General features: G+C 63.4%; 105 protein-coding genes, 3 rRNA genes and 2 pseudogenes (2 of these 110 cut by a window edge). 63 read left to right on the plus strand and 47 right to left on the minus strand.

Going from position 1 to position 112,804, the window contains the following annotated elements:
- Both P8T11_RS11835 and P8T11_RS11840 read right to left on the minus strand, forming a co-directional pair.
- On the minus strand, positions 1–858 hold the 5' portion of the coding sequence (locus P8T11_RS11835; protein ID WP_268081762.1) for a lipid-transfer protein. The gene continues 327 nt to the left of window position 1, outside the view; the window shows 858 of its 1,185 coding nt (coding positions 1–858); the start codon lies at positions 856–858; the stop codon falls past the left edge of the window.
- Positions 859–945: 87 nt separating this feature from the next.
- The gene (locus P8T11_RS11840) at positions 946–2,010 is read right to left on the minus strand and encodes an AraC family transcriptional regulator (protein ID WP_268081761.1); all 1,065 of its coding nucleotides are present in this window, start codon (positions 2,008–2,010) and stop codon (positions 946–948) included.
- Positions 2,011–2,202: 192 nt separating this feature from the next.
- On the opposite strand from P8T11_RS11840, the gene P8T11_RS11845 reads away from it, so the two are divergent.
- Both P8T11_RS11845 and P8T11_RS11850 read left to right on the plus strand, forming a co-directional pair.
- Entirely contained in the window at positions 2,203–3,372 is a 1,170-nt protein-coding gene (locus P8T11_RS11845; protein ID WP_268081760.1) for a CaiB/BaiF CoA transferase family protein, read from the plus strand.
- Positions 3,373–3,426: 54 nt separating this feature from the next.
- The gene (locus P8T11_RS11850) at positions 3,427–4,434 is read left to right on the plus strand and encodes a tripartite tricarboxylate transporter substrate binding protein (RefSeq protein ID WP_268081759.1); all 1,008 of its coding nucleotides are present in this window, start codon (positions 3,427–3,429) and stop codon (positions 4,432–4,434) included.
- 117 nt (positions 4,435–4,551) lie between these two features.
- Here the strand turns inward: P8T11_RS11850 and P8T11_RS11855 are convergent, their stop codons facing one another.
- The 5 genes from P8T11_RS11855 to P8T11_RS11875 form a co-directional block, all read right to left on the minus strand.
- On the minus strand, positions 4,552–4,926 hold the full coding sequence (locus P8T11_RS11855) for a tautomerase family protein (RefSeq protein ID WP_100856958.1): 375 nt from the start codon (positions 4,924–4,926) through the stop codon (positions 4,552–4,554).
- Between the two features lie 173 nt (positions 4,927–5,099).
- Positions 5,100–6,353: a quaternary amine ABC transporter ATP-binding protein gene (locus tag P8T11_RS11860; protein ID WP_268081758.1), complete on the minus strand. Its 1,254-nt coding sequence runs from the start codon at positions 6,351–6,353 to the stop codon at positions 5,100–5,102.
- Positions 6,350–7,207, minus strand: a complete 858-nt coding sequence (locus P8T11_RS11865; RefSeq protein ID WP_268081757.1) for an ABC transporter permease — start codon at positions 7,205–7,207, stop codon at positions 6,350–6,352. The genes P8T11_RS11860 and P8T11_RS11865 overlap by 4 nt, the downstream gene beginning before the upstream one ends.
- Positions 7,208–7,577: 370 nt before the next feature.
- A complete protein-coding gene (locus P8T11_RS11870) occupies positions 7,578–8,579 on the minus strand; it encodes an ABC transporter substrate-binding protein (RefSeq protein ID WP_050447725.1) in 1,002 nt (333 codons plus the stop codon).
- 510 nt (positions 8,580–9,089) lie between these two features.
- Positions 9,090–10,367 carry a class I SAM-dependent methyltransferase gene (locus tag P8T11_RS11875; RefSeq protein ID WP_268081756.1) on the minus strand — a complete coding sequence of 426 codons (1,278 nt, stop codon included), beginning with the start codon at positions 10,365–10,367 and terminating at the stop codon, positions 9,090–9,092.
- 207 nt (positions 10,368–10,574) lie between these two features.
- On the opposite strand from P8T11_RS11875, the pseudogene P8T11_RS11880 reads away from it, so the two are divergent.
- The 6 genes and pseudogenes from P8T11_RS11880 to P8T11_RS11905 all read left to right on the plus strand — a co-directional run bounded on the left by P8T11_RS11880 (position 10,575) and on the right by P8T11_RS11905 (position 16,543).
- Positions 10,575–11,728, plus strand: a pseudogene (locus P8T11_RS11880) (Bcr/CflA family multidrug efflux MFS transporter).
- A gap of 360 nt (positions 11,729–12,088) precedes the next feature.
- Complete coding sequence (gene rpmB, locus P8T11_RS11885) at positions 12,089–12,325, plus strand: 50S ribosomal protein L28 (protein WP_050447723.1); 237 nt, start codon at positions 12,089–12,091, stop codon at positions 12,323–12,325.
- A gap of 37 nt (positions 12,326–12,362) precedes the next feature.
- Positions 12,363–12,530 (plus strand): 50S ribosomal protein L33, encoded by a 168-nt coding sequence (rpmG, locus tag P8T11_RS11890; protein WP_003810296.1) that lies wholly within the window; start codon positions 12,363–12,365, stop codon positions 12,528–12,530.
- Between the two features lie 151 nt (positions 12,531–12,681).
- A complete protein-coding gene (locus P8T11_RS11895; RefSeq protein WP_268081755.1) occupies positions 12,682–13,911 on the plus strand; it encodes an ABC transporter substrate-binding protein in 1,230 nt (409 codons plus the stop codon).
- Positions 13,911–15,788 carry an ABC transporter permease gene (locus P8T11_RS11900; protein WP_268081754.1) on the plus strand — a complete coding sequence of 626 codons (1,878 nt, stop codon included), beginning with the start codon at positions 13,911–13,913 and terminating at the stop codon, positions 15,786–15,788. The genes P8T11_RS11895 and P8T11_RS11900 overlap by 1 nt, the downstream gene beginning before the upstream one ends.
- Positions 15,785–16,543: an ABC transporter ATP-binding protein gene (locus P8T11_RS11905; protein WP_268081753.1), complete on the plus strand. Its 759-nt coding sequence runs from the start codon at positions 15,785–15,787 to the stop codon at positions 16,541–16,543. Before P8T11_RS11900 ends, P8T11_RS11905 begins: the two co-directional genes overlap by 4 nt.
- A 22-nt stretch (positions 16,544–16,565) precedes the next feature.
- On the opposite strand, the gene P8T11_RS11910 is transcribed toward P8T11_RS11905, so the two are convergent.
- The 3 genes from P8T11_RS11910 to P8T11_RS11920 all read right to left on the minus strand — a co-directional run bounded on the left by P8T11_RS11910 (position 16,566) and on the right by P8T11_RS11920 (position 20,291).
- Entirely contained in the window at positions 16,566–18,389 is a 1,824-nt protein-coding gene (locus P8T11_RS11910) for a SulP family inorganic anion transporter (protein WP_268081752.1), read from the minus strand.
- A gap of 117 nt (positions 18,390–18,506) precedes the next feature.
- Positions 18,507–19,055, minus strand: coding sequence for a hemerythrin domain-containing protein (locus P8T11_RS11915; protein WP_268081751.1), 549 nt, complete (start codon positions 19,053–19,055; stop codon positions 18,507–18,509).
- 75 nt (positions 19,056–19,130) lie between these two features.
- Positions 19,131–20,291, minus strand: coding sequence for a D-alanyl-D-alanine carboxypeptidase family protein (locus tag P8T11_RS11920; RefSeq protein WP_268081750.1), 1,161 nt, complete (start codon positions 20,289–20,291; stop codon positions 19,131–19,133).
- 286 nt (positions 20,292–20,577) lie between these two features.
- Between P8T11_RS11920 and P8T11_RS11925 the strand changes: the two genes are divergently transcribed.
- The 9 genes from P8T11_RS11925 to P8T11_RS11965 all read left to right on the plus strand — a co-directional run bounded on the left by P8T11_RS11925 (position 20,578) and on the right by P8T11_RS11965 (position 30,338).
- Positions 20,578–21,036 (plus strand): HU family DNA-binding protein, encoded by a 459-nt coding sequence (locus tag P8T11_RS11925; protein ID WP_268081749.1) that lies wholly within the window; start codon positions 20,578–20,580, stop codon positions 21,034–21,036.
- 145 nt (positions 21,037–21,181) lie between these two features.
- Positions 21,182–21,700: a MarR family winged helix-turn-helix transcriptional regulator gene (locus P8T11_RS11930; protein WP_268081748.1), complete on the plus strand. Its 519-nt coding sequence runs from the start codon at positions 21,182–21,184 to the stop codon at positions 21,698–21,700.
- A 96-nt stretch (positions 21,701–21,796) separates the two neighbouring features.
- Positions 21,797–23,017 (plus strand): MFS transporter, encoded by a 1,221-nt coding sequence (locus tag P8T11_RS11935; protein WP_268081747.1) that lies wholly within the window; start codon positions 21,797–21,799, stop codon positions 23,015–23,017.
- 100 nt (positions 23,018–23,117) lie between these two features.
- Positions 23,118–25,775: a leucine--tRNA ligase gene (leuS, locus tag P8T11_RS11940; protein WP_268081746.1), complete on the plus strand. Its 2,658-nt coding sequence runs from the start codon at positions 23,118–23,120 to the stop codon at positions 25,773–25,775.
- Between the two features lie 11 nt (positions 25,776–25,786).
- Entirely contained in the window at positions 25,787–26,449 is a 663-nt protein-coding gene (lptE, locus tag P8T11_RS11945) for an LPS assembly lipoprotein LptE (protein ID WP_268081745.1), read from the plus strand.
- 3 nt (positions 26,450–26,452) lie between these two features.
- Positions 26,453–27,508, plus strand: coding sequence for a DNA polymerase III subunit delta (holA, locus tag P8T11_RS11950; protein ID WP_268081744.1), 1,056 nt, complete (start codon positions 26,453–26,455; stop codon positions 27,506–27,508).
- Between the two features lie 184 nt (positions 27,509–27,692).
- Positions 27,693–28,973, plus strand: coding sequence for a glutamate-5-semialdehyde dehydrogenase (locus P8T11_RS11955; protein WP_268081743.1), 1,281 nt, complete (start codon positions 27,693–27,695; stop codon positions 28,971–28,973).
- A 194-nt stretch (positions 28,974–29,167) separates the two neighbouring features.
- On the plus strand, positions 29,168–29,548 hold the full coding sequence (locus P8T11_RS11960) for a hypothetical protein (protein WP_268081742.1): 381 nt from the start codon (positions 29,168–29,170) through the stop codon (positions 29,546–29,548).
- A 4-nt stretch (positions 29,549–29,552) separates the two neighbouring features.
- On the plus strand, positions 29,553–30,338 hold the full coding sequence (locus P8T11_RS11965; RefSeq protein ID WP_268081741.1) for a 2-keto-4-pentenoate hydratase: 786 nt from the start codon (positions 29,553–29,555) through the stop codon (positions 30,336–30,338).
- 102 nt (positions 30,339–30,440) lie between these two features.
- Here the strand turns inward: P8T11_RS11965 and P8T11_RS11970 are convergent, their stop codons facing one another.
- Both P8T11_RS11970 and P8T11_RS11975 read right to left on the minus strand, forming a co-directional pair.
- Positions 30,441–31,850: an amidase family protein gene (locus P8T11_RS11970; RefSeq protein ID WP_268081740.1), complete on the minus strand. Its 1,410-nt coding sequence runs from the start codon at positions 31,848–31,850 to the stop codon at positions 30,441–30,443.
- Between the two features lie 92 nt (positions 31,851–31,942).
- Entirely contained in the window at positions 31,943–32,812 is an 870-nt protein-coding gene (locus P8T11_RS11975) for a LysR family transcriptional regulator (RefSeq protein WP_268081739.1), read from the minus strand.
- A 132-nt stretch (positions 32,813–32,944) separates the two neighbouring features.
- On the opposite strand from P8T11_RS11975, the gene P8T11_RS11980 reads away from it, so the two are divergent.
- The 4 genes from P8T11_RS11980 to P8T11_RS11995 all read left to right on the plus strand — a co-directional run bounded on the left by P8T11_RS11980 (position 32,945) and on the right by P8T11_RS11995 (position 36,164).
- Positions 32,945–34,372: an MFS transporter gene (locus tag P8T11_RS11980; protein ID WP_268081738.1), complete on the plus strand. Its 1,428-nt coding sequence runs from the start codon at positions 32,945–32,947 to the stop codon at positions 34,370–34,372.
- 67 nt (positions 34,373–34,439) lie between these two features.
- Positions 34,440–35,387 (plus strand): 3-hydroxyacyl-CoA dehydrogenase NAD-binding domain-containing protein, encoded by a 948-nt coding sequence (locus P8T11_RS11985; RefSeq protein ID WP_268081737.1) that lies wholly within the window; start codon positions 34,440–34,442, stop codon positions 35,385–35,387.
- 83 nt (positions 35,388–35,470) lie between these two features.
- The gene (locus P8T11_RS11990) at positions 35,471–35,743 is read left to right on the plus strand and encodes a GNAT family N-acetyltransferase (RefSeq protein ID WP_268081736.1); all 273 of its coding nucleotides are present in this window, start codon (positions 35,471–35,473) and stop codon (positions 35,741–35,743) included.
- A gap of 19 nt (positions 35,744–35,762) precedes the next feature.
- Complete coding sequence (locus P8T11_RS11995; protein WP_268081735.1) at positions 35,763–36,164, plus strand: YchJ family protein; 402 nt, start codon at positions 35,763–35,765, stop codon at positions 36,162–36,164.
- A gap of 13 nt (positions 36,165–36,177) precedes the next feature.
- Here the strand turns inward: P8T11_RS11995 and P8T11_RS12000 are convergent, their stop codons facing one another.
- Positions 36,178–37,050: a LysR substrate-binding domain-containing protein gene (locus tag P8T11_RS12000; RefSeq protein WP_268081734.1), complete on the minus strand. Its 873-nt coding sequence runs from the start codon at positions 37,048–37,050 to the stop codon at positions 36,178–36,180.
- Positions 37,051–37,171: 121 nt separating this feature from the next.
- On the opposite strand from P8T11_RS12000, the gene P8T11_RS12005 reads away from it, so the two are divergent.
- The gene (locus P8T11_RS12005; RefSeq protein WP_268081733.1) at positions 37,172–37,885 is read left to right on the plus strand and encodes a haloacid dehalogenase type II; all 714 of its coding nucleotides are present in this window, start codon (positions 37,172–37,174) and stop codon (positions 37,883–37,885) included.
- Positions 37,886–37,955: 70 nt separating this feature from the next.
- Entirely contained in the window at positions 37,956–38,696 is a 741-nt protein-coding gene (locus P8T11_RS12010) for an aldolase (protein ID WP_268081732.1), read from the plus strand.
- 172 nt (positions 38,697–38,868) lie between these two features.
- Here P8T11_RS12010 and rrf read toward each other — a convergent pair.
- From rrf to P8T11_RS12030, 4 genes are all read right to left on the minus strand, one after another.
- Positions 38,869–38,981 (minus strand): 5S ribosomal RNA (gene rrf / locus P8T11_RS12015).
- 202 nt (positions 38,982–39,183) lie between these two features.
- Positions 39,184–42,068: ribosomal RNA gene (locus P8T11_RS12020) — 23S ribosomal RNA — on the minus strand.
- Positions 42,069–42,411: 343 nt separating this feature from the next.
- Positions 42,412–43,942, minus strand: a 16S ribosomal RNA gene (locus P8T11_RS12025).
- The 16S, 23S and 5S rRNA genes sit together here, the layout of an rRNA operon.
- Positions 43,943–45,039: 1,097 nt before the next feature.
- Positions 45,040–45,300 carry an isoleucyl-tRNA synthetase gene (locus tag P8T11_RS12030; protein WP_268081731.1) on the minus strand — a complete coding sequence of 87 codons (261 nt, stop codon included), beginning with the start codon at positions 45,298–45,300 and terminating at the stop codon, positions 45,040–45,042.
- 129 nt (positions 45,301–45,429) lie between these two features.
- On the opposite strand from P8T11_RS12030, the gene P8T11_RS12035 reads away from it, so the two are divergent.
- Positions 45,430–46,362, plus strand: coding sequence for a LysR substrate-binding domain-containing protein (locus tag P8T11_RS12035; protein ID WP_268081730.1), 933 nt, complete (start codon positions 45,430–45,432; stop codon positions 46,360–46,362).
- 7 nt (positions 46,363–46,369) lie between these two features.
- Here the strand turns inward: P8T11_RS12035 and P8T11_RS12040 are convergent, their stop codons facing one another.
- Positions 46,370–47,887 (minus strand): acetyl-CoA hydrolase/transferase family protein, encoded by a 1,518-nt coding sequence (locus P8T11_RS12040; protein ID WP_268081729.1) that lies wholly within the window; start codon positions 47,885–47,887, stop codon positions 46,370–46,372.
- Positions 47,888–48,137: 250 nt separating this feature from the next.
- On the opposite strand from P8T11_RS12040, the gene P8T11_RS12045 reads away from it, so the two are divergent.
- Positions 48,138–49,064, plus strand: coding sequence for a LysR family transcriptional regulator (locus P8T11_RS12045; protein WP_268081727.1), 927 nt, complete (start codon positions 48,138–48,140; stop codon positions 49,062–49,064).
- A gap of 274 nt (positions 49,065–49,338) precedes the next feature.
- Entirely contained in the window at positions 49,339–51,708 is a 2,370-nt protein-coding gene (locus P8T11_RS12050; RefSeq protein WP_268081726.1) for a DUF3772 domain-containing protein, read from the plus strand.
- 18 nt (positions 51,709–51,726) lie between these two features.
- On the opposite strand, the gene P8T11_RS12055 is transcribed toward P8T11_RS12050, so the two are convergent.
- The 3 genes from P8T11_RS12055 to P8T11_RS12065 all read right to left on the minus strand — a co-directional run bounded on the left by P8T11_RS12055 (position 51,727) and on the right by P8T11_RS12065 (position 53,753).
- Complete coding sequence (locus tag P8T11_RS12055; protein WP_268081725.1) at positions 51,727–52,434, minus strand: hypothetical protein; 708 nt, start codon at positions 52,432–52,434, stop codon at positions 51,727–51,729.
- Positions 52,435–52,478: 44 nt separating this feature from the next.
- Complete coding sequence (locus P8T11_RS12060) at positions 52,479–52,955, minus strand: hypothetical protein (RefSeq protein WP_268081724.1); 477 nt, start codon at positions 52,953–52,955, stop codon at positions 52,479–52,481.
- A 381-nt stretch (positions 52,956–53,336) separates the two neighbouring features.
- A complete protein-coding gene (locus P8T11_RS12065; protein ID WP_268081723.1) occupies positions 53,337–53,753 on the minus strand; it encodes a hypothetical protein in 417 nt (138 codons plus the stop codon).
- A gap of 84 nt (positions 53,754–53,837) precedes the next feature.
- Here P8T11_RS12065 and P8T11_RS12070 point away from each other — a divergent pair, with 84 nt between their 5' ends.
- Positions 53,838–54,128 (plus strand): antibiotic biosynthesis monooxygenase family protein, encoded by a 291-nt coding sequence (locus P8T11_RS12070; RefSeq protein ID WP_268081722.1) that lies wholly within the window; start codon positions 53,838–53,840, stop codon positions 54,126–54,128.
- Positions 54,129–54,131: 3 nt separating this feature from the next.
- Here the strand turns inward: P8T11_RS12070 and P8T11_RS12075 are convergent, their stop codons facing one another.
- From P8T11_RS12075 to P8T11_RS12095, 5 genes are all read right to left on the minus strand, one after another.
- Complete coding sequence (locus tag P8T11_RS12075; RefSeq protein WP_268082376.1) at positions 54,132–54,731, minus strand: 3'-5' exonuclease; 600 nt, start codon at positions 54,729–54,731, stop codon at positions 54,132–54,134.
- Positions 54,732–54,768: 37 nt separating this feature from the next.
- Positions 54,769–54,993, minus strand: a complete 225-nt coding sequence (locus P8T11_RS12080; RefSeq protein WP_050448360.1) for a DUF1653 domain-containing protein — start codon at positions 54,991–54,993, stop codon at positions 54,769–54,771.
- A gap of 125 nt (positions 54,994–55,118) precedes the next feature.
- The gene (locus tag P8T11_RS12085; RefSeq protein WP_268081721.1) at positions 55,119–56,600 is read right to left on the minus strand and encodes a methyl-accepting chemotaxis protein; all 1,482 of its coding nucleotides are present in this window, start codon (positions 56,598–56,600) and stop codon (positions 55,119–55,121) included.
- Positions 56,601–57,039: 439 nt separating this feature from the next.
- A complete protein-coding gene (locus tag P8T11_RS12090; RefSeq protein WP_268081720.1) occupies positions 57,040–57,750 on the minus strand; it encodes a glutathione S-transferase family protein in 711 nt (236 codons plus the stop codon).
- Between the two features lie 26 nt (positions 57,751–57,776).
- Positions 57,777–58,859, minus strand: a complete 1,083-nt coding sequence (locus P8T11_RS12095; RefSeq protein WP_268081719.1) for a GlxA family transcriptional regulator — start codon at positions 58,857–58,859, stop codon at positions 57,777–57,779.
- A 153-nt stretch (positions 58,860–59,012) separates the two neighbouring features.
- Here P8T11_RS12095 and P8T11_RS12100 point away from each other — a divergent pair, with 153 nt between their 5' ends.
- The 5 genes from P8T11_RS12100 to P8T11_RS12120 are packed head-to-tail and all read left to right on the plus strand — an operon-like array spanning position 59,013 to position 63,862.
- Positions 59,013–60,065: an ABC transporter substrate-binding protein gene (locus tag P8T11_RS12100; protein WP_268081717.1), complete on the plus strand. Its 1,053-nt coding sequence runs from the start codon at positions 59,013–59,015 to the stop codon at positions 60,063–60,065.
- 13 nt (positions 60,066–60,078) lie between these two features.
- Positions 60,079–61,164 (plus strand): ABC transporter ATP-binding protein, encoded by a 1,086-nt coding sequence (locus P8T11_RS12105; protein WP_268081716.1) that lies wholly within the window; start codon positions 60,079–60,081, stop codon positions 61,162–61,164.
- Complete coding sequence (locus tag P8T11_RS12110) at positions 61,161–62,009, plus strand: ABC transporter permease (RefSeq protein WP_268081715.1); 849 nt, start codon at positions 61,161–61,163, stop codon at positions 62,007–62,009. Before P8T11_RS12105 ends, P8T11_RS12110 begins: the two co-directional genes overlap by 4 nt.
- Positions 62,006–62,797 (plus strand): ABC transporter permease, encoded by a 792-nt coding sequence (locus P8T11_RS12115; RefSeq protein ID WP_268081714.1) that lies wholly within the window; start codon positions 62,006–62,008, stop codon positions 62,795–62,797. The genes P8T11_RS12110 and P8T11_RS12115 overlap by 4 nt, the downstream gene beginning before the upstream one ends.
- Positions 62,798–62,848: 51 nt before the next feature.
- Positions 62,849–63,862, plus strand: coding sequence for a proline racemase family protein (locus P8T11_RS12120; protein ID WP_268081713.1), 1,014 nt, complete (start codon positions 62,849–62,851; stop codon positions 63,860–63,862).
- Between the two features lie 84 nt (positions 63,863–63,946).
- Here P8T11_RS12120 and P8T11_RS12125 read toward each other — a convergent pair whose 3' ends face one another.
- The 4 genes from P8T11_RS12125 to P8T11_RS12140 form a co-directional block, all read right to left on the minus strand.
- Positions 63,947–65,545 (minus strand): GMC family oxidoreductase, encoded by a 1,599-nt coding sequence (locus P8T11_RS12125; RefSeq protein ID WP_268081711.1) that lies wholly within the window; start codon positions 65,543–65,545, stop codon positions 63,947–63,949.
- Between the two features lie 63 nt (positions 65,546–65,608).
- A complete protein-coding gene (locus P8T11_RS12130; protein WP_268081710.1) occupies positions 65,609–66,412 on the minus strand; it encodes a shikimate dehydrogenase family protein in 804 nt (267 codons plus the stop codon).
- A 29-nt stretch (positions 66,413–66,441) separates the two neighbouring features.
- The gene (locus P8T11_RS12135; protein WP_268081709.1) at positions 66,442–67,428 is read right to left on the minus strand and encodes a transketolase family protein; all 987 of its coding nucleotides are present in this window, start codon (positions 67,426–67,428) and stop codon (positions 66,442–66,444) included.
- Complete coding sequence (locus P8T11_RS12140) at positions 67,429–68,286, minus strand: transketolase (RefSeq protein ID WP_268081708.1); 858 nt, start codon at positions 68,284–68,286, stop codon at positions 67,429–67,431.
- Between the two features lie 125 nt (positions 68,287–68,411).
- Between P8T11_RS12140 and P8T11_RS12145 the strand changes: the two genes are divergently transcribed.
- Both P8T11_RS12145 and P8T11_RS12150 read left to right on the plus strand, forming a co-directional pair.
- Positions 68,412–69,116, plus strand: coding sequence for a GntR family transcriptional regulator (locus P8T11_RS12145; protein WP_050448372.1), 705 nt, complete (start codon positions 68,412–68,414; stop codon positions 69,114–69,116).
- A gap of 9 nt (positions 69,117–69,125) precedes the next feature.
- Positions 69,126–70,196: a glycerol dehydrogenase gene (locus tag P8T11_RS12150; protein WP_268081707.1), complete on the plus strand. Its 1,071-nt coding sequence runs from the start codon at positions 69,126–69,128 to the stop codon at positions 70,194–70,196.
- Between the two features lie 38 nt (positions 70,197–70,234).
- On the opposite strand, the gene P8T11_RS12155 is transcribed toward P8T11_RS12150, so the two are convergent.
- From P8T11_RS12155 to P8T11_RS12165, 3 genes are read right to left on the minus strand one after another with little or no spacing between them, the layout of a single operon-like run.
- Positions 70,235–71,170: a 3-keto-5-aminohexanoate cleavage protein gene (locus P8T11_RS12155; protein WP_268081706.1), complete on the minus strand. Its 936-nt coding sequence runs from the start codon at positions 71,168–71,170 to the stop codon at positions 70,235–70,237.
- The gene (locus P8T11_RS12160) at positions 71,163–72,143 is read right to left on the minus strand and encodes a 3-hydroxyacyl-CoA dehydrogenase (RefSeq protein WP_268081704.1); all 981 of its coding nucleotides are present in this window, start codon (positions 72,141–72,143) and stop codon (positions 71,163–71,165) included. Before P8T11_RS12160 ends, P8T11_RS12155 begins: the two co-directional genes overlap by 8 nt.
- Positions 72,143–72,925, minus strand: a complete 783-nt coding sequence (locus tag P8T11_RS12165; protein WP_268081703.1) for an SDR family oxidoreductase — start codon at positions 72,923–72,925, stop codon at positions 72,143–72,145. Before P8T11_RS12165 ends, P8T11_RS12160 begins: the two co-directional genes overlap by 1 nt.
- A gap of 331 nt (positions 72,926–73,256) precedes the next feature.
- Between P8T11_RS12165 and P8T11_RS12170 the strand changes: the two genes are divergently transcribed.
- The 6 genes from P8T11_RS12170 (at position 73,257) to P8T11_RS12195 (ending at position 79,734) form a co-directional block, all read left to right on the plus strand.
- Positions 73,257–74,456, plus strand: a complete 1,200-nt coding sequence (locus tag P8T11_RS12170) for an ABC transporter substrate-binding protein (RefSeq protein WP_268081702.1) — start codon at positions 73,257–73,259, stop codon at positions 74,454–74,456.
- Between the two features lie 121 nt (positions 74,457–74,577).
- Positions 74,578–75,444: a branched-chain amino acid ABC transporter permease gene (locus P8T11_RS12175; protein ID WP_268081701.1), complete on the plus strand. Its 867-nt coding sequence runs from the start codon at positions 74,578–74,580 to the stop codon at positions 75,442–75,444.
- Positions 75,445–75,466: 22 nt separating this feature from the next.
- A complete protein-coding gene (locus P8T11_RS12180; RefSeq protein ID WP_268081700.1) occupies positions 75,467–77,248 on the plus strand; it encodes a branched-chain amino acid ABC transporter ATP-binding protein/permease in 1,782 nt (593 codons plus the stop codon).
- Positions 77,241–77,945, plus strand: a complete 705-nt coding sequence (locus tag P8T11_RS12185) for an ABC transporter ATP-binding protein (RefSeq protein ID WP_268081698.1) — start codon at positions 77,241–77,243, stop codon at positions 77,943–77,945. The genes P8T11_RS12180 and P8T11_RS12185 overlap by 8 nt, the downstream gene beginning before the upstream one ends.
- Before the next feature lie 17 nt (positions 77,946–77,962).
- Positions 77,963–78,958 carry an NAD(P)H-quinone oxidoreductase gene (locus tag P8T11_RS12190; protein ID WP_268081697.1) on the plus strand — a complete coding sequence of 332 codons (996 nt, stop codon included), beginning with the start codon at positions 77,963–77,965 and terminating at the stop codon, positions 78,956–78,958.
- 8 nt (positions 78,959–78,966) lie between these two features.
- Positions 78,967–79,734 carry an SDR family oxidoreductase gene (locus P8T11_RS12195; protein ID WP_268081696.1) on the plus strand — a complete coding sequence of 256 codons (768 nt, stop codon included), beginning with the start codon at positions 78,967–78,969 and terminating at the stop codon, positions 79,732–79,734.
- A 78-nt stretch (positions 79,735–79,812) separates the two neighbouring features.
- Here the strand turns inward: P8T11_RS12195 and P8T11_RS12200 are convergent, their stop codons facing one another.
- Positions 79,813–80,478 (minus strand): thiopurine S-methyltransferase, encoded by a 666-nt coding sequence (locus P8T11_RS12200; protein ID WP_268081694.1) that lies wholly within the window; start codon positions 80,476–80,478, stop codon positions 79,813–79,815.
- Between the two features lie 236 nt (positions 80,479–80,714).
- On the opposite strand from P8T11_RS12200, the gene P8T11_RS12205 reads away from it, so the two are divergent.
- The 5 genes from P8T11_RS12205 to P8T11_RS12225 all read left to right on the plus strand — a co-directional run bounded on the left by P8T11_RS12205 (position 80,715) and on the right by P8T11_RS12225 (position 84,313).
- Positions 80,715–81,260: a sigma-70 family RNA polymerase sigma factor gene (locus P8T11_RS12205; RefSeq protein ID WP_268081692.1), complete on the plus strand. Its 546-nt coding sequence runs from the start codon at positions 80,715–80,717 to the stop codon at positions 81,258–81,260.
- Complete coding sequence (locus tag P8T11_RS12210) at positions 81,257–81,949, plus strand: anti-sigma factor (protein WP_268081691.1); 693 nt, start codon at positions 81,257–81,259, stop codon at positions 81,947–81,949. The genes P8T11_RS12205 and P8T11_RS12210 overlap by 4 nt, the downstream gene beginning before the upstream one ends.
- Positions 81,950–82,035: 86 nt before the next feature.
- On the plus strand, positions 82,036–82,584 hold the full coding sequence (locus P8T11_RS12215; RefSeq protein ID WP_268081690.1) for a fasciclin domain-containing protein: 549 nt from the start codon (positions 82,036–82,038) through the stop codon (positions 82,582–82,584).
- A 183-nt stretch (positions 82,585–82,767) separates the two neighbouring features.
- Positions 82,768–83,502 (plus strand): tetratricopeptide repeat protein, encoded by a 735-nt coding sequence (locus P8T11_RS12220; protein ID WP_268081689.1) that lies wholly within the window; start codon positions 82,768–82,770, stop codon positions 83,500–83,502.
- 13 nt (positions 83,503–83,515) lie between these two features.
- Entirely contained in the window at positions 83,516–84,313 is a 798-nt protein-coding gene (locus P8T11_RS12225; RefSeq protein ID WP_268082375.1) for a hypothetical protein, read from the plus strand.
- A gap of 31 nt (positions 84,314–84,344) precedes the next feature.
- Here P8T11_RS12225 and P8T11_RS12230 read toward each other — a convergent pair.
- From P8T11_RS12230 to P8T11_RS12240, 3 genes and pseudogenes are all read right to left on the minus strand, one after another.
- Positions 84,345–85,082, minus strand: a pseudogene (locus tag P8T11_RS12230) (YoaK family protein); the annotation flags it as partial.
- Positions 85,083–85,226: 144 nt separating this feature from the next.
- Positions 85,227–86,456, minus strand: a complete 1,230-nt coding sequence (locus tag P8T11_RS12235) for an SMI1/KNR4 family protein (protein WP_268081688.1) — start codon at positions 86,454–86,456, stop codon at positions 85,227–85,229.
- A gap of 126 nt (positions 86,457–86,582) precedes the next feature.
- A complete protein-coding gene (locus tag P8T11_RS12240; RefSeq protein ID WP_268081687.1) occupies positions 86,583–87,629 on the minus strand; it encodes an aldo/keto reductase in 1,047 nt (348 codons plus the stop codon).
- A gap of 318 nt (positions 87,630–87,947) precedes the next feature.
- Between P8T11_RS12240 and P8T11_RS12245 the strand changes: the two genes are divergently transcribed.
- From P8T11_RS12245 to P8T11_RS12260, 4 genes are all read left to right on the plus strand, one after another.
- Entirely contained in the window at positions 87,948–88,958 is a 1,011-nt protein-coding gene (locus P8T11_RS12245) for an AraC family transcriptional regulator (RefSeq protein WP_268081686.1), read from the plus strand.
- Between the two features lie 146 nt (positions 88,959–89,104).
- Entirely contained in the window at positions 89,105–89,668 is a 564-nt protein-coding gene (locus tag P8T11_RS12250; RefSeq protein ID WP_268081685.1) for a DUF3455 domain-containing protein, read from the plus strand.
- A gap of 120 nt (positions 89,669–89,788) precedes the next feature.
- Entirely contained in the window at positions 89,789–90,358 is a 570-nt protein-coding gene (locus P8T11_RS12255) for a sigma-70 family RNA polymerase sigma factor (protein ID WP_050448395.1), read from the plus strand.
- On the plus strand, positions 90,355–91,098 hold the full coding sequence (locus tag P8T11_RS12260) for an anti-sigma factor (RefSeq protein ID WP_268081684.1): 744 nt from the start codon (positions 90,355–90,357) through the stop codon (positions 91,096–91,098). The genes P8T11_RS12255 and P8T11_RS12260 overlap by 4 nt, the downstream gene beginning before the upstream one ends.
- Before the next feature lie 13 nt (positions 91,099–91,111).
- Here the strand turns inward: P8T11_RS12260 and P8T11_RS12265 are convergent, their stop codons facing one another.
- Positions 91,112–92,260 (minus strand): sterol desaturase family protein, encoded by a 1,149-nt coding sequence (locus P8T11_RS12265; protein ID WP_268081683.1) that lies wholly within the window; start codon positions 92,258–92,260, stop codon positions 91,112–91,114.
- Positions 92,261–92,512: 252 nt separating this feature from the next.
- Between P8T11_RS12265 and P8T11_RS12270 the strand changes: the two genes are divergently transcribed.
- The gene (locus P8T11_RS12270; RefSeq protein WP_050448397.1) at positions 92,513–92,737 is read left to right on the plus strand and encodes a YdcH family protein; all 225 of its coding nucleotides are present in this window, start codon (positions 92,513–92,515) and stop codon (positions 92,735–92,737) included.
- Between the two features lie 31 nt (positions 92,738–92,768).
- On the opposite strand, the gene P8T11_RS12275 is transcribed toward P8T11_RS12270, so the two are convergent.
- The 3 genes from P8T11_RS12275 to P8T11_RS12285 are packed head-to-tail and all read right to left on the minus strand — an operon-like array spanning position 92,769 to position 96,000.
- On the minus strand, positions 92,769–93,755 hold the full coding sequence (locus tag P8T11_RS12275) for a Bug family tripartite tricarboxylate transporter substrate binding protein (RefSeq protein WP_268081682.1): 987 nt from the start codon (positions 93,753–93,755) through the stop codon (positions 92,769–92,771).
- Positions 93,756–93,785: 30 nt separating this feature from the next.
- Complete coding sequence (locus P8T11_RS12280; RefSeq protein ID WP_268081680.1) at positions 93,786–95,012, minus strand: CaiB/BaiF CoA transferase family protein; 1,227 nt, start codon at positions 95,010–95,012, stop codon at positions 93,786–93,788.
- Between the two features lie 31 nt (positions 95,013–95,043).
- On the minus strand, positions 95,044–96,000 hold the full coding sequence (locus P8T11_RS12285) for a hydroxymethylglutaryl-CoA lyase (RefSeq protein WP_268081679.1): 957 nt from the start codon (positions 95,998–96,000) through the stop codon (positions 95,044–95,046).
- Between the two features lie 131 nt (positions 96,001–96,131).
- On the opposite strand from P8T11_RS12285, the gene P8T11_RS12290 reads away from it, so the two are divergent.
- From P8T11_RS12290 to P8T11_RS12305, 4 genes are all read left to right on the plus strand, one after another.
- Positions 96,132–97,040, plus strand: coding sequence for a LysR family transcriptional regulator (locus tag P8T11_RS12290; RefSeq protein ID WP_268081678.1), 909 nt, complete (start codon positions 96,132–96,134; stop codon positions 97,038–97,040).
- Between the two features lie 127 nt (positions 97,041–97,167).
- Positions 97,168–97,770 (plus strand): LysE/ArgO family amino acid transporter, encoded by a 603-nt coding sequence (locus P8T11_RS12295; protein ID WP_268081677.1) that lies wholly within the window; start codon positions 97,168–97,170, stop codon positions 97,768–97,770.
- Between the two features lie 105 nt (positions 97,771–97,875).
- Complete coding sequence (locus P8T11_RS12300) at positions 97,876–98,784, plus strand: DNA/RNA non-specific endonuclease (protein WP_268081675.1); 909 nt, start codon at positions 97,876–97,878, stop codon at positions 98,782–98,784.
- A 92-nt stretch (positions 98,785–98,876) separates the two neighbouring features.
- A complete protein-coding gene (locus tag P8T11_RS12305) occupies positions 98,877–99,491 on the plus strand; it encodes a DUF4142 domain-containing protein (protein ID WP_268081674.1) in 615 nt (204 codons plus the stop codon).
- Between the two features lie 24 nt (positions 99,492–99,515).
- On the opposite strand, the gene P8T11_RS12310 is transcribed toward P8T11_RS12305, so the two are convergent.
- From P8T11_RS12310 to P8T11_RS12330, 5 genes are all read right to left on the minus strand, one after another.
- Positions 99,516–100,310: a 2-keto-4-pentenoate hydratase gene (locus tag P8T11_RS12310; RefSeq protein ID WP_268081673.1), complete on the minus strand. Its 795-nt coding sequence runs from the start codon at positions 100,308–100,310 to the stop codon at positions 99,516–99,518.
- A gap of 12 nt (positions 100,311–100,322) precedes the next feature.
- Positions 100,323–101,342: a zinc-binding alcohol dehydrogenase family protein gene (locus P8T11_RS12315; RefSeq protein ID WP_268081672.1), complete on the minus strand. Its 1,020-nt coding sequence runs from the start codon at positions 101,340–101,342 to the stop codon at positions 100,323–100,325.
- Between the two features lie 59 nt (positions 101,343–101,401).
- Positions 101,402–102,238 carry a PhzF family phenazine biosynthesis protein gene (locus P8T11_RS12320; RefSeq protein ID WP_268081671.1) on the minus strand — a complete coding sequence of 279 codons (837 nt, stop codon included), beginning with the start codon at positions 102,236–102,238 and terminating at the stop codon, positions 101,402–101,404.
- Between the two features lie 43 nt (positions 102,239–102,281).
- On the minus strand, positions 102,282–102,635 hold the full coding sequence (locus tag P8T11_RS12325) for a RidA family protein (protein WP_268081670.1): 354 nt from the start codon (positions 102,633–102,635) through the stop codon (positions 102,282–102,284).
- A 122-nt stretch (positions 102,636–102,757) separates the two neighbouring features.
- Entirely contained in the window at positions 102,758–103,687 is a 930-nt protein-coding gene (locus tag P8T11_RS12330) for a LysR family transcriptional regulator (RefSeq protein ID WP_268081669.1), read from the minus strand.
- Between the two features lie 161 nt (positions 103,688–103,848).
- Here P8T11_RS12330 and P8T11_RS12335 point away from each other — a divergent pair, with 161 nt between their 5' ends.
- Entirely contained in the window at positions 103,849–104,394 is a 546-nt protein-coding gene (locus P8T11_RS12335; protein WP_268081668.1) for a DUF305 domain-containing protein, read from the plus strand.
- Between the two features lie 21 nt (positions 104,395–104,415).
- Positions 104,416–104,637, plus strand: coding sequence for a hypothetical protein (locus P8T11_RS12340; RefSeq protein ID WP_268081667.1), 222 nt, complete (start codon positions 104,416–104,418; stop codon positions 104,635–104,637).
- Between the two features lie 47 nt (positions 104,638–104,684).
- Here the strand turns inward: P8T11_RS12340 and P8T11_RS12345 are convergent, their stop codons facing one another.
- Positions 104,685–105,521, minus strand: coding sequence for a FadR/GntR family transcriptional regulator (locus P8T11_RS12345; protein ID WP_268081666.1), 837 nt, complete (start codon positions 105,519–105,521; stop codon positions 104,685–104,687).
- Between the two features lie 140 nt (positions 105,522–105,661).
- On the opposite strand from P8T11_RS12345, the gene P8T11_RS12350 reads away from it, so the two are divergent.
- The 7 genes from P8T11_RS12350 to P8T11_RS12380 all read left to right on the plus strand — a co-directional run.
- A complete protein-coding gene (locus P8T11_RS12350; RefSeq protein ID WP_268081665.1) occupies positions 105,662–106,450 on the plus strand; it encodes an SDR family oxidoreductase in 789 nt (262 codons plus the stop codon).
- 174 nt (positions 106,451–106,624) lie between these two features.
- Entirely contained in the window at positions 106,625–107,590 is a 966-nt protein-coding gene (locus P8T11_RS12355; protein ID WP_268081664.1) for a Bug family tripartite tricarboxylate transporter substrate binding protein, read from the plus strand.
- A gap of 61 nt (positions 107,591–107,651) precedes the next feature.
- Positions 107,652–108,284 (plus strand): glutathione S-transferase family protein, encoded by a 633-nt coding sequence (locus tag P8T11_RS12360; protein ID WP_268081663.1) that lies wholly within the window; start codon positions 107,652–107,654, stop codon positions 108,282–108,284.
- Between the two features lie 5 nt (positions 108,285–108,289).
- Entirely contained in the window at positions 108,290–109,840 is a 1,551-nt protein-coding gene (locus tag P8T11_RS12365; RefSeq protein ID WP_268082374.1) for an acetolactate synthase large subunit, read from the plus strand.
- A gap of 37 nt (positions 109,841–109,877) precedes the next feature.
- Positions 109,878–110,984, plus strand: coding sequence for an enolase C-terminal domain-like protein (locus P8T11_RS12370; protein ID WP_100854966.1), 1,107 nt, complete (start codon positions 109,878–109,880; stop codon positions 110,982–110,984).
- 170 nt (positions 110,985–111,154) lie between these two features.
- Complete coding sequence (locus tag P8T11_RS12375; RefSeq protein WP_268081662.1) at positions 111,155–112,051, plus strand: LysR substrate-binding domain-containing protein; 897 nt, start codon at positions 111,155–111,157, stop codon at positions 112,049–112,051.
- A 133-nt stretch (positions 112,052–112,184) separates the two neighbouring features.
- On the plus strand, positions 112,185–112,804 hold the 5' portion of the coding sequence (locus P8T11_RS12380) for a CaiB/BaiF CoA transferase family protein (RefSeq protein ID WP_268081661.1). 574 nt of this gene lie beyond the right edge of the window; 620 of the gene's 1,194 nt are visible here — the first part of the coding sequence; the start codon lies at positions 112,185–112,187; the stop codon falls past the right edge of the window.

A 112,804-nucleotide genomic window follows, 5' to 3' on the forward strand; every position in this document is an offset into this window, starting at 1 on the left:
ATCGGCGGGGTCCACGCCAGCGGCCTCGTAGACCTGGTCGGCGGCGGCCCGGGTCATGTCGTAGCCGACCAGGCAGCGCATGTCGCCCGAGTCGAAAGTGGAAGGGGTGTCGGTGGTCATGGCCTGCGCCGCGATGCTGACGGCGGGGCTCAAACCATGCCGGCGCGCGAAGGCGTCGGAACACAGGATGGCGGCCGCCGCGCCGCAGGTGGGCGGGCAGCATTGCAAGCGTGTCAAGGGTTCGAAGATCATCGGCGCGTCCATCACGTCGGCCAGGGTTACGGTCTGGCGAAAGACGGCATAGGGATTGCGCGCCGCATGCTGGCGCGCCTTGACCGAGATACGCGCGAAGGTGTCGGCGCGGATGTCGTGCTGCTTCATGTAGCTGCGCGCGGCCCCGCCGAAGAACTGCGCGGCGCGAGGCTTGCCGGTGTCATAGCCTTGTGCGTCGGTCATGGCAGAGATGAATCCGGTCAAGGGCGACGGCCGGTCTTCGTAGACGCTTTTCAACGCGCCGGGCACCATTTGTTCAAAGCCCACGGCCAGCGCGCATTCCACCGCGCCGCTTTCCACGGCCTGGCGGGCCAGGAACAGCGCAGACGAGCCGCTGGCGCAGTTGTTGTTGACGTTGAAGACGGGAATGCCGGTCAGGCCCACGCCATACACCACCGCCTGGCCCGATGTGGAATCGCCGTAGACGTAGCCCGCGTAAGCTTGCTGCACGGCGTCGTACGGCACGCCCGCATCTTGCAAGGCTACACGCGCGGCGCGCATGCCCATCACGGAATAAGGCTCGCTTGCACCGGGTTTGCTGAAAGGGATCATGCCGACGCCGGCCACCCAAACTTTTCTGTTCATGCCTGTTTCTCCTCGAGTGCTTGGCGCACCCCGTTGCCTGGCCCATAGCTTCCCGCCGGGCGCGCAACGCGGCAATGGCCGCAGGCATCAAATGGATTGGCGGAAAGTGTCAGCGCCCGGCATCACGCGGCAGGGTCCGGGGTCGGGGACGCATGCCAGTTGGTTGCGGCGGTACTCACCCGGCGACACACCTGTCCATTTCTTGAAGGCGCGATGAAACGTGCTGGGCTCGGAAAAGCCCAGGCGCTCGGCAATCTCCATCAGGGACAAGTCATGCCGGCCCAGGTATTCGACGGCGGCGTCGCGCCGCAAGTCATCCTTCAACACCTGGAAGCCCTGCCCTTCTTCGCGCAGATGGCGCCTGAGTGTTTGCGGCGTCATCGACAACTGCGCGCTGACCTGCGCCAATGACGGGAGCTCGGCGGACAGGTCGTTGCGCAGCAGGCGGCGGATGCGATCGGTCAGCGTGGCGCGGTCTTGATACTTCACCAACAGATCAAACGGGGCGTTGGCCAGAAAAACCTGGAGCGCCTGGGCGTCCTGCACCACGGGCAAAGCCAGCCAACGCGATTCCAGCCACAAGCCCGTGACCGGCTGCCCGTAGCGCACCGGCGCGTGAAAGACCCGTTGCGCGTCCGCGCTGCGCGTGCCCGCGTTGTAGTCCACGCCCAGGATGGGGATGCGGCGGCCCGCCAGCCAGTTGGCCACGCCCAAGGTGAAGAACAGGAAGGTGCGTTCGCCATACCACTGCGTGCAGCCGGGTTCGCCACGGGCGTCCAGCACGATGCGCGCGGTGTCGCCCGCCACACACAGCCGCGCGGTGAAGTCGCGCAGCACGCCGTGGTAGTAGCGAAAGGCCACGCGCAGCGCCTGGCCCACCGTGCTTTCCTGCACCGCCAGGCGGCAGGCCTGGGCAAAGGCGCCCAGCGGCACCGGCCGCTGTCCCATGCCCAGAAAATCGTCGCGCGTGGCGCGCCGCAACATCCGCAGAATTTGCGCGAACTGCGCCTGTGATACGCGCGCCATCGGCGCCTGCAACAAGGCCGGCGGCACGTCCGCGCGCCGCAACACGCGATCAACGTCCACGCCGCGCGTGCGGGCGCCTTGCAGGATCTGGGCGATGTGACCCACGGCAATGGTGTGATGCGTCATGGCGGATTCCTACGGCTGGGGCGTGAACCGTCTGCGTCGATGGTAGCGAAAGGCATGCGGGCACGGAACGCCCGGCGTGAGCATTCCCGCCAAGCCGAATCAGCGATTTCGCCATTGGTTCGCCGCAAAGCCCCGCCTAGACTGGCTTTTGCCTTAGTCCGGCCGCCTCTTCGTATTTACCGGAGTCCCTCTTTGGATACGCCGAACACCGCTCCGCTTGCGGGTATCAAAGTCCTGGATCTGTCGCGCTTGCTGCCCGGCCCGCTGGGCGCGCAGTACCTGGCCGACCTGGGCGCGGACGTCATCAAGATCGAAGACACGCAGGCGGGCGATTACGCGCCCCCAGCGCTGCGCGCCGTGTGCAACCGCAACAAGCGCGGCTTGCGGCTGGACCTGAAACACCCCGACGGGCAGGCCGTGCTGGCGGCGCTGGCGCGCAAGGCAGATGTGCTGATCGAGAGCTTTCGGCCCGGCGTGTCGGCGCGTCTGAAGGCCGACTACCCGACCTTGTCGCGGTACAACCCGCGCTTGGTGGTTTGCAGCATCACCGGCTACGGCCAGGACGGCCCGCTGCGCGATGCCGCCGGCCATGACCTGAATTATTCGGCCTACGCGGGCGTGGCGGACCAGATGGGATGCGGGCCGGATCAGCCCGCGCTTTCAAACCTGCCGGTGGCGGACATCCTGGGTGGTTCGCTGACGGCGGTGATGGGCATCCTGGCGGCGTTGGTGGACGCGCAGCGCACCGGGCAAGGGCGCTATGTGGATATCGCCATCGCCGACGGCCTCCTGGCCGGCGCGGTGGTGCCGCTGGCCACGTTGAACGCACATGGCGACACCCGCGCGGCGGGCGGCGACACGCTGTCGGGCGCGCTGGCCTGCTACGGCCAGTACCGCGCGCAAGACGGGCGCTACCTGGCCGTGGCGGCGCTGGAACCAAAGTTCTGGGACACGCTGTGCCGGCGGATTGAACGGCCCGAGCTGCTGCCGCTGCACCGCGATGGCGACCCCGATCGGCAAGCGTGGCTGCGGTCCGAACTGCAAGCCTTGTTTGCCTCGCGGCCGCTGGCGCATTGGCTGGATCTGCTGGAGGGCGCGGACTGCTGCGTGTCGCCCGTGCTGAAACTGTCTGAAAGCCTGGCGCATCCGCAGTTCACCGCGCGCGGCATGGTGCAGGCGTCGCGGCATCCGGCCTACGGGTTGGCCGCGCAGATCGCCAGCCCCGTGAAGATGTCCGGCTTTCAATTCGCCATCCACCGCCAGGCGCCACTGCCGGGCGAACACACTACCCAGGTCCTGCGTGAAGCCGGCTATGACGACGCCGCCATCGCCAGCCTGGCCGAGCGTGGCATCGCGCTGTAAGGCCTTGGCCCGCCCCCTCTTGCTGTGCCCATAACAATCAGGACGGAGACAACCATGACGGATCATCCTTGCAGCATTGCCTTGCCCCGACGCCGCAGCCTGCTGAAGTTGGGGCTTGGGTTGGGGCTTACCGTGCCAGCCGCGTTGGCGCTCAGCCCCGCCGCGCGCGCCGCCACCTTTCCGGCGCGACCCATCACGTTGATCGTGCCCTTTCCCGCCGGCGGCGCCACCGACACGCAAATGCGCGCGCTGGCGGTGGCGGCCTCGCGCGAACTGGGCCAGAGCGTCGTCATTGCCAACCGGCCAGGCGCGGGCGGCACCCTGGGGCCGGCCGCTATGGCGCATAGCGCCGCGCCGGACGGCTACACGGTGTCGGTGGTGGTGGGCACGCTGTTTCGCTACCCATTCCTGCAACAGGTGAACTACGACCCCGTTCAGGACTTCACGTACATCGCCTGCATGACGGCGTATTCCTACGGCATCGTGGTGCGCCAGGATGCGCCCTGGAAGACGCTGGACGAACTGATCGCCCATACGCGCGCCAACCCCGAGAAGATCAGCTACGGCGCCACGGGCGCGGGCGGGTCGGGGCGCATTGCCATCGAACGCCTGTCCAGGCTGACCGGCACGAGGTTCAATTTCATTCCGTACAAGGGCGCGGCGGAAGAAACCACGGCGCTCTTGGGTGGCCACATCCAGATGGTGGCGGACGCGGGCTGGGGCCCGATGATCGACACGGGACGCGCGCGCCTGTTGGCCATCATCGGCGATGCGCGCGCCAAGCGCGTGCCCGAGGTGCCCACCATGACCGAGCTGGGTTACCCCATCGTGGCGACCAATCCCGTGGGCATCGCCGGCCCCAAGGGCATGGACCCGAAGACGGTGGCCGCGTTGCAAAAAGCCTTTCACCGCGCGGCGCGCGACCCGGAGTACAACCGGGCCCTGGAAACGGCGGACCAGCCGCACATGCTGATGGACAGTGCGGCCTATACGGAATTCGCCGTCAAGCAGGTGGCCGAGGAGAAACGCTTCGTGGCCGAACTGGGGCTGAAGACGCAGTAGCGCGCGGGGGGAGTTGCCGCGCTGCTGCGTTGCTGCGTTGTTGTGTGGCTACGTGGCTGCGTGGCGACGTGGCGACGTGGCGACGTGGCCACGCGCCTATGTGCCTGCGTGCCTGCCTTAGCGGCCGGCTGCCTTGGCGCTGATGCCGTTGGCCACGCCCATGTCCACCTTGGGCACGTCGCGGATCAGCACCCGCACGTCGTCACCCGAGATGTCGATACTGGTGCATACGGCCTGGTTCAGCGCGGCGATCAGCGCGGCCTTCTTGGCTTCGTCGCGCCCCTCGATCAGCGCCACGTCCACCCGCACCATGCGCTTGCCGATCTCGCCGGCCACGATCACGTTTTCGGCGGGCACTTCCTGCAACACGATGCGCACGCTGGGCAGCGGCGCTGCAATGCTTTCAACCACCGCGTTGGACGCGGCCGTAAGCAAGGCGGCCTTCTGGGCGGCCGAGTGGCCTTGCAGGATCTGGACATTCAAAATGGGCATGACGGCTTCCAATTACGCGAATGGGGAATGCCGGACCGATTGACCGGCCAGCCATCATAAAACGACTTTGCCCGCGTGCAAGCGATTGCACGCGGGCAAAGTTCAAACGTCGGACGCCGCAGGAAAGCTCGCAACGCCGTGGGCGGCGCGCCATGAACGGCGCGTCCCGGCGATCAGGCCGCTTCGCCCCGATGCGCCGGCGCGGGTTGGCCTTCCAGTTCGGCGGTGGCCGGTTCCGCCTGCGCGGTTTCCGTCAATGCCGGGGTCACCAGTTCCACGACCTTCTTGCGCGACAGCATGCCCAGGAATTCGTCGTCTTCACCCGTGACAGCCACCGGCTGGTCGCTATGCACCAACTGCGCCAACACTTCGCCCAGGCCCGCCGTGGCCGGCACCGAGGCCAGGTCTTCAACAAAGCGTGACACGTCGCGCACGCCTTCCTGGATGGCCTGCTCGGCCGCCTTCGCGGTCAACACTCCGGCCAGGCGCTTGCCGTCCAGCACCGGCGCATATTGGTAGTCCATGGCGCGCATGCGGTCCAGCGCGTGCGCCGGACGCGAACGCATCGTCAAGGTCAGGCGCGCCGGGTTCACGGCGTGCGTGGCGTTGAGCACCTTGGTGCGGTTCACGTCTTGCAGGAAAGACTGCACGTAGTCGTTGGCCGGGTTCAACAGAATGTCTTCCGGCGTGCCTTCCTGCACCAGTTCGCCGTCCTTCAGGATGGCGATTCGGTTGCCCAGGCGCAGCGCTTCGTCCAGGTCATGCGTGATGAAGACGATGGTCTTGTTCAGCTTGGCCTGCAATTGCAGCAACTGGTCTTGCATTTCGCGGCGGATAAGCGGGTCCAGCGCCGAGAACGCTTCGTCCATCAGCAGGATTTCCGCATCGGTGGCCAGCGCGCGCGCCAGGCCCACGCGCTGCTGCATGCCGCCGGACAGTTGGTGCGGATACTGGTTTTCGAAACCGGCCAGGCCCACTTGTTCCAGCCAGTCCTGCGCCCGCTTTTCACGTTCGGCGCGGCCCACGCCCTGCACGGTCAGGCCGTAGGCGGCGTTGTCAAGCACGGTGCGGTGCGGAAACAGGCCAAAGCGCTGGAACACCATGCTCATCTTCTTCTGACGGAAGACTTCCAGGTCGCGCTTGTTCAGACTGACGACGTCCACGCCGTCGACCAGGATGTGGCCGGCGCTGGGTTCGATCAGGCGGTTGAAATGGCGAATCAAGGTCGACTTGCCCGAGCCCGACAAGCCCATGATGACGTAGATGCTGCCTTCTTCAATCGACAGGCTGATGTCGCGCAGGCCCAGCGTGTGGCCGCTTTCGGCCAGCAGTTGTTCCTTGCTCATGCCGCCCTGGGCGGCTTCCAGCCACTTCTTCGGGTGCGATCCAAAGACCTTGTAGATGTTCTTGACTTCGATCTTGCTCATCGCTGGCCTCCCATGCGCATGCGCTGTCCATACGATTGCGTGATCCGGTCGAACAGCACGGCCAGCACCACGATACCCAGGCCCGCCAACAGGCCACGCCCCACTTCCAGGCGGTTGATGCCCAGCAACACTTCATAGCCCAGGCCGCGCGCGCCGATCATCGAGGCAATCACCACCATGGACAGCGCCATCATCGTGGTCTGGTTGATGCCCGCCATGATGTTGGGCAGCGCCAGCGGCAACTGCACGCCAAAGAGCTGCTGGCGCGGGTTGGCGCCAAAGGCGCGCGAAGCTTCCAGCACTTCGCGGTCAACCAGGCGGATGCCCAGGTCGGTCAGGCGGATCAGCGGCGGCACGGCGTAGATCACGGTAGCGATGATGGCGGGAATCTTGCCCAGGCCAAACAGCATCACGACCGGAATCAGGTACACGAAGCTGGGCATGGTCTGCATCACGTCCAGCACCGGCAGCATGATGGAACGCAGCCAGTTCACGCGGGCCATCAGCACGCCCAGCGGAATGCCGATGACCACCGACAGGCCGGCGGCCATGATCATCAACGCCAGGGTCTGCATGCCGGCGTCCCACAGGCCCAGCACGCCGATCATGCACAGCAGCGCGCCCATGGCCAGGCTCAGGCCGATGCGGCGGCTGACGCCCCAGGCGATCGCGACGGTAACGGCCACCACGGCCCACCAGGGCGAACTGCGCAGCAATTGCTCCAGCCACACCAGCGCGTGCAGAACCGGCTGCGACAGGGTCTCTAGTGTGTCGGCGTAATTGGTGACCAGGTGATCGACGAACCCGTCGATTGCCGCCCTGACCTGACGGGCGGGAATAATTTCAGGAAACATAGTTTCGACTCCATTCTTGGGCGCTTTCCGACGGCGGGGGCCGCCACGCATTCCGGAATCCGGATGGGCATGCAACCAGAGGGCTTTCTTGACGAAAGCAGGCGGCATGCGGTGCAACGCCTGGTGCTGGCGGCCGGGCGCAAGCGCCCTGCCAGCGGCCATCTCACGGGAAAAAACCCTAGGCGTGAAGCTGCCATGAGGCTTTTTCCCTTAAGGGCATTTTCTCTTCTCTTAAGGACTTTTACCTGAAGGACTTTCCCTGAAGGACCTTTCCTGAAGGACCTTTCTGTTCAGCGGCCCGGCCTGCCAGAACTAGCGGCAGACCGGGCCGGCCCGCGCCATGACAGCGCGAGGCCAACTCCTGAACCCGTTACAGCGCGCTTTGGACGCGGCTGGCAACGTCGGCGGGAACCCACTTGGTCCAGACGTCGGACTTGTTCTTCAGGAACCACTTGGCCACGGCGCTGGAATCATCGCCGGACTCTTCCATGTGGGCCAGCGTTTCATTGATGACCGGCAGCGGCACCGACACCTTGGACAGGAACGCGGTCAGCGTCGGCGCTTCTTCCGAGAACTTGGTGTTCACGGCGGTGAAGACGGGGTTGTCGGGGTAGGCGCTGGGCTGGGGGTTGGCGCACTTGGTCGACGTCAGGCACTTGTGCTTTTCGGCGTCGTAGGGCGGCATTTCCAGCTTGACCAGATCCATGGCGCCAACCAGCGGCGTGGGCGACCAGTAGTAGAAGACCACGTCCTGCTTACGCTTGTAGGCCGACATCAACGCGGCTTTCTGCGCGGCGCCGGTGCCAGGCGAATACAGCGTGTAGGTGTCGCCCAGCTTCAAGGCATGGAACAAGTTGTTGCTGGTGACTTCGCAACCCCAGCCCGCCGGGCAGCCATAGAAACGGCCCTTGTTGGGTTCTTCGGGGTCTTTGAACTTGTCCTTGAACTTCGGCAGGTCGGCTGCCGACTTCAGCTCGGGCAGGCGTTCCGCCGTGTAGCGGGGGATGTACCAGCCTTCGGCGCCCATGTAGAGGTCGCCAATGCGCTTGACCTTACCGGTCTTTTGCGCGCGATCCCAGGGGTCGGCCACACTGTTGAGCCAGATCTCGGTATTGATATCCAGGTCACCGCGCTCAAGCGCGGCCAGGGCGGGCAAGGTTTCCGTCGGCAGGGTTTCGGTCTTGCAACCGTAGCCCTTTTCCATGATGAAACGTTCGACATCAACCAGAACCAGGTTGGATTCCCAGTTCATGGCGCCGAAATTGACCGGGCGCTTGATTTCGCATTCAGGAGCGTCGGCGGCTTGGGCCGCACCAGCAAATGCAAACAGGACGGCCGCGGCGGCCAGGGTCTTGACAGGGGTAAAACGCATTGGCTTTTTGCCTCCATAGGTTCAAGGACACACGCCAGGGCTGACCTGGAAGTGCCGTGGAGCTAAGGGGGTTGTGCGGAAGACGGGCAGAACCGCCAATACAAACCGACACTAGCGACAAGAGGAACCGCAAAGGCGCGGTGTCTTGCAAGACAGGAGTTTCAAAAAAGTGATTCTTGAAAACCCACAGAAATTGAACAAACTGAACGAAGAAGGCAGCATCTTAAACGAAATTGCCGCGCCACCCAACCCCAAGGCGGAATAAAACCGATACATTTGGCCTGAAAAACCTCGGGGATTACCCTGAAACATTCGAATGGAACAGGCGAATTCCCCTAGGGAGAATTGGTTTCAAATAGAGGATTCATTTAGTAAATATTTTTATCGTATTAGTACATTCAGGTCGTTTAGAGACAGTCCGAAAGCAGGAAACCACCGAATCGGCGGCAGATTATCTGTTATTTATTCAGCTTATATTCAGATACTGTTCAGCAATAATTCAGCAAGGCATCAACTACGGCTGCCCCGCGAGCCTTCCGCATATATGTAATCCCGCCGCCAGGGATAAGACAGATCGGGCGGATTATCCAGTTCGTCGCCCCGCCCCACGGCAGGCGTCTGGCCCAGAATCTGATGCAAGGCAATCCAGCCGTGCTCAAACGCCATGGCGCAGCCCGCCAGGTACAGGCGATAGGCGCGCAAAGACCGCGCGCCTTGCTCGCCGCTCAACACTTGCGCCGCTTCGGGCAAACGAGCTTCCAGCGCATCGCTCCATGCCCACAGCGTGCGCGCGTAATGCGGCCGCAGGTTTTCAACGTCCACCTCTTCCAGCCCGCCGTTGGTCATGGCTTGCATCACCACGCTGATATGCGTCAATTCGCCGCCGGGAAAGATGTACTTTTCGATGAATTCGCCCATGCCATTGCCCAGCTCGGGGTTGTAGACGCCCGCCGCCGTGATGCCATGGTTCATGATCAGCCCGCCCGGTCTGAGCAGGCGGCGCAGCTTGGCGAAGTAGCCTTCCAATTGCGCCCGGCCCACGTGCTCGAACATGCCCACTGATGCGATCTTGTCGTAGGGCGTGGACTCGTCGAGCTTGCGGTAATCCAGCAATTCCATGCGGACCCGGCCGGCCAGGCCTTTTTCCTGAATCAACTTCGTCACATGTGCGTGCTGGTTGCGCGACAGCGTGATGCCGGTGGCATCCACGCCATAGTGCTCGGCGGCCCAAAGCAGCAGGCCGCCCCAGCCCGCGCCCACATCCAGAAAGCGGTCGCCTTCGCGCAGGCGCAGCTTGCGGCAAATGAGGTCGAGCTTGGCTTCCTGGGCTTGTGCCAGCGTCATGTCCGGCGTGCGGAAATACGCGCAGGAATAGACGCGGCGCGGGTCCAGCCACAGCGCGTAGAAGTCATCGGACAGGTCGTAATGGAATTCGATCTGCTTGGCGTCCCGCTCGATGGAATGACGCCACACCGACATCACGCGGCGTACCAGTTCGGTCAGCCATCCGCCCCGCGCCGCCTCCACCGGGGAGCCTGGCAACAGCGCCGACGCCGCAGCCATTACGTCGCGCATATTGCCTTCGATATCGATGCGCCCCTCCACGTAGTCCTGCCCCAGCACGCCCACGGCGCCTTCGGCCAGATGGACAAGCGCGGCCTTGTCGTGCGTCACGAAGCGCACGCGCGGATCAGGCGGCCCCAGCACCGCACCGTCAGGCAGCACCAGTTGGACGGGCACAGGCAAAGCGCCAAGTTTGCGTTCCACGACAGACAACAAAGGATTCACAGCTTCTCCTCTGAACATGAGCGGGTCGTTCGCGACTTTATCGGATAATTTCCGTCACTTCGCTGTAAGGCGGCCCGTGATACAGTCGCTGGCTTGGCGCACGGCTGGCGGGTAACCGCCGGCGCGCCCTGTCCCCTGCGTTTTACCGCGATCACCATGTCCCCATCATCTGTTTCCCGTGGCGGCCTGCCCGGCTGGCTCATCCTCATGGGCGCGCTGACTGCGATCGGCCCGTTTGCCATCGATATGTATCTGCCCGCCTTCCCGACCATCGCGGCGAATCTGGGCGTGCCCCGAGGCGATGTCGAACGCACCTTGGCCGCCTACCTGATCGGGCTGGCGCTGGCGCAGGTGTTCTACGGGCCGATGGCCGACCGTTTTGGCCGCAAGCCGCCGCTGATGGTGGGCCTGGCGCTTTTCATGGTGGCGTCGCTGGGCTGCGCGTTGTCCAGTTCCGTCGAAGCGCTGACCGGCTGGCGCGTGGTGCAGGCCATGGGCGGCGCGGCGGGCATCGTGATCCCGCGCGCGGTCATCCGCGACCACTACGAAACCCACGAGGCGGCGCGCGCCATGTCGCTGCTGATGCTGATCATGGGCCTGGCCCCGATCCTGGCGCCGTTGGCGGGCGGACAATTGCTGGCCATTGCCTCGTGGCGCAGCCTGTTCTGGATCATGCTTGTCGGCGGCGCCATGCTGATGGTGGCCGTAGCCAAGATCATGAAGGAATCCCTGGCGCCCGAGCGCGTCGTGCCGCTGCGCTGGAGCACCATCCTGCGCAACTACCGCGACCTGTTCGCGCATCGCGGCTTCATGGCGCACAGCCTGGCGGGCGGATTCGGCCAGGCCGGCATGTTCGCCTACATCATTGGTTCGCCACGCGTATTCATCGAACTTTATGGCGTGCCGCCGCAGTATTACGGCCTGCTGTTCGGCACCAACGCGCTGTCGCTCATCATCTGCTCGCAAATCAGCGCCCGCCTGTTGCGCACCTATACCCCCGCCAGTTGCAGCACAAGGCGCTGATTTCGCTGGCCACGGCCAGCCTGGTGGCGGTGGCCCTGACATTGTCCGGTTGGATGACGCTGCCTCTCTTGATGGTGTGCTTGATCGGCTACATGGGCAGCCAGGGCTTCGTGAATCCGAATTCGGCGGCACTGGCGCTATCGGAGCAGGGCAAGCGCCTGGGGGCGGCGTCGGCATTATTGGGGACGCTGCAATTATCCTGCGGCGCGCTGGCCGGATTCGCCGTCAGCGCCTGGCAAACGGATAGCGCCCTGCCCCTGACCACAACGCTGGCGGCCTGCGCCTGTCTGTCCTGGGTTTCTGGGCGTGTCGCGCAAACGCACACCGCGCAAGCTTGACCGCTTGATCTGCCAGCAATTTTCGTATTAGAATCTCGGTCTTCACATGAAGTTTCCCGTGCGGGACTACTATGCTTTGTAGTTCAGCACTCTGACCCCAACCGCGCATTTCGGTATTTTGGTGCATGCCTTGGTAGATACCTCGGTAGACCTCAGTACAAGGCGGATGGCAGGCAGCGGGTATAAGCACGGGGCAGGTTTCACTTGCCCCTCATCCACTAAGACTGGGTGGCCGGCAACGTAGCGCAATACAACGCGCACCAAATGCGCATCACATGCGCACTACACAGCCCGGCGGCTAAAACCCTGTCTACCTCCCCCAAGCGATGCGCGACAAGAACGACATAAAGAGGTGCATCCATGGCACGCGTATGCCAAGTGACCGGCAAAGGCCCGATGGTGGGCAACAATGTTTCGCACGCGAACAACAAGACCAAGCGTCGCTTCCTGCCGAACCTGCAATCGCGCCGGTTCTGGGTTGAAAGCGAAAACCGCTGGGTTCGCCTGCGTGTTTCGGCTAAGGCCATCCGCACGATCGACAAGAATGGCATTGAAGCCGTGTTGGCCGAAATGCGTGCCCGCGGCGAAATGGCCTAATCGGCCTCCCCGCCAATCTACATACTAGGAGCACGACATGGCCAAAGGTATCCGCGAAAAGATCAAGCTCGAGTCGACTGCCGGCACGGGTCATTTCTACACGACCACCAAGAACAAGCGCAACATGCCCGAGAAGATGCTGATCAAGAAATTTGATCCGGTCGCTCGCAAGCACGTTGACTACAAGGAAACCAAGCTGAAGTAATTCAGCCGGTTTCTGGTGAGTCGAAAAAGGCCCTGCCGCAACGCAGGGCCTTTTTCATTGCAGGATCATAAAAGAGCATGTTTCAATTGGCCGCTACCGGCTGCGCCGCGCGCCTGGCCCCGCTTGAAACCCCTACGCCTGCGATACCGCCATGCTCCCCTCCTGCCTTACTTTGCTGCGCCGCGCACTTGCGCCCGCACTCCTGGCCCTGGCGCTGACGCCCGTCGGCGTTGCCGTCGCCAAGGACAAGCAACCGCCGATACGCATTGGCGAAATCAACAGCTACAAGGCCATTCCCGCCTTCCTGGGCCCCTATAAGAAGGGCTGGCAGTTGGCGGTGGAACAGGTCAATGCCGAAGGCGGCGTGCTGGGCAGGAAGCTGGAAGTCATTTCGCGCGACGACAACGGCAACCCGGGCGATTCGGTGCGCGCCGCGCAAGAGCTGATTGCCCGCGAAAAAGTGGAACTGCTGTTCGGCGGTTTCCTCTCCAACACCGGCCTGGCGCTGACCGACTTCGCCAAGCAGCAAAAAGTGTTCTTCCTGGCCGCCGAGCCGCTCACCGACAAGATCACCTGGCAAGAGGGCAACCGGTACACCTACCGCCTGCGCCCCTCCACCTGGATGCACGTGGCGGCATTGGCACCCAAGGCGCTGGCCTTGCGCAAGAAGCGCTGGGCCATCGTCTACCCCAATTACGAATATGGGCAATCCGCCGTGGCCACCTTCAAGGCCATGATGAAGTCATTCCAGTCCGATGTGGAATTCGTGGCCGAGCAGGCCGTGCCGCTGGGCAAGGTGGACGCCGGCGCGGTGGTGCAGGCCTTGGCCGACGCCAAGCCCGACGCCATTTTCAACGTGCTGTTCGCCGCCGACCTGACCCGATTTGTCCGCGAAGGCAATACCCGTGGCCTGTTCGAGAACATGCCCGTCGTGTCCGTGCTGTCGGGCGAACCGGAATACCTGGAACCGCTCGGCGCCGACACCCCTACCGGCTGGATCGTGACCGGCTACCCCTGGTATGCCATCGACACGCCCGCCAACACTACCTTCGTCGAGGCCTACAAGAAGCGCTACAACGAAACGCCCAAAGTGGGATCGGTGGTGGGCTATGCATCGTTGATGTCCATCGCGCAGGGCCTGAAGGCCGCAGGCGCCGTGGACACCGAGAAGCTGGTGGACGCCTTTGCCGGCCTGAAGGTGGACACGCCCTACGGCCCGATCCAATACCGCAAGATCGACCATCAATCGACGATGGGCGTGTACGTGGGCGTAACGGCCCTGGAAGACGGCAAGGGCATCATGAAAGACTTCGCTTATATCGACGGCGCCCGCCTGCAGCCGCCCGATGAGCAAGTGCGCAAGATGCGTCCCGCGCACTGATGAGCCTGTCGGGGCTGCTGTCGCAGCTGCTTAACGGCCTGGCGGACGCCAGCGCCTTGTTCCTGGTGTCCGCGGGCCTGTCGCTGATATTCGGCGTGACCCGCGTGGTGAATTTCGCCCACGGCTCGTTCTACATGCTGGGCGTCTACCTGGCCTGGACGTTTACCACCTGGTTCGGCGATGGCCCCGCGTACTGGGCGGGCCTGTTGCTGGCCGCGCTGGTGACCGGCCTGATCGGCGCCGCGGCCGAATGGCTGGTGCTCAAGCGCCTGTACCGGGCGCCCGAGCTGTTCCAATTGCTGGCCACCTTTGCGCTCGTGCTGATCATCGGCGACGCGGCGCTGGCCATCTGGGGACCCGAGGATTTATTCGCCGCGCGCGCGCCCGGCCTGTCCGGCGCGGTCCAGATCCTGGGCCGCCGCTTTCCGCAGTACGACCTGCTGCTGATCGCCGCCGGGCCCATCGTGTTGGGCCTGTTGTGGCTGCTCTTGATGCGCACGCGCTGGGGCCGCCTGCTGCGCGCCGCCGCGGAAAACCGCAGCATGCTGGCCGCGCTGGGCGTGAACCAGGCCTGGCTGTTCACCTCCGCTTTTACCTTGGGTGCCTTCCTGGCCGGGCTGGGCGGCGCGCTAGCCGCCCCCCGTGTCCCCGCAACCTTGGGGCTGGACCTGGAAATCATCGCCAGCGCGTTTGTGGTGGTGGTGGTGGGCGGCCTGGGGTCCATCCCCGGCGCCTTCCTGGCGGCGCTGCTGATCTGCTGCGTCAAAGCCGTGTTCGTCTTCCTGGGGCAAGTGCATATTGGCCCCTGGGTGTTCAACCTGTCGAAACTGACCCTGCTGGCCGAGTTTGCCGTGATGGCGATCGTGTTGGTGGTGCGCCCCTGGGGCTTGCTGGGCAAGCCGCCGGCCCCAAGCTCCCACGTCAGCGCACCTGAACGCCCCATCGCGCCCGCCGGCCGTCGCCTGCGGCTGGCCTATGGCCTGCTGCTGCTTCTGCTGGCGCTGGTGCCCGTTGCAACGTTGCAGTGGCCGTATCTGGGCATCTTGATGACCGAGATACTCATTGCCGCCCTGTTCGCGGCCAGCCTGCACTTTCTGACGGGTTTGGCGGGCATGACCTCTTTTGGCCACGCCGCGTGGTTTGGCCTGGGCGCATACGGCGCGGCGCTGCTGCTCAAGCTGGTGGCAGTTCCCATGGAAGCCGCCCTGTTGCTAGGCCCCTTTGCCGCCGCAATCGGCGCGCTGCTGTTCGGCTGGTTCTGCGTGCGCCTGTCCGGCGTGTACCTGGCCATGCTGACGCTGGCCGTTGCGCAAATTCTCTGGGCGCTTGCTTACCAATGGGATGACGTCACGGGCGGCAGCAATGGCCTGATCGGGCTGTGGCCCTCGCCGTGGCTGACGCAAGGCCCCTGGTTCTACTACCTGACGCTGGCCGTGTGCGCGGCCGGCATCCTCTGGCTGCGCCGCCTGGCGTTTTCCCCGCTGGGTTATGCGTTGCGCGGCGTACGCGATTCGCCCTTGCGCGCCGAGGCGCTGGGCATGGACACGCGGCGCGTGCAGTGGGCGGGCTTTGTCGCGGCCTCCTTCGCCGCGGGCATGGCCGGTTCGCTCTATGCGTTTTCCAAAGGCAGCATCGCCCCCGACGTGATGGCGGTAAGCCGCTCGGTGGACGGGCTGGTGATGGTCTTGCTGGGTGGTTTACAGACGCTGGCGGGGCCGCTGGTGGGCGCGGCCGCCTACACCTGGCTGCAAGACGCCGCCGCGCGCAGCACCGAGTACTGGCACGCCGTGCTGGGCCTGGCCATCCTGGCGCTGGTCATGGTCTTTCCGGACGGCTTGGCGGGCGCCGCCGCGCGGCTCCGCGGGAGGCGCGCATGACGACTACCGGCGCCCTGCTGCAAGTGGAAGGCTTGCGCAAATCCTTTGGCGGGATCGACGCGCTGGCCGGCGTGTCCTTCACGCTTGAGGCGGGGCGGATGCTGGCCTTGATCGGCCCGAACGGCGCGGGTAAATCCACCTGCTTCAACGTGCTGGGCGGCCAACTACGGCCGGATGCCGGCTCCGTGCGGCTGGATGGGCGCGAACTGGTGGGCCTGTCGGCCGGCAAGATCTGCCGGCTGGGTGTGGGCCGCACCTTTCAGACCGCCGCCACGTTCCGGTCGATGACGGTGCGCGAAAACGTGCAGACCGCACTACTGGCGCGCGACCGCCTGCTGTTTCGCCCCTGGCGCCGCGCCGACCGGCATGCGGCCGACGAAGCCATGGCCTTGTTGTCGCAAGTGCACATGGCGGACAAGGCCGAGTCGCCCTGTGGCACATTGGCTTATGGCGATGTCAAGCGGGTTGAGCTTGCCATGGCGTTGGCGCACCAGCCGCGCCTGCTGTTGATGGACGAGCCCACGGCCGGCATGGCCACCAACGAACGGCACGCGCTGATGCGGCTGACGCGTCAACTGGCCGACACTCAGCGCATTGCCGTGCTGTTCACGGAACACAGCCTGGACGTGGTGTTCAAGCACGCCGACCACATCGCGGTACTGGTGCGCGGCGCGCTGCTGGCCGAAGGCGCCCCCGCCATCATCGCGGCGGACGAACGGGTGCGCGCGGCCTACCTGGGCACCGAGGCGCCCTGAAGCCCCGCGCGGCAATGCGGCTTCAAGCCGCGCTTTGCCCCGTCCGGCCTGAGCCGTGCAGATCAACCTGGTTCTGGGGATTGGGCGGCGGGCATTCCCAGAAGATCCTGGCCTGGCAGCCGGCGCAGATGTCAGGGTCCAGCCGGGCGTAGATCGAGCGCAGCGCCGTTGCCTTATCGGGGTAGATATGGTCGGCGCCCAGCCGATCCAGAAAGCCCGTACGCCGCCACATGTCCAGCACTTCAGGCCGGGGACGGTGGAAATACAGGTCGCCCCCCATCGCGCGCCGCGCGGCCAGTTCGTCTTCCCAGACCTGAGCACCGGCAAGGTCAATGAAGTTCATGCTCTTGGCCATTACCAGCAGGTGGCGGGGCGCGTTCGGCACGGCGCGCAGCTCATGCAGGCGCTGCGCCACATGGGCCGCCGCGCCGAAGTAGATAGACCCTTCCATGCGCAACAGCTTCAGTTGCGGGCATTCAGGCAAGGCGTCGGGCTGGTGCTCAAGCACCACGAAACGCCGGTCCGGTGCGCGCGAATCAAAGCCCATCGTGCGCATCGCCGGGCGTGATGTGCGATGCAGATACGCCATCAGCGACAGCACAGTGCCCAGCAGAATCGCCACTTCCATGCGGATGGTGACAGTGGCGGCCAGCGTGGCAGCGGCAATCGCGCATTCGCCGCGCTGCATGCGAATCAATTGCCGCCAGCGCGGAATATCCAGCAACGTCCATGCCACCAACAACAGCAGCCCGGAAATGGCGGCATTCGGAATCATGGCCAGCAAAGGGGCCGACAAGGCCACCAGCACCACCAGCAGCACGGCGGAAAAAACCGCCGCCAGCGGCGTCCTGGCACCCGCTTCGAAATTGGGAATCGACCGATTCAACGACCCGCAAGACAAGTAGCAGGAAAAGAAGCCGCCCACGATGTTCGACAGCCCCTGCCCCACGAATTCCCGGTTGGCGTCGATGCGCTGGCCCGACCGGGTGGCCACCGCCTTGGCGATGGAAATGGATTGCGCCAAGGCCACGATGGTCAGCGCGAACGCCAGGCTGAGCAAATCGGGCAAGGCGCGCCAATCCACGCTGGGCACATGGAACGGCGGCCACGGCTGCGCGATGGCGCCCACCACCGACACTGGCTCCCCGCCGTGCGAGGCGACCCATGCATTGAATGCGACGGCCGCCAGCGCACCGGCCACCAGACCAAACAGCATGTAGGGTTTGCGCTTATCCAACCGGCGCGCAAGCAAGGCCACGCCCAGGGTAACAAGCGTCACCATCACCGCGCCCGGATGTATCTGGTCCAGATGCGTGCCCACGCTGACCAGCAACGCGCCGGCGCCGTGCGAGTCCGGCGACGGCACGCCCAGCCCGTCCTTCAAGGCATGCACCGCGATCAGGATAGCGGCGCCGCTGGTAAAGCCGAACAGGGCAGATGGCGAAATGAAGTGCGCCAGCGACCCCAGGCGCAGCGCGCCCACCAGCCACTGCATGAGTCCGACCAGCACGGTGACCGCCAGCGCCAGTTCGATGTAGCCAGGGCTGCCGGCAACGGCCAGCGGTGTCAGCACCGCGAACAAGGCCAGTGAATTCGCATTGGTCGGACCCGACATCACATGGCGGCTGGACCCGAACAGCGCCGCGACAATACAGGGAATGATCGCGGAATACAGGCCGTATTCGGCGGGCAGCCCGGCCAGCGTGGCAAAGGCCACGCCCTGCGGCAACACCAGCAAAGCCCCTAACAGGCCCGCGGACAAATCAGCACGCAGGGTCACGCGGCTGACGTCTTCCACCCATGAACCGAATAGGCGGGTCGCCAGTTTGCTTGCCCCTTGCGTCATCTTGTCGCCTGCTCCATCTTGTTGCCCGCGCCGTGTCGTCGTCGGCTTGATGTGTGGAAAGCCGTCTAGCGTAATCCCTCGCGGTGTCACGCGCAACGCAAGCGGGGTGGGGACGGCTCAGGGCGCCCCGCCGCCGCGCCGCGCGCGCATGGCGCTCCCCATGGCGATCAGCGCCTCATCGGGCACCAGGCGCGCCGCCATCGGCAAGAGCTCGTCTTCTTCGCGCTGGATGTGGGCGGCATAGGCCTGCGTGAATTGCTGGACCTGTTCGGCGGGCAAGACCGCCGGCCTGCCGGCAGCCACCTCGGCCAGCGCCATGCGCAACGGCGCCCACAAGCGTTCCAAGCGGCGATGATCGTCCATCAGCCCTTGCACCAGCGCGTGCAGACAGCAGGCATCCGAGCCCGCCATGGATTCAATCAAGGCGGGAAACAGGTCTTGTTCTTCATCCTCGTGATGGTGCGCGGCGGCGGTATCGAAATAACGCGACACGCTGGCGGCGGCCGTTTGCGCGGCATCGTCGCTGCCGTGCAGGCAAAGATGCGCGGCCAGTCGCGTCAGCGTGGCGCACTGGCGCGCGATACGTCCGTGGCAAGCCGACAGCAGCGCCAGCGGGTCATCCGCGCTCGGCGCAGGCGCCGGACCACCAGGAAAGCTCACCACCATCGCCTATCTCCGCGCAAGCACGCCCGCATGACAGGCGCGCCCCATCACAAGCGCACCCGATACCAAGCGCGCCCCTTAACCAGAATGGCCACGCCACCACAATCGGACCGAGTCCCAGGCGCGCCCCGCGAATCCCGCCTCGGCCACGGGTTCCAGCGCCACCACCGGAAACTGCATCGCCGGCTTGCCATCCACCATTACGCGCAAGGCCCCCACCGTTTGCTGGGCCGCGATGGGCGCCACCAGCGGCTGCTGCGGTGTCCACACGGGTTCGACCTTGGCGCCAGCCGGCACGGTCACATAGGCATCCCGCGCGAAGCCCGCCTTCAAGCTGTCGCTTGCGCCTTTCCAGACTTCGGGCGACGCCACCGCCTGGCCACGCGCGTACAGCTTGATGGTATTGAAACCCTGGAAACCCCACTCCAGCAACTGCCGGCTTTCCTGCGTGCGCAGCTTGTCGGACGCCGTGCCCACCACCACCGTGATCAAGCGCCGCTGATCGGCGCCATTGGGACGGCGCGCGCTGGCGATGATGCAATAGCCGGCGGAATCGGTATGCCCCGTCTTCAGGCCGTCCACGCTGGGGTCCAGCCACAGCAGGCGGTTGCGGTTGGGCTGTGTGATCTTGTTGAACGTGAACTGCTTGGCCGAATCGTAGGTCTTGTACAGCTGCGGGAAATCGCGGATGAAGCGCGTCGCCAGGATGGACAGGTCGCTGGCCGTGGAATAGGTACCCGGATCGGGCAGGCCATGCGGGCTGGCAAAGTGCGTGGCGTGCAGGCCCAGCCTTGCCGCCGTGTCGTTCATGCGCGCCACGAAGGCTTCGACGCTGCCGGACACGGCTTCGGCCAACGCAATGGCCGCATCGTTGCCGGACTGGATCATCAAGCCGCGCAGCAGGTCATCCACCGTCACTTTCGAGCCGGGTTCCAGGAACATCTTCGAGCTGCCCGCGGGCACTTTCCAGGCCCGCGTCGAAATAAGCACCGTTTGCTCCGGCGTCAATTCCTTCTTGTTCAATGCCTCGAACACGACGTAGGCCGTCATGATCTTGGTCAGCGATGCCGGTTCAATCCGGGTTGTGGCCGCGTGCGACGCGATTACTTGTCCGCTGGTCTCGTCCAGCAACAGCCAGGCCTTGGCAGACAACACCGGTTCGGGCATCGATTGCGCCATCGCGCTGGACAGGCATGCGGTCGCGACGAGCAAGCTCGCCGCCAGTTTCTTCATCAGCATATGGGTACGTTGAATCCATGCATTTGGTTTTTCGCACGCAATTGGAACACGGCGGGCGCCATTGGTTCAGCGCCGCGCCGCGCCGCAAAAAAAGGGCTTTCTGACGCGGCATTTCCGGCAGAACCCTTGCAGCAAGCACTTTTCTGCGTCGAAAACAACAAACAGTGGCTTAAATCCCGTTGGAAAGCCGCTGGAACGGCGCGTCTTCCGCTATCATCGGGCGCGTAGCGTTAATTGCCGATACCCGGCGCGCGCTGCCCCATGTCCTCAACTACGGATTTTGACCATGGCCACGAAAGCAAAAGCTCCTGCCAAGAAAGTCACCAAGACCGCCGTCAAGGCGCCCGCAAAGAAGGCAACCGCCGCCAAAACCGCTGTGAAGCCCGCAGCAAAGAAGGCCGTCGCCGCCAAGAAGGTCGCTGCTGCACCCAAGGCCATCAAGGCTGCCTTGAACAAGACCCAACTGGTTGCCTACATCGTTGAGCAATCCGGCGTTGAAGCCAAGGCCGTCAAGGCCGTTCTGGCCAGCCTGGAAACCTCGGTGCTGGGTTCCGTGGACAAGAAGGGCGTCGGCGAATTCACGCTGCCCGGCCTGTTCAAGGTTGCCGTGCAGAAGGTTCCCGCCAAGGCCAAGCGCTTCGGCAAGGACCCGTTCACTGGCGTTGAGCGCTGGTTCCCCGCCAAGCCGGCTTCGGTGAAGGTGAAGGTTCGCCCGCTCAAGAAGCTGAAGGACGCCGCGCAGTAATTCGCGCGACCATCCGGTCAAGCCGGAAAGGCCCGCCTCGAAAGAGGCGGGCCTTTCTTTTTTTGCCGGCCATTTTGCGTGGTTCCCAATCGGCGGTTAGAATTTATCTTAATGTTAAGAAACTTCATATCAAAGTATTACTGCCATGCCTACGTCTGACCTTGTCGATCTGGTGATCTCGCAATGGAGCACGGAATGTCCCACGCAGGACTTTGCCGCCATGGCGGTGATCACCCGCGTGTTCCGCTTGAACGCCTTCGCCACCCGCAACGTGAATCGCAGCTTTCGCCGCCACAACCTGCACCAGGGCGAATTCGATGTGCTGGCCACGCTTTACCGCACCGGCGCGCCGCACGCCATGAATCCGCAGAAGCTGGTTGACGCCCTGCTGCTGACCTCGGGCGCCATGACCAATCGGCTGGACCGCCTGGAGCAAGCCGGCTTGCTGGTGCGCAACCCCAATCCGGACGATCGCCGCGGCATCATCGTGTCGCTCACCGCGGAAGGCCTGCGGGTGATCAAGCTGGTGCTGAAGGATTACTTGAAGGACCTGGGCGAACTGCTCGATCCACTATCCGCCACGGAACGCAAGCAACTGGCCGGGCTGTTGAAAAAGCTGTTGCTCAAACATGATCAGGAAACGCCGGGAGGAATCGGCGCCTGACACGCAACACCCATTCGGCCGATTTATTTGCGCCGCCTGACTTACCCGCCTGACTTACCCGCCAGACTCTTACCCGCCTGACTCGCCTTACCCCTTATGACTTCCGCTTCCGCCCCCACCCCGATACCGGTACTGACCGCGCCAATCATCCTGTTGATGTCCGTGGCTACCGGCCTGGCCGTCGCCAGCAACTACTACGCGCAACCTCTGTTGCACACGATCGGCCAGCAATTCGCGCTGTCCAACGCGGCGGCCGGCGCCATCGTCACCACCGCTCAACTCAGCTATGCGCTGGGGCTGATGCTGCTGGTGCCACTGGGCGACCTGTTCGAACGCCGCGGCCTGATCGTGCTGATGACACTATTGTCCGCGGGCGGGCTGCTGATTTCGTCCTTTGCCGACAACATCATTGTGCTGCTGGTGGGCACCGCGCTGACGGGCCTGCTGTCCGTCGTCGCCCAGATCCTGGTGCCCTTCGCCGCGACCCTGGCCGCGCCGCATGAGCGAGGCAAGGCCGTGGGCACCGTCATGAGCGGTCTGTTGCTGGGTATTTTGCTGGCCCGCACCGTTGCCGGCGCGCTGGCCGACTTGGGCAGTTGGCGCACGGTTTACTGGGTGGCCGCCATCCTGATGCTGATCATGTCCGCCGTTCTTTGGCGCGTGCTGCCCCGCTATCAGAGCCCGACGTCGATGAGCTACCCCCGCCTGCTGGGTTCAATCCTGCGCATGTTCGTCGAAGAGCCGCTGTTTCGCGCCCGATCGCTGCTGGGCTTCCTGTTGTTCGCCGCGTTCAGCATGCTGTGGACGCCGCTGACCTTCCTGCTAGCCAGCCCCCCTTACGAGTTCAGCAATACCACCATCGGCCTGTTCGGGTTGGCGGGAGCGGCGGGCGCCTATGCCGCCAACCGGTTTGGCCGACTGGCCGACCAGGGCCTGGGCAACCTGGCTACCCGCGTCGGGCTGCTGTTGTTGCTGGGTTCGTGGGGCCTGTTGGCGTTTGGCCAGATGTCGATGCTCGCGCTGCTGGCAGGCATCGTGGTGCAGGACCTGGCAATCCAGGGCGTCCATGTCACCAATAGCAGTTCGCTGTATCGCCTGCGCCCCGAAGCCCGCAGCCGCCTGACCGCCGGCTACATGACCAGCTACTTCCTCGGCGGCGCCTCCGGTTCACTGGTATCGTCCTGGCTTTACGCCCATTTCGGCTGGCCCGGCGTGGTCATCGCGGGCGCTGTTCTGGGCGTGGTTACATTGGCCTATGGCACCTTGGCGCCAAGTGCGCGCATCCCCGAAACAGCCCCGGCGCCTCGTCGCGTCTAGCACCTCCTATAATCAGGGGTTTTGACCGCCACCGCGTCAGGCCGCCCCCGCGTCCACGCGACGGGGCGGCTCACCCTTTTTTGCCACCGTGCCCGAGCCCATGCAGGAACGTTACCTCCCCACTACCGTCGAAGCGGCCGCCCAACAAGACTGGCAGGCCCGCGACGCCTATCTGGTCCATGAACATGCGAAGAACGCCGACGGCTCCGAAAAGCCGAAGTTCTACGCCTGCTCGATGCTGCCCTATCCCAGCGGCAAGCTGCACATGGGCCACGTGCGCAACTACACCATCAACGACATGATGGCGCGCCAGTTGCGCATGCGTGGCTATAACGTCCTGATGCCCATGGGCTGGGACGCTTTCGGCATGCCGGCGGAAAACGCCGCCATCAAGTCCAAGGTGCCGCCGGCCAAGTGGACCTACGACAACATCGCCTACATGAAGAAGCAGATGAAGGCGATGGGTCTGGCAATCGACTGGTCGCGCGAAATGTGCGCCTGCGATCCCCAGTATTACAAGTGGAACCAGTGGCTGTTCCTGAAAATGCTGGAAAAGGGCGTGGCCTACCGCAAGACCCAGGTGGTGAACTGGGACCCGGTGGACCAGACCGTGCTGGCCAACGAACAAGTCATCGACGGCCGCGGCTGGCGGTCGGGCGCGCTGGTTGAAAAGCGCGAAATCCCGGGCTACTACCTGCGCATCACCGACTACGCCGACGAACTGCTGGGCGCCGTCCAGAACGACCTGCCCGGCTGGCCCGAGCGCGTGCGCCTGATGCAGGAAAACTGGATCGGCAAGTCCGAGGGTCTGCGTTTCGCCTTCCCGCACAAGATCGCCGGCCAGGACGGCCAGTTGATCCAGGACGGCAAGCTGTACGTCTTCACCACCCGCGCCGACACCATCATGGGCGTGACGTTCTGCGCCGTGGCGCCCGAACACCCGCTGGCCACGCACGCCGCGCGCAACAACCCGCAGTTGTCCGCCTTCATTGAACAGTGCAAGTTGGGCGGCACGACCGAGGCCGAAATGGCCACGCGCGAAAAGGAAGGCATGCGCACGGGCCTGACCGTCACGCACCCGATCACCGGCGCGGACGTCGAGGTCTGGGTCGGCAACTACGTGCTGATGACCTACGGCGACGGTGCCGTCATGGGCGTGCCCGCGCATGACGAACGCGATTTTGCCTTCGCCAAGAAATACGACCTGCCCATCGCGCAGGTCGTGGACGTGGCCGGCAAGGAATACTCCACCGACGCCTGGCAGGAATGGTATGGCGACAAGCAGTCCGGCCGCACCATCAATTCCGGCAAGTACGACGGCCTGTCGCACAAGGAAGCCGTGGACGCCATCGCCGCCGACCTGGGCGCGCAAGGCCTGGGCGAAAAGCAGACCACGTGGCGCCTGCGCGACTGGGGCATCTCGCGCCAGCGCTACTGGGGCACCCCGATCCCGATCATCCACTGCGCCGACTGCGGTCCGGTCCCGGTTCCCGAAAAAGACCTGCCCGTCGTCCTGCCCGACGACCTGATTCCCGACGGCAGCGGCAACCCGCTGGCCAAGAACGAAGCCTTCCTGTCCTGCGCCTGCCCCAATTGCGGCAAGCCCGCCCGCCGCGAAACGGACACCATGGACACGTTCGTGGATTCGTCCTGGTACTTCATGCGCTACACCTCGCCGGGCAACGACAATGCCATGGTCGACGCGCGCAATGATTACTGGATGCCGATGGACCAGTACATCGGCGGCATCGAACACGCTGTCCTGCACTTGCTGTATGCGCGTTTCTGGACCAAGGTCATGCGCGACATGGGCCTGCTCAATTTCGACGAGCCCTTCACCAAGCTGCTGTGCCAGGGCATGGTGCTGAACCACATCTATTCGCGCAAGACGCCCCAGGGCGGCGTTGAGTACTTCTGGCCTGAAGACGTCGAAAACGTCTACGACGACCGCGGCGCCATCACCGGCGCCAAGCTCAAGTCGGACGGCTCGGCCATCAACTATGGCGGCGTGGGCACGATGTCCAAGTCCAAGAACAACGGCGTCGATCCGCAATCGCTGATCGACACGTTGGGCGCCGACACGGCACGCCTGTTCGTGATGTTCGCCAGCCCGCCCGAGCAGACCCTTGAATGGTCCGACTCCGGCGTCGAAGGCTCCAACCGCTTCCTGCGCCGCCTGTGGTCCATCAGCCACGCTCGCCGCGACGCGGTTGCGCGTGGCCTGGCCAATGGCGCCGACTGGTCGCAAGCCACCGCCGCCGTCAAGGACCTGCGCCGCGAGGTCTATACGCTGCTCAAGCAGGCCGACTACGACTACCAGCGCATCCAGTACAACACCGTCGTGTCCGCCTGCATGAAAATGCTGAACGCCATCGATGACGCCAAGCTGACCGAAGACGCCGCCGCCGATGCCGCCTATGCCGAAACGCTGGGCGTGCTGCTGCGCGTGCTGTATCCGGTGGTGCCGCACATCACCTGGCACCTGTGGCAAGACCTGGGCTACGCCAAAGAACTGGGTGACTTGCTGGACGCGCCGTGGCCGCATGTGGACGAAGCCGCGCTGATCGCGGACGAAATCGAGCTGATGCTCCAGGTCAACGGCAAGCTGCGCGGCTCGATCCGCGTGGCCGCCGGCGCCGCCAAGGAAGACATCGAAAAGCTCGCCGCCAGCCAGGAAGAGGTCGCCCGCTTCCTGGAAGGCCGTCCGCCCAAGCGCGTCATCGTGGTGCCGGGCAAACTGGTCAACGTCGTAGGCTGATGAGGTCAAGCATGTACATCGCCGGGCAACTCTCGCACTCCCCCCGCCAATCCTGGCTGCTGCGCGGCGCCTGCCTGGCGCTGTTCATGCTGCTCTCCGCCTGCGGCTTCGCGCTGCGCGGCGTCACCCCAATGCCGTTCGACACGATGTACATCGGCATGCCGGACAACACGCAGTTCGGCGCCGACGTGCGCCGCGCGTTGCGGGCGGCCTCGCCCAATACCACCCTGGTGGATACGCCCAAGGAAGCGCAGGCCATCCTGCAGCAAGTGAACGATACCCGCACGCTGCGTGAAGTGTCCTTGAACGCGCAAGGCCGGGTCGAGGAATACGAACTGGGCATCAACTACACGTTCCGCCTGATCGACAACCAGGGCCGCGCGCTGATCCCGGACACCACCTTGTCCATCTACCGCGAAATGCCGTATGACGACCAGGTCGTGCAGGCCAAGCAAGGCCAGATCGACAGCCTGTACAAGGCCATGCAGCGCGACCTGGTGTCGCGTCTGCTGCGCCGCCTGACCGCGCCCGATGTGCATCGCGCCTATGAAGAGGCTGCAGAGCGCGGCGAAAACGGCGAGATCCCGCTGTTCGACCCGAACGCGCCGCAGCAAAGGAGAACGCCCACGCCTTGGCAAACGCCGTCCACCACGGACCCGGCGATCCTGCGCTAGGCCATGGCACAGTCTTTGGACGCGGACCGACTTGCCGAGCACCTGCAGCGGCCCGGCAACCGGCTTGCCCCGCTGTATACGGTGTCTGGCGACGAGCCCTTGCTGGTGACGGAAGCTGTTGACACGTTGCGCGCCTCGGCGCGCAACGCGGGCTATACCGAACGGCTTTCCATGGTGATGGACGCCCGTAGTGACTGGAGCAGCGTCCTTGCCGCCACCCAGAGCGTGTCGCTGTTCGGCGACCGCCGCATTCTTGAAATCAAGATTCCCACCGGCAAGCCCGGCAAGGCCGGCGCCGACACGCTGACCAAGCTGGCCGAGCAAGCCGAAAAGCAGGCCGATGCCGACACCCTGATCCTGATCGCGCTGCCTAGGTTGGACAAGGCCACCCGCGAAAGCCGCTGGGTCCAGGCGCTTTCGCGCGCCGGCATGATGGTCGACATTGCCAACATCGAACGCGGCCGGTTGCCTGCCTGGGTCGGCATGCGGCTGGCGCGCCAGAACCAGCGTGCCGACGGCGCCACCCTGCAATGGATGGCCGACAAGGTCGAAGGCAACCTGCTGGCCGCGCACCAGGAAATCCAGAAGCTGGGCCTGCTGTATCCGGAAGGCCAATTGGCGGCGGAAGACGTGGAACGCGCGGTGCTGAACGTGGCGCGCTACGACGTCTTCGGCCTGCGTGACGCCATGCTGGCCGGCGACATCGCGCGCACCATCCGCATGATCGACGGCCTGCGCGCCGAGGGCGAAGCCCTGCCGCTGGTGTTGTGGGCGGTGGGCGAAGAAATCCGCCTGCTTGCGCGCGTGGCCGAAGCGCGCGCGCTGGGCCAGGATGCCAGTGGCCTGATGCGCCGACTGCGCATCTTTGGTGCGCACGAGCGTCTGGCGCTACAGGCGCTGAACAGGGTGCAGCCCGGCGTCTGGCCCGCCGCGGTGCAGCACGCCCATGACGTCGACCGCCTGATCAAGGGCCTGTCCGTCGCCGGCCGGCTGTCCGACCCCTGGGAAGAAATGACTCGCCTGGCCCTGCGAGTGGCCGCGGCGGGTGGACGACCGTGATGGCGGCACTGCCGCCACCTTCGCCATGCTGTCCCCATGTTTTCCCGTTGCCGTCTCGATGCCTCCGGCCTTGCCGCCGGAGATACACTGAATCCACCGGCCTCCAGGCGATAGACCTAGACCTTAGACTCCAGCCTTTCAGGTGGCCGATACACCGCCGCTTGAAGCCGCCCCGAAACACTCCATGATTGACGCCGCCATGTCCTCGTCCTCCATCGAACACGCCATGCTGACCTTGGGCGAAAACGCCCGGCGCGCCTCGCGCGCCATGATGCGCGCCAATAGCGCCGCAAAAAACAAGGCGCTGCTGGCAATGGCCGACGCCTTGGCCGCCAGCCACGACGAGCTGAAGGCCGCCAACGAGAAAGACGTCTCGGCCGCCCGGGCCAATGGCCTGGAACCGGCGCTGCTTGACCGCCTGACGCTGTCCGACAAAACCCTGGCCCACATGGCCGAAGGCTTGCGCCAGATCGCGGCGCTACCCGACCCCATCGGCAGCATCACCGCCACCACCGTGCGCCCCAACGGCATGCGCGTGGCCCAGATGCGTGTGCCGCTGGGCGTCATCGGCATCATTTACGAATCGCGCCCCAACGTCACGATCGACGCGGCCGCGCTCTGCCTGAAGTCGGGCAATGCCGCCATCTTGCGCGGTGGCAGCGAAGCGCTGCACTCCAACATCGCCTTGGGCCGAGTGGTCCAGACTGGCCTGGCCGCTGCCGGCTTGCCCCCGGAGGCCGTGCAGGTCGTGGCCACCGCGGACCGCGCTGCCGTGGGCAAACTCATCACCATGACGGAGCATATCGACGTCATCGTGCCCCGGGGCGGCAAGGGCCTGATCGCGCGCCTGTCGCAGGAAGCCCGCGTGCCCCTGATCAAGCATCTGGATGGCAATTGCCACGTCTACATCGACGCGGCGGCCGACCCGGACAAAGCGCATTCCATTGCGTTCAACGCCAAGACCTACCGCTATGGCATTTGCGGCGCCATGGAAACGTTGCTGGTCGACGCGGTCGCGGCCGTCTCCATTTTGCCCACGCTTGCGGCGGCCTTCGTCGAGCACGGTGTGGAGCTGCGCGGCTGCCCGCGCACGCTGGCTTTGCTGCCCCACATTACGCCGGCAACCGAAGCAGACTGGGGCACGGAATACCTGGGCCCCACCCTGGCCGTTCGCATCGTGGACACCCTGGATGACGCCATTGAGCACATCGCACGCTGGGGCTCCGGCCACACTGATTCGATCGTCACCGAAGATTTGTCGGCGGCACAACGCTTCCAGCGCGAAGTGGATTCCAGCTCGGTCTATGTCAACCTGCCAACCTGCTTCGCGGACGGCTTCGAATACGGGCTGGGCGCCGAAATTGGTATCTCCACCAACCGCTTGCACGCGCGCGGCCCCGTCGGCCTGGAAGGCTTGACCACCCTGAAGTGGGTGTTGAGCGGCGAAGGCCAGGTGCGCGGCTGAACATCAGTGGCGCGCGGCCAGCCCCGCGCGCCACGGCTGACGCAGCCCTGAACACGCGGCATCGCCAAGCCTTCTACAATACGGCCATAAAATTCTGGGTCAGCGCACTGAGTTTTGATTTCTTAGTCCTGCTTTCTTGGTTCTGCTTTCTTTTCATCCCAACGCGGCGCGCCGCGCAATCTTGAGATCCCCCCATGCATTCACCTGTCATGGCCATGGCCTTCAGCCTATTCGTGCTTTGCTTCATCACTTGTACGCTCAGCGGCATCGTTCTGTTCTTCTTCAAGTGCAAGGAGATCAACGCCCGACTGAAGCATCCGTATTTGCAGCACCGCCCTTGGGCCCAGTACCCCCTGTCGATCCAGGCCGCCATCATGCTGGACTATTTTTTCCGCCTGATGTTTCCGGGCACGCGACTCTGGCTGATCGGCAATGCCAACGACCTGCTGGGCCACGTTGATCCCAAACAGACACCGCTGTCGCTGAAGTGGCCCATTGTCGGCTTCTGGGGTTCGTGCTGGTTGGGGCTGATTGCGATGATCGTCCTGTGGGTCATGCTGTTCCTGGGCCGCTGATCCCATGCAGATCCACATTGAAGACTATCCTGGCAGCGAGGACGCCGCCCGCATCCTGATCGCCGCGCGCGACGCGGGTGTGGCGGGCCCACGCTTGCCCGCTGACTGCCGTCCGCAATCGCTGGGACAGGCCTTTGCCGTTCAGCAGCGCACCGCGCAAGTACTGCACGACATGCGGCAGGACCGCGTCGCGGCCTGGAAGAGCGCGTTGCCGTCCCCCGAGAAGACCGTGGTGGCGCCCATTTACGCATCAGGCACGGCCTACGCTGACGCGGGCCCGGTCGCTACGCGCACCAACGTCGTGCGCGTAGAACCTGAAATTGCGTTCGAGCTTGCCCACGACCTGCCCGCCCGTGACACGCCCTACACCGAAGCCGAGGTGGACGCCGCCGTGGGCAGCGCCCGCTTGGCGCTTGAAGTGCTGGGCTGCCGTTATGCGGCGCCGGAACACGCAAGCCTTCCCGAGCTGCTTGCCGACCATATGTTCAACGACGGCCTGGTGCTGGGCCCGCGCATTGCGTCGCCCGACGCCGCCCCGGCCAGCATGACGCTGACCTTATTGGTCAACGGAAACGAAGTGGAGCAACATCCCGGCTTCCATCCCAACGAACAGCCCAAGGCCGGTCTGTACTGGTTGGCCAACTTCCTGCGGGAGCAAGGGCTGGGCTTGTATGCCGGCCAGCACGTCATCACCGGTTCTTACGCCGGGTTCCTTGACGTGCCTGCCCATCAGGACATCGAGCTGGTCTATGGCGATCTCGGCGTGCTGCGCGTGCGTTTTGGCACCTAGTTGACCCCTTCGCGTGACGTCATCGGGCCTTGCCGCGCCCAGGTGTGCGCGGCAAAGCCCTTGGCGATTCAGTCCTGGTGATTCAGCCTTGGAGAATCAACGTTATTCCGGTTCGGCTATCGTGACGGCGTCGCCGCCGGCTTCAATGATTTCGCCGGCAGCCAGGCATAAGTCCTCGCGATAACGGCCTGCCACGATCTGCACGCCGACCGGGCTTTGCCCGACGCTGCTCATGGCTTGGCCCATCGCCACCGACAAGCCGGGCAAGCCCATGAAGGGCACACCGATCTGTGTCATTTGCGCACGCCACACGCGGGCATAAGCAGCGTCACCTTGCAGATCCAGCTTGTCCGGAAACGGAAGTTCGGCGGATACCGGCAGCAACAGGATGGGGTATTCGGCCAAGAACATTTCCCACATGCGGGTCAACGTTGCCCGGCGCGTCAGCACGGCGGAAAAACTGTTCAGATTGGCATCGGCCGCCTTGTCACGCTGGCCTCGCAACGCTACCAACGCGCCTTGGTCACCCTCTTTTTCCGCCGCCGCCAGCATGGCGTCATAGCCGTCCGCCATCCACATCCGTATCTGAAGATCGGCCGCCTCTTGCATGGGGGGCACGGCATCCAGCGTATCCACCGTCCATCCGGCTTCGGTCAGGCGGCGTGCGGCTTCCTGCAATGCCTTGACGACCGCGGGTTCGGTATCCATGCCATCGGGGTTCACGCACAACGCGGCACGCCGCGGCACATCCGGCCCCACCAGCTGAGCCGGCACCCACCAGGGGTCGCGAGGGTCTGGGGCGGCCAAGACGGCAAGCCCCAGGCGTACGTCTGCAATGGTGCGGCCCAAGGGCCCGGACACCGCCGTAAGTTGTCCGCCAATAGAGCGTTCAGGCAAGGCTGCGTTGTAAGCCGGCACGCGGCCTAGCGAGGGGCGCAAGCCGTGTACGCCGCAGGCGTAGGCAGGGTAGCGGATAGACCCGGCGATGTCGGTGCCATGAGCCAGATGGCCGATGCCTGCCGCCACCGCTGACGCCGCCCCGCCCGACGACCCGCCCGGTGTCAGTGCCGCATTTCGCGGGTTGCGTGTGTCGCCATGCAGCGCATTGCCGGTGAACCAGCGCAAGGAAAACGCCGGGGTATTGGTGCGGCCCAGAATAACGGCACCGGCCCGCAAGAGGTTGTCGACCACAGGGCTGTTCGTGGCGGCGATCAGGTCTTTTTGCAGCTTGACCCCGTTGGTGGTGGCGTGGCCCGCCTGATCGACGTTGACCTTGACGGTAACGGGTACGCCAGCCAAGACGCCGGGATCTTCCCCACGCGCAAGCTGCGCATCCACGTCGGCTGCCCGCGCCATGACCTCGTCAGGACGATGATCCACGACCGCGTTCAGCGCGGGATTCACGGCGTTGAGCCGTTCCAGCGCGCTTTGCGCGGCGTCGACGGCGGACACTTCACGTTTACGGATACGGGAGGCAAGCTCAACTGCGGACAAACGCCAAAGATCAGACACGCGTCACTCCTGAGATCGTGGATTTTTCGGGCCAAGCAAACCTTAGCGCCTGTCGCGCCCGCCCACAAGCCGCTACTCATCGCAGGAGTGCGCTATTTGTCCCCTTCGAACACCTCGACGATCGCGTCCGCCACCGCTCGCACGCGCGCGGTGCGGTTCAGATCACCATGCATGACCAGCCACAAATCGTAAGGCTCGCTACGGCTAGGCCAGATGCGCACCAGGTCTGGATAATCCGGCGCCATATGCGTGGGCAATTCGCCGATTCCCAGCCCCGCTACCACGGCCTCAAGGATCATCAGCCCGGAATTCAGCTCGATGGCGATACGGCCGTTGCCCGTGGGTTCGCCGCAGAATGTATCGGACCACCCCGGCAACACCGCCTGCTGATAGGTCACCAGCGTATGGCCAGCGAACGCGGTGCCCGGGCGCGGCTCGCCATGTGCGGCAAGGTATGCACGCGACGCATACAAGCCGACCTCCTTGCGGGCCAGGTGGCGCTGGATCAGTTCGGGGTTGTCGGGCTTGATATTGCGGATCGCCAGATCCGCCTCGCGCCGCGTCAGGTTGCTGATCTGGATCGATGCCGACAGCGCCACACGAATATCCGGATGCTGGGCTTGCACCCGCCGCACGGCCTCCATGATGAAGTGGCTGGCCACGGTTTCAGACGCCGCCACGCGCACCACGCCGGACAAGCGATGATCCAGGCCCTGCATCTGCCGCTGCAACTGGTCGGCCGCCTGCTCCATGCGTTGCGCCGCCGCAAAAGCCAGTTCGCCCGCCGCGGTGGGAACGTAGCCGCCCGGCGTACGCAAGAACAAGCGCGCGTCGAGCGACGCTTCCAGCGCAGCCAGGCGCCTGCCCGCCGTTGCCTGGTCGATCTGCAACAGGGCCGCCGCGCCGCGCAGCGTGCCGACTCGATAAATGGCCAGGAATATTCTGGCGTTGTCCCAATCCATAGCGGCCTTCCTTTTCATCGACAGCCTTGAATCGTGATGCATTTTTGCATCACGATAAAGCAGTTTCTCGGATTTTTTGCAGCAAGGAAAGGGCCTAAGCTTCATTCCTCGAAAAGCCGCAACCGTTACGCCATGACCTCCGCCTGCCCGCACGCCCCTAGCCCAGAAGTCCCCACCGCCCCAGTCCAGCTTCCCGCCGCTGACGCCAAGCCCCTTACGGGCTGGCTGCCGCTCGTCACCCTGGCCATCGGCTTTGTCATGGCGATGCTGGACGTCACGGTGGTCAATGTCGCGCTGCCCAGCATCGCCCTGCAATTTGTCGTCCCGCTGACGGATCTGGTCTGGATCGTGGACGGCTATACGCTGACCTTCGCCGCCTTGTTGTTGGTGGCCGGCGCGCTGGCTGACCGGTACGGTGCGAAGACCATCTATCTGGCGGGGCTGGCCGTGTTCACCCTGGCCTCGTTGCTATGCGGCCTGGCGCCAGACGCCAACACACTGATCGCCGCCCGCATGCTGCAGGGCCTGGGTGCTGCGTTGTTCATGCCCAGTTCCTTGAGCTTGCTCACGCACGCCTATGACGACGAACAGGTGCGCACCCGGATGCTGGCCGCCTGGTCGGCCATCGTGGCCGTGGCGGGCGCGGCCGGCCCCTTGATCGGCGGCGTACTCATCCATCAATTCGGCTGGCGTGGCATTTTCCTCATCAACATCCCGCTTGGCCTGGCCGGCCTGTGGCTTGCCCGCCGGCGTATCCAGAACGCGCCACGCCGGCCTCGCGCGCTTAACCCCTTGAGCCACCTGCTGGGCGTGGTTGCACTGTCGTCGCTGTGCTTCGTGTTGATCCAAGGCAACGCCTACGGCTGGGCGTCCAGCCGCATAGCCGGCGTCACCGCGCTGTGCGCCGTGGCTGCCGTGCTGCTGGTGCGCCGCGAACGCCGCCATGTCGAACCGATCCTGCCGCGCGTCCTGTTCACCACCGCCCACTTCGCCGCCGCCAATGGCGTGGGGTTCCTGATCAATCTTGCCGCGTACGGCCAACTGTTTCTGCTTAGCCTGTTCCTGCAGCACGCACGTGGAACTGACGCGCTTCAGACCGGCATTCAACTGGTTCCGATGCTGGCGGTGTTCTCGATCGGCAATATGATTTCGGGGCGTGTTTCCGCGCGCTGGAACGTGTCGGCCTCGCTGTTGGGAGGGTTATCGCTGGCTGCGGCCATGAGCGCTGCCGGCATCATTGCGTTCTCGCCCGACATTGCCTATTGGCCTTTTGCGATCATGGTGGCGCTGGGCAACCTGGGCGTGGGTATCGCCGTGCCCGCGATGACCAGCGTCGTCATGCAGGTCTCGGGCAAGCACCACGCCAATAGCGCGGCGGCTGCCTTGAACGCGAACCGTCAGTCCGGCGCGTTGGTGGGCGTGGCCTTGATGGGCACCATCCTGCATGCCCTGCCTGACTGGAACGCCAGCCTGCCCGTGGCCTATGGCGTGATCGCGGCCAGCTACGTGGGCGCGGTGGTGTTGGTCTGGCAGCACCTGCGCCACGCACGCAATGTGTGATTCGCGGTAGGCATGGGCTCGGCGTTTGCTTCACAATGTGGCCAAACCCAATAACCAGGAGAGCCGCATGTCCCGCACCGCCGAGCCCCAGCCGTCCATCCGCCGTATCGCCATCGTGGGCGCCGGCACCATCGGAGCCAGTTGGGCGGCGCTGTTCCTGGCTCGCGGGATGGACGTGGTGGTCAGCGACCCTGCGGGCGATGCCGAAGCGCAAACACGGGCCCGCGTCCAAGCCGCGTGGCCCGTGCTGGCTGAATTGGGGCACGTCACTGAAGGCGCTTCGCCAGAGACCCTACGATTTGAACCGGACTTGGCCCAGGCGCTGGCCGGTGTGGACTTCGTGCAGGAAAACGCGCCCGAACGCGAAGACTTCAAGATCGACCTTTTTGCCCGCATGGATGCGATGCTGCCTGCCCATGTCATCGTCGCGTCCAGTTCGTCGGGCCTCATCATGAGCCGCCTGCAAGCCCGTTGCCGGCATCCCGAGCGCTTTGTCATTGGCCACCCTTTCAACCCGCCGCATCTGATCCCGCTGGTGGAAGTGGTGGGCGGCGACAAGACCTCGGCAGCGGTCATCGAGCAGAGCATCGCGTTCTATAAAGCCATGGGCAAGTATCCCATCCGGCTCAACAAGGAAGTGCCGGGGCATATCGCCAACCGGCTGCAAGCGGCAGTCTGGCGTGAAGCCATCCACCTTGCCGCGGAAAATGTCGCCAGCGTCGCGGATATCGACGCCGCCGTCTCGCAAGGCCCAGGCCTGCGATGGGCATTGTTTGGTCCGCATATGACGTTTAATCTGGGTGGCGGCGCAGGCGGGCTGGAAAACTTCATGAACCACCTTCTGGGCCCCGTGCAAACCTGGTGGGATGACCTGGGCGCACCCGAGGTCACGCCGGCCCTGCAGCGCAAACTGATTGATGGCGTCAACGCCGAGGCGGGCCAACGCAGCATTGCCGATCTGGTGGCAGCGCGCGACGCCCAGCTCACCGCGCTGATCAAGGCATTGCGCCGATAGACGCCGACCTTCAGACACCCCTGGGATTAATCTATCCACTTGCACACCGGACCACGTCCCGGCACATCCAAGGAGCCCTTCGAATGACCGTTGTCACCCAAGACCCCGGACAATCGCGTTTCACCGCCACCGTCGATGGCGTGCTGTGCGTACTGGATTACCAGTTGCAAGGCAACACGATGATCATTGTTCATACCGGCGTCCCCAGCCCGGTCGGCGGGCGCGGCATTGCCGCCGAATTGACCAAATTCGCGCTTGATACCGCTCGCGCCCAGGGTTGGAAAGTGCGCCCGGTGTGCTCGTATGCCGAGGTCTACATGCGCCGCCATCCTGAATACAACGACCTTCGCGCCTGATCCCAACCACCAGCACACCGTGACAAAGAAATCCGTATCTTCGATCGCGCCCTGCCCCTGCGGCGGCGCGGCCTATTCCCGTTGCTGCGGCCGCTGGCATGAAGGCCCGCTCGCCATGCAGGCGCCCACCGCCGAAGCGCTCATGCGGTCGCGCTACAGCGCTTTCGTGCTCGACAAGTTGCCCTATCTTTTGGCCAGTTGGCATCCCACGACCCGGCCAGCAACGCTGGAACCCAATCCGCCCGACTTGAAATGGCTTGGGCTGTCCATCAAACATGCGCGCGATCAGGACGTCGACCATGCCACCGTGGAATTCGTCGCGCGCAGCCGCCAGGCGGGGCGCGCGCATCGCCTGCACGAAGTCAGCCGCTTCGTTCGCGAGGGTGGGCAGTGGTATTACGTAGATGGCGACCTGAACTGAAGGCCGGCTGCCTTCATACGGCTATCGGACTCTGCGTATCGGCCTCCACGGCCTGAGTCACCGCCGCCACCAATTGCCGCTCAAGATCACCAGGCGCGCGCTGATTGCTGACGATCGCCAGCTCGGTCGGGGGTACCGCCGCGTACCCATCTTCGGCACCCAGCACATCGTGCGACGCCAACGTGGCAAACACCGGCAACAGGCTCACGCCGAGTCCTGCAGCCACCGCCGCCTGCACCCCAGCCAGGCTATGGCTGTGATACGCGGCATGCCAGGATCGGCCCGCGCTTTCCAAGGCATAGATCATGCGCTTTCGATAGATGCATCCGTGAGGAAACATCACCAGCGGTACAGACGCGACGCCCTTCAAGTGCTCTTTGCAACCCACCCAGGCCAAGCGCTCCGGCCAGGCAGCAAGACACGGGCCGTCCCCCGGCTCGCGCTTGATCAACGCCACATCCAGATCGCCGGCGTTCAACCGCTCGCGCAACTCGGCGCTCATGCCGCTGGCCGTTTCCAGCCGTACCTCGGGATGGCTGGCCGCGAATCCTGCCAACAGGACCGTCAACCGGACCACGTCGAAGTCCTCCGGAATGCCCAAACGCAATACACGGGCTGCGCGCGGAGCCGTCAGCGCCAGTTCCGCCTCGTCCGCAATAGCCAGCAGGCGGCGGGCGTAGGCCAACATCAACTCGCCGTCCTCGGTCGCCACCACATTGCTGCCCGCGCGATCTCGCAGCAATAGCGTCTTGCCCACGGTCTGCTCAAGCTTGCGCACTTGCTGGCTCACCGTGGACTGCGTGCGATGCACGCGGCTGGCGGCTCGCGTAAAACTGCCTTCGTCGGCAACGCACACCAACGTCTTTAAGAGTTCCAGATCAAGCATGGGCGGTTTGATATTTGACTATCAACTGAGTGGAGTTCAATTATTAATTTTACGACTTTGCTGTGCCGGTTCTAAGCTGATTGTTCAGCCCCGCCGGCTCACTCTCGATAAGGACACCGCAATGCCGCTGAACCAACTCCCTCGCCCGCAATGGCTTACCTTTGACTGCTATGGCACGCTCATCCAATGGGATGAAGGTCTGCACGCAGCAGCTACCCACATCCTGGCCTCCAATCCGCAAAATCGGCCATTGCCCACGCCAGTTGAATTTCTGCATGTCTACGACCAGCACGAGCATCGCCTGGAGCGCACGCCGCCTCATCGCAACTTTGCCGATATCTCTCGCGAAGCGTTGCGCTTGACCATGCAGGATCTCGGCTTGGCATACCGGCCGGAAGACGCCGACATGCTGATAAACAGTATCTCGGCCATGCCTCCTTTCCCCGAAGTCGTGGACACTTTATCCTCGCTGAAACAGGCGGGTTTCCAGTTGTGCATCATCTCGAATACCGACGACCAGATTATTGCGGGCAACGTCGCACAGCTCGGCGGGCATATCGACCGCGTCATCACGGCCGAACAGGCCGGTGCCTATAAGCCGTCCCGAAAGATCTTCTCGCACGCCTACGACAGCTTGGACGTAACCCCTGCCGAAGTCGTGCATATTTGCGCGAGTCCGCATCTGGACCATGCCGCGGCGCGCGATATCGGCTTTCGATGTGTATGGATCGATCGCGGCACAGGACGCCAATGCTTGCCGGACTATCGCCCGGACGCTACCGTACCGACATTGGACCGCGTACTCGATCTCTTCCGCACCGCTGGCTGGCTATGACAGCCGATCCTGGCCCGTTGCAATCAGTACAGGTCGCCCCTTCCACTTGCCCATAAACCTGAAGGTAGACATGAATTCCGACCCCCAATTTGCCAACGCTCTTTTTCACGCGGAACCCGTGGCGGCGCTTCGCGCAGATTTGGCACTTGCACTACGCGCCGCGGCCGCCCATGGTTTGGGAGAAGGGGTCTGCAACCATTTCAGCGTGGCGCTACCTGGCGACCCGGATCATTTCCTGCTGAATCCGCGCGGTCTGATGTGGAATGAGGTCCAGGCTGATGACATCGTCTTGATCGACGCCCATGGCAACAAGCTTGCCGGCCGGCACGCTGTCGAGCCCACGGCCATGTTCATCCACGCCGCTATTCACCGTATCGCCGGCAAAGCCTGCGTCTTGCACACGCACATGCCCTACGCCACGGCATTAACGCTCACCAGCGATCGTGGCCTGGACACCACCCTGTCGCAGAACGCCATGCGCTTCCATGGCCGCCTGACCATCGACGAAAACTACAACGGTCTCGCGTTGGACGTCAGTGAAGGGGAACGCATTGCGCATGCAATGCAAGGCGCCGACATTGTTTTTCTGGGCAATCACGGAGTCGTGGTGTGCGGTGAGCGGCTGGACTACGCCTACGACGATCTCTTTTTCCTGGAACGAGCCTGTTCCGCGCAGGTGCTGGCACAGTCGACTGGCCGCCCGCTCAAGCCGGTAAATACCGATCTTGCTGCCAAAGTCGCAGCACAGATTCAAAGCGAGCGCCTGCAGTCAGAATTGTTCTTCCAGGCCCTGCGCCGCCAAATGCCCTAACGGGAAACACTCAGGCCTTGTCCGATTAGAAACAAAAACGCCTCGCGGTATCAGCCGCGAGGCGTTTTCAATTAATCAGTATCGCGAAGATCAAATCTTGGATCTCAAATCTAAACTCAAAACCCAAAAACAAAACCCCACAGGATCACCTGTGGGGTTTTGCGCAATAAAAGCCTGACGATGACCTACTTTCACAGACGTCCGTCCACTATCATCGGCGCGAAGGCGTTTCACTGTCCTGTTCGGGATGGGAAGGAGTGGTACCACCTTGCTATGGTCGTCAGGCGTAACGGGTTGAGCAGCTGCGGGTTAACGCAACGGCTCCAATCTTGGAAGAAACACAACGTGTGGGTGACCAGAGACTAGCTCGATGATCACGCACAGGGGGGATGTAATTGGTGTTGGCTGGCTGCCGACGGTGCAGCCAGATTTTGTATTGAACGACACTTGGAACGCTATACCACCAGGTCATAACCATCAGTGTTATAGGATCAAGCCTCACGAGCAATTAGTATCGGTTAGCTTAACGCATTACTGCGCTTCCACACCCGACCTATCAACGTCCTGGTCTCGAACGACTCTTTAGGGGGATCAAGTCCCCGGGATACCTAATCTTCAGACGAGTTTCCCGCTTAGATGCCTTCAGCGGTTATCTCTTCCGTACTTAGCTACCCGGCAATGCCATTGGCATGACAACCGGTACACCAGAGGTACGTCCACTCCGGTCCTCTCGTACTAGGAGCAGGCTCCGTCAAGTATCCAACGCCCACGGCAGATAGGGACCAAACTGTCTCACGACGTTTTAAACCCAGCTCACGTACCTCTTTAAATGGCGAACAGCCATACCCTTGGGACCGGCTACAGCCCCAGGATGAGATGAGCCGACATCGAGGTGCCAAACACCGCCGTCGATATGAACTCTTGGGCGGTATCAGCCTGTTATCCCCAGAGTACCTTTTATCCGTTGAGCGATGGCCCTTCCATTCAGAACCACCGGATCACTATGTCCTGCTTTCGCACCTGTTCGACTTGTCAGTCTCACAGTCAAGCACGCTTATGCCATTGCACTATCAGCACGATTTCCGACCGTACCTAGCGTACCTTCGAACTCCTCCGTTACACTTTGGGAGGAGACCGCCCCAGTCAAACTGCCCACCATGCACTGTCCCCGATCCGGATAACGGACCAAGGTTAGAACCGCAAACAAACCAGGGTGGTATTTCAAGGATGGCTCCACGTGATCTAGCGACCACGCTTCAAAGCCTCCCACCTATCCTACACAGGCCGGTTCACAGATCAATGCAAAGCTACAGTAAAGGTTCATGGGGTCTTTCCGTCTAGCCGCGGGTAGATTGCATCATCACAAACACTTCAACTTCGCTGAGTCTCAGGAGGAGACAGTGTGGCCATCGTTACGCCATTCGTGCAGGTCGGAACTTACCCGACAAGGAATTTCGCTACCTTAGGACCGTTATAGTTACGGCCGCCGTTTACCGGGGCTTCGATCAAGAGCTTGCACCCCATCACTTAACCTTCCGGCACCGGGCAGGCGTCACACCCTATACGTCGACTTTCGTCTTTGCAGAGTGCTGTGTTTTTAATAAACAGTCGCAGCCACCGATTCTCTGCGACCCCATCATGCTAAGCGCGCAGGCGCTTCACACTACCGGGGTATACCTTCTCCCGAAGTTACGGTATCAATTTGCCGAGTTCCTTCTCCTGAGTTCTCTCAAGCGCCTTGGAATATTCATCCCGTCCACCTGTGTCGGTTTGCGGTACGGTCTCGTACAGCTGAAGCTTAGAGGCTTTTCTTGGAACCACTTCCAATCACTTCGCAAGCAATGCTCGCTCGTGCCATACCCTTGATTTACGCGCCCGGATTTGCCTAAGCGCCATCTTCGATACAGCAACAGGGACATCCAACACCCTGATGATCTTCCGCGATCCGTCCCCCCATCGCACTGTACGACGGTACTGGAATATTAACCAGTTTCCCATCAGCTACGCATCTCTGCCTCGCCTTAGGGGCCGACTCACCCTGCGCCGATGAACGTTGCGCAGGAAACCTTGGACTTACGGCGAGGGGGCTTTTCACCCCCTTTATCGCTACTCATGTCAGCATTCGCACTTCTGATACCTCCAGCAGCCTTTACAAGCCACCTTCGCAGGCTTACAGAACGCTCTCCTACCGCGTGCACTAAAAGTGCACACCCGCAGCTTCGGTTTATCGCTTAGCCCCGTTACATCTTCCGCGCAGGACGACTCGATCAGTGAGCTATTACGCTTTCTTTAAAGGATGGCTGCTTCTAAGCCAACCTCCTGACTGTCTATGCCTTCCCACTTCGTTTCCCACTTAGCGATAATTCGGGACCTTAGCTGGCGGTCTGGGTTGTTTCCCTCTTGAGTCCGGACGTTAGCACCCGGTGCTCTGTCTCCCAAGCTGTACTTGCGGGTATTCGGAGTTTGCCATAGTTTGGTAAGTCGCCATGACCCCCTAGCTATAACAGTGCTCTACCCCCCGCAGTAATACTTGAGGCACTACCTAAATAGTTTTCGGAGAGAACCAGCTATTTCCAGATTTGTTTAGCCTTTCACCCCTATCCACAGCTCATCCCCTAATTTTTCAACATTAGTGGGTTCGGTCCTCCAGCACGTGTTACCGTGCCTTCAACCTGGCCATGGATAGATCATCTGGTTTCGGGTCTACACCCAGCGACTGAATCGCCCTATTCGGACTCGCTTTCGCTACGGCTTCCCTATTCGGTTAACCTTGCCACTGAATGTAAGTCGCTGACCCATTATACAAAAGGTACGCAGTCACCCCACAAGGAGGCTCCTACTGTTTGTATGCATACGGTTTCAGGATCTATTTCACTCCCCTTCCGGGGTTCTTTTCGCCTTTCCCTCACGGTACTGGTTCACTATCGGTCGATCACGAGTATTTAGCCTTGGAGGATGGTCCCCCCATCTTCAAACAGGATTTCACGTGTCCCGCCCTACTTGTCTTACGCTTAGTTCCACACACAAGATTTCATCTACAGGGCTATCACCTGCTACGGCCGGACTTTCCATTCCGTTCGACTATCTTGCGCGCTAAAACGTAAAGGCTCTTCCGATTTCGCTCGCCACTACTTTCGGAATCTCGGTTGATTTCTTTTCCTCGAGCTACTGAGATGTTTCAGTTCACCCGGTTCGCTTCCACTAGCCTATGTATTCAGCTAGGGATACTGCATTGCTGCAGTGGGTTTCCCCATTCGGACATCTACGGATCAAAGCTTGTTTGCCAGCTCCCCGTAGCTTTTCGCAGGCTACTACGTCCTTCATCGCCTGTGATCGCCAAGGCATCCACCATATGCACTTAGTCGCTTGATCCTATAACACTGTAGGCTATAGGACCTGAGTATTAGCGTTTGTGCCGTTCATAAGTTTCAAAGCAGTCTGAGGTTATTCACCCCAGTCTTGAGAACTTGGAACAAAATAATGCAATCACAACCCGTACTTATCTTCTTCGACTTGCGTCGAGTACTTAATAAGTACATTTCGTTGTGCTTCTTCCAGATTGTTAAAGAACGAATATAGCTGTTGAGTAAAACCCAACGCATAGCGCTGCAAGCAGCGCTATGCGTTAACTTCTACGCCGGGCCAATAACGATTGACCCCAGCTACAAAAAACAACCGATAAGAGTGGACGCTTAACACGAGCACTTAAGCTCTGAAAGGAGGTGATCCAGCCGCACCTTCCGATACGGCTACCTTGTTACGACTTCACCCCAGTCATGAATCCTACCGTGGTAATCGCCCCCCTTACGGTTAGGCTAACTACTTCTGGTAAAACCCACTCCCATGGTGTGACGGGCGGTGTGTACAAGACCCGGGAACGTATTCACCGCGACATGCTGATCCGCGATTACTAGCGATTCCGACTTCACGCAGTCGAGTTGCAGACTGCGATCCGGACTACGATCGGGTTTCTGGGATTGGCTCCCCCTCGCGGGTTGGCGACCCTCTGTCCCGACCATTGTATGACGTGTGAAGCCCTACCCATAAGGGCCATGAGGACTTGACGTCATCCCCACCTTCCTCCGGTTTGTCACCGGCAGTCTCATTAGAGTGCCCTTTCGTAGCAACTAATGACAAGGGTTGCGCTCGTTGCGGGACTTAACCCAACATCTCACGACACGAGCTGACGACAGCCATGCAGCACCTGTGTTCCGGTTCTCTTGCGAGCACTTCCAAATCTCTTCGGAATTCCAGACATGTCAAGGGTAGGTAAGGTTTTTCGCGTTGCATCGAATTAATCCACATCATCCACCGCTTGTGCGGGTCCCCGTCAATTCCTTTGAGTTTTAATCTTGCGACCGTACTCCCCAGGCGGTCAACTTCACGCGTTAGCTGCGCTACCAAGGCCCGAAGGCCCCAACAGCTAGTTGACATCGTTTAGGGCGTGGACTACCAGGGTATCTAATCCTGTTTGCTCCCCACGCTTTCGTGCATGAGCGTCAGTGTTATCCCAGGAGGCTGCCTTCGCCATCGGTGTTCCTCCGCATATCTACGCATTTCACTGCTACACGCGGAATTCCACCTCCCTCTGACACACTCTAGCTCGGTAGTTAAAAATGCAGTTCCAAAGTTAAGCTCTGGGATTTCACATCTTTCTTTCCGAACCGCCTGCGCACGCTTTACGCCCAGTAATTCCGATTAACGCTTGCACCCTACGTATTACCGCGGCTGCTGGCACGTAGTTAGCCGGTGCTTATTCTGCAGGTACCGTCAGTTTCACGGGGTATTAGCCCATGACGTTTCTTTCCTGCCAAAAGTGCTTTACAACCCGAAGGCCTTCATCGCACACGCGGGATGGCTGGATCAGGGTTTCCCCCATTGTCCAAAATTCCCCACTGCTGCCTCCCGTAGGAGTCTGGGCCGTGTCTCAGTCCCAGTGTGGCTGGTCGTCCTCTCAAACCAGCTACGGATCGTCGCCTTGGTGAGCCGTTACCCCACCAACTAGCTAATCCGATATCGGCCGCTCTAATAGTGCAAGGTCTTGCGATCCCCTGCTTTCCCCCGTAGGGCGTATGCGGTATTAGCTACGCTTTCGCGTAGTTATCCCCCGCTACTAGGCACGTTCCGATACATTACTCACCCGTTCGCCACTCGCCACCAGACCGAAGTCCGTGCTGCCGTTCGACTTGCATGTGTAAGGCATCCCGCTAGCGTTCAATCTGAGCCAGGATCAAACTCTTCAGTTTAATCTCTGTATTTGTTTCGTATTCTTGGTCCGAATAAATCCGAACCAGGTCATACGTCGCTACTCAAAGGAAGTGAGGTATGTTCTTAAACTTGACGTCTAAGGTACTTCACTTCTAGTGAGCACTTGATTTCATTGTGCTTGTGAAGCAAGCCAAGGTTTGACCCCAGACCTGAATCACAGTGCATCGCATCAAGCGCCCACACTTATCGGTTGTTTAATTGTTAAAGAGCGGTACTGCTAAATTCTGTACTACCAACTTCTTGCCACTCGCTGAACCCACCAGCTTCGCTGCGGCTTTCGCTTTGCGTCGCTTGCTGTTTTCAGCAGCAGAGAGGCGAGATTATGAAGAAGTTTTTATCGCTTGTCAAGTCAGCTTCGTTCGCTTTCGCGCCACCGCCCTCTTGCTTGCAACCTCTTCAGATCACCCTCTCTTAGCAGCTATCGAAACATCAGAACCCGTTCGGGTTAACCTGAGTTTTCGGCAACTACCAAGCCTGAAACTATAACACAACTTTTGCAGATTATGCAACCGGCTCTTGCCTAATTTGCACCCTATCTTGCAACCCCGCCGCTCGCTTGCGCTTCGCGTTGGCTCTGGAATCCAGAGGCTGGTTACTGAACCAGGTGGCTTGTAATCTTGATCCGGGTAAACCCTGAATCGCCATCACCAGCCAAGCCCAAGACTATAGCACGATTTTTGCAGATTGCGCAACTGGCTTTTGCCTGATTTGCCGCAATCCATGCAATAACCGCTTGGCTCCCGGCGTAGCTATTAACTTAACTACTTGCTGGCTGCTTTGCGGCAGGCTGGGTAGGTTTCCTTGCGGATTGCCTGCCGGACGGCCTGTTGTGCTTGCTTAGCTTCGCGGTTCAAAAACTGCCTGAACTGCGAAGGAGCGAGACTATAGCACAAGTTTTTGGCCTGTCATGGCCGCGAAGCAAAACTCTGGGCCAGGCCGCCTCAACCGCCCTCGTTCGCCCCTCTATGAGCCTCGTTCGCCCCGCCTATATATACAGGAGAGGCTCGTCATTAAAGCGCTGTCTATATATAGAGCGCTTAAGAAACCGAAGAAGGATCAGGGAACTGCGACACTTTTACCAGCGAAGGTAGTCGGCGTTGCGCATGCGCTCCAGGTCTCGCTGAAGCGTGCTTTCATGGACCAGCCACTCTGGCACGCCCATGTCTTTCATGATGTGCGGGTCCATATCAGCGGCGAGATTGCGCAGGCGAGACTGAAGCCGCCATTGGCAGAATGCCGCCCACAACAGGCTGACCAGTCCGACCGGGCTCTGGGCAGGCATGTTTTGGTGCTGGGCGGCTGGGAAGGAATAGATATTGGAAATTTGGGCCGACATGAGCGTCTCCTTTGTGACATTCGACGTTTTGGTAAGCGTAATCGCCCAAAGCCCGCCTGAAAATCCAATTGTTTTCGGCCTATTGGTCAGTTATGCTAACCGAACGTTTTTTGCTCTGGATCGCTCACCATGCGCTTGCCCTTGAATACCTTGCCCGCCTTTCGCGCGGTGGCCGAATTGCAGAATCTGCGCGCCGCCGCTGAGCGGCTGCACTTGACGCACAGCGCGGTCAGCCAGCAGATCAAGGGGCTGGAGGAACAGTTGGGTTTTCCACTGTTCGAGCGCAGCGGACGCGGCATAGTCTTGAACAGCGCTGGCGCGGCGTTGCTGTGCAGCGTGCAGAGCGCGCTGGCGCTGTTGGACGAGGGGGTCATGGCGGCGGCGGCGTCAGCCACGGGCAGTGAGCAACGGCTGCGGGTGTCGGTCTTGCCCTCGTTCGCGCAGCGTTGGTTGTTGCCCCGCATGGCGCGTTGGCGCGCGCGAAACCCGGGACTTTCGCTAGAGATAGAAACGTCTCAGCAAGTGGTCGATCTGGTGCGTGACGGCTTTCACGCCGCCTTGAGGTTTGGACGCGGGCCGTGGGCCGGGGTGGAGTCTGAGCCGCTATTCGACATGCCCTTGCCATTGATCGCTTTGGCGTCGCCGGAAACCGCAGCTTCGCTTGAAGACGATAGTGCCGAAACCCTGGCTCGCCAGCCGCTCTTGGGCGAACGGGAAATGTGGCAGCACTGGTTCAACGCGGCAGGATTGCGCACGCCCGTTACTCCGGTCGCCACGTTCAACGACGCGGGCATGATGTTGCAAGCCGCCGAGCAAGGACTGGGCATTACGCTGGGCCGCGAGCTGCTTGCTGCCGACGCTCTGTGTGCCGGGCGCCTGGTTCGGGTGTCGCCCATGAGCGTGCACTATGAGCAAGCGCAGACTTACCACCTGGTTTACCCGCCGAGCCTGCGGGACTGGGCGCCACTGGTTGCGCTGAAACAGTGGCTGCATGACGAGCTGGAGTTGTCGCGCTGCGCGCTCGTCACGCCGCAGCAGCAACAGCAACAGCCCGCCGACTAAAGCGCGCTCAGGCCGCCTTGCGGACCGTCGGCTTGGCCGGCAGCATGGAATCGGTCTCGTTGAAACGCTGATGCCAGGAGAACGCCTCTTCCAGAAGATGCGGCGTTTGCCCACCACGTTCGCAGGCGCGGTCGAAATAATCTTGCAAGGCGGCTCGGTAAGACGGATGCACGCAATGCTGGATGATGGCGCGCGCGCGCTCGCGGGGCGCCAGCCCGCGCAGGTCAGCCAGACCACATTCGGTGACCAGCACATCCACGTCGTGCTCGGTATGGTCCACATGGGACACCATCGGCACCACGCTGGAAATGTCGCCGTTTTTGGCCATGGACTTGGAAACGAAAATAGCCAGATGGGCGTTGCGCGCAAAATCGCCCGAGCCGCCGATGCCGTTCATCATGTGCGTGCCGCCAACATGCGTGGAATTCACGTTGCCGTAGATATCGAATTCCAACGCCGTATTGATCGCGATAACACCCAGGCGACGGACGACTTCCGGCGCGTTGCTGATTTCCTGCGGACGCAGCACGATGCGTTCGCGATAGTGCTCCATGTTGGCCAGGATCTTGTCGTACACCGGCTTGGATACGGTAATGGACGAGGCCGACGCGAACGCAAGCTTGCCTTGGTCCAGCAGTTCGATGGCGCTGTCTTGCAGCACTTCGGAATACATGGTCAGCGCATCGAAGTCTGACGATTCAAAACCATGCAGCACGGCGTTGGCGATGGTGCCAATGCCTGCCTGCAGCGGCAGCAGCGCATTGGTCAGGCGGCCGGCATCGACTTCGCCGCGCAAGAACGTGTTGATATGGCCGGCGATGGCGCTGGTTTCGTCGTCCGGCGGCAAGGCGTTGGACGGGCTGTCGGGCTCGTGCGTGATGACGATCGCCGCGATCTTGTCAGGGTTGACCTGAATGAAAGGCTGGCCGATACGCTGATCCACCGACGTCAGGCCGATGGGCTGGCGCGCCGGACGCTCGGCCGGCACATAGATGTCGTGCAGCCCTTCGATGGCGGCGGGCACGCCCACGTTCAGTTCGATGATGATCTTGTCGGCCTGTTGCGCGAAAGACGCCGAATTGCCCACCGACATCGTGGGCACAATCGCGCCGGTTTCCGTGATGGCGGCAGCTTCAATGATTGCCACGTTGATCGGTCCGATATGGCCGGCCCGCAATTGCTCCACCGTTTCAGACAGGTGCTGATCAATGAAAGCAATCTCGCCCTGGTTGATCTTGCGTCGCAACGTGGTGTCGACCTGGAACGGCATGCGGCGCGCCAACGCATTCGCCTGGGCCAGCATCTTGTCGGTATCGTGGCCCAGCGACGCGCCGGTGATCAGCGTGATCGACAGCGGCTCGCGTTCCGCGCGACTGGCCAATGCCGCCGGCACGGATTTACAGTCGCCCGCGCGGGTGAATCCGCTCATGCCGACGGTCATGCCGTCCTGAATCAACAATGCCGCCTGGTCGGCGGAAGTGATCTTGGCGAGCAGGCCAGAATGGCGAATACGGTCAAGGTGCATGGAGTCTCCAGATTTAAAGGCCAACGGCTTGCGGCCGGGCGTGGCGATACCGCGCTAGCGCCCGGACACCGTCTGACGCGGCGTTTCCCGATATCCCGCCGCAGACGCATTACGCCCGCGCCGGAAGAATTTTCCGCAGTATAGAAACGCGCGCTTGAATCTCGTAATGACTTAAAATCATCCAATCCAGTCGTTTTTTTCATAGTTTGAATTGCCTTCACGCGCATCGCGCCACAAGGAACCCACTCTCATGGACGTGCGCGCATTGCGGTACTTCGTTGAAACCGTCAGGCATGCCAGCTTCACGCAGGCGGCCAAGACGCTGTTCGTGACGCAGTCCACGGTCAGCAAAATGATTCGCCAATTGGAAGACGAAGCGGGCACGCCGCTGCTGATTCGCGACGGCCACACCGCCCGGCCCACCGACACCGGGCGCGTCATGTACCAGCGCGGGCTGCAAGTGCTGGAGACCATGCGCCAACTGAGCGAAGAAATGCGCCAGACGGCCGACTTGCGCCGCGGGGCGCTGGAAGTCGGCATTCCACCAATGATCAACTTGCTGTTCACCCCCGTGGTGAAGCGCTTTCGCGAACTGCACCCCGGCATTCACCTGACGCTGCGCGAGGGCACCGGCCAAGCGGTGGAAGGCCTGGTCGCCAGCGGCGAACTGGAGGTAGGTGCAACCATCTTGCCCATTGCGCCCGATGGCGGACTGAACGCGCAGCCTTTCGGCAACTACCCCATCTGGGTGATCGGGCCGCCCGACGCGCCGTGGGCCGGCAAAACGTCCCTGCCCTTGAGCGCCTTGCGCGACGCGCGCCTGCTGATTCCCACCGACGACTTCGCCATCACCCGCCGCTTGCGCCAGGCCTTTGCCGACGCGGGCCTTCAACCCAGCATCGCCGCCCAAAGTGCGCACTGGGACTTTCTGGTCGCGATGGCGTCCGCTGGCCTGGGCGTGGCCCTGCTGCCCGAACCCTTGATGCAACGCATGAAGACGCGCGGCTTGAGCACGGCCAAGCTGGCCAAGTCGGGCATGCAATGGGAAGTGGGGCATATCTGGCTGCAATCGGGCTACTTGTCATTCGCCGCGCGGGCGTGGCTGGACGTCTGCGACACGGTGCTGGGCAAGCCGAAAAAGGCAGTGGCACGCGGTGCGCCAACGCGGCTGAGTTGATTCCAAACGTTGGGCTGGTAAATAGGGATTGCGCCCGACAAGCGGTCCAAAGCGCGACTGCATCGCCGAAGCTGATCCGCCCCCGTTTATATCCCTGACGAGGATCCGCCTACCGACTGTCCGACAGTGCTCGGCATACCGGGGACACAGCACTATTTTTGTTGCAATGGGCAAGCCCTTGCCTTGGTATGCTGCCGCCTCGACGCGAGTGACTCGCTCCCGGAATATGACCCACACCGCCCCCCTTCTGTTCTTATGCAAGCGCTCCTGGCGCATGCCCCCTTTCGCGGCGCTTATCGCGGCGATGCTGCTGTCGTTTTGCCTGATGCCCGCCTTTGCGGCGCCGCCCCAGACTCCGGCGGAATTCGAAACGCAACTGGCCGCGGCCCGCAAGCAGATCGACGACATGCGCAAGCGTGTCGCGGACGAAACCGATGACGCCACGCTGGTCAAGCAGCGTGGCGAGGCGCTCGACATCCAGTCCAAGGCCGACGCGGTCAGCGAGGCGTTGACCCCGCAATTGGCCAGCGTGACAGCCCGCTTGAGCGAACTGGGCGTGCCCCCGGAAGGCGCCAAGGAAGCGCCCGACGTGGCGGCCCAGCGCGCACAGTTGGAAAAGAACAGCCGCGCGCTTGACGCTCAGGTCAAGCTGGCCCGGTTGTTGTCGGTGGACGCGGGCCAGACCGCCGAACAGATTTCGGCACAGCGGCGTACGCAATTTCAGGCCCGCCTGGGTGAACGCCGCGATTCCTTCCTATCGGGTCAGTTCTGGACCGAATTCCAGGCCGAACTCCCCCGTGACCTCAAGCGGCTGGAGGCCCTGGGCGATGACTTGACGACCGCCGTCGGCCAAACACCGAAGTGGGGCTGGCTGTTGCTGGCCGGCGCCGCCGCGCTGACCATCGCGCTGCGCATCTGGATCGGCCGGTTGATTCTTAGACTGACCGCCACCCGCGTGCCACCCGGTCGGCTGCGCCGCTCGTTCCTGGCCGTGGCGCAGGTGATGCTGTCGGTGGCGACGCCCGGCATCATCGCCCTGCTGATCCACACCGGCCTCGATTGGGATTCGCAACTGTCCGACAACACGGTCTCGTTGCTGGCAACCTTGGTAGCCACCGTCTGTTTTGGCGGTTATGTCTCTGGGCTTGGCAATGCGCTGCTGTCCCGCAGCCGCCCCTCGTGGCGCTTGCCGCCCATCAGCAATGCCGCGGCTACGCGCTTGCAATGGCTGCCGAACCTGCTGGGTACGCTGGTGGTGATGATCTGGCTGGCTGAACGCCTGCCTGTGTTGCTCAATGCCAGCCTGACCACGACGATCACGCTGACCGGCATCGTCGCCGCCTTGATCATGGCGACCATGAGCGCCGTGCTGGTGATCGGCCGTCGCCTGCGGCAGAAGCTGATTCAGGAAACCGAGGCGCCCGCGCCCTTCTGGATTTCACTGCTGTTGGGCATCCTCTGGACGGTGCTGGTCCTGAGCCTGGCCTGCTTGCTGGCGGGCTATGTGGCGTTCGGCGCATTCCTGGCCAAGCAGGCGCTGTGGGTCTTGATCGTGCTGGCCTCCGCCTATCTGGTGTCGACACTGATCGAGGACGGATTCAGCACGCTGCTGGGCACCACGCACCGCGAGGGCGAACGTGAAGGCGCCAGCCTGCGCGACCAGGCGGCAGTGCTGCTTTCCGGCTTGGGCCGCGTGATGGTCGCTTTGGTGGCCATCATCTTGCTGGTGGCCCCATTTGGCGAAGGGCCGATGGACCTGGTGCAGCGCTTTGACCAACTGCACAAGGGCCTGGCGATCGGCGAAGCGCAGATCCGGCCGGGCGCGGTGCTGCAAGCGTTGGTGGTGTTGGCCTTGTCGCTGCTCAGCGTCAAATTGCTCAAGCGCTGGTTGTCGAACCGCTATCTGCCCACGACGGAACTGGATCCGGGCATGCAGCTATCCGCCGCCACCTTGTTCGGTTATGCGGGTTTCGTCATTGCTTTTGCGCTGTCGTTATCCGCCGCCGGCATCGGCCTGGAGCGCGTGGCGTGGATCGCCAGCGCGCTATCGGTCGGTATCGGTTTCGGCTTGCAAGCCGTGGTGCAGAACTTCGTGTCGGGCCTGATCCTGCTGGCCGAACGGCCGGTCAAGGTGGGCGACTGGGTGTCGTTGGGCGGGGTCGAAGGCGACATCCTGCGCATCAACGTGCGCGCCACCGAAATCCAGATGGGCGACCGCTCCACCGTGATCGTGCCGAACTCTGAGTTCGTGACGAAAACCGTGCGCAACGTGACCCATTCGAACCCGCTTGGGCTGGTGCAGATCAAGCTGCCGATGCCGCTGTCGACCGACGCCGAAGCAGTGCGCGAACTCATCCTGCAAGCCTTCGCCGACCACGAGGACGTGCTGGACACCCCCGCCCCCAACGTGTTCCTGGACGGCATTGAAAACGGGCATCTGATCTTCAACGCCAGGGGTTATGTGTCGTCGCCGCGCGCCGCCTACGGGGTACGCAGCGCCCTGCTGTTCACTGTCCTCAAGCGCTTGCATGACGCCGGGCTGGAAGTCTCGTCGCCGCCGACAATGGTGCTGTCGTCGCCGTCGCCCTCGCCGCTGAGCGGCGAGCAGGAGACCAAGGGAGTGGCGCCGCCGCCCTCGGCGTAGGCGCCGCTCCCCTTCTCTTCAACCGGGCGAATACAAGTCCGCGAACTGCTGGCGTTCAAGCCGTGGGTTGCGCAAGGGCGGCGACGCCAGCGCGGTGGCCTGCGCGGTTTGCACCGGATACGCTTGCATCGCGGCCGTGGCTGCGGGGGGTGCCGCCAGGACCCGGCTCTGCATCGGCGCGGCTGGCACGGTGGCCGCCGTCGAGGTCGGCGCGGCCTGCGCCACGGCCGAGGTGTCGAAGCGGTGGTCCGCCGTCGTCAAGGCTGGATTGGTGCACAGGCCCTGCGCCACCAGCGCGGCCTTGGTGCGGTCGTCCGTCTGGCACAGGATGTCGATGGCCGCCGTTTCCAGGCGTCGCGAACGGTCGGCATCCTTGGTGGAGGCCGCCGCCTGCATGGTGCGTTCGAAATTGCGCCGCAAACTGCACTTCTGGTCTTCGATCGGCACCGCCACGTTCATGCCGAAGCCGATGACCGAGCCGCCACCGCCGGCGGACACCATGCAGCTATCCGACGAAAACGAACCATAAAAACTCTGGCCGCCCACCGGGGGCACCGTCTTCACCGAGCTGGAGCCGTTATTGCTTGAGTTGAACGTAATGCCCTGGTTATTGCCGGCGTTGGTCGACCCCGACGTTGCAGAGGTAGTGGAACTTGAATTGCTCGTCTGCGCCACGGCCGAGCCGGCCACCAGCGACAGCGTAATTGCAAACACGATTTTCTTCATGATGTCCCCTCGACCGGACGGCCGGAGCCGTCCGGATAATTGGGTCAGCGATTGAAGCCGCCAACGTGGCCCATCGGGCCCACCCCACCAATCGCCCCAAACGCGCCGATGTTGGCGGCCTTGAAGGTTCCCGCGGCCGAAGCCACGGTTTCCGTCTGCCCGAACGTGGCGCCGCCGTTGGCGATGCTGTCGCCGACCATGATCGGGGCATTGCCCGACACACTGCCGTAGGTTTCGCTGGTGGCGTACTGGCGCGTGCTGGTCACCACCGTCGTGCCTTCGTGGTTGAACGACCCGCCCACTTGCGCGACGCCGCCCGTTTCGCCGAACGACGTCTGGCTGGAAGAGCCATAGCCGTTGACTTGGGTGGCCACCACCGAACTGCCGTTCGAGATGGATGAGGCCGTGCCATTGATCGTGCCGGCATGGCCGGTGATCGACACGGAAGAGATGTTCGGCCCACTGGCATAAGCCGATGCGGCAAACAACGACAAGGCTGCGACTGCTGCGAGCTTTTTCATTTGAGCTCCTCCTGACCCGCTTCATGCGGATACACAGGCACCGGTGGCCGACCGGCGCGGACCGCTACGTCTTGCCCCAAGCCTGGCAACAACGCTGGGCGTGGGACTTTCGTATTGGTACGGAATGATTGCTCCGTCCTAGGCATGTCGATATCGGCTAAACGGGCGATCGCGTCTTTGTGGACGAGCGCAACGCATGAAGCGAAAAGCAGAAATGACGAGCAGCCCGTCGTCAAACCATGCGTATGGCCGATGAAAGTGGCAGACGATGCCGCCGCGCGCGGACGCGGGTTCAACTCTAAGGATGGCTAAAGGCGCGAACGGATCAGGCAAGGTGCCTAGCGCGCACGCGGGGTGGCCGGGCGTTGATGGCCTATAGGCTTACTGTCGAGTTTGCGAAAGCCGTACAACATGGATGAATTGTGCCGCCTCGCGGCGGGCCAACCCAAGGTCGCCCCCCACCAACAGCAGCAGGAAACCGCACTCCGCCAAGGCCGGGTCGGCCAGCACGTGGTAGCTGGCCAGCAGTGAAATGCCCAACGCGCCCGCTAGCCACGCCGGCCACACAGGCGGCATGCCATGCCCGGCTGGCGGCGTTACGCGGCCAACACAAAGCCATGCCATCAGCGGCAGGCACAACATCGACAAGGGGACGTAAATGGCAATCGCGGACAGCACCACGGCCACACTGAACTGCGTGTGCTGCGAGAGGGCCATGAGCGCAATTGCGCCGATACCCGCGTACCACAACAGGCGAACGGCAACGAGGCGAGTCAGGACGGCGGCTCGGGAATTCATCGGTCAGGCTGATATAAGAAATTTCCGCCATACTACTCCGGCCGGCCAGGACCCACCTGGCCCCAATTCATTGGAGACCCCGTCATGATCCAGGAAATTGCCAGCATCCATGTGCGCGAAGGACAGGAAGCGCTGTTCGAGGCAGGCGTCGCACAAGCCAAGCCCCTGTTCCTGCGTGCCCGTGGCTGCCACGGGATGGAACTGCATCGCAGCATTGAACAGCCGCAGCGTTACACCCTGGTTGTCACCTGGGAAACGGTTGAAAACCACATGGTGGATTTCCGCGAATCGCCCGACTTCCAGGAATGGCGCAAGCTGGTCGGCGGTTTCTTCGTCGAACCGCCCCTGGTGCATCACGAACAGCAAGTGATCTGAGGCCTACGCCGGCGCGGCTTGCCCCAGGGCCAGGCGCGCGTTGGCCGCCAGCGCCACGGCAACCGTGGTGCGCACATCGGCCAGCGCCCTGTGCGTTGGGTTCGATGCGCCCACGTGGCGGGCCAGGATATCCAGCTTGTGCGAAGGCAATTCCGGCCAGGCCCGCCGCGCCAGCGCCAGGGTGCAATTCGTAGGATTCAGGAACGGCAACCCCGTCTGATCCGCCGCCGCCCCCAGGAAACGCCGGTCAAACGACGCGTTGTGAAAGAACACCGGCAAGTCTTCGACAAACGCCAGGAAAGACGAAAACGCCTGCATGACCGGCACTCCATGACGGTCGACTTCGGCCTGCGTGATGCCGGTCAGCCGGGTAATGAAGGACGGCACGGGCGAGGCCGTGCGCACCACCTGCGTGTACTCGCGTGCCAATGTGCCGCACGTCTCGACACGGACCGCCGCAAATTCCAGGATCTCGCACGTGGCGGTGGACAGCCCGGTGGTTTCCAAGTCGGCCACGATGAACGGGCCACGCAAGGCCTGCAAGGCCGAGGTCAGCGCCGCCGACGCTTGGGTGGGCTTGCCCGCCGTGCGTGACGACGCCATGCCCGTGCGCGGACGCCGGTTATAGAACGTCACGGCGTCACTGCCCCGCGCCCAAGGGCGCAAAACGTGGCGAGCCATCGGCCAACTGGCCAAAGAACAGCGACGCGGGCCGCACCCACAGGCCACGTTCGTGCGGCCACAGGTGTTCGTACACCACCATTGACTCTTCGGTTTCGGAATGGCGGGCCGTGCCCACATACAGGTAAAGACCGCCTTTGTAGTGGCGGTGCGAGGCAAGAGCCAGGGCTTCGGATTCAGTCATGGACGGTGGCCGCAAAAATAATCGGCCTGGGCGGTAAAGGTCCGGCCCAGGCCTGGGATTCAAACAGAACCGTCTTTATAGCGCACTCGCGCGGGGCTCAGTAATGCGCTCTCAGCCCCACGGACTCAGTACCGCACATATTCCAGAACCGGCGCGGCGGGCAACGGCGTATTGGCCGCCTGCCTGGCACGCACCGAGTCGGTTACCGGCTTGACCACGGGATGCTGCCGGCCCTGGCGCGCCGCCAGCGCGTCGGCCGCGTCCTGGGTGGCCCGCCATGTCTGTTCAGCTTCAGCGGTCATTTTGGTGATGTCTTCCGTCACGCCCCCCAGCTTGGCCGACTGGGCAAGCGACACGTTCACCACTTCCGCCATGATCTCGGTAACCCGCCGCGACGATGCCACGATATCTTCCATCGTGGCGCCCGCCGACTGGACCTGGCCCGCTCCGCTTTCAATCTGTTCGACCGACGTGGTGATCAGGCCTTTGATTTCCTTGGCGGCCGCGGCGCTGCTTTGCGCCAGGCTGCGCACCTCGGCCGCGACCACGGCAAACCCCTTGCCATGCGCACCGGCTCGCGCCGCTTCCACGGCGGCATTCAGCGCCAGGATATTGGTTTGAAAAGCAACGCCGTCCATCACGCCGATAATCTCGGAAATACGGCGCGAGCTTTCGGTGATGGCGCTCATGGTGCGCACCACGCCCTGCACGGTCTTGCCTCCCTGCTCGGCAATCTGGCTTGCATCCAGCGCCAACCCATTGGCCTGGCTTGCGCGCTCGGCATTTTCCGTCAAGCCCTGCACCGCCACCCTGAGCGTCTGCGCGGCGGTAAAGCGCGTGGTGATATCCGTGGCGAATTTCACCACTTTGAACGGCCGGCCCTCGGCGTCGAAGATGGGGTTATAGCTGGCTTCGATCCATACCTGGCGGCCATTCTTGCCGATACGCAGATATTGGCCGGTGTCGTATTCGCCGGCGCGCAGCTTGCGCCAGAACTCCTTATAGGCCGCGCCTCGTGCCTCTTCCGGGCGCACAAACATGCTGTGGTGGCGGCCTTCCACTTCCGAGGCTTGGTAGCCCACGGTTTTCAAGAACAGATCATTGGCGCGAATGATGGTGCCGTCGAGTTCAAACTCGATAATCGCCTGCACTTTGGATATTGCCGCCAATTGCCCTTCGGTGTCGGCCTGGCGTTGTTGCTGATCGGTAATGTCGGTGGCGTACTTCACCACCTTCAGCGGCCGCCCGCGTTTATCGAAGATGGGGTTGTACGACGCTTGCAGCCAGACATCGCTGCCGTCTTTACGGACCCGGCGATAACGTCCCGCGTCGTAGGCGCCCTGCCCCAGCTTGTGCCAAAACGCCGCGTATTCCGCGGATTCGCGTTCAGTGGGATCGATGAACATGGCGTGATGCTGGCCCAGCACTTCGTCCAGTGAATAACCCATGGTGTCCAGGAAATTCTGATTTGCCATCAGCACATGCCCCTGGAGATCGAATTCGATCACGGCCTGTGCCTTGTGAATGGCGGATATCTGACCGTATAGGTCCGCCTTCTGCATACCGCGATTTCCACGGAACAGGCGGCTGAATGTAGTCCATTGCATAAGGCTTCTCCTGCCAAGGTTGGGACGAAGTTGCTGACAATGACCAAAAAGAGTTTTCAAAGCAGAACTGACTGGCGCGTCCCGACCCAAGCCAAGCAATGTACGCCGCGCCGCATGCACTACTCCGTTTGTCCGCCGCCCCAACGGCGACGGAACCTATAAAGAAGATAAACCCTGCAGAATGTATCCAGTCGAAAATATTAATCCTATAAATGTCCGTTTCTCAACCTATTGACACTCATGTCGTGAAAAAAATTTGAATTCCATGAGGTAAATGTCATTTATAGGTAGTAGTTCTCTCCGTATAAACCCGGTATCACCTACGGTGCAATCGGGTTACTACAAAGTCACATTCAGACCTTTTCTCGTATTAATGAAAAGGGCCATTTCCGATACTGGAACTGGCCCTAATTATTAATGCAAATGGGAGCTACTTAGCTCAAGCCGCATCCAGTTCGCGATACTGGCGGAATATGCATTCGCCGAATGGCAGCCGCCTGCCGCTGGAAAAATAGGGCTGCAACGCCGGTAACACCGCCACCCGCGCGTGCAATGCCATGACGTTCGGATAATGCGCCGCCACCGTGCCCATGCGCTTCGGAAATGCATATAGCAGCCCGTCCACCAGATGGAAAAGCGACAAGTCCACATAGCTCCAGCGATCCCCACCCGCGAGCCACGCGGACGGTCCGGCCAACACGCGCTCAAAATAAGCCAGGAACTTTGGAATGCGCTCTTCCCGGAAGGCCCGGGCGCGCCGTGCCGCTTCCTCTTTCTGGTCTTCGTAGTAATCGTTTGCCGAAATGGGATGGTGAGTGTCGTGCGCCTCGGTCACCATATCGGCAATGGTCAATTGCAACTGGTTCACCCACAACCGGCCTTCCAGGGAATCCGGCGCCAAGCCATGCTTTTCCCCAAGATAAAGCAGGATATTGGCGGTTTGCCCCAGCGTGATCTTGCCGACCACCAGATACGGCGGCGCAAATGGGGGATGCGCGCGGGGCGCGCGCATATCTTCGATCAGCGCATCATCCGAGGCGCCCGGTTCGCGTACGCGCTCGCGGTACGGAATGCCGCCTGCTTCAAGCGCCAGGCGTACGAACTCGCCGCGTCCGGGAATGGTTTCCCAATACCAAAGGTCATAGGTCATGCCGTCTCCTTGCGTCGGGGCGAGGGTCAGGCGGGAAAATCCTCGGCGCCGCCCTCTTGACCCACGGCCAGCAAGCCGCGGGCCTGCTGATACTGCCGTGGGGACAAACCAAAATGCGCGCGAAAGTCGCGCGAGAAGTGCGCGCCATCCGCAAAGCCGCAGTCCAGCGCAATCTGCGTGATGCTGCAAGGATTATTCAGCAACAACCAGCTTCCGTATTCCAGGCGCAGTTGTCGCTGAAATGCCATGGGCGACTTGCCCGTAGCCAGCCGGAACGCCCGTTCCAACTGGCGGCGCCCCACCCCGACATAGCGCGCAATGGCGTCCAGCGGTGGCGGGTTGTCGATGCGTTGTTCGATAAAGTGCGCGGCCTGTCGCACCCGCAGGTCCTGGATGCCGGACAGATCGGTGCGGAAATGCGCTTGCGGCACACGCCCCGGGCGCACGCCTTGCAGCATCATGTGGCGCATGGCCTGCTGCGCCTTGTCGCGCCCGCAATGCCTGGCCACCAGATACAAGGCCAAATCGATGGCCGCCGTGGACCCCGCGCAGGAAATCAGGTCACCTTCGTCCACGAACAAGCGGTCCACCACCGCGCGCGTCTGCGGAAAGCGCTCGCGGAAGGCGTCCAGCACATTCCAATGCACGCAGACGGTGCGCGGGCCCACCACCCCGGCCTGCGCCAAGGCGAAGGTGCCGGTGCAGATCCCCAGCAAACGCACGCGCCGCGCCGCCGCCAGCCGCAGCCAGTCGCGCAGCGGCTCCGGCATGCGGCCGTTGTGATAGTCGTTGCCGCCGCACACCGCCACGTAGTCGAACTCGGCGGGGTCCGCGGGCAGGCCGTCGGCGACATCGATCGTCAAGCCCGCGCTTGCGCAGCGCGGTTTGCCGTCCCAGCTCATGACACGCCATGAGGTATGGATCTGCCGGCTGCGCCCACCGTGGTCGCCCGCCAGGCGCAACACATCCACCAAGCCGGCGAAGGCGGCCAGCGTGAACTGGTCCATCAGCACAATGCCGACGTTCAGTGCGGGTTTCTCCCGAGGCAAGGCGTCGGCATCCTCGTCATAGGGGGACGACGCAGCGGGAGGGAAGACGACGGTGTTCATGACGCAATTATTCAAGTTTTTGTCCCGCGCCTTCAATCTCGTTTTCCCGCGGATCACCCAAGATGCATCCATGGCGATGTCCTGTGCCGCTTTCATTGCGTCAGACTTGCTGGACAAGCCGAAAAATCGACAAATCGACAAGGGGAATCCAACATGGCAACACTTAACCGCAGCGCACTGGGCGCCGCTTTGCTGGGCGCCGGGCTATTGATGGCCGGCACGGCAGGCGCGCAGGACAAGAAGATCACCGTCGCCTGGTACGGCGGCAACTGGGGCGACGCTTTCCGTACCTGCGTGGCCGACCCCTACACCAAGGCCACGGGCGTGACCGTGGTGCCGGAAGTGGGCACCTCGACCACCACGCTGGCCAAGCTGCAACAGCAGAAGAATGCGCCCACCATCGACGTCGCCTGGATGGACGGCGGCATCAGCGAGCTGGCCCAGCAGGCCGGCGTGCTGGACACGCTGGACCCCGCCACCATCCCGAACCTGAAGAACGTGATTGACCAGGGCGTGTACCGTAATGGCAACGCGGCCTACGCCGTCAGCACGGGCTACTACTCGCTGGGCATTACCTACAACACCAAGGAAGTGCCGCAGGCACCCACCAGTTGGAAAGACTTGTGGAAGCCCGAGTACGCCGGCGCGGTGGCCGTGCCCTCGCCCGCGAATTCGTCCGGCGTGCCCTTCGTGTTCTTCCTGGCGCGCGTCTGGGCGGTGGACCCGTCGAATCTGGCGCCGCTCTACACCAAGCTGTCCTCGCTGGACACGGCGCTTTATTTCGATAGCTCGGGCGCGGCCAGCAACGCCTACCAAAGCGGCGAGGCCATCATCGGCGCGCACTTCAACGTGGGCGCGTGGGACTTGATCGACAAGGGCCTGCCTATTGGCTTTGCCGTGCCCAAGGAAGGCGCCTGGGCCACCGACGCCCGCCTGCATCTGGTCAAGGACGCGCCCCATTCCGCGGACGCCAGGAAGTTCATCGACACCGCCCTGACGCCGGACGCCGCCGCGTGCCTGGCCACCCGCTTGTATCTGGGGCCGGCCGTCAAGGGCGTGCAGGTGCCGAAGGATGTGGCGCGCAAGCTGCCGTGGGGCGCCGAAGGCTCGGTGGAGAACCTGAGCCTGTTCGACTGGAACCTCATCAACAGCCGCCGCGCCGAGGTCACCGACGCCTGGAACCGCCAAGTCGCCCGCAAGCGCTAGGCCGGGGTCGAACATGTCCGCTTTGCTCACCATCGAAGACGTGTCGATGCGCTTTGGCGCCTACCAGGCGCTTGACCGCATCGGCCTGGACATCCAGCAGGGGGAGTTCGTGGCCCTGCTGGGCCCCAGCGGCTGCGGCAAGACGACGTTGCTGCGCGCGATAGCCGGGTTTCTAAAGCCGGAATCCGGCCGCATTCTGATCGACGGCCAGGACATCAGCCGCCTGCCCGCGCATCATCGTCCCTTGAACACGGTGTTTCAGAACTACGCGCTGTTTCCGCACATGACGGTGCTGGAAAACGTGGAGTACGGCCCGCGGCGCCAAGGCGCGTCGAAGGCTGACGCCGCCGACCGCGCCCGCGCCGCGCTCGACATGGTGGGGCTGGCGGATTTCGGCCCGCGTTACCCGCGCGAAATGTCCGGCGGCCAACAGCAGCGCGTGGCGCTTGCGCGCGCCATCGTGAACCAGCCCAAGCTGTTGCTGCTGGACGAACCCCTGTCGGCGCTCGACCTGAAGCTGCGCAAGCGCATGCAACTGGAACTGAAGCACCTGCAAGCCAAGCTCGGCATCGCGTTCATCTTCGTCACGCATGACCAGGAAGAAGCCATGACCATGGCAGACCGCGTGGTCGTCATGCACGCCGGGCGGATCGAGCAGGTGGGCGCGGGCACGGACATCTATCGCCAGCCCGCCACCCGCTTCGTGGCGGAATTCATCGGCGACGCGAACTTCATGGCGTTCACGGTGGAGTCGGCGCCCACGGGCGACACGCTGCAACTGGAGCTGCAAAATTTGCGCGTGCCGCTGGCGGGCAACAACACCGTCAACAACACATTCAAGACCCTTCCCCCGCGCGGCGTGGCGGTGCTGCGCCCCGAAGACCTGCGCCTTGCCGAGGGCCAGGCGACAGGGATGCTGACCGGCACGGTCGCCGACGTCATCAACGTGGGCAGCCACAGCATGATTCATGTGGACGTAGACGGGCAGACCGTCGTGTCGCGCCATGGCGGCATTGCGCCATCCGGCTTGCGGCCCGGCGCGCCCGTCAGCCTGACCTTCGCGCCCGAACACCTGCACCTGATCGGTGAACAGCCATGAACCGGCGCGCCTGGCTCTCACCCGGCCTGCTGCTGGCCGCGCCCGTGCTGTTCTTCGCGGCGTTCTTCCTGGCTCCGTTGGCCGTGGTGGCGCTGGCCAGCATCACCAGTAGCGAGCCAGGCCTGTCGTTGACCACCCAGCAGTATCTGCGCGTGCTGGCCGACCAGTACCACTGGGACGTGATCCTGACGACCTTCCGCCTGGCGCTTTTCACCACCCTGGTCTGCGTCATCTTGGGGTATCCGCTGGCCTGGTATCTGGTGCGCGTCGTGCGCTGGCAGGCATGGCGGCGCTTTTGCGTGATCTTGCTGGTGGTGCCGCTGTTCACGAGCAACATCGTGCGCGCGTTCGGCTGGATGGTGCTGTTGGGCCGCAATGGGCTCGTCAACCAGGCCCTGGTGGGCGTGGGCGCCGCTGACCGGCCGGTGCGCTTTATCGGCACTGAACTGGGCATCCTGATCGGCATGGTTTATGTGCTGCTGCCCTTCGTGGTGCTGGCGGTGGGCAATGCGCTGGCACGGGTGGATCCGGCTTGCGAGCACGCCTCCGCCGACCTGGGCGCCAGCCCCACGGCTACGTTCTTTCATATCACCTGGCCGCTGACGCTGCCCGGCGTGATGTCGGGCGCCATCATCGTCTTCACCCTGGCGGTCAGCGCCTACGTGACGCCGGCGCTGCTGTCCGGCGGGCGGATATCGGTGCTGTCGATGCTGATCTTCCAGCAATACAGCTCGGTGTTCGACTTCCATTACGGCGGCGCGTTAAGCATGGTGCTGCTGGTCTTCACCTTGATATTGGTGGCGCTGGCCAACCGCGCCGCCACCTTGCCCGGAGCCGCGCGATGATCGCCCGCCACCTGATCCGCCTGATCGCGCTGGCTGTGCTGGCGTACCTGGCACTGCCCCTGATCGTGATCATGGGCGCGTCGTTCACGGCCACGCCTTACCTGGCGTTTCCGCCCCAAGGGTGGACGCTGGAGTGGTATCGCACGCTGCTGGTCGAAGCCGGCTATCTGGCCGCGTTCACCACCAGCACGGTGCTGGCGCTGGCGGCAACCGTCGCGGCGGTGCTGCTGACGGTGCCGGCCGCCCTGGCCCTGGCTCGGTACGAATTTCCGGGCAAGGCGGCGCTGACGTCGGTGCTGATGTCGCCCCTGGTGCTGCCGCACATCGTGCTGGGCGCGGCGCTGCTGCAGTACGGCGCGTACTTCGGCTTGACGCGCAGTTTCCTGTCTTTGTTGATCGGGCACATCGTCATCATCGCGCCGTTCGTGTTGCGGTCCACGCTGACTCTGCTGACGCCCGAGCAGCGCGCGTTGGAGGAGGCCTCGGCGGACTTGGGCGCCAACCCCTGGACCACGTTTTTCCTGGTGGTGCTGCCGCAGATCCGGCCGGGCATCGTCACCGGTTCGATCTTCGCGTTCATCTCGTCATGGATCAACGTGGAGCTATCCATCTTCAACACCACGGCGGACCTGAACACCATTCCCGTCAAGCTCTTCAACTATGTGCAGTACACGATTGATCCGACCATCGCAACCGTATCGGGCGCCACGATTGTGGTTGCGGTGATCGCTATCGTCATCCTGGATTTGACCGTCGGCCTGGACATGCTGTCCGAACGCGGCAAATAGTTTCCCCCTTCCGCAGTTTCCTTTCATCCTACTTAGTCTGGAGCCACAGTCATGCGCAAGCAAGACGCGTTCGATGTCATCTATACCCATACCGAAGGCGAGCCCCTGTGCATCGTGCATAGCGGAATCCCCTACCCCGCCGGATCCACCATCCTGGAAAAGCGGGCCTTTCTGGAGCAGAACTACGACTGGTTGCGCCAGGCGCTGATGCGCGAACCGCGTGGCCACAAAGACATGTTCGGCGTGTTTCTCACGCCGCCGTCCAGCCCCGAATTCGACGCCGGCCTGATCTACATCGACGGCACCGAGTATTCGCACATGTGCGGCCACGGCACCATCGCGGTCAGCATGGCGATGGTGGCCAACGGCCTGGTCGCGCGCGGCAAGGACGGCATCACCAAGATCCGCTTTGAAACCACAGCGGGCCTGGTCGTGTCGGAAGTGGCGTCCGAAGGCGACAACGTACTGTGGACGCGCTTTGAAAACGTGCCCGCCTACGTGGCCGCGCAGGACATCCCCGTTGAGCTGCCCGGCTACGGCAAGCTGCACGCCGACATCGTGTGGGGCGGCAACTACTTCGGCATCGTTGACCTGTCGGGGTGCGACCTGCGGATCTCGCCGGACAACGGCACCGAGCTCTCGCGCATGGGCTTGATCGTGCGCGACCAGTTGAACGCGCGCCATCGCATTCAGCATCCCACCGAAGCGCACATCAACAACCTGAACTTCATCACGTTCTGGCACCAGCCCACGATCGAAGGCGCGTTCTACAAGAACGTGCACGTGTTCAGCGCGGGGCAGTTGGACCGCTCGCCGGGAGGCACCGGCACCAGCGCCATGATGGCCATGTTCGAGGCGCGCGGAAAGATGGGCTTGAATCAACCCATCAAGTCGGAGGGACTGTTGGGCAGCGGCACCTTTGAAGGCTGCCTGCTGGGCGAAGTGGATTTGAACGGCACGCGCGCCGTGCGCCCCACGGTGAAGGGCACGGCCAGCATCCTGGGCACCGCGCGCTGGGTGATTGACCGCAATGACCCGGTGGGTGCGGGGTTCTTGATCCGTTGATCTCGTTGATCGACTGATCGGCTCATAAGTGGGCGTGCGAGGCGTGCAAAGCACCACTGCCTTGCACGCCCGTTCCACGACGCGTCACGCCGTTGCCGCGTCTTCCAGGATCAGTTCCGCACCGCGCTCGGCCACCATCATGACGGCAGCCTGTGTGTTGCCGGACACCATCTTCGGCATCACCGACGCGTCCACCACGCGTAAGCCCGTCACGCCGTTCACGCGCAGCCTGACATCGGTGACGGCGGCGGCGTCGGAACCCATGCGGCAGGTGCCGATGGGGTGATAGATGGTCTGGCCATTGCGTCGCGCGAAGTCCAGCCATTGCTCGTCGCTTTCGACGGCGGCGCCAGGGCTGATTTCGGATTCGATGTAGCGTTGCATGGCCGGCTGCCCCACGATGCGGCGCGCGACCTTCATGCCGCCCACCAGGCTGTCGCGGTCGATCTGCGCCGACAGGAAGTTGGGCCGGATGGCGGGGCCGGCGGTGGGGTCAGAAGACTTGAGATGGATCGAGCCCACTGATTCCGGACGCAGTTGCGCCACGCCGATCGTCATGCCCGGCTGCCGGTCCAGAATGCGTTCGGCGGCATTGGCATAGCTGGCGTGCACGAAGAAAAACTGCACGTCGGGCGTGGGTAGATCCGGCGCGCTTTTCACAAAGCCATGCACCAGGCCCGTGCCCAAGGTCAAGATGCCGGTATGGCGCGTGTAGTACCGCGCCACCTGTTGCGCCAGGCGCCACCCGCGCGACATCTCGTTCAAGGTCACCGTGCCCTTCACTCGCCAGTTCATGCGCGTGGCGAAGTGGTCAATGTAGTTTTCACCCACTTGCGGCTGCGCGTGCACCAGCGGGATGTTGAACGACTGCAGCAAGGCAGGGTCGCCGATGCCCGACAACTCCAGCAACTGCGGCGACTGCACCGCGCCCATGCACAGAATGGTTTCGCGGGCGGCACGCACCGTGTATTCCTGCCCGTTCTTGCGGTAGGTGACGCCTGCGCAGCGCTTGCCTTCGAACACCAGTCGCGTCACGTGTGCCCCACATTCCACGCGCAGGTTCTTGCGTGCGGCGGCGGGTTTCAGATAGCCGTCAACCACGCTCCAGCGTCGGCCCCGCCGCTGGAGCACCTGGTAGTAGCCCACGCCTTCCTGCTTGCCGCTGTTGTAGTCGGCGTTCAAGGATTGGCCGTCTTCCTGCGCGGCGCGCAGAAAGGCGTCGGACACGGGAAACCGCTCGGCCACTTCTTCCAGGTGCATGGGGCCATTTTTTCCGCGCGTGTCGCCCCCGGCTTCGTAATGCTCGATCTTGCGGAAGACGCGCTCGGCCTGCGCATGGCCCCAACCCGTCGCGCCCGCCGCTTCCCAGCCATCGTAATCCTGGGGCTGGCCGCGCACGTAGATCATGCCGTTGATCAAGGTGGAGCCGCCCACGCCCTTGCCGCGCGGCACCGCGATGATCCGGCCATAGACGTTGTCTTCGGGCTCGGTGGCAAAACGCCAGTTGTAGTCGGGATTCACCAGCAGCTTGGAGAAACCCGCCGGGATGGAAATCCACATGCTGCGTGCTTCTTGCCCGGCTTCCAGCATCAAGACCCGATGCTTGCCGTCGGCACTGAGCCGGTTGGCCAGGATGCAACCCGCCGTACCGCCGCCCGCAATGATGAAATCGTAATCGCCCATCGTGTTCCGCCACGTCCTGATGTTGGTTGTCTGGCCTGGGTTGCCGAGTCTTAGTTGCCAGCCTTATTTGGCGGGCACCACGCCCAGCATTTCGGCCATCAGCGCGATCTGGCAAACCAGCATCGGCGCGCCGTAGTGCACCTTGCAGCCTTTCGCTTGCGCGGCCAGCAGCAGCGCGGTGTCCTTGGGTTGCATGATGACTTCGCAGACGAGCTGGTCCGGGGTCAGGCGTGCGGTATCCAGCGGCAGCGCGTCGCCTTCCTTCATGCCCAGCGACGTGCCGTTCACGACGAGATCGTGCCCAGACGGGTCTGGCGTACCCACGGCGATGTTGGCCTCGGGATGCAGCGACAGGATGCGCGCCTTCAGGTCTTCGGCCTTGACGGGTGTGCGGTTGGCGATGGTCAGCCGCGACACGCCGGCCTGCACCAGCGCAAAGCCGATCGCGTTGGCCGCGCCGCCGGCGCCCGCCAGATAGGCGCTTTTGCCCTTCAGGTCCACGCCCGCGGTCTGCAAACCGCGCACGAAGCCTTCGCCGTCCAGCATATGGGCGGTGAGCTTGCCGTCGGCATCGCGGCGCACCACGTTGGCCGCGCCGATCTTTTGCGCCACCGGCGTCACCTCGTCCACCAGTTCCAGGATGGCAGTCTTGTGCGGCATGGTGACGATGACGCCGCCCAGGTTCTCCAGGCGGCGCAGGCCTTCGACGACGGCGGGCAGGTTATCGGGCCGCGCATGAAACGGCACGCAGACGCCGTCATAACCCAATTGCGCGAACAACTCGTTCATGCGCTGCGGCGTCTTCACGTGATGGATGGGGTCGGCCAGGATGCCGAACAGGCGGGTGTTGCCGGTGATTTCCTTCATGGGGGTCTCCGAGGTTTCAAGCATTGTCTTCAGGATGCCAGCAGTTCGCGGGCCACTTCACCGATGCCGGCCGCGTCCAGTTTGTAGTGCGCGTAGAGCGTGGTGGGCGGCGCGATCAGGCTGTATTCGTCGTAGATGCCGTGGCGGCGCAAGCGCGTGCCCGTACCGATGTCCGCCAGCACTTCGGCCACGGCTGACCCCAGCCCGCCCAGCACATTGTGCTCTTCCACCGTCATCATCAAGCCCGCCTGGCCGGCGGCCGCCAACACGGCGTCGCGGTCCAGGGGCTTGATGGTGGGCATGTCTATTACGCCTACCGACAGGCCGTCTGCGCGCAATTGCTCGGCGGCCGCCAGCGCGGCGTGCAGCGTGATGCCGCAAGCGATGATGTTTAGATCGCTGCCTTGCGAATGCACGATGGCGCGGCCGAATTCGAACGGCGCGCCATCTTCATAGACCTGCGGATCGCGGCCACGGCCGATGCGGAAGTAGATCGGTTCCGGCCAGTTCACCGACGCCTTGATGGCGGAGGCCAGTTGCGGGCCGTCGGCGGGTGACACGACCGTCAGGCCCGCCAGCGCGCGCATGGTGGAAATGTCTTCGGTGGCGTGGTGCGAGGTCCCGTAGAAGCCCAGGCTGATGCCGGTGTGGTGGCCGATCAAGCGCACGGGCAGCTTGGTGTAGGCCACGTCCATGCGGATCTGCTCGCAGCACAACAGGCCTAGAAAAGATGCGAAAGTGGCCACGAACGGCATCATGCCCGTGGTGGCCAGGCCCGCTGCCGCCGACACCATGTTCTGCTCTGAAATGCCGAATTGGATGTAGCGGTCGGGGTAGGCCTGCGCAAAACGGTTCAGGCCATTGGAATATTGCAGGTCGGCCGAACCCGCCACGACCGGGTGCCCGGCCTGGGCCAACTCAATCAGCGCGTCGGAAAGATAAGACAGCCCGGGGTTGACCGCATTCAGGGCGCGGTACTGCCAGGAATCGGGAGAAAGAACTTGTGCCTGTGCCATTCAGATCTCGCGGGAAAGAATTTCGTCGACGGCGCTTTGCGCGTCTTGCGGCGCCAGGTAGCCCAGGTGCCAGCCGGGCTCGGTTTCCATGTAGGACACGCCTTTGCCCTTGAGGGTCTTGGCTATCACGCAAGCCGGCTTGTCACGCGTGTCGTCCGCGCGCAGGCGGCGCAGCAGCGCGGTCAGCGCGTGCAGGTTATGGCCGTCGACCTCATGCACGTCCCAGCCGAACGCCTGCCACTTTTCCTTGAGCGATTCGACACCCATCACGTCATCGACCTTGCCATCCAACTGGTAACCATTGCGGTCGATGATGGCCACCAGGCGCGACAGCTTGTTGTGCGCGGCAAAGAGTGCCGCTTCCCACACCTGGCCTTCCTGCATTTCGCCATCACCCAGCATCACGAAGACATTGAAATCGCGCTGGCTCATGCGGCCGCCCATCGCCATGCCGACGCCGTTGGACAGCGCGTGCCCGATCGACCCCGAGCTGAAATCGATGCCCGGCACCTTGCTCATGTCGGGGTGGTCGCCCAGCGGGCTGCCCAGGCGCGTGTAGCCATCCAATAGCGCGTGGTCAATGAAGCCGTGGTCGGCCAGCACCGGAAACAGACCAACCGCCGCGTGGCCCTTGCCCATCAGGAAACGGTCGCGGTCCGGCCAATGCGGCTCGCCCGGGCGCAATCGCATCACGTCGTAGTACAGCGACGCGAATATTTCCGCGCAAGAAAAGACCGAACTGTAATGCCCGACCTTGGCAATTTCAATCAACCTGATGGTCTCCAGCCGGATGTAACGGGCCTTTTCCCGCAGCATCGCGACTTCCCCCTGGGTGGGGGCCTCCTGGTCATGGCGCATGGCGCGTCCTTTCTTCGTTAGGATATATGATATATAATATACCCATTGCGCTCGGATTGGCTATCGCGGGCTAGAATTCACCCGGATTCAACCCGTTCCCTTCATTTCAGCAAGCCCGAAACGTCATGCCCAGCCTTAAACCGGTAAAGAAAGAGAACCTCTCCGTCAGGGTCTACAACGAAATCCGCAATGCCCTGATCAATGGGCAGTACGAACCCGGCGAACGCCTGATCATTGGCGAACTGGCCCAAGAGATGGGCGTATCCATCACGCCCGTGCGCGAAGCCATCTTCCGGCTCATCAGCGAACAGGGCCTGGAAATGCAGGCGGCCACGGCCGTCTACGTGCCTTACGTGAATTCGGAAAAGCTGCGTGAAATTCAGCAGATTCGTTTCCATCTGGAAGGCATGGGCGCGGCCGAGGCCGCGCAGCACATCACGCGCAAACAACTGGACAACCTGATCGCCCTGCAGAAGGACTTCATTTCCTGCACGTCGACCGACCCCAAGCGCGCCAGCTACCTGAACAGAAAGTTCCACTTCGCCATCCTGGAAGCCAGCAACAAACCCATCTTGCGCGCCACCGTGGAATCGTTCTGGGTCATCACCGGCCCGATCCTGAAGGTGTTCCACGTCAAGACCGCCGGGCTGGACTATTCCGAAAACGAACACCGCCACGAAGCCGTGCTGCAAGCGCTGGAAGCGCGTGACTCCGAGGCCGCGCGCAGCGCCATCCAGGCCGACCTGGTCTGGGGCGGAAAAATCATGATCGACTGGCTGGTTGAACGCGAAAAAGAGCTTGATTACCGCCCTCCCGTGCCACGCAAATAGGAAGACGTCATGCTGAAGATTTTTGGCGCGCCCAGCCGCTACATACAAGGCGCGGGCGCCCTGGACAGCCTGGGCCAATATGCCGCCCTGTTCGGGCACCGCGCGGCGCTGGTCATCGACGGCTATGTCCATGGCGTACTGGGAGCAAGAATCGAAGCCCTGTGCGCCGAGCACCACGTGGCGCTGGCGCCACTGATCGTGGAAGGCGACCTGACGCCCGACCTGATCGCCAGCCTGCGCGCGCAGGCGGCCAACGCTGGCATCGACTTCGTGATCGCGGTGGGCGGCGGCAAGTCGCTGGACGCGGGCAAGGCGGTGGCGAAGTCGTCGCACTGCCACCTGATCACGGTGCCGACCGTGGCGTCCAACGACGCGCCCACCAGCAAGAACTACGTGCTGTACGACGCGCATCACAACCTCCTGGCGGTGGAACACATGTTGTTCAACCCCACGATCGTGCTGGTTGATACGGCCATCATCGCCACCGCGCCCGTGCATTTTTTCCGCGCCGGCCTGGGCGACGCCGTGTCGAAGAAATTCGAGGCCGAGCAATGCCAGCGCAACGGCGGCAAGAACATGTACGACGGCGCCCCGCTGCTGACGGCGCAACTGATCGCCGACGGCTGCTTGCGCACGCTGCTGGCCGACGGCGTGGACGCCGTGGCGGCTGCCGGCACGGGCCAGCCCACGCCCGCGTTCGAGCGCGTGGTGGAAGCGATGATCCTCATGAGCGGTCTCGGTTTTGAAAGCGGCGGCCTGTCCATCGCGCATGCGCTCACGCGCGGGCTGCCCAAGATCGGCGGCGTGGCCACCGCGCTGCATGGCTTGCAGGTTGCGGTCGGCCTGCTCGTGCAACTGGATCTGGAACAGCGCAACGACGGCATGCTGGCGGACTTGACCCAGTGGTACGCCCAGGTCGGCCTGCCCACCACGCTGCGCGAGCTGGGCGCGGCCGACATGCCCAGCGACGCGGACTTGGCGCTGGCGGCCGAGCTGACCCTGAAAGCCCGCCATGCCGCCAACTTCGATCGCCCGCTGGATGTCGCCACGCTTGCCGACGCACTGCGCCGCCACGCCTGAACGCGGCGGCGCGGCGCCTGCCTGATCAGAACGCCAACTCAGAACGCCACGTTGTCCCGGCCTTTCAGGCCGAGCTTGGCGCGCGCTTCGTCAGGCGTGGCCACTTCCAGGTTCAGCGCTTCGACAATGGTGCGGATGCGTTCAACCTGCAAACGGTTGGACTCGGCCAATTGCCCCGGCCCGATCCACAGCGAATCTTCCAACCCCACCCTCACGTTCGAGCCCATCGCCGCGCCGATGGTGGCCAGCTGCATCTGATTGCGGCCGGCGCCCAGGATGGACCATTCGTAGTCATCGCCGAACAGGCGGTCGGCCGTGCGCTTCATGTGCATCAGGTCTTCCGGATGCGGGCCGATGCCGCCCAGGATGCCGAACACCGACTGGATGAAAGGCGGCGCCTTGACCAGCCCGCGGTCAACAAAATGCGCCAGGTTGTAGAGGTGACTGATGTCGTAGCACTCGAACTCGAAGCGCGTGCCGTTGGCGTTACCCAGCGTCAGGATGGATTCGATGTCCTGGTACGTGTTGCGGAAGATCAGCGAACGGCTGTTCTCAAGATGCTCCCTTTCCCAGTCGTGCTTCAGCTCTTTGAAGCGATCCAGCATCGGGAACAAGCCAAAGTTCATCGACCCCATGTTCAACGACGCCAGCTCCGGCTGGAACGTCGTGGCCGGGCGCATGCGTTCTTCCACCGTCATGTGTGGGCTGCCGCCGGTGGTGATGTTGATGATGGCGTCCGTCTCGTTCTTGATGCGCTCAAGAAACGGCTTGAACAGCGCCGGGTCTTGCGACGGCTTGCCCGTTTCGGGATCACGCGCATGCAGGTGCAGCACGGCCGCGCCCGCCTGGGCCGCGCCGATGGCGGCGTCGGCAATCTCGTCGGCCGTGACCGGCAGGTGCGGCGACATGCTGGGTGTGTGGATCGCGCCCGTCACGGCGCAGGTAATGACGACTTTCTGTTTGGGCTTAGCCATGCTTGTCTCCGTCCTGTTGTTTGTGGCGCATCAAGCGCATCAGTTTTTCATCGCGCCAGAAGCGGCGCTTGGCAAGGTCTTCCTGCGGCAGCAGGCCGCGGCGTTCGTCCGCCAGGGCCCCCACCAGCGCGGCATCCCAGGCCACGCATTCGGTTTGGTCGGCCCCAATGGACTGATACAGCCCGCCGTAGCGCGAGCAATAGTCCGCGATGCCGCCGGGCGCGTTCAGGTCGATGGTTTCGAACGGCCCCATGAACGACCAGCGCAGGCCCAGCCCGTCCTTGACCGTCGTGTCGATGTCCTCGGCACTGGCGATACCTTCCTTGGCCAGCCGGAAGGCCTCGTGCAACAAGGCGCCTTGCAGGCGGTTCAAGATGAAGCCTTCGATTTCACGGCGCAGCCGCACGGGCTTTTGCCCGATGGCCGTCATGATGTCACTGGCGCGTTGCAACGCGTCCGCGCTGGTCCACGGCGCCGGGCAGAGCTCCACCACGGGAATCAAATACGGCGGGTTGACGGGATGCGCGACCAGGCAACGGTGGCGTCCCGGCAGGTGCTCGGTGAACTGGCTGGCGGGAATGCTGGAAGTGGAACTGCCAATGACGGCGTCGGGCTCGGCCGCCGCATCCAGCGCCGAGAACAGCGCGCGCTTGATCTCAAGCTTTTCGGGCGAGTTTTCCTGGATATAGCACGCGCCCTTGACGGCATCGGCCAGGCTGTCGGCGATATGGACGCGGCCGATGATGGCGTCGGCATCCGTCAGCAAACCCTGAGCTTGCAGTTCGTGCAATTGCTGCAAAATCAGCGCGCGGGCTTCGGCCAGCATGGTTGCGTTGACGTCGTGAAGGCGCACCTGCCAACCCTGGCGGGCGAACACGATGGCCCAGCCCTGCCCGATCAGGCCCGTTCCGATGATGGCGGCAGTATGGGCAACGGGTTGGGCCGTGGATTGGACTACTGGATCGGCGCCCATCAGTAGAGCTTCTGCGTAAAGCCGTCGATCACCAGCGCCTGGCCCGTCACGCTGCGGGCTGCCTCGCTGGCGTTGAACAACACCGTGTTGGCGATGTCGCGCGCGGTGACCATGCGGCCCAGCACGGCCTGGTCTTCATACTGCGCGGCAATTTCTTCAACCGGGCGTCCCAGCGTATTGGCCTTGGCGGCGATGACGGCGCGGATGCGCGGGCCTTCGACGGCGCCCGGCAAGATGGCGTTCACCCGGATCCCGTGCGGCCCAAGTTCAATCGCCAGGGACTTGGTGAAACCGATCACCGCCCACTTGGACGCCGAATACACCGAACGCCCGGCAAAGCCCAGATGGCCGGCGGCGGACGACAGGTTGATCATCACGCCGGCTTTGGATTCTTTCAGCATCGGGATGGCCTGGCGCGCGCACAGGAACTGGCCGGTAATGTTGACGGCCAGCGTGCGGTCCCAATCGGCCTTCGACAGCGTTTCGACGTAGCCGGTCGGGCCTGCCACGCCGGCGTTGTTGATCAGAATATCCAGCCCACCCAATTTCTGCTTGACGGCGGCAAAGAGCGCGCCCACGCTGTCTTCGTCCGACACGTCCGCCACCATGGCCTGCACGCCGGGCAGCTCGGACGGGATGGCGGCCACGCGCGCCTCGTTCACATCGCACACGAAAACCGTTGCGCCGGCGTGGCGGAAAACCTTGGCCATTTCCAGGCCCAGACCATCCGCGCCAGCGGTGATCAAGACCCGTTTTCCGGCGAAATCGACTTCCTCGAACATGCTGTTGTCTCCTGGTTCTTATGGAAAAGCGCGTGTTTGATGATATACGATATATGACGCCGGGCAATAATTTCTGGCATGATGAGACGCTCTGATCGCACGGAAAAGACGCCGTCCGCCTGGCGGAATTTTGCGCTTTATTTCTCATACTATCGGCCGCTAAGGCTTTATTCATGCGGTTTTAGGGAATTCCCCGATTCGGCCCGCCGCAGCCCCCACTAGAATCCAATTCGGGGTTTTTGCACCTGGCCGGCACATATATCATATATTTAAAAAAGACGGACAACACTCAAGACAGTCCGCATCCCATACCAACAAAGGAGCGTAGACAGTGTTCAAGTTCAACAAGATTATTTTGGCGCTGGGCGTGTGCGGCGCACTGGCAAGTGGCACCGCCGCAGCCGACATGAAAGTGGGCGCCCTCTTCCCGTTCAGCGGCGCGCTTGCGCTTCTGGGGCAAGAAAGCTATCGCGGGCTGGAACTGGCCGTCAACGAAATCAACGCCGCGGGCGGCGTCAACGGAGAGAAGATCGAACTCATCAAGGCGGACGCCGTGGACCCGACACAAGCCGTGTCGGAAACCAAGCGCCTGATCTCGTCCAACGTGGTAGGCGTGTTCGGCAGCTACGCCTCGGGCATCTCGTACGCGGCCACGCCCGTGACCGAACTGGCCGGCGTGCCGTATTTCGAACTGGGCGCCACCGCCCACAAGATCACCACGCGCGGCTACAAGTACCTGTTCCGCAGCAACCCCAATACGGCGCTGTACGGCGTGTCGGTCGTGAACGCGCTGCATGACACCATCGCCCCGGGCATGGGCCTGAACCCCAAGGACATCAAGATCGGCATCATCCACGAAGACGGGCCGTATGGCACCGACGTGGCGGCCACCGAGAAAAAGCGCGCGCAGGAACTGGGTTACACCGTGGCTGAAGTGCTGCCCTACTCGGCCAAGACGGTGGACCTGTCGTCGTTGATCCTGCGCTTGAAGGGCGCCAAGGTCGACGTTGTGCTGCAAACGGCCTACCAGAACGACGCCATCCTGTATTTCAGCCAGGCACGCGCGGCGGGCTTCAAGCCCAAGGTCGTGATCGGCGCGGGCGGCGGTTATTCGCTGGCCGACACCGCCAAGGCTGTGGGTGCCGACATGAACGGTGTGTTCGACCTGGACTTTCCCCAAGCGTCCATCAATCCGGCTGGCGCGCCGGGCCTGGACAAATTCCTGGCCGCCTACAAAGCCACCTACAAGAGCGACCCGCAGTCCGGCCACAGCCTGACCAACTACGTCGGCGCCAAGGCCTTCTTTGAAGCCATCGGCAACGCCAAGTCCACCGACAAGGACAAGATCCGCGCCGCGGTACTGGCCTACAAGAAGCCGGCCGGCCAAACGGCCAACGGCTGGGGGTTCGACTTCGGTGAAGACGGCCAGAACAACGCCTCGACGTTCTACGTCATGCAGTGGCAGGACGGCAAGCTCGTCACCATTGCGCCCAGCAACCTCGCACTTGGCAAGCCCGTCTTCAATAAGTAAGCGCGACGCCAGTGATCAGGCGCTCGGGGGCGCCTGATGTTTCCCGGGAATATCGCGCCCCGGCGCGGCCGCCATCGCAGCGGCCACGCCGGGGCCGCGTCCCGCTCTAAGAGGTTGCACCATGGATATCTTCATTCAACTGGTCATCAATGGCCTGTTGCTGGGCGGCGCTTACACCATCATCAGCCTGGGGCTGACGTTGATCTTCGGCGTCGTGCGCGTCGTGAACTTCGCGCATGGCGAGTTCCTGATGGTTGGCATGTACCTGGTTTACCTGATCGCCGCGCAATTCGGCGTCCACCCTTATGTGGGCCTGGTGCCGGTGGCGGTGATTCTGTTCGCGCTGGGTGCGCTGACGCAAAAGGGCATCATCCAGCCTCTGTTGAACGCCGACCAGCACATCCAGATTTTCGCCACGGTGGGCGTGTCCACCATCCTGCTGAACCTGGCCCTGGTGATCTTCGGCGCCAATGTGTACCGCGCGCCGGTGGATCTGGGCACGAACGCCATCAATGTGGGCAATTACTCGATGGTGACCGGCCAACTGATCACCTTCGTCATCGGCATCAGCCTGGCGATATTGCTGCATCTGTTCATGCATCGCACCTATCTGGGCCGCGCGCTGCGCGCGGTGGCCCAGCATCGCTATGCCGCCACGCTGATGGGCGTGAACGTCAACAACGTCTACGCCATCGCCTTCGGCCTGGGCACGGCCTTCGTCGGCATCGCGGCCGGCTTGCTGGCGCCGCAGTATCCGGTGTTTCCCACGGTGGGCACGTACTTCGTGCTGACCGCCTTCGTGATCGTGGTGCTGGGCGGACTGGGCAGCCTGTATGGCGCCGTGGCCGGCTCCATGATCATCGGCATCGTCGATACGCTGGCCGGTTATTACATCGCCCCCGACCTGAAAGAGGTCGTCTATTTCGGGATCTTCCTCTTGATCCTTGTCCTGCGACCGAACGGCCTGTTTGGCGTCGGCACAGAGTGATCAGAGCCACAAGGAGCGAGACGTGTTTCCCGACTTTCGAAGCCCCAAAGCCTACGTCAGCCTGATTCTGCTGATTGTGATGTTCCTCGTGCCCGTCGTCATGGGCACGCCTTTCTGGACCAACCTGTTTGTACTGCTGTTCGTCTTCGCCTCGCTGTCCGTGGCGTGGAATATCGTGGGCGGCTATGCGGGCCAGCTTTCGCTGGGCCATGCGGTGTTCTACGGCATTGGCGGCTATACCGCCACGCTGCTGACGCAGAACTTCGGCATATCGCCGTGGTTCGGCATGCTGGCAGGCGCTGCGATTTCGGCCGCCGTGGCCATCCTGATCAGCTATCCCACCTTGCGGCTACGCGGCCCGTTCTTCGCGCTGGCCACGATCGCCATCCTGGAAGTGGTGCGCCTGCTGGTCATCCACGAAGAAAGCTGGACGGGCGGCTCCAGCGGCATCAGCCTGCCGCTGAACATCGGCTGGGCGTGGATCGTTTTCCGCGAAAAGCTCAACTACGTGATCATCGCGTTCGGACTGTTCCTGTTCGTGACGTGGGCGTCGTGGGCGATACGCAAGTCACGCCTGGGCCATTACCTGATCGCCATCCGCGAACGCGAAGACGCCGCGCTGGCCGTGGGTATCCATACCGTACGGGTGAAGATCATCGCGGCCGTGGTGTCCGCCATGCTGACCAGCATCATCGGCACTTTCCACATCACCTACCTGACCTTCGTGGATCCCAGCTCGGCGTTCTCGCTGGAGCTGTCGATCCAGGTGGCCATGTTCGCCTTGATCGGCGGGCTGGGCACCGTGGCCGGCCCCATCGCGGGCACCTTCCTGGTGCTGCCCATCGCGGAACTGGCGCGCGGCTGGTTGTCCAGCGTGGGCAACGGCATGCACGGGCTGATCTACGGCCTGATCCTGGTGGCGGTGGTGCTGACCATTCCGCGCGGGCTGGCCGGTGCGTTCGGCCCCGCCATCGAACGCGCACTGGCGCGCCTGCCTTATCTGGGCACGCCGCGAAAGAAGCGGCAATTGGCGGACGAACTGCGCCTGCACAGCGCCACCCGGTCCGAGCAGCCGGTACTGAAAGCCGACAAGCTGTTCAAGAGCTTTGGCGGCCTGCGCGCCACCAACGACGTATCGCTGACGCTGAACCAGAACGAAATCCTGGGCATGATCGGGCCGAACGGCGCGGGCAAGACCACGGTGTTCAACCTGCTGTCGGGCTTTCTGTCGCCGGACAAGGGCGATATTTCGATGCTGGACGCGGACGGCAACTGGGTCACGTGCAAGACGCCGGACGAGTTCGCGCACAAGGGGCTGGGCCGCACGTTCCAGATCGCCAAGCCGTTTACCGGCCTGACGGTGCTGGAAAACATCATGCTGGGCGCGTTCATCCGCACGTCGAACCGTGACGAGGCCGAGCAGATTGCGCTGAAGGTCGCCGAGCAGACGGACTTGACCAAGTCCCTGAACACCGAAGCGCGCAGCCTGACGGTGGGCGGCATGAAGCGTCTGGAGATCGCCCGCGCGCTGGCGATCAAGCCGCGCATCCTGCTGCTGGACGAGGTGATGGCGGGACTGAACCCGACCGACATCGAGAAGTCCATCCAGATGATCCGGCGCATCCGCGATTCCGGCGTGTCGGTGCTGCTGATCGAACACATGATGCAGGCCACGATGGCGCTGTCCGACCGCATCATCGTCTTGAACGAAGGTGGCGTGCTGGTCACCGGCGCGCCGAAGGATGTGGTCGAGAACCCCGCCGTCATCGAGGCGTATTTGGGCAAGGAGTACCAGGATGCTTAAGGTGTCGAACCTGACGTCGGGCTACGGCAAGAGCCAAGTGCTCAACGGCTTGAACTTCGAGGTCAACGCGGGCGAAATCGTGACCCTGATCGGCGCGAACGGGGCGGGCAAGACCACCACCCTGAAAACGCTGTGCGGCGTCATTCCCACGCTGCAAGGCAAGGTGGAATTCGAAGGCCGCGACCTCACCAATCACAACTCCTACGACATCGTGGACGCTGGCATCACGATGATTCCCGAAGGCCGCCAGCTGTTTCCGCACTTCACGGTGAAAGACAACCTGCTGATGGGTTCGTACAAACGCGCCGCGCGCCCCATCGTGCAGCAGAAGCTGGACGAGGTGCTGCGCATTTTCCCGCGCGTGAAAGAACGCCTGTCGCAGTACGCCGGGTCCTTGTCGGGCGGTGAACAGCAAATGGTGGCCATCGCGCGCGGCATGATGGCCGACCCGAAGCTGCTGGTGTTCGACGAACCGTCGCTGGGCTTGTCGCCGCTGCTGGTGCAGCAGATGTTCGACATCATCCGCGACGTTACCTCGCATGGCGTGACGGTGCTGCTGGTCGAGCAAAACGTGTTCCGCACCTTGCGTCTGGCCGACCGTGGCTACGTGCTGGAAAACGGCACCATCGTGCGCACCGGCACGGGCGCCGAACTGCTTGGCGACCCACACATAAAAAAGGCCTATCTGGGCCATTGATAACCAGGATTTTCCCTATGACCCTACGCTGCACATTCATCGACCATGGCAAGGGCGGCGCGCCCGATTGCATGCAGGTCGCCCAACGCGACATGGAAGCCCCCACCGGGCGCCAGGTGCTGATCGAAGTGGCCTACGCCGGGGTCAACCGCCCCGACGTGCTGCAACGTTCGGGCTCGTATCCGCCGCCGCCCGGCGCGTCGCCGTATCTTGGGCTGGAAGTGTCCGGCACCATCATCGGCGTCGGCCCCGACGTGACCGCGTGGAAGACGGGCGACACAGTCTGCGCGCTGACGCCCGGCGGCGGCTACGCCCAGTATTGCCTGGCCGACGAGCGCCACTGCCTGCCCGTGCCACGCGGCATGGACCTGCTGACGGCCGCGGCCATTCCCGAAAACTACTTCACGGTCTGGACCAATGTGTTCGACCGCGCGCGCCTGGCGTCCGGCGAAAAATTCCTGGTGCATGGCGGCTCCAGCGGCATCGGGCTGACAGCCATTCAATTGGCGCGCGCCTTTGGCGCCGAAGTCTGGACCACCGTGGGCAACCCCGCCAAGGCCGAGGCCTGCCTGAAAGCCGGCGCGCATCACGCCGTGCTCTACCGCGACACCGACTTCGAAGCCGAGGTGCGCCAGGCGACCCAAGGCGTGGGTGTGGACGTCATCCTGGATATGGTGGGCGGGTCTTACATCAACAAGAACATCAGGCTTCTGGCCGTGAACGGGCGGCTGGTGCAGATTGCGTTCCTTGAAGGCAGCAAGGCCGAGATCGACGCCCTGCCCATCATGACCAAGCGGTTGCAATTCACGGGTTCCACGCTGCGCCCGCGCTCGGACGATGACAAGGGCGCCATCGCGCAGGCGCTGGCCACGAAGGTGGTGCCGCTGATGGAACAAGGGCAATGCCTGCCGCTGATCCACGAGGTTTTCCCGCTGGCGGATGCGCCCCGCGCGCATGCCTTGATGGAAAGCAGCCAGCACATCGGCAAGATCATGTTGAAGGTGAGTGCATGAGTGCGGACATGAAGGCTCGCTTCGATGGCCAGGTCGCCATCGTGACGGGCGCGGTAGGCGGTATCGGCTCGGCCATCGTCGAAGGTTTTCTGGCGGAAGGCGGGCGCGTGGGCCTGATCGACTTCAACGCGCAGGCCGGCGCGGCCTACGAACAGGCCCTAAGAAAGCGGGGCCATGACGTGGCGTTCGTGCCCGCCGACGTGGCGCACTACGAGCAATGCCAGGCCGCCTATGACCGCATCACGGCCGAACTGGGCGCGGCAACAATTCTGGTGAACAACGTGGGCATTTCCCCCAAGACCGACGGCCGCGCGCTGAAGGTCTGGGAGATGCCGCCGGGCGAATGGGACAAGGTCGTGTCGGTGAACCTGAACAGCGTGTTCTACATGACGCACCTGGCCACGCCGCACATGGTCAAGCTGCGCCAGGGGCGCGTGGTCAATATGTCGTCGGTGGCGGGCAAGGCGTACTGCGACATCGTGGCGGCGCATTACGCGGCTACCAAGGCCGGGCTGATCGGCCTGACCCGGCATTGGGCCGCCGAGCTGGGTGAGTTCGACGTCACGGTCAATGGGCTGGCGCCCGGGCGCATCAGCACGCCGCTGCTGAAAAGCGTGCCCCAGGAAATCAACGACGCCGTCGCGCAAGTCACGGCACTGCGCCGCCTGGGCACCCCGGAAGAGGTGGCCGACGCCTGCCTGTTCTTCGCGTCCGATCAGGCCCGCTTCGTCACCGGCCAGGTATTGGATGTGGCGGGCGGCTGGCTGATGACCTGAACGGCCGGGCCAGCGCCCGCGCGCCGCGTCAGCACTTCCCCGGGTTTGGAGTCCGGGGCTGGGCTGAGCGGTCAGCAATCAGGCGTCTTCTTGGACACCCAGCCGGTACACCACGGTATCCAGCCGGCTGACGCCCGCGCTCTGGAACTTCGGTTCCTTGTCCAGGATGTCGCGGCGGTCAATGATGACGGCCGGGGCCACGCCGGTGAAGATGGCCTGCACTTCGCTGTCCACGACCGAGAATGGCGGCCCCGCCATCTCTTCCTGCGGATAGTCCAGCGTGATCAGCAGGCCTCGGCTGGCGGGCGATAGCTGCCCATAGACGTGGCGCACGTAGTCCGCCCGCATGGCTTCGGGCAGCGCGACCAGCGCCGCGCGGTCATAGGCGCCCACGCAGTGCGACAGCAGTTGCGCATCCAGCTTGAAGATGTCGCCAAGGATGATTTCAATATTGCCCGCCACGTAGTGCGTGCCGTAGACGGATTCATGCGTCACGGGACGCAGCTCGTTTTCGGTGAAGAACTGTTCCACCGCAAGCTGCGAAAGCTCAACGCCCAGCACCGAGTGCCCCTGCGCCGCCAGCCACACCATGTCCAGCGATTTGCCGCACAGCGGCACCAGTACCCGTCCACCCTGCGGTACGGCCAGCGTGGGCCAGTACTTCTGCAAGAGCGGCGTAATCCGGGTCTGATGAAAGTGCGTGCGCCCTTCGCGCCAGCGTTCCAACCAGAATTCTGCGTCCATGTCCTGTCTGCTCCTCCTGTGTTTCGATTGCAAGCTCTACGCTTTTGTCCGGGCCAGCCGGGGCCCGGGGCGGTGATGCACGCGGCACGGCGGGTTTGCCGGGGTTTACCGGTTTGCCTGACACTGCCTGGTGTGCCGGGCATTGTAGTGCCCTGATCAGGGCACAGTTCAATAGTGACGCCGGCGCCCTGGCCCGGTATGCTCTGCACCAGCGCGCCCTTCCCTCTTAGGAACCGATGCCCGACCCTCAACACCTGCAGGCACTGCTTGTCCAGTGCGCGGAAAAACGCGAATCCGCACTGGCGGAGCTTTATCGCCTTGCGTCCCCGCATCTGTTTGCCCTGGCCAGACGTATGTTGAGAGACCAGGCCGCCGCGGAAGACGTGCTGCAAGAGTGTTTCGTATCGATCTGGCGCCAGGCTGGCCAATACCAGGCCGAGCAGAGCCAACCCATGACGTGGATGACCCGCATCGTCCGGAACCGCTGCATCGACCGCTTGAGGCGGCCCGACGTCGTGGTGCCGGACCCGGACGACACGCTGACGCTGGCCATGGCCGACGACGGCCCCGGCCCGCTTGCCCGTTTGGAAGCCAGCCAGGACGGCCGTCGGCTGGCCGACTGCATGGGCCAGTTGGAAGGGCCGCAACGGGTTGCCATTGCCATGGCGTTTTTCGATGACCTGGCGCATCCCGATATCGCGGCCCGCTTGGAGACGCCGCTGGGAACGATCAAGAGCTGGATACGCCGTGGCTTGCAACGGCTGAAAAGGTGCCTGGAATGAATTACCGCCACCCCGAACTGCAGGACCGCCTGGCCGCCGAATACGTGCTGGGCGGCTTGCGCGCGGGTGCGCGGCAGCGCTTCATCAACTTGATGCGCGATGACGCCGGCCTGCGGCGCGCGGTGACGGAATGGGAAGACCGGCTGTTGCCGCTGGCGATGGCCCTGTCCCCCGAGACACCGCCCGCGCATGTCTGGCAGGCAATTGCCGCCCGCATCGCTGCGGCGCCCAAGTCTGCGCCCACCGCTACACGCACGCCTTCCGCGCCGCGTGGCCTGTCCTGGTGGCGCGCCTTGTCGGCCGGCTTGGCGACGGCTGTGGTGGTGCTGGCCTTCCTGATGTTCAAACCGGCCCCCACACCGACCGAGGTACGCACCGTTGCCGTGCTGTCCGGCGAGAAGGCGCCCGGCGCCATGGTCGTGAATACGCTGCCGGACAACCGCCTGGCCGTGCAGCCCATGCAAGACCTGGTGGCGCTGGCCGATGGCCGCGCGCTGGAATTGTGGTCCATCACGCCCGGACAGGCGCCGCGCTCGCTGGGCTTGGTACTGCCCGGCCAGACCACGGTGCTGGCCCCCAGCCTGCTGCCGCAGCAGGGCGACACGGTCGCCATTACGCTGGAACCGGCGGGCGGCGCACCCGGCGGCATCCCCACCGGCCCGGTCGTCTTGAGCGGCAAGGTCATCTGACCAGGGTTAGTCCTTAGGCTGAACACGCATCCAATCGCAGGCTTGCCCCGTATCTCCTCATGACGGCCACACAAAAGGAGATCGTCATGAAATTGCTAGCCTCGATTGCCATCGCTTGCTCGGCCCTGACCCTGTCGCCCACGTTCGCGGCGGACGTCATGGTGGGCGGCCAGCCGATGATGCCCGCCAAGAATATCGTCGCCAACGCGGTGAATTCCGCGGACCACACCACGCTGGTGGCGGCGGTAAAGGCGGCGGGCCTGGTGGATACGCTGCAAGGCAAGGGCCCGTTCACGGTGTTCGCGCCGACCAACGCCGCCTTCGGCAAGCTGCCCGCGGGTACCGTGGACACGCTGGTCAAACCGGAAAACAAGGCCACGCTGACCACGATCCTGACCTACCACGTGGTGCCCGGCAAGCTGGATTTCGACGCGCTGGCCGCCCGTATCAAGAAGGGTGGCGGCAAGACCGAACTGAAGACGGCCAGCGGCGGCAAGCTGTGGGTGATGATGAACGGCAAGCACAACCTGACCCTGAAGGACGAAAAGGGCGGCGTGTCCACCATCAGCACCTATGACGTCTATCAGTCCAATGGCGTGATCCACGTGATTGACACGGTGTTGATGCCGAACTGATCGCTTGCTTGAAAGCGGCCCCACGGGGCCATCATTCCAGCCCGGCCTGCGCGCCGGGCTTTTTGCGTTGGACTTTCTACGTTTGGCGTCTTTGTTTTTTACGGCGCGCCGCGCTTCCGGTATCGTAGGCATCCGTCCCCGCTGACGCCAGCACATCCCACTATCAAGGAAACGCCGACCGCCATGCTTGCAACCCTGAGCCGCCGTGTGCGTGCCTGCCTGCTCGGGCCGGCCCTAGCCTGCTGCATCGGCCTTGCCGTGTCGGCCGCCCATGCGCAACCCGCCGCGCAACTGGACCACGCGTACCAATCCGAACTGCGCGCGGAAAACGAGGCGCTGCAAACCCGCATCAAACAACTGCCGCCCGCCATGCAAGCGCTGAACACGCGGATCTCGGCCGCCTTGCGGGCGAACGACCCACAAGAGGCGCAGCGCGTGGCCGAAGAGATGGCCCTGCAGGACCCTCGCAACGCCGACGTCAGGCTGTTCCTGGGCAAGCTGCAAGCGCAGCAAGGCAAGCTGCCCGCCGCCCAAGACCTGTTCGACGAGGCCATCAAGCTGAATCCGGACCATAAGTGGGCATACGTCAACAAAGCGGGCGCGCAGGCGCAGCGCGGGGATTTGCCCAATGCCTTGGCCACGACGCAGGCGCTGACGAATCGCTTTCCGGACTGGAGCATCGGCTACAACCTGCAGGCGTCGCTATTGGATGCCATGGACCGCCCGGATGATGCCCTGAAGGCTTATCAACAGGCCGTGCGCGCCAAACCCGCCAGTGCGTTGATTCTGACCAATCAGGGTAATTTGCTGTGGCGCCTGGGCCGGCAAGCCGACGCGCGCCTGTCTTACGAAGACGCATTGCGAATCCAGCCGGGTTACCCGCTGGCCGAGTCGGCGCTGGCCGATCTGCGCAAGTAATCCGGTAGCCATGATGAAACGCCGTGCGCTGCTCAAGAGCCTGGGGCTGGGTGGAAGTTTGGGGATAGGTCTGCGTCTGAGTTTGGGCGGGCTGATGATGGCGCCCTTGCGCGCCTTGGCCGCCACCGACCGCAAACCGATCATCCGGCAGGTGTTCGCCCTGCCACCCGACGCCATTCCGATCTCATCACAGCACGCCGCGTTGATACGGTTGCTGCGTGTGCAATGGATGCCGATTGAATCCGGCGCGCCGGGCATTGATTTCGAACAGCCGCTGCTGGGCGGCCCCGACACACTGGCCATTGCGCGCCGCGCGTTGAAAACGTCGGACGACGCGCTGGCCATCCGGCGCCTGGCCGAAGTGTGCCGCGTGCTGCCGGGCTTCGTGGCGTCCGTGGGAAAGCTCGCGCCGGGCCATTACCCGCTGCCGACCGAGATGAAAGAAACGTTCGACTTTCCGCAAAGCGGCATGGACGCGCTAGGCGGCTTCACGCTGCGCGCCGAACACCTGGTTTTGTTGCGCGCCGCCGTCTGGCGGGAAGCAAGCCCGCAACAACTGGAAGCCGTATTACGCGAAGGGGACCGCTTCTGGCCGGCGCCCCTGATTGACGGCAAGCGGCCCTATGGCGACGCCAGCTACTACCAGGTCGACATGGCGCGCCTGCTGGGTGAGCCCTACCCCCTGGACGCCAAGGGGTACGCCATCACGGAACCGGCCAAGGACGCCCGGCTGGAAAAGCTGCACTACGAAACCCTGGGCGCGTTGCAGGTCTTCCTGGGCCACGCCGTTGCGCGCAAAGCCAAACGGTGACGCCGCCGCGCTAGGCGCGGCGAACGAAGCTGCGGATATCATCCATGACCGGCACCGCGGCCAGCAAGGTCAGCAGCAGCGCCAGCGGCCAGGTCGAACCGAAGCCGAAGTGGAAGAACGAATAGGCGCCGGTCACGCCGCCCACGAAGAACAGGGTAACCATCAGGCTCAGCACGATCAGCTTGCCGCGGTCGGCAAACACGGGCGGCTTGTGTTGCGCGTCGCTCTTGGACACGTTCCAGTAAAACAGCTTGCCCAGCTCGATGCCGATATCGGTCACCATGCCGGTGACGTGCGTCGTGCGGATCTCGGAGCGCGACACCTTGGTGATCATGGCGTTCTGCAGGCCCATGATGTAGCACAGCAGCATCACCGTGCCGGGCACATAGAACCAGCGCAGCGTCTCCAGGTTGGCGCCCAACAGGCCAAAGACCAGCAGCAGCACAGCTTCCAGCAACAGGGGCAAAGCGTACTCGCTGGCCAGGTGGGAGCGCCGCCCGAAGTTGATCAGGAACGCGGAACTGGCCGCGCCCGCCAGGAACGACAGCAACGCCGCCACGCCCTGCAACACCACCACCAGCCCGCCCAGCGCCATGTGGTCGGCCATCATGGAAACGATGCCCGACATGTGCGAGGTGTATTGCTGCACGGCCAAAAAGCCGCCCGCGTTGACCGCGCCGGCGGTAAAGGTCAGGAAGTAGGCAAGATGCCTGTTGGCTTGCGGGCTACGGCTGACCGCGGTCAGTCTGCGCAGATACGGAATGGCCACGCTTTTCCCTTCAAAACGTCCCGTCGAAACGTCGCTTCAAAACAAGAGCGCTCACGGAAACGCGAAGCACATTCTAGTCGGGGACGACGCGCCGTGGACGAGGGCAATGCGGGCATCACCCCCGCAGGCGAGACTCCCGCAAGGTCATAACGAAAACGCCTTCAGGTTGGCAATTCGTTCGGCCAGGCCGTCCGCGCCCAGGTAGTGGCCCAGTTTGCCCGCGCGCACCTTGTGCAGATCCTCCTGGTAGCTGTTGGCCATGGCGTCGCGCACCTCGGCAAACGCGGCGGCAATCCCGTCACCGCAGGCTGCCGCGACGCGACGCGCAGCCTCGGGCGCGCCGCAGGCAACGCATCGGGCCACGCCCAGGGCATCGGCTTGGGCGCCTTGCGCCAGCAGCCGCTCGACGAGTTCCGCCGGAGGCTTGCGATCAAAGCGATGAATGGCCGTGGCGCTGACCGCTGCGCCCGCTTGCAACAAGGCGTCGGCGGCAGCGCAGGCGTGCCGCATCAAGGCCACATCCACCGGGGTGGCGCTGCCTCGCAAGGGCTGGTCGAAGCGCATGCCCTGCTCTGCCAATTGCCGCACCAGCGCCGCGTCATCCTTGCTTATCGCGTGCTGCAAGGCCAGGCCGGCCAGACGCGGCGATTGCATCAGCGTGCCGGCCGCCAGCGGGCCACGCCAGTCCACCAACGCGCGCCGGTAGTACGCGACGAGCGCGTCGGCCAGTGCCTGCGGCATGCCATGGTCCGACACCCGTTCGTCCAGATACTCCAGCACGCGCACGCCGGGGCTATCCAGGTCGTCTTCCGGATCTGTCTCCAGGCACAGCGCGGCAAAGGCGGCATGCAGATCCGGCGCGATCGTTGCAATGCCATCCTGTTGCAAGGCATGCGTCCAGCCGGGCAGGCCCTGCTTCCATGCCACGATGCTGCCGGCGCGGGGGCCGGGCTCCGTCGCCACGTAGATGCGGTCGCAGTACTCAAAACCGCCTATGGGCAGATAGCGCAGCGTGCCGTTCCAGGTCTCGCCGTCTTCGGCGGCGGCGACTTCGGCGCACTCTTGTTCGTGTTCGATCCAGCCTTGCAGATCGCGATAGTGGTCGCTGCCGTCGTAGAACAGTTCGGACCAGCTCAAGGCCTCTTCATTGCCGTCCATCCGCGCGTGCAAGTCGTAGGCCAGCTCGCCGCCAGCGGTCAGGCGCCACAGGTCGCGCAAGGCTTGTGGCAAGGGGCCGGCGCAGGCGGATTCAATGTCCGCGATGCGCGCGTCGGACAAGGGCGGCTGCACCGCGATCAGCACGCGGTTGGCGAACAGCGCAATACCGTGTTCGCGCAAGACGCGCACATCGTCGGGGGAAAACGGGTGGGTCATCTGGCGTCTTCAGTAGTGAAAGCTGCCAGGATTCTACTAGCGGCCGCGCCATCCACATGCGCGGCCGCCGGGCCCGGCGATCATTGCTGACGTGCGCTCGCCAGCCCCGCCCAGCCCCCGTCGCGCCTACTCCGCGCCTGACTCCATCAACTGCTGGCGGCGAAATTCGCCCTGGCGCACGTGCATCCAGCCGGGATACTCCGGCGGCAGCGCGCTGACCTTGTCCAGGGCCGCCAGCTCGTCTTGCGTCAGCTTGATGGTGGTTGCCGCCAGGTTGTCGTCCAACTGATCCACCCGCTTGGCGCCGATGATGACGCTGGTGACCACTTGCTGATGCAGCAGCCACGCCAGCGCCACTTGCGCCACGGATACGCCGCGCGCATCGGCCACGGACTTGAGCGCGTCGATGCTGTCGTAGGCGCGGTCGCGGTCCACCGGCGGGAAGTCGAAGGCGGCGCGGCGGCTGCCGGCTTCGGCGGCCCCGTCGCGGCTGTACTTGCCGCTAAGCAAGCCACCAGCCAGCGGGCTCCACACCATCAGCCCGACGCCTTCGCTTTGCAGCATGGGCACGAGTTCACGTTCCAGATCGCGGCCCGCGATCGTGTAGTAGGCCTGTAGCGATTCAAAGCGCGCCAGCCCCAGGCGTTCGGCAATGCCCAGCGCCTTCATGATTTGCCAGGCCGCCCAGTTGGACACGCCCACGTAGCGCACGTGGCCGTGCTGGACCAGGGTATCCAGCGCGCGCACGGTTTCTTCAATGGGCGTGGCGGGATCGAAGCCGTGGATCTGGTAGAGGTCGATGTGATCCAGCTGCAAGCGCGACAGGCTCTTCTTCACACCGTCCAGAATGTGAGCGCGCGAATTGCCGCGCGCATTCACCCCCGCGCCAGTCGGGCCGAACACCTTCGTGGCGATGACCACGTCGTCGCGCGCCACCTTCAAATCGCGCAGGGCCTGGCCGGTGATGATTTCGGAACGGCCTTCCGAATAAACGTCCGCCGTGTCGATGAAGTTGACGCCCGCGTCCAACGCCCGGCCCACCAGCCGGTTGGCGTCTTCCTGTTGCAGGTTGCCGATCTTGCTCCACAGCTCGCCTTCGCCGCCGAAGGTCATGGTGCCCAGGCAGAGTTCCGAGACGAAAAGGCCAGTGCTGCCGAATTTCTTGTATCGCATGGTTGAGCTCCTTTCAGCGGCGTCGCCGGTCCGTGCGCCCCGGGATGGGACGCCGGACGCCAGCTTGCCGGGATGGGAACAGTATGCGTCGATGAGCGGCGGCGCGCGCTGCTTGATCCTGCCCTTTTTTTGCCTGATTCTCTGGCAAGCGTTTCAGAGAATCAGGCATACGCCCGATCCTCCGAACTTTTTGCCCATTTCTCCACTCCGAAAAAGGCAACTGTGCATCGCGACTAGACCGCGCATACACTGAACCCCGCCCTAATCTCTGCGGCGCCGCCGGCTTGCCTCGCGGACGGCGCGCCTTCCGGAGCCTCCATGCCTATTACTACCGCTCTACCCTCTACCGCTCTACCCTCTACCGCTCGATCCGCCACCGTTCCCCCCGAAGACGCCGTCACCGCCGGCCCCTTGGACATCGCTTACGAACCGGCCCGCCGAGAGCTCCTCTGCACGCTGGACCGGATGACGGGCGATCTGGAAGGATCGCTGGACACGCCCATCGAAGGCCTCTACCTGCACCGGCTGTCGCAGCCCACCGGCGCCAAGCCGGGGCTGCAGAAAGCCGCGCTGGCGGTCATCGCGCAGGGTTCCAAACGCCTGCTGATCGGTGATGAGAGTTTCGAGTACGACCCCTTCCATTACCTGATTTCCTCGGTGGACCTGCCCGTGGTGGCAAAGGTGTCGGTGGCCAGCCCGACGCTGCCCTACCTGGGCCTGCGGCTGGATCTGAACCCCGAGGAAATCGCCGAACTGATCAGCGACGAGAACCTGCCGCCGCCGGTGCCCGCGGAAGCGTCACGCGCGCTGAGCGTGAATCCGCTGGGCGGCTCGCTGCTGGACGTGGTGCTGCGGCTGCTGCGCCTGTTGGACAGTCCGCGCGACATCCCCATCCTGGCGCCCATGGTCAAGCGCGAACTGCTGTACCGGCTGCTGATGAACGGCCAGGGCGTGGTGCTGCGCCAGTCCGTGCTGCAAGACAGCCAGTTGAACCGCGTGGCCAAGGCCATCCGCATCCTGCGCGACAACTACGCCCAGCCGCTGCGCGTGGAGGAAATCGCCCGCGACGTACACATGAGCGTGTCGTCCTTGCACCATCATTTCAAGCAGGCCACCGCCATGAGCCCGCTGCAATACCAGAAGCACCTGCGCTTGCAGGAAGCCCGCCGTCTGATGCTGAGCGATGACGCGGGCGTGGCGCTGGCCGCGCATGCCGTGGGCTACGAGAGTTCGTCGCAGTTCAGCCGCGAATACAGCCGCCTGTTCGGCACCCCGCCGCTGCGCGACAAGCAGCGCTGGAAAGAAGAATCGCTGGGCGCGGCGGCCTGACCAAGCCGCGTTTCCCCCCCATACAGGCCGGATGCAAAAATATTTGCATCCGGCCTGCATCCAATTCGGTCTCCCGCGTGTAGTACCTGTACCGGCGCGCATGGTGCGCGTCGTCTACAGACCTTTCACGTCGCTGGAGACCGCTCATGAAGACCCAACGTTCGCACCGCATCCCCGTCGTTACCGGCCTGTTCGCCGTGTCGCTCCTGGCCGCCTGCGGCTCGATGAGTTCCAAATCCATGGCCTATTCCCAAGCCAACCTGCCTGCCAGCATCCAGGTGCCGGCCGGCAACAAGGTCGCCTGGGAAACCGTGGGCGTGGGCGAAATCACCTACGAATGCCGCGCCAAGGCCGACATGAAGGACCAGGCCGAATGGGTATTCGCCGGCCCCAACGCCGCCCTGAATGACCGCATGGGCAAGCAGGTGGGCAAGTACTACGGCCCGCCCGCCACCTGGGAAGCCATGGACGGCTCGAAAGTCACCGGTAAGCAACTGGCCGTGGCGCCGGCCGGCGACGGCAACATCCCCTACCAACTGGTGCAGGCGAATCCGGCCATGGGCGCGGGCGCGATGACGGGTGTGACCTACATCCAGCGCGTTGCGCTCAAGGGTGGCGTGGCGCCGAAGACGCCGTGCAACACGGCGATGCTGGGCCAGAAAAGCGTGGTGAAGTACCAGGCCGACTACATTTTCTGGAAGGCGAACTAAGCCCGCCGGCCCGCCGCCCCCATCGGCGGGCCAGCGGCTGGAGAGTCCGGTAAGATGGCGCAACCTTCAACCGCGCATGGCGGGTTCGCGCGGCCGCTCCCTTACCGTCCCTGCTCTCGCATGCCGAACCGCCTGACCCCGGATTTCGATTACGAAGCTGCCCTTCAGGCTTGCGCGGCCGGCCGCCGGCCCGCGCTGGAAGCGCTGTATCGGCAAGAAGGCCCGCGCCTGCTGGGCGTGGCCCAACGACTCCTGCGCGATCGCGCTTGGGCAGAGGACATCGTGCATGACGCCTTCGTCAAGATCTGGAACCAGGCCGACACGTTCGACGCATCGCGCGGATCGGGACGCGGCTGGGTGTACAGCATCACCCGCAACCTGGCGCTGAATGCGCTGCGCGACACCGCCCGCGAAACCGACGTTGACGACGACGCGGCCGCCGCCCTGGACGCGCGCGACGCCATCGAAGCCTGGCACGACACCCGCGACGCCTTCGACTGGCGCGCCAGCGCCGGACGCATCGGCCCCTGCCTGGAAGAACTGGAACCGGTGCGCCGCAATTGCGTGCTGCATGCCTACGTAGAGGGGCTGACGCATAGCGAAATCGCCCAGCGACTGGGCGCGCCGCTGGGCACCGTCAAGGCCTGGATCAAGCGCAGCCTGCAAGCGCTTAAGGAGTGCCTGGCATGAGCGCTCCGCAATCCTCCCATGACGAAATCGACGAACTCGCCGGCGAATACGTGCTGGGCACCTTGTCGGCCACCCAACGCCGCGACGCGCAGGCGCGCATGACGCACGACGCGGGCCTGCGCGCGGCGGTTGCACGCTGGGAAGCCAGGCTCCTGCCCTTGACGAACCTGTCCGAACCGGTTGAACCTTCGACCAGCCTTTGGCCTCGCATTACCCGCACGCTGGATATGGCACAGGCGCAGGCGCGGCCCGCTGCCAGCCTCAAGTCGAGCAGCGCGCCCAAGCCCGGCCTCTGGGACAGTCTGGCTTTCTGGCGCAGCCTGGCCGTGGGTGGCATGGCGGCTGTGCTGATCCTGGGCAGCACGCTGGCGCTGCGTCCGGTGGCCACGCCCGACGCGCCGCAATATGTGGTGGTGTTGGTGGCCCCGCAATCGCAGGCGCCCGGCTGGGTGGTGCAGGCGCAGGCTGGCCAAAGTGCCGTGCAACTGGTGCCCATCACCGCCACGGAAGTGCCGCCGGATCGTGCGCTGGAATTCTGGACCAAGGCCGACGGCTGGGCCGGCCCCGTATCGCTGGGCCTGGTCAAACCCGGCGAGCCGGTCCTGATCCCGCTGGACAAGCTGCCGCCGTTGGAACCCAACCAGCTTTTCGAGCTGACGCTTGAACCCAAGACCGGCTCGCCCATCGGCAAGCCCACCGGCCCGATTCAATTCATCGGGCGCGCGGTCAAGATGCTGTAGCGGGCATCACCCTCTAGCGCTTGCGCGCGAAGGGGTACGCCTGCTGCGCCAGGAAGGTCCCCGGCATGTCGTTATCCAGAATCCCGTAGTTCTCGGGCAAGCGCTTGCCCACGCCGCGCACGGCGGTGCCAAAGGCGTAATCGATGAACGAGAAGTGCGCGGCGTAGTTCTTGTCGATGGCTTCGGTGTCTGACGAGTGGTGCCAGTGATGGAAATCCGGCGTCACGATGATGTAGCGCAGCCAGCCCCACGGCAGCTTCACGTTGGAATGGATCAACACGGCCTGGAACCCGACGATGATGATGTAGGCATCCAGCACCGCCTTCGAAAACCCCAGCACGAACAGCACGCCCAACACCGCCACGCGCGTGATCAGCAGTTCAACAATGTGCAGGCGTGAACCGGCCAGCCAGTCCAGCGTGCGCGTGCTGTGATGCACCGCATGAAAGCGCCACATGAACGGCACCTCGTGATAGACCCGATGCGCCGCGTACTGCGCCAGGTCCGCCACCAGCACCGCCACGAACAGTTCCAGCACATAAGGCATCGACTGGATGGCCGCCTGCAAGGGCTCATACGCCGCCCAGGAAAACAGCCGGTGGATGAAGAAGTTGATGCACAGCAGCACCGCGCCCACCGACAGGTGGTTGAACAGGAAGTGCTTCATGTCCACCTGCCATTCCCCGCGAAACACGGGCTGGCCGGGATACAGCGGCGTCAACTTCTCGACGATGATGAAGACCATGCTGGACGCCAACAGATCCAGGATGAACCAGTCCAGGCCCAGGTACGGGTGGTTGCCGGTGTTGGACGAGGTCACCACCACCTGGCTACCGCCCGCCGCCACCGCGCAGCACACCAGCGCGAAGGCCGAGATGTTCAGCCAGCGCTGACGGCCCAGCACGGTATTGGCAAGCGCAATGGAGCCCGACACCAGCAGCGCGGAAAACAGCAGCGTGCGCATCGCTTCCACGGAGTAGAAAGCGCGCAGCTCCGGCGTGGTGAGATAGGCGGGAAAGTGGAAAGCCAGCACCCCCAGCACGGCCAGGATGGCCAGGAACAGGGCAATGACGCCGCTGATCATGCCGGTTCCCGGGTTGATGCGCCCGTCCTTACTGAAAAGTTCTACTACTTGCCGAACACCGGACGCGCGCTGTTTCATGTCTGCGATATGACTGACCACGGGGGCCAGAGTGTATCGCCGTGCTAAGCCGGTCATGTAATCAAACGTGAATATCAACGACAAATTCAGCGTCTGGCCGCATCGCCCTTGCGCCTGCTCAACCCGCTTGCCCCGCCCTGGCAGGGGGCGGGTTGACAATGAACAGTCGTTGGCGTGTCATGAGGACGCCGACGCTCGCCGCGCTTGGCGCGTGCCGGTCCCCGTCAACGGGTTCCCAAGAGAGAGGCCCCAATGTTCCCTGAATATCGCCAACTCATTACGCAGCTGAAATCCGAGAACGCGCACTTCTCGGCCCTGTTCCAGCGTCACAACGACCTGGACCAGGAAATCCAGAATATGGAGGACGGCAAGGTGCCGTCCTCAAGCGCCCACATCGAGGTGCTGAAAAAAGAAAAACTGCTGCTCAAGGACAAGCTCTACGGCCTGCTACGAGCGGCCGATCAAAACACCGGCTAAGCCCGCGCCTGTCCGTCAAGGGCCACCTGCCCTACATCAGCTCAAGCCCCGCTCCCCGCACCACGACCGCGTACTTCGCCATTTCAGAACGAAAGTACGCCGCCGTCTGGTCGGGGGGCATCAGCAGAATGCGGTTGTTCTGCGCCGCCATGGCCTGTTTGACCTCGGGCGAATTGAATGCCCGGCCCAATGCGTCGTAAATGCGGCGCACATCGGCCGCCGGCAATTTGGCCGGCCCCGCCGCGGCGAACCAACCACCGATCTCGTAATTCTCCAGCCCTTGCTCACGCGCCGTGGGCAAATCAGGCAAGGCCGCCATTCGTTCGCCACCACAAGCCGCCAGCGCCTTGAGCGCCCCGCTTTTTATCTGCGGCAGCACCGAAGGCAGCGACAAGACGCCGAAATCCACCTGCCCGCCTATCAGGTCCGCCATCATGGGACCCACGCCCTTATAGGGAATATGGCGCGCCTTGACGCCCGCCTGCTGCACGTACATCTCGGCGGCCAGATGCAGAATGGTGCCATTGCCCGACGAGGCATAGTTATAGCGGCCGGGTTCGCGCGACAGCAATGTGGTCAGTTCCTTGAGGTTGCCCGCGGCGATCTGCTTTGGGTTGGCCACGATCAGGAACGGCGTCATGCCCACCATGCTGATCGGTGTAATGTCGTTCAGCGGGTCGAACGGCAAAGACTTATAGACGCTGGGAAAAATCACATGGTTGTTCGACAGCATGCTTAGCGTGTAGCCGTCCGGCGCAGACCGCACTAACGCGGACGTGCCCACAATGCCGCCCGCGCCCGGCTGGTTTTCGACCACGACCGTATGCCCAAGCGCCGCGGACAGCGCCGGGCCGGCCGACCGCGTGATCGTGTCCACGCCCGACCCCACCCCCACGGGCAGGATGAATTTGATGGGCCGGTCCGATTGCGCCCTGCCCAGGGCTGGCGCGCCCAGCATCGCCACACCCAGCGCGCCCAGCATTTGTCGGCGGCTCCACCCCGCGCGTTGATTGCTCATGTTTGTCTCCTGTTGGTTTTTTGTTTCCCATCACGCTACCGCGCCCTGCTCCCGCAGCGCCGCAATCTGCGTTGCGTCATAACCCAAGTCCGCCAGCACGGCGTCCGTGTCCACGCCCAAGGTCGGCGGATGCAGCCGCACGCCCAGCCGGTGTCCGTCCATCATCAACGGGAACAGGGCCGCACCCGCGGTCTGGCCGGCGCGTTCGCCGTCGGGCAGCCGGATGTCGGCCAGCCCGCCCGTGGCGCGCAGATGCGGGTCGTCGTAAAGCGCTTCGGGCTTCACGATGGGGGCGAACGGCAAGCCGATGCGCTCGAATACGCTTGATAGCTCGGCTGCGCTGTAGCCGGCCAAACGCTCGCGCAGGTCGGCCAGCAAAGTGGGGCGCAGACGCACCCGGTCGTTGTTGGTGGCCAGGGCCGGATCCCGCTTCAAGTCATCGAATCCGAAGGCATCGCAGAAGGTGACCCATTGCGCATCGCTGACGGCCGCCAGGAAGATCTGCTCGCCATCTTTCACGGTGAATACGTCGTACAGCGCCCAGGCGGATACGCGATCGGGCATCGGCGCGGACGGCTGGCCGGTAATGGCGTACTGCAGCATGTGCTGGCCCACCAGGAAGACGTTGTTCTCGAACAGGGCCGACTGCACTTCCTGCCCACGCCCCGTAATGCCCCGCTGGATCAGCGCGGCCATGGCGCCGATGGCACCGAACATGCCGCCCATGATGTCGTTGACGCTGGTGCCCGCGCGCACCGGATCGCCGGGCCGGCCGGTCATATAGGCAAGCCCGCCCATCATCTGCACGACTTCGTCCAGGGCGGTGCGCATCTCGTAGGGGCCGGGCAGAAAGCCCTTGTGGCTGACGTAGATCAACCGGGGGTTGTCCTGCGACAGCGAGGCGTAGTCCAGCCCGTACTTGGCCATCGTGCCGGGGCGAAAGTTCTCGGCCACCACGTCGGCGCTGGCCGCCAGCTTGCGCGCGGCGGCGGCGCCTTCAGGGCTTTGGATATCCAGCGCGATGCTCTTCTTGTTGCGGTTGAACATCGGGAAGAAGCCGGCGCCCACGCCCAGCAGATGCCGGGTGCGATCCCCCCGCACCGGTTCCACCTTGATGACTTCGGCGCCCAGGTCGGCCAGCACCATGCCGCAGGTCGGGCCCATCACCATGTGCGTGAATTCGACCACGCGCAAGCCGGCCAGCGGCAGCGCATGAGGTGAAAGGGGCGTAGCGGTATCTTGAATTGGTTGTGGCATGGGAAAGCTCGAAAGATGTTGACGGAGGCAATCAGGCGGCCGCAACGGATAGGGAATGGAATGTCTTGGGCAGGCCGGCCTGCCACAGTGCGCCGTGCAAGGGCTGATCGGGCAGCCAGACGCCAACCTTCTGGCGCAGCGCCAACAATCGACTGATGTCCACGCCGGTTGCAATGCCCATGCTTTCCAGCATGAAAACCAGGTCTTCCGTGCTGACATTGCCGCTGGCCCCCGGAGCATGCGGGCAGCCGCCAATGCCCGCCAGGCAAGCGTCAAAACGCGACACGCCCGTTTCTAACGCGGCCAGCACATTGGCCAGCCCCAAGCCCCGCGTGTCATGAAAGTGCGCGCAGCACAGGCGGTCGCCCGCCAGGCGGCGCGCCTCGTCGAAAAGCCGCCGCACCGCAGCGGGGTCGGCGTAGCCCACCGTATCGGCCAGGCTGACGCGGTCGGCGCCCGCATCCAGCAAGGCCTGCATCAGCCGCAATACTTCCTGCGGCGGGACATGGCCCTGCAAGGTGCAGCCGAACGCCGTGCCCACCCCGCCTTCAATCAGCATCGACGACCCGGCCGCATCGCGCGCCGCGCGCATCTGGCCCACCATCGCCACCACCTCATCCGGGGTCTTGCGCAGGTTGGCCAAGCTATGGGCATGGCTGGCCGACAAGGGCACCAGCATCAGGTCCGCGCCGCTGGCCAGCGCGCGTTCGGCGCCTTTCAAGTTGGGCACCAAGACCGACACCGTTAATCCGTCCTGGCGTTTGGCGTGGGCCACCAAGGTCTCAGTATCCGCCAACTGGGGCAACAAGCGGGCGGGTACGAATGACCCGACTTCAATCTCGCGCTGGCCGGCCGCGTAGGCGGCATCGATCCATTCAAGCTTGGTTTGCGTGGGCATCACGACGGACAAGCTCTGCAAGCCGTCGCGCAGCCCCACTTCGCGCACGATGGCGCTGGTCGGAAAACAGGAAGACGGGGAAATCGGCATGGCGGCGGCGTTATCCAGAAAGGCATTTATCGAGCGACCAAGCCAGTTTAGATATTCTCGATTCACGCACAAGCGGTATTCCGGAACGACTAATATTCCATTCCGGAACATCTAAAGAAGGCGGCTCCGCCATGCGCGACCTGGACATCACCACCCTGCGCCTGTTCATCTCTGTTTGTGAAACCGGCAACATCGCCCGTGCCGGCCAACGCGCCAACATCGTCGGTTCGGCCATCAGCAAACGGCTGGCGCAGTTGGAAGACACCGTGGGCGCCAAGCTGTTGACGCGCAAGCGTCGGGGCGTCGAACCCACCGAGGCCGGCGAAACCCTGCTGGAACACGCCCGCGCGATATTGGCCAGCTCGCAACGCATTGAACGCGACATGTCGGCCTACGCCAGCGGCGTGAAGGGGCAGGTGCGCATCCTGGCCACCGCGTCCGTTCTGGCGGAATCCCTGGCCGAGGACATCGCGACATTCCTGCAAGCCGCCCCCCACCGCAACATCCGCGTGGACATGGAAGAGCGCGTCAGCCAGGACGTCGTGCGCGAGGTCAAAGGCGGCATCGCCAGCCTGGGCATCTGCTGGGACGCCGCCGACTTTCATGGGCTGGACACCCGGCCATACCGGGGCGACCGTCTGGCTGTCGTCACCGCGCCCGATCATCCGCTGGCCGAGCGCGACGCGGTCTGGTTCGACGAGGCCTTGGACTACGAGCACGTGAACATGCCCGCCGCCGGCGCGGTCCTGCGCATGTTGCAAACCGCGGCCAACCAAAGCGGCAAGTCTTTGCGCCACCGCGTCACCGTCAGTAATTTCGACTCCGCGTTCCGCGTCGTGCTGGCGGGCTTGGCCATCAGCGTGGCACCGATCGAGGTGGCCACGCCCTACGCCATGGCGCATGGCCTGCGCGTGTTGCCACTGCACGACCCCTGGAGCCATCGCCGCTTCGCCATCTGCATGCGCGACGCACATTCGCTGTCGGCGGCGGCCAGCCTGTTGCTGGATCATCTGGTCGCGGCGGGCCGGGCGTCGGCGTGACACGCTCTCTATCGGCCGCAGCGCTTGTTTAGGCCAACTAACGTTGATTTAGCTTATTTAGTTTTTCTAATCCTCCGCCAGCGGCTAGTCTGTCGCCCTTTCCATAAGGGTTGCCACGAGAGTTGCCATGACGACCGCATTCATTCCCGGCTTTCTGCTCGGCCTTAGCCTGATCGTCGCCATTGGCGCGCAGAACGCTTTCGTCCTGCGACAGGGGTTGCGCCAGGAATATGTGTTCGCGGTATGCCTGACCTGCGCCGTCTCCGACGCGATCTTGATCGGGGTGGGCGTGGCGGGCTTTGGGCTGGCGGCCGACACCCTGCCCTGGCTGGAACCCGCCATGCGATACGGCGGCGCGTTGTTCCTCTTCGTCTACGCCGCACGCAGCTTGCGCGCAGCCCTGCGCGCGCAGCACGACAGCCTGGCGCCCTCCACCCGGCAAACCAGCGGGCTTGCCGCCACGCTGGCCGCCTGCCTGGCATTCACCTGGCTCAACCCGCATGTGTACCTGGACACCGTGGTGCTGCTGGGATCGATCTCCAGCCAGTACGACGGCGCCAAAACCGCATTCGCGCTGGGCGCCATGTGCGCGTCGTTCACGTTTTTCTTCACGCTGGGCTATGGCGCCCGCCTGCTCCGCCCGCTGTTTGCAAACCCCAGCGCCTGGCGGGTGCTGGATGGCTGCGTGGGCGTGGTGATGTTTGCGATCGGCTTGAAACTGGTGTTGTGACGAACTGTAGTTGCGGCGAGCTGGACTTGCGGTCGCCCGCAGTCAGTCATCTACAATTCGGCGACGCTGGCCCTACGGTGGCCCAGCCCGCAACACACAGGTAGCATGACGCGCGCGAAGAAAACAGCTTCAAAAAGAAAACGCCCGGTAGCTCGGGGCAATAGCAAATCGGCCGGCCGTACCTATCGGTTCTTCAGGGCGCTTCTGGTTTCGTCACTGGCCAGCTTCGGCGCCACCACCTATGTCTTGAAGCCGCAATGGCCCGTGCAATTCTCGCCAGACGCCATCCTGGCGCGCCTGGGGTGGCCGGCACAGGAAAAGTTTGCCCCAGCGGCCATCCCTTCAGGGGCGCTGACTCACACCCGCTTCGCCGATTGCCCGCAGTTTTTCCCATCGGGCAACCTGCCCGTCGTGCCCTCCGCCGGCGCGCTGCGCGAGCTTTGCTTTTCGGCTTTTGCCGTCCTGCACAACGGCCAGACCAAAACACCGGTATTTGTCGCCGAGCGTCTGAACCGCAAGCTGCTGACGCAGGCGCAGGGGCTCGAGCGCACCGACAAGTTCTACGCCGAAGCGCGCCTGCCCAGTGCCGAACGCGCCACCCTGGACGACTACAAGGGTTCCGGCTATTCACGCGGCCACATGGCGCCCGCGGGCGATATGTATTCCCGAGACGCCATGGCGCAGAGCTTTTCGCTTGCCAACATGGTGCCGCAAAATCAGACGCAGAACGCTGGCCCCTGGAGCCGCATCGAACAAGACACGCGCAAGTACGTCATGCGCGCGGCGGGCGATGTGTACGTCTATACCGGCCCCTACTACGCCAGCAAGCCCGCATCCATCGGCTTTGGCGTTGCGGTACCCAGCCATGTCTACAAAGTGGTGTACGACGCCACCACGCGACGCTCTTGGGTGCACTGGCAGGCCAACAACGCCAGCGCGAAAGAAAGCGCCCCGATCAGCTACGAGGAATTCGTCCGCCGCACGGGGATGCAATTGCTACCGTCCGCGCCCTAGCGGCTTGCCGCAAAGCCCTGTACACCGCCGGATGCGGCGGGCATGCGGCTTGCTCCGCATGCCTGGCGACGCCTCTGCAAGGCTTGCCCGGAATGACCGGCCGCCGTCTGCCTGTGGGTGTCATCCAGGAGATCAGAATGAACCAGCCCCTATTGAACGCAGCCCTTTGCATTGCCTTTGCCCTGGGCGCGCCAGGCTACGCATTCGCCCAACCCACCCCTGCTTCAGGCGCTGCGGACTCTTCCGCCGCGATCACCAAGTTGAACAGCGAAGACCGCGGCTTTCTGACCAAGGCGGCGGAATCCGGCTATATGGAAATCGCGGGCGGCAAGCTCGCCTTGCAAAAATCCCGAAGCCCGCAGGTCAAGCAATTCGCCCAGAAGATGATCGATGACCACACAAAGCTCGGCGAGCAGATCCAGGCGCTTGTCAAAAAGAAGGGTTACGAAACGCCCACGCAGCCGTCCCTGATCCAGGCCGCCAAGCTGAAAGCACTGGAGCTGCGGGACGACGGGTTTGACGAGGCCTACGGCGATGAGATTGGCGTTGACGCGCACGAGGACGCCATCGAATTATTCGAAGAGGCCGCCGCGCACGCCACGGACGACGACCTGAAGCACTTCGCCGCCGACACGCTGCCCCGGTTGAAGCACCACCTGGACATGGCTCGCGCGCTGCGGAAAGCGATCAAAGACCCGGCAAAGTGATCTGAGCCGGATCGCTCGCATTGGTCAGCCGGGGCCCTGGATCCGGCATGACAGACTGCCGAGCGATCCGTAATCCACCGCCACGACATCGCCCGCGCTGATGTCCATGGGGGCAAGGCACGTCCCCGTTGTCACCACCTGATCCGCGCCGAGCGTTACGCCAAGCCGAGACAGTTCGTTCGCCAGCCAGGTCAGCGCAATGCGGGGGTCGCCCAGCACGTTTTCGCCGATACCTTCCCGCTTGAAAGTCTTGCCCACACGCCCCAACACGCGATGGCGCGGCAGGTCTAGCTCGCGCCACATCGCGGGTGCCTCGGGGCCCAGCACGAAGCGGTGCGCGCAGGCATTGTCGGCAATCAACTGCGGCCCGCCGATGGTGACAAAGTCCTGGTAGCGGGAATCCGGTATCTCGATGGCCAGATGCAGCGCCGATACCGCGTCCATTACTTCCAGGACATCGTACGGACGGGCTCGCGGAGCAAGGCTGCGCCCCATGCGAAACGCGAACTCGGCTTCCGCGACGCGCATGCGATCGGCGCCGATAGGCACGGCGTCCCCGTCGCCGTAGACCATCTCGCTGAGCAAGCGCCCCGCTATCGGGCCGTCAATGCCAATGTGGCGTTGTCCCGCCACGCTTGTGCCCGCAATTTTCCAACCAAACAAGGGCTTTGCGCTGATGGCTTCAATTTGCGCCTGAATCAGGTAGCCGTCTTCGGGGCAAGCGGGCCGCAGCGGCGTCGGCAGGCAATCCAATACCGTGCCCGCTTGCCAGTGCTGCACAAGCATCGCGGAAGCGGCTTTGGCGATATCAATGTCCATGACGACGTCCTGTCAAAAGCCCGCGAGCGTGATCTTCCCGACCGTGTGGCCGTCTTCAAGCGCCGCGTGCGCCCTGCGCAGGTTTGCGGCGTTGATCGTCCCGTAGGACGCGACACGCGGCGCAACCAAGGTTTTGTTATCGATCAAGTCCGCCACGGTGTTCAGGATGTCGTGCTGCCGCTGCATGTCGGCCGTGGCGTGCATGGGGCGAGTGAACATCGCCTCCCAGTGCATCGACACGCTCTTGAACTTCATCAGGCGCAGGTCCAAAGGCTCGGGGTCGTCGATCAGCCCAAGGCGGCCCTGCGGCGCGATGACCTGTGCCATCTCGGCCCAATTCTTCGGCGTGGTGTGGGTAGAGAAGATCCGGGTGACCGGAGCAAGGGCTTCGATAGCCTCAAGCTGCGTGGGCAAGGGGTGAAAGTGATTGATGACATGGTGGGCGCCCATCGAACGCACCCAGGCTTCGCTCTCGGACCGGGATGCCGTGGCAACAACCGTGACGTGCGTAAGCTGGCGCGCGATTTGAATGGCCATCGTCGGCACGCCGCCCGCCCCGCCAATCACGAGCAGGCTTTCGCCGGCGCCGCCGTCGGGCGGCAAGGACAGGCGGTCGAACAACATTTCCCAGGCGGTCAGCGAGGTCAGGGGAAGCGCGGCGGCGGTGGCGTGGTCAAGCGTGGCGGGCTTTCTGCCGACGATTCGCTCATCTACCCGTTGCAGTTCAGCATTGGCGCCTTGGCGATTCAGGACGCCGGCGTAATAGACCTCGTCGCCCGGTTTGAAGAGGCTTGCCTCTGGCCCAACGGCCTCGACAACGCCAGAGGCATCGTAGCCCAGCACCACGGGGGCGCCGTTTGACGGGTCCATGCTCATGCGGCTTTTGACGTCGCGCGGATTGACGCTCACGGCATGCACCCGCACCAGCAGATCGCGGCCTTGCGGATGCGCAGGGTCGGCCAATTGCAAATCTTCTAGCGAGCGCTCATCGCTGCTAGGCAAGCCTTTCGTCCAAAAACCCACTGCTTTCATCTGCATTCCTTCTTGTACGCCACGCGGGCGCTAGGTTAAGTTGATGGCCGCAATGCCATTCAAGGCTGTGTCATCAGCCGAGCATTGCCAGAAACGCGGACGCCTTCGCCGCTTGCCGCGCCGATGTCGGCACGGATACGGCAGGGCATGCCCATGTCGTCGCCTTGATCAATACGGATGCTTGCCCCATGAGGCCAGCCGATATCACGCAAATAGCCGCCCAGCGCGGCGGCGGCGGCGCCCGTGGCGGGGTCTTCAAACACGCCGCCCAGCGGGAACGGATTGCGCACATGAAAGTGTTGATCTTGTTCGGCGTAGACCAGGCAAAACGTGGTCAGGTTTTCACGGCTGGCCAAGGATTGGCCTTGCGCGATGTCGTAGTTCATACGGCTTAGCGCGTCGCGTGACCGCAAAGCCAGAACAAGATGGTTGGCACCGGCATGGGCCAGCGCGGGCGGTATCCGTGGATCAAGGTCGGCTTGATGCAGGTTGAAGAGCGCCAGGGCCTCATCAAGCAAGGGCTTTGGGACACCGCCGCTTCGCGTGGGAGGCGACCGAAACGATGCGCTCCACGCCGCCTGCGAGTCGTATCCATCAACGGTGATTTCCGCCTGATTGAGTTGAAGCGCGAACGTGCCCGAACCCTGTCGTTTTGCCAACGCCGCGCCCAGCGCGATGGTGGCGTGCCCACAAAAATCCACCTCGACCAGCGGCGAGAAGTAGCGCACCCGCCACCCGTCTTGCAGCGGCGCCGCAAACACGGTTTCCGAATAACCGACCTGCTGGGCAACGCGCTGCATTTCATCCGCCGGGGGCAGCGCTTCACAAATAACGACCCCTGCGGGGTTGCCGCCGGACGATCCGGCCGAGAATGCCGCGATATGCAGAACGTCCATGTCTTTCCTTTGTGTCATGCAGCCACGAGCCCCGCCAGACGCTTCAGGCTTGCGCGTGGATGGGTTCGAAGGAAGCGATCAAGTCGATTTCGACCTTTGCGCCATTCACCGCGAGTTGGGAGACAACCGTCGAACGGGTCGGGCGGTGTTGTCCAAATGCCTTCCCAAAGGCCTGATCGAAGGAAGCGAAGTCCGCTTGCTCCGTGACCCAGGCGCTTGCCTTGACCACGTTTTCCAGCCCCAATCCATGCTGTGCAAGCACATCGGCATGGTGCGCCAATATCAACGCCGTTTGCTCGCTGACGTCTCCGTGAATCTCGCCCTTGTCGTCGAATGCCAACTGGCCCGACAGAAACAGCAGGGATCCGGTGCGCAGCGCGGTTGAGAGGTGAGGCATGAACGTTTCCTTTATCGTGATGTAGTGAATAAAGGAATTTTCACGCGAATGGCCTGTTCGCCGCCATAGCTCCTGGCTGCAGGTCATTGCTGCACGGGATGCAGCAATGGCGCAATGCGACGCTAGGCTTGCGCATTGCCGGACCAGGGAACGTGGCGAAACACCTCTGCAATCCAATCGGCAAACGCCTCCGTCCTTGCCGGTGCATAGCGCCGCGTGGGTCGGACCAGATAAATGCCCCCTTCCCGGTCGAACGTCCATGCCGGAAGCACCCGCACCAAGGTGCCCGCCGCCAGGTCGCGGGCGACCAACCACTCTCCGGCACCGATCACTCCGACGCCCGCCCGGGCGGCCTCAAGCAGCGCGATGGGGTCGTTGGTGCGCAGCGTGCCATTTGCACGGATGGTTTCCACTCGCCGGCCATCTGAAAGCCGCCACATCGGAAACGAGTTCAGGCTGGGGTTGCCCAGGCAGTTTTGCTTTTGCAGGTCGGCGGGTTTCCTGGGCATACCATGGCGTTCAATGAATTCGGGCGAGGCGGCCAGGATGCGTTCATGGCTTGCGAGCTTTCTGGCAACCAGTTGGCTGTCGGGCAAGTGCCCGATCCGGATGGCGGCATCGAAGCCGCCCTCCACCAGGTCGATGATCGCGTCGCTGTATTGCGCGTCGAGCACCAGCTTCGGATGCAAGCGCATGAAGGACGGCAGGCGCGGCGCAAGCCATTGGCGTCCCATCGTCGCCGGCAACGCGATTCTTAGCGTGCCGTGCAATTCACGAGCCTGCTCGGCCGCTTCCAACTGCGCCTCGTCCAGCAGGTCCATGGCAACCTTGAGCTTGTCGGCCAGCCTTTTGCCGGCCTCGGTCAGTTGCACCTGCCGGGTCGTTCGTTCCACCAACCTGACGCCAAGGCGAACTTCCAGCGACGCGATTCGTTTGGAGATGATGGTTGGATGGCGGCCCAGCGACCGGCCCGCCGAGGCGAAGGAACGCTCGGCGGCCACCGCCAGCAAGGCAGCGATTTCGTCGATGTGGCGGCTTTCAATGTCAGTCATTCTGAAGGCTTGTAACGAGGAAGGATCTGGCGTGCCCGGTAGGTGATTATCTGGCGATTCGCACGCTCGGAACAAAACTTGCTGCACCGTAGCCGAATCGCCTTTGCTCACACTGCGCAGGGGCTGGCGCAGCACCAGGCGCGTACCACGGGAGATCGCCGATGGAAAAACCGTCAAACAAAAGTCAGAAGAGGGGCTACGCCCGCTTCGCGCTGATGATCGCCGTCGCAACCGTCATCATGTACGTTTTGATGTACTTGAACGTCTATGCCCTGTCGCATATCTATTTCAGCCAGACGCGGCTGTGGATGGCCGTGATCATGGGCGCCGTCATGGCGGTGGTCATGCTGGGGTTCATGCTGTCAATGTATCGCAACCGGCGCATCAACCTGGGCATCGTCATCGGCAGCGTGGCGGCCTTCGCCGCCGCATTGTGGCTGGTGCGCAGCCAAGCCACGGTGGACGATATATCGTACATGCGGGCCATGATCCCCCACCACTCCATTGCGATTCTGACCAGTGAACGCGCGCACATTCGCGACCCGCGCGTTCGCAAACTGGCGGATGGAATCATCCGGGCACAGGTCAAGGAAATAGGCGAAATGGAACAGCTTATCGCCGACCTGGAAAAGAACCCGCCGCCCGAAGGCAGCCCGGAACTTCGCGACTACCGAGAACTAGGCCTGCCGGCGCCCAAGCCGGAATAACCCACGCACCAGGAGAGAAAAATGAAAACGCAGATCAGCTATCGCAAACTTGACGGCGGCGACGGTGTCGCCTTGGTCAACGGCGGCATTTCGGAAATGAGCCAGGCAAAGCGCGAACTGGCGAACTGGCTGGAATTGCCTGAAGTGGGCGTTCCCGATGGTGGGCAAGAGGACCTGGACGCGCGTCTGCACCAGGGGGGTATCGCACCTGATTCGGTGCAGTTCAACCATATCAGCGAGTAGCCCGCCACCGGGCGCGGGTCGGCGAAACGCCAGCCATGGACTTGCCCTTAACGCTTGCGCGCGACCGTGGGCGAAAAGCTTGCGTCCAGCGTCCGCATCCTGGAGTTGTGGATATGCTCGCGCATCGCGTCGCGAGCCTCTTCGGGCTGCTGCTTGCTGATGGCTTGAAAAATGCGCTCGTGCTCTCGCTGCACTTGTTGGCCGCGGGTGACCGCGCTGGATAACGCCAGGCTGCGCATCACGCGCATGTAATCGAATATCTGCTTGGATAGCGATTGCAGCATCGTCACGAACAAGTCATTTCCGCAGGCGTTCGCGATCGCTTGGTGGAACCGGAAATCCGCTTCGTTGCCCACCTGGCGTGCATCGAAAGCGACGCGCATGTCTTCCAGCGCAGTGGCCATGGCTTGCAGATCGCCTTCGGTGCGACGTGTAGCCGCCATGCAGGCGGCGTCGCCCTCTAGCGCACTGCGCAATTCCATGCAGCGCACCAGCTCGGCCAGCCCACCGATCGGCGCCAGTTTCACTAGTTCAGGGCTGGGCCGCCGACGCACATACGATCCGGCGCCGCGCTGGGAAATAATGACGCCGTCTGCCTGCAACCTGAATAGCGCTTCGCGCACCACGGGGCGGGAGACGCCGAAAGTCGCGCACAAATCCATCTCGGAAGGCAGCCGGCTTTCTTCGGGATATTTTCCGTAGGTGATCTGCTGTAGCAACCGATCGTAGAGTTGGTCGGCCAGTCGTGGCGGACGCTGAGCGCGCAAGTCTTGCGCTTCGGAAGATTCACTTTCCGGGGCCGGAGCCCGATTGTCTGTTTTAGGTCTGGACATAGAAGTTCCGGGGATCAGATGGCCGCGTGGTGCCAGAGCTGGGCGACGCACTGATTGGAGGCCAGTATAGCTGTGCCCTGCATTTGGCCTGGATTAGCACCCTTCAAAATAGTTGCCTTACAACTTAACAATGATGTAATTTAGCGCAAACGACGAATTGCAGCCATGACTGCCACCGGAGACAAATCAAGATGGACTTACGGATTGCGGGTAAATGGGCGCTGGTGTGCGGCGCCAGCAAAGGACTGGGGCGCGGATGCGCACAAGCATTGGCGTCCGAGGGCGTAAATCTGGTGATCAATGCCCGCAACCCGGATGCGCTGGAAAGCACAGCTAGAGAACTGCGCATGCTGGCACCCAATGTCGACATCCGTACCGCCGTTGGCGACATCGCTACCGAGCAGGGCCGTGACGCGGCGCTGGCGCAAGCTCCCGCCATCGACATCCTGATCAACAACGCAGGCGGGCCGCCCGCGGGCGATATGCAGGATTGGACGCGCGACGACTGGATCCGCGCACTGGATGCCAACATGCTGGCGCCGATTGCGTTGATCAAGGCCACTGTCGACGGCATGGCCGAGCGCGGCTACGGCCGGGTCATCAACATTACGTCGTCGGCCGTCAAGGCGCCGATTGCGACATTGGGGCTATCGAACGGGGCACGCTCCGGCCTGACCGGATTCATCGCGGGGCTGGCGCGTCAGCCCAAGCTGGCTGGACGAAATGTCACCCTGAACAATGTGCTGCCCGGCACCTTCGATACCGATCGCCTGCGTAGCAATTTGACCGCGATGGCCGGACGCGCGAATGCGCCGGTCGAGTCCTATACAGATCATCGGCGCAACGCGATCCCCGCGCAGCGATTCGGTACGCCCGCCGAATTTGGCGCCGTCTGCGCTTTTTTGTGCGGCATGGACGCTGGCTACCTGACCGGGCAGAACATTCTGCTGGATGGTGGCGCCTATCCAGGCACGTTCTGATCCATTCCGCTTCTGGATTCCGGAATGCGTTCACTTCATCAGAACGCAAGACGCGGTCCCAGGCCCGGTTGCCTAATGGTGTGCAGACATATCGGCAGCCGGCCAGCAGTACCTATGAGCAGTACCTATAAGCAGTACCTATAAGCAGTAGAACAAAGAACACGGAGACAACCAATGTTCAAAATACTGTTACGCGCGACCTGCGTCGCACTCGGCCTGTCTATCGCCCCCGCGGCCGCCCTGGCGCAAGAGGGGCAACCCATACAATTGATCGTTCCCTACAACCCGGGAGGCGGCTCCGATCTCTTCGCCCGCCTGGTCGCGCCAGGGCTGGGCAAGGCCTTGAACCAAACCGTGATTGTTGAAAATCGCGCGGGCGCGGGGGGCATCATCGGCACCGAGGCGGTGGTCAGGTCAACGCCGCCCAACAAGATGCTGCTGGTGTCGGATTCCGCTGTCTACTCCATCATTCCCTCGCTATACACACCGCTTTCGTACTCCCGCAAGGACTTGATCCCCGTGGCCAATCTGGCCACGTTTGGGAACGTGCTGGTCGTGCCCGCGAATTCGCGTTTCAAGACGTTCCAGGATCTGCTGGAAACCGCCCGCAAGTCGCCGGGCAAGTTGTCGATCGGATCGTCTGGAACGGGCGGCATTACGCACCTGGCGGCTGAAAGACTCATGGAACAAGCCAAGATCAAGCTCGTGCACGTTCCGTACAAAGGCAGCGGCCCCGCGATTACCGACACGGCGGGTGGCCACATCGACATGGTGTTCACGGGCTTGCCATCCGTACTGGAGTTGCTGCGGTCCGGAAAGCTGCGTGCCTTGGCAATCGCTACCGACAAGCGCTCCCCGTATGCGCCCGAGATCCCCACGATCAGCGAATCAGGAGTACCAGGATTTTCAGCGCTGATCTCCCAAGGCTTGTTCGCGCCCGTCAATACGCCCCCCGAAACCGTTCAGAAACTGAATCAGGCCGTGCAGGACTTCATGAACCAGCCCGACACCAAAGAGACCCTGAGAAAAATGATGGTGGAACCCGTGTACCAGTCATCCGCCGAATACAAGACCTGGCTGGACAAGGAAAGCAGTGAATGGGCAGCGCTGATCAAGCGCGCCGACATCAAAGTGCAATGACGGTGACAGGTGGCCGACACCCGTCAGCCACCTTTTTGCCCTGCCATAAAGGACATATTCGATGATAGATCTCTACGCCTGGCGCACCACCAATGGCCTGCGGGCCACCATTACCCTGGCCGAATGCGAATTGCCGCATCGCGTCATCCCCATCGACGTGGGCGCCGGCGCGCAAAAATCGCCCGATTATTTGAAGATAAATCCCGCCAGCCAGATCCCCGCCATGGTCGATCCGGATGGGCCGGGCGGCAAGCCGCTGGTACTGGCGCAGTCGGGCGCCATCGTGCTGTACGCCTGCCAGAAGGCAGGCCGCTTTGTTCCCGACAACGCGGCCGACCAAGCCATTGCGATGCAATGGGCCTGGCAAGCGGGCACAGATATAGGCGGCACCAGCGCTTCGATGAACCAGGTGGAAGTGGTGTCGCCTCTGAAAGTGCAAGAACACATCGACCTGTTCCGCAAGCGCTTCGCCCGCTATTTCCGCATCGTCGAAGAACATCTGGCCAAGCGCGATTATCTGGCCAACACCATCAGCTACGCGGACTTCATCCTGTATCCCAACTACGCCCTGCGCCGCAACCTGCTTGACGCCGCGTCATTCCCCGCGCTGTCGGCCTGGGCGGAACGCATCGGCCAGCGTCCCGGAGTCGTCGAGGGCATGCGCTTGCATTCCGACGCAGGAAAGTCGCCATGACACCGATGAACGGCGCCGAAGCGCTGGTACGCACGTTGGTCAATTCAGGCGTCACCACTTGTTTTGCGAATCCGGGAACATCGGAGATGCATTTCGTGTCGGCGCTGGATCGCGTCCCCGGCATGCGCTGCGTGCTGGGTTTGGCCGAGACCGTAGTGACGGGCTGCGCCGACGGCTATGGCCGCATGATGGGGCGCCCCGCCGCCACCCTGCTGCATTGCGGCCCAGGGCTGGCCAATGGATTGGCAAACCTGCACAACGCAAAGCGCGCCTACACGCCAGTCGTCAATATTGTGGGTGACCACGCCACTTACCACGTCGCCTACGACACGCCGTTGACGTCTGACGTGGAAAGCCTGGCGCGGCCCATGTCGCAATGGGTACGGCTGTCGCGCCATGCCCGCAGCGTGGCCGACGACGCCGCGCTGGCGGTACAGGCCGCCCGCACGTCGCCAGGCGGTGTGGCCACATTGATCTTGCCCGCCGACACGGCATGGACGGAATCCGGCGGCCCGCAACAAGCCCACGCGGTGCAGCCCCGCCGTCAAGCCAGCAGCCAGCACATCGATCAGGCTGCCCGCGCCTTGCGTGCCAAGAGTGCCGACGGCGCCACCATGATCCTGCTGGGTACAGGCGGCCTGACGGAGGCGAGCCAAATGGCCGCCTGGCGTATTGCCCGCGCCACCGGCGCGGCACTGCGCACCACCACTTTCGTGGCCCGCATGCCGCGCGGACACGGCCGCCCGCCTATCGACCGAATGCCATATGCCGTAGACCAGGCGCTGACCATGCTGGCGCCCGTTCGTACGTTGATCCTGGCCGGGGCGCCAACGCCCGCGGCGTTCTTTGCGTATCCCGACAAGCCCAGCGAGTTGTGCGCCCCCGGAACCACGGTGATCCCGATGGCCGGCGTCGACGAAGATGCCGAGGCTGCGCTGATAGCGCTGGCGGAAGCACTGCGGGCGCCGCGCCAGGTGGACTTTGCATTGCCCGCGCCGGAAGCCGGCATGCCCTTCGGCGCGTTTACGCCGGCGGCGTTTGGCCAGGTCCTGGCGCGCATCCTGCCGCAGGACTGCATCGTGATGGAAGACGCCGTCACATCCGGACGCGGGCTGTTCACGCCGACTTTCCAGGCCGCCGCACACGACTGGCTGCAGAACACCGGCGGCGCCATTGGCGGTGGCATTCCCACCGCCACCGGCGCGGCCATCGCGTGTCCGGACCGCCCCGTCATTTGCCTGCAAGCCGACGGCGCCGGCATGTATTCGCTGCAAGGCCTGTGGACGCAAGCCCGCGAACGTCTGAACGTCGTGACCATCGTCTTCGCGAACCGGGCCTATGCCATTTTGCAAGGTGAACTGCGTGCCGTCGGCGCGGTGCCAGGTCCCGCATCCGACGCGCTGTTCAGCTTGAACGACCCCGCGCTGGACTGGGTACGACTGGCCCAGGGCATGGGCGTGCCCGCCGAACGCACCGACACCATGGAAGGGCTCGCGGATGCCCTATCGCGCGCCTTGCATGCGCAAGGGCCCTACCTGATCGAACTGCTGTGTTGAACCAGGCGGCCGCGCGCCGCGATGAACGGGAGCCTTCATGAAAATCGACAACGTCAGTCTTACGCTTTTCGCCTGGGACGACATTCCGCCAACCAGCTATGCCGCGCACACCGGCAAGTTTGCCGGTTCCAGCAAGCTGGGGCTGCTGTCCATCCAGACCGACGCGGGCGTGACCGGCCACGCGTTCCTGGGATCGGCCTATTACCCCGCCGATCTGGACGGCCCAAACCTGATCAAGTATCTGAAGCCCATACTGATGGGCCAGGACCCGCTGGACCGGGAACGCCTGTTCCAGGCGATGTGGAGGCGTTCGCGGACGACCACGGTGCGCACCATCGGCGCCTGCGACGTCGCGTTGTGGGATATCGCGGGCAAGGTCGCCGGCCTGCCCATCCACCAACTGATCGGTGGCTACCGCAACAAGATCAAAGCCTACGCCAGCTCGATGATCCTGGACTCGGTCGAAGAATACGCCGACGAAGCGCGTCACTATCAAGCGTTGAACTGGGCCGCCTACAAGATCCACCCGCCCCACCCCTGGAAAGAGGACATCCGCGTATGCGAAGGCGTGCGCAAGGCCGTGGGCGACGACTACCTGCTGATGCTGGACGCCGCCTGGGCTTATCAGTATCCCGAAGCCGTGCGGGTAGGACGTGCGATAGAGGAATTGGATTACTACTGGTACGAGGACCCGCTGCAGGATTCGGACATCTACAACTACGTAAAGCTGAAGCAGCAACTGCACATCCCCATCATGGCAACCGAGGCCCCGGCCGCCGTCCTGGATGCTTATGTGCCGTGGATACAACAAAGCGCGACCGACTTCCTGCGCGGCGACGTGCCGTTGAAAGGCGGCATTACCAACATGCTGAAGACGGCGCATCTGGCCGAAGCGTTCCGCATGAATTACGAGATTCACCACGGAGGCAATTCGCTGAACAACGTGGCGCAATTGCACGTGGCCATGGCGCTGAAGAATACCGAGTTCTTTGAAGTGCTATTGCCCGGCGGGGCACAGAAATACGGTCTGATCGAAGACATAGAGCCGGACGCCGAGGGTTACGTCCATGCACCGACCGGCCCTGGACTGGGGGCGAAGATCGACTTCGATTTGATCGAGCGAAAGCGCGTCGCAATGCTGTGAAGGCAGGCGGTCCACCGGTGCGCGCCACCCGAGCGCTCCGGGTAGGCCCGATCGCGCCGTCGCCCCCATCAAGGAAGAATGGAAGAATTCGGACATAATTATTGCCCTGGCGCCTCGGCTATAACACTCGGCCCGCCGCCCGCCTTGGCATACCCGCGCCGGATTTTTCCATGAACCTTGCCCGTATCGACCTCGTCACCCTCGCTCTGTTTGTTGCCGTTGCGCGCCAGGGCAGCATCTCGGCCGGCGCGCGCCAGTCGCATCTGGCGGTGGGGGCGGCCAGCAAGCGGATTTCCGACCTGGAAGCCGCCCTGGGCACCGCGCTGCTGTACCGCAACGCCGCCGGGGTGGAACTCACCGACGCCGGCCAGGCCTGCCTGGTCCACGCGCTGCGAGTGTTGCAGGAAGTGGAGCAGATGACGGGCGCGCTGTCGGATTTCGCGCAAGGCGTGCGCGGGCAGGTGCGCATTGCCGCCAATACCTCGTCGCTGACGCAGTTTCTGCCTGAAGACCTGGCAGCCTTCATGGATGGCCACCCCGCCGTGCGGATCGACCTGGAAGAGCAGAACAGCAGCGACATCGTCACTGCCGTGCTTGAAAACCGGGCCGATATCGGCGTATTCGCTGACCGAACTCCCGCCGACGGCTTGTCGACCTTCCCCTACCGGCTGGATGAACTGGTGGTGATCGTACCGCAGCGCCATCCCTTGGCTTCTGAGGCGCAGGTGGCGTTTGCGGACACCTTGGCCTACGACTACGTTGGCCTGCCGCCGGCCACGTCGCTGGCGACCCGCTTGTCCGACGAAAGCGGACGCCTGGGGCGAGCCATGCGCTTGCGCATCCAGGTGCGCAGCTTTGACGCGATCTGCCGCATGGTCGCGGCGACGCGTGGCGTGGGCATTCTGCCGCGCATCGCGGCCGAGCCGCATGCGCGGTCGATGCCGATCAAGCTCATCCCCCTGACCGACGAATGGGCCCGCCGCTGGCTGCTGCTGGGGGTGCGCGATGCCGACACCCTGACCGTGGGCGCCCGCCTGTTGCTGGCCCATCTGCGCGGCGACCACTAAGGCGATTGCCGCTGCGGGTTTGCCCGGGGTTTCTCGTTCTGGGAACCCCCCTTTCCCCGATTGTCCATTCCGCCTGGCGCCGCTTTGCGCGCACACTGCCGCCTATCAATTTGAGTGTCGCCAGGGAGGCGAAATGGCTGGGCAGATTCTTGCTGGCATCCGCGTGCTGGAGCTGGGTCAACTGATAGCAGGGCCGTTCGCCGCCAAGACCCTGGCGGATTTTGGCGCGCAGGTCATCAAGATCGAGCCCCCCGGGCAAGGCGACCCGCTGCGCAAATGGCGTTTGCTGCATGAAGGCACGTCCGTGTGGTGGGAAGCGCAGTCGCGCAACAAGCAGTCGGTATGCGTGGACCTGCGCCAGCAGGAAGGACAGGACATCGTGCGCCTGTTGGCGCAGCAGGCCGACGTGCTGATCGAGAACTTCCGCCCCGGCACCCTGGAAAAATGGGGCTTGTCGTGGGAAGCCCTGCATGCACTGAACCCGCGCCTGATCATGCTGCGCATCTCGGGCTACGGCCAGACCGGCCCCAAGGCCCGCGAGCCGGGCTTTGCCGCCATCGGCGAGGCCATGGCCGGGCTGCGCTACTTGAACGGTGAACCGGGCCGTGCGCCGGTGCGGGCAGGCTTGTCGCTGGGCGACACCATCGCGGGCCTGCATGGCGCGCTGGGCGTGATGATGGCGCTGTACCAACGCGATGCGCGTGGTGGCGTGGGCCAAGTGATCGACGCGGCGCTCTACGAAAGCCTGTTCAA

The sequence above is a fragment of the Achromobacter spanius genome, from assembly GCF_029637605.1.
Classification (GTDB): domain Bacteria; phylum Pseudomonadota; class Gammaproteobacteria; order Burkholderiales; family Burkholderiaceae_B; genus Achromobacter; species Achromobacter spanius_E.

What these genes read in the sequence shown, in the direction of transcription:
- P8T11_RS11840 (WP_268081761.1), bottom strand. Translation starts at nt 2,010, where the DNA reads ATGACGCATCACACCATTGCCGTGGGTCACATCGCCCAGATCCTGCAA.
- P8T11_RS11850 (WP_268081759.1), top strand. Translation starts at nt 3,427, where the DNA reads ATGACGGATCATCCTTGCAGCATTGCCTTGCCCCGACGCCGCAGCCTG.
- P8T11_RS11855 (WP_100856958.1), bottom strand. Translation starts at nt 4,926, where the DNA reads ATGCCCATTTTGAATGTCCAGATCCTGCAAGGCCACTCGGCCGCCCAG.
- P8T11_RS11860 (WP_268081758.1), bottom strand. Translation starts at nt 6,353, where the DNA reads ATGAGCAAGATCGAAGTCAAGAACATCTACAAGGTCTTTGGATCGCAC.
- P8T11_RS11865 (WP_268081757.1), bottom strand. Translation starts at nt 7,207, where the DNA reads ATGTTTCCTGAAATTATTCCCGCCCGTCAGGTCAGGGCGGCAATCGAC.
- P8T11_RS11870 (WP_050447725.1), bottom strand. Translation starts at nt 8,579, where the DNA reads ATGCGTTTTACCCCTGTCAAGACCCTGGCCGCCGCGGCCGTCCTGTTT.
- rpmB (WP_050447723.1), top strand. Translation starts at nt 12,089, where the DNA reads ATGGCACGCGTATGCCAAGTGACCGGCAAAGGCCCGATGGTGGGCAAC.
- rpmG (WP_003810296.1), top strand. Translation starts at nt 12,363, where the DNA reads ATGGCCAAAGGTATCCGCGAAAAGATCAAGCTCGAGTCGACTGCCGGC.
- P8T11_RS11895 (WP_268081755.1), top strand. Translation starts at nt 12,682, where the DNA reads ATGCTCCCCTCCTGCCTTACTTTGCTGCGCCGCGCACTTGCGCCCGCA.
- P8T11_RS11900 (WP_268081754.1), top strand. Translation starts at nt 13,911, where the DNA reads ATGAGCCTGTCGGGGCTGCTGTCGCAGCTGCTTAACGGCCTGGCGGAC.
- P8T11_RS11905 (WP_268081753.1), top strand. Translation starts at nt 15,785, where the DNA reads ATGACGACTACCGGCGCCCTGCTGCAAGTGGAAGGCTTGCGCAAATCC.
- P8T11_RS11910 (WP_268081752.1), bottom strand. Translation starts at nt 18,389, where the DNA reads ATGACGCAAGGGGCAAGCAAACTGGCGACCCGCCTATTCGGTTCATGG.
- P8T11_RS11915 (WP_268081751.1), bottom strand. Translation starts at nt 19,055, where the DNA reads ATGGTGGTGAGCTTTCCTGGTGGTCCGGCGCCTGCGCCGAGCGCGGAT.
- P8T11_RS11920 (WP_268081750.1), bottom strand. Translation starts at nt 20,291, where the DNA reads ATGCTGATGAAGAAACTGGCGGCGAGCTTGCTCGTCGCGACCGCATGC.
- P8T11_RS11925 (WP_268081749.1), top strand. Translation starts at nt 20,578, where the DNA reads ATGGCCACGAAAGCAAAAGCTCCTGCCAAGAAAGTCACCAAGACCGCC.
- P8T11_RS11930 (WP_268081748.1), top strand. Translation starts at nt 21,182, where the DNA reads ATGCCTACGTCTGACCTTGTCGATCTGGTGATCTCGCAATGGAGCACG.
- P8T11_RS11935 (WP_268081747.1), top strand. Translation starts at nt 21,797, where the DNA reads ATGACTTCCGCTTCCGCCCCCACCCCGATACCGGTACTGACCGCGCCA.
- leuS (WP_268081746.1), top strand. Translation starts at nt 23,118, where the DNA reads ATGCAGGAACGTTACCTCCCCACTACCGTCGAAGCGGCCGCCCAACAA.
- lptE (WP_268081745.1), top strand. Translation starts at nt 25,787, where the DNA reads ATGTACATCGCCGGGCAACTCTCGCACTCCCCCCGCCAATCCTGGCTG.
- holA (WP_268081744.1), top strand. Translation starts at nt 26,453, where the DNA reads ATGGCACAGTCTTTGGACGCGGACCGACTTGCCGAGCACCTGCAGCGG.
- P8T11_RS11955 (WP_268081743.1), top strand. Translation starts at nt 27,693, where the DNA reads ATGATTGACGCCGCCATGTCCTCGTCCTCCATCGAACACGCCATGCTG.
- P8T11_RS11960 (WP_268081742.1), top strand. Translation starts at nt 29,168, where the DNA reads ATGCATTCACCTGTCATGGCCATGGCCTTCAGCCTATTCGTGCTTTGC.
- P8T11_RS11965 (WP_268081741.1), top strand. Translation starts at nt 29,553, where the DNA reads ATGCAGATCCACATTGAAGACTATCCTGGCAGCGAGGACGCCGCCCGC.
- P8T11_RS11975 (WP_268081739.1), bottom strand. Translation starts at nt 32,812, where the DNA reads ATGGATTGGGACAACGCCAGAATATTCCTGGCCATTTATCGAGTCGGC.
- P8T11_RS11980 (WP_268081738.1), top strand. Translation starts at nt 32,945, where the DNA reads ATGACCTCCGCCTGCCCGCACGCCCCTAGCCCAGAAGTCCCCACCGCC.
- P8T11_RS11985 (WP_268081737.1), top strand. Translation starts at nt 34,440, where the DNA reads ATGTCCCGCACCGCCGAGCCCCAGCCGTCCATCCGCCGTATCGCCATC.
- P8T11_RS11990 (WP_268081736.1), top strand. Translation starts at nt 35,471, where the DNA reads ATGACCGTTGTCACCCAAGACCCCGGACAATCGCGTTTCACCGCCACC.
- P8T11_RS12000 (WP_268081734.1), bottom strand. Translation starts at nt 37,050, where the DNA reads ATGCTTGATCTGGAACTCTTAAAGACGTTGGTGTGCGTTGCCGACGAA.
- P8T11_RS12005 (WP_268081733.1), top strand. Translation starts at nt 37,172, where the DNA reads ATGCCGCTGAACCAACTCCCTCGCCCGCAATGGCTTACCTTTGACTGC.
- P8T11_RS12010 (WP_268081732.1), top strand. Translation starts at nt 37,956, where the DNA reads ATGAATTCCGACCCCCAATTTGCCAACGCTCTTTTTCACGCGGAACCC.
- P8T11_RS12030 (WP_268081731.1), bottom strand. Translation starts at nt 45,300, where the DNA reads ATGTCGGCCCAAATTTCCAATATCTATTCCTTCCCAGCCGCCCAGCAC.
- P8T11_RS12035 (WP_268081730.1), top strand. Translation starts at nt 45,430, where the DNA reads ATGCGCTTGCCCTTGAATACCTTGCCCGCCTTTCGCGCGGTGGCCGAA.
- P8T11_RS12040 (WP_268081729.1), bottom strand. Translation starts at nt 47,887, where the DNA reads ATGCACCTTGACCGTATTCGCCATTCTGGCCTGCTCGCCAAGATCACT.
- P8T11_RS12045 (WP_268081727.1), top strand. Translation starts at nt 48,138, where the DNA reads ATGGACGTGCGCGCATTGCGGTACTTCGTTGAAACCGTCAGGCATGCC.
- P8T11_RS12050 (WP_268081726.1), top strand. Translation starts at nt 49,339, where the DNA reads ATGCCCCCTTTCGCGGCGCTTATCGCGGCGATGCTGCTGTCGTTTTGC.
- P8T11_RS12055 (WP_268081725.1), bottom strand. Translation starts at nt 52,434, where the DNA reads ATGAAGAAAATCGTGTTTGCAATTACGCTGTCGCTGGTGGCCGGCTCG.
- P8T11_RS12060 (WP_268081724.1), bottom strand. Translation starts at nt 52,955, where the DNA reads ATGAAAAAGCTCGCAGCAGTCGCAGCCTTGTCGTTGTTTGCCGCATCG.
- P8T11_RS12065 (WP_268081723.1), bottom strand. Translation starts at nt 53,753, where the DNA reads ATGAATTCCCGAGCCGCCGTCCTGACTCGCCTCGTTGCCGTTCGCCTG.
- P8T11_RS12070 (WP_268081722.1), top strand. Translation starts at nt 53,838, where the DNA reads ATGATCCAGGAAATTGCCAGCATCCATGTGCGCGAAGGACAGGAAGCG.
- P8T11_RS12075 (WP_268082376.1), bottom strand. Translation starts at nt 54,731, where the DNA reads ATGGCGTCGTCACGCACGGCGGGCAAGCCCACCCAAGCGTCGGCGGCG.
- P8T11_RS12080 (WP_050448360.1), bottom strand. Translation starts at nt 54,993, where the DNA reads ATGACTGAATCCGAAGCCCTGGCTCTTGCCTCGCACCGCCACTACAAA.
- P8T11_RS12085 (WP_268081721.1), bottom strand. Translation starts at nt 56,600, where the DNA reads ATGCAATGGACTACATTCAGCCGCCTGTTCCGTGGAAATCGCGGTATG.
- P8T11_RS12090 (WP_268081720.1), bottom strand. Translation starts at nt 57,750, where the DNA reads ATGACCTATGACCTTTGGTATTGGGAAACCATTCCCGGACGCGGCGAG.
- P8T11_RS12095 (WP_268081719.1), bottom strand. Translation starts at nt 58,859, where the DNA reads ATGAACACCGTCGTCTTCCCTCCCGCTGCGTCGTCCCCCTATGACGAG.
- P8T11_RS12100 (WP_268081717.1), top strand. Translation starts at nt 59,013, where the DNA reads ATGGCAACACTTAACCGCAGCGCACTGGGCGCCGCTTTGCTGGGCGCC.
- P8T11_RS12105 (WP_268081716.1), top strand. Translation starts at nt 60,079, where the DNA reads ATGTCCGCTTTGCTCACCATCGAAGACGTGTCGATGCGCTTTGGCGCC.
- P8T11_RS12110 (WP_268081715.1), top strand. Translation starts at nt 61,161, where the DNA reads ATGAACCGGCGCGCCTGGCTCTCACCCGGCCTGCTGCTGGCCGCGCCC.
- P8T11_RS12115 (WP_268081714.1), top strand. Translation starts at nt 62,006, where the DNA reads ATGATCGCCCGCCACCTGATCCGCCTGATCGCGCTGGCTGTGCTGGCG.
- P8T11_RS12120 (WP_268081713.1), top strand. Translation starts at nt 62,849, where the DNA reads ATGCGCAAGCAAGACGCGTTCGATGTCATCTATACCCATACCGAAGGC.
- P8T11_RS12125 (WP_268081711.1), bottom strand. Translation starts at nt 65,545, where the DNA reads ATGGGCGATTACGATTTCATCATTGCGGGCGGCGGTACGGCGGGTTGC.
- P8T11_RS12130 (WP_268081710.1), bottom strand. Translation starts at nt 66,412, where the DNA reads ATGAAGGAAATCACCGGCAACACCCGCCTGTTCGGCATCCTGGCCGAC.
- P8T11_RS12135 (WP_268081709.1), bottom strand. Translation starts at nt 67,428, where the DNA reads ATGGCACAGGCACAAGTTCTTTCTCCCGATTCCTGGCAGTACCGCGCC.
- P8T11_RS12140 (WP_268081708.1), bottom strand. Translation starts at nt 68,286, where the DNA reads ATGCGCCATGACCAGGAGGCCCCCACCCAGGGGGAAGTCGCGATGCTG.
- P8T11_RS12145 (WP_050448372.1), top strand. Translation starts at nt 68,412, where the DNA reads ATGCCCAGCCTTAAACCGGTAAAGAAAGAGAACCTCTCCGTCAGGGTC.
- P8T11_RS12150 (WP_268081707.1), top strand. Translation starts at nt 69,126, where the DNA reads ATGCTGAAGATTTTTGGCGCGCCCAGCCGCTACATACAAGGCGCGGGC.
- P8T11_RS12155 (WP_268081706.1), bottom strand. Translation starts at nt 71,170, where the DNA reads ATGGCTAAGCCCAAACAGAAAGTCGTCATTACCTGCGCCGTGACGGGC.
- P8T11_RS12160 (WP_268081704.1), bottom strand. Translation starts at nt 72,143, where the DNA reads ATGGGCGCCGATCCAGTAGTCCAATCCACGGCCCAACCCGTTGCCCAT.
- P8T11_RS12165 (WP_268081703.1), bottom strand. Translation starts at nt 72,925, where the DNA reads ATGTTCGAGGAAGTCGATTTCGCCGGAAAACGGGTCTTGATCACCGCT.
- P8T11_RS12175 (WP_268081701.1), top strand. Translation starts at nt 74,578, where the DNA reads ATGGATATCTTCATTCAACTGGTCATCAATGGCCTGTTGCTGGGCGGC.
- P8T11_RS12185 (WP_268081698.1), top strand. Translation starts at nt 77,241, where the DNA reads ATGCTTAAGGTGTCGAACCTGACGTCGGGCTACGGCAAGAGCCAAGTG.
- P8T11_RS12190 (WP_268081697.1), top strand. Translation starts at nt 77,963, where the DNA reads ATGACCCTACGCTGCACATTCATCGACCATGGCAAGGGCGGCGCGCCC.
- P8T11_RS12195 (WP_268081696.1), top strand. Translation starts at nt 78,967, where the DNA reads ATGAAGGCTCGCTTCGATGGCCAGGTCGCCATCGTGACGGGCGCGGTA.
- P8T11_RS12200 (WP_268081694.1), bottom strand. Translation starts at nt 80,478, where the DNA reads ATGGACGCAGAATTCTGGTTGGAACGCTGGCGCGAAGGGCGCACGCAC.
- P8T11_RS12205 (WP_268081692.1), top strand. Translation starts at nt 80,715, where the DNA reads ATGCCCGACCCTCAACACCTGCAGGCACTGCTTGTCCAGTGCGCGGAA.
- P8T11_RS12210 (WP_268081691.1), top strand. Translation starts at nt 81,257, where the DNA reads ATGAATTACCGCCACCCCGAACTGCAGGACCGCCTGGCCGCCGAATAC.
- P8T11_RS12215 (WP_268081690.1), top strand. Translation starts at nt 82,036, where the DNA reads ATGAAATTGCTAGCCTCGATTGCCATCGCTTGCTCGGCCCTGACCCTG.
- P8T11_RS12220 (WP_268081689.1), top strand. Translation starts at nt 82,768, where the DNA reads ATGCTTGCAACCCTGAGCCGCCGTGTGCGTGCCTGCCTGCTCGGGCCG.
- P8T11_RS12225 (WP_268082375.1), top strand. Translation starts at nt 83,516, where the DNA reads ATGAAACGCCGTGCGCTGCTCAAGAGCCTGGGGCTGGGTGGAAGTTTG.
- P8T11_RS12235 (WP_268081688.1), bottom strand. Translation starts at nt 86,456, where the DNA reads ATGACCCACCCGTTTTCCCCCGACGATGTGCGCGTCTTGCGCGAACAC.
- P8T11_RS12240 (WP_268081687.1), bottom strand. Translation starts at nt 87,629, where the DNA reads ATGCGATACAAGAAATTCGGCAGCACTGGCCTTTTCGTCTCGGAACTC.
- P8T11_RS12245 (WP_268081686.1), top strand. Translation starts at nt 87,948, where the DNA reads ATGCCTATTACTACCGCTCTACCCTCTACCGCTCTACCCTCTACCGCT.
- P8T11_RS12250 (WP_268081685.1), top strand. Translation starts at nt 89,105, where the DNA reads ATGAAGACCCAACGTTCGCACCGCATCCCCGTCGTTACCGGCCTGTTC.
- P8T11_RS12255 (WP_050448395.1), top strand. Translation starts at nt 89,789, where the DNA reads ATGCCGAACCGCCTGACCCCGGATTTCGATTACGAAGCTGCCCTTCAG.
- P8T11_RS12260 (WP_268081684.1), top strand. Translation starts at nt 90,355, where the DNA reads ATGAGCGCTCCGCAATCCTCCCATGACGAAATCGACGAACTCGCCGGC.
- P8T11_RS12265 (WP_268081683.1), bottom strand. Translation starts at nt 92,260, where the DNA reads ATGAAACAGCGCGCGTCCGGTGTTCGGCAAGTAGTAGAACTTTTCAGT.
- P8T11_RS12270 (WP_050448397.1), top strand. Translation starts at nt 92,513, where the DNA reads ATGTTCCCTGAATATCGCCAACTCATTACGCAGCTGAAATCCGAGAAC.
- P8T11_RS12275 (WP_268081682.1), bottom strand. Translation starts at nt 93,755, where the DNA reads ATGAGCAATCAACGCGCGGGGTGGAGCCGCCGACAAATGCTGGGCGCG.
- P8T11_RS12280 (WP_268081680.1), bottom strand. Translation starts at nt 95,012, where the DNA reads ATGCCACAACCAATTCAAGATACCGCTACGCCCCTTTCACCTCATGCG.
- P8T11_RS12285 (WP_268081679.1), bottom strand. Translation starts at nt 96,000, where the DNA reads ATGCCGATTTCCCCGTCTTCCTGTTTTCCGACCAGCGCCATCGTGCGC.
- P8T11_RS12290 (WP_268081678.1), top strand. Translation starts at nt 96,132, where the DNA reads ATGCGCGACCTGGACATCACCACCCTGCGCCTGTTCATCTCTGTTTGT.
- P8T11_RS12295 (WP_268081677.1), top strand. Translation starts at nt 97,168, where the DNA reads ATGACGACCGCATTCATTCCCGGCTTTCTGCTCGGCCTTAGCCTGATC.
- P8T11_RS12300 (WP_268081675.1), top strand. Translation starts at nt 97,876, where the DNA reads ATGACGCGCGCGAAGAAAACAGCTTCAAAAAGAAAACGCCCGGTAGCT.
- P8T11_RS12305 (WP_268081674.1), top strand. Translation starts at nt 98,877, where the DNA reads ATGACCGGCCGCCGTCTGCCTGTGGGTGTCATCCAGGAGATCAGAATG.
- P8T11_RS12310 (WP_268081673.1), bottom strand. Translation starts at nt 100,310, where the DNA reads ATGGACATTGATATCGCCAAAGCCGCTTCCGCGATGCTTGTGCAGCAC.
- P8T11_RS12315 (WP_268081672.1), bottom strand. Translation starts at nt 101,342, where the DNA reads ATGAAAGCAGTGGGTTTTTGGACGAAAGGCTTGCCTAGCAGCGATGAG.
- P8T11_RS12320 (WP_268081671.1), bottom strand. Translation starts at nt 102,238, where the DNA reads ATGGACGTTCTGCATATCGCGGCATTCTCGGCCGGATCGTCCGGCGGC.
- P8T11_RS12325 (WP_268081670.1), bottom strand. Translation starts at nt 102,635, where the DNA reads ATGCCTCACCTCTCAACCGCGCTGCGCACCGGATCCCTGCTGTTTCTG.
- P8T11_RS12330 (WP_268081669.1), bottom strand. Translation starts at nt 103,687, where the DNA reads ATGACTGACATTGAAAGCCGCCACATCGACGAAATCGCTGCCTTGCTG.
- P8T11_RS12335 (WP_268081668.1), top strand. Translation starts at nt 103,849, where the DNA reads ATGGAAAAACCGTCAAACAAAAGTCAGAAGAGGGGCTACGCCCGCTTC.
- P8T11_RS12340 (WP_268081667.1), top strand. Translation starts at nt 104,416, where the DNA reads ATGAAAACGCAGATCAGCTATCGCAAACTTGACGGCGGCGACGGTGTC.
- P8T11_RS12350 (WP_268081665.1), top strand. Translation starts at nt 105,662, where the DNA reads ATGGACTTACGGATTGCGGGTAAATGGGCGCTGGTGTGCGGCGCCAGC.
- P8T11_RS12355 (WP_268081664.1), top strand. Translation starts at nt 106,625, where the DNA reads ATGTTCAAAATACTGTTACGCGCGACCTGCGTCGCACTCGGCCTGTCT.
- P8T11_RS12360 (WP_268081663.1), top strand. Translation starts at nt 107,652, where the DNA reads ATGATAGATCTCTACGCCTGGCGCACCACCAATGGCCTGCGGGCCACC.
- P8T11_RS12365 (WP_268082374.1), top strand. Translation starts at nt 108,290, where the DNA reads ATGAACGGCGCCGAAGCGCTGGTACGCACGTTGGTCAATTCAGGCGTC.
- P8T11_RS12370 (WP_100854966.1), top strand. Translation starts at nt 109,878, where the DNA reads ATGAAAATCGACAACGTCAGTCTTACGCTTTTCGCCTGGGACGACATT.
- P8T11_RS12375 (WP_268081662.1), top strand. Translation starts at nt 111,155, where the DNA reads ATGAACCTTGCCCGTATCGACCTCGTCACCCTCGCTCTGTTTGTTGCC.